The organism is Kordiimonas sp. (genome assembly GCF_048260245.1).
Taxonomy (GTDB): Bacteria; Pseudomonadota; Alphaproteobacteria; order Sphingomonadales; family Kordiimonadaceae; genus Kordiimonas.
Window position 1 is genome coordinate 1 of the sequence record NZ_JBLXGZ010000014.1, and the last position, 89,285, is coordinate 89,285.

At 56.8% G+C, this 89,285-nt stretch carries 72 protein-coding genes and 2 pseudogenes; 31 read left to right on the forward strand and 43 right to left on the reverse strand.

Annotated elements, in window-relative coordinates:
* The coding region (locus ACN0VM_RS09160) for a serine dehydratase beta chain (protein WP_417450572.1) at positions 1 to 577 on the reverse strand (577 nt) is incomplete at its 3' end.
* 188 nt (positions 578 to 765) lie between these two features.
* Complete coding sequence (locus ACN0VM_RS09165) at positions 766 to 2,202, reverse strand: helix-turn-helix domain-containing protein (RefSeq protein ID WP_417450573.1); 1,437 nt, start codon at positions 2,200 to 2,202, stop codon at positions 766 to 768.
* Positions 2,203 to 2,367: 165 nt separating this feature from the next.
* On the opposite strand from ACN0VM_RS09165, the gene aceB reads away from it, so the two are divergent.
* The 6 genes from aceB to ACN0VM_RS09195 all read left to right on the forward strand — a co-directional run bounded on the left by aceB (position 2,368) and on the right by ACN0VM_RS09195 (position 8,517).
* Positions 2,368 to 3,978, forward strand: a complete 1,611-nt coding sequence (gene aceB, locus ACN0VM_RS09170) for a malate synthase A (protein ID WP_417450574.1) — start codon at positions 2,368 to 2,370, stop codon at positions 3,976 to 3,978.
* A 76-nt stretch (positions 3,979 to 4,054) separates the two neighbouring features.
* Positions 4,055 to 5,338, forward strand: coding sequence for an isocitrate lyase (gene aceA, locus ACN0VM_RS09175; RefSeq protein ID WP_417450575.1), 1,284 nt, complete (start codon positions 4,055 to 4,057; stop codon positions 5,336 to 5,338).
* A gap of 137 nt (positions 5,339 to 5,475) precedes the next feature.
* Positions 5,476 to 5,796, forward strand: a complete 321-nt coding sequence (locus ACN0VM_RS09180) for a 2Fe-2S iron-sulfur cluster-binding protein (RefSeq protein WP_417450576.1) — start codon at positions 5,476 to 5,478, stop codon at positions 5,794 to 5,796.
* A gap of 30 nt (positions 5,797 to 5,826) precedes the next feature.
* Entirely contained in the window at positions 5,827 to 7,215 is a 1,389-nt protein-coding gene (locus tag ACN0VM_RS09185; RefSeq protein WP_417450642.1) for a leucyl aminopeptidase family protein, read from the forward strand.
* Between the two features lie 98 nt (positions 7,216 to 7,313).
* Positions 7,314 to 7,655, forward strand: coding sequence for a MarR family transcriptional regulator (locus ACN0VM_RS09190; protein WP_417450643.1), 342 nt, complete (start codon positions 7,314 to 7,316; stop codon positions 7,653 to 7,655).
* Complete coding sequence (locus ACN0VM_RS09195; protein ID WP_417450577.1) at positions 7,648 to 8,517, forward strand: NlpC/P60 family protein; 870 nt, start codon at positions 7,648 to 7,650, stop codon at positions 8,515 to 8,517. Before ACN0VM_RS09190 ends, ACN0VM_RS09195 begins: the two co-directional genes overlap by 8 nt.
* Positions 8,518 to 8,593: 76 nt before the next feature.
* On the opposite strand, the gene ACN0VM_RS09200 is transcribed toward ACN0VM_RS09195, so the two are convergent.
* Positions 8,594 to 9,211, reverse strand: coding sequence for a c-type cytochrome (locus ACN0VM_RS09200; protein ID WP_417450578.1), 618 nt, complete (start codon positions 9,209 to 9,211; stop codon positions 8,594 to 8,596).
* Positions 9,212 to 9,517: 306 nt separating this feature from the next.
* Here ACN0VM_RS09200 and ACN0VM_RS09205 point away from each other — a divergent pair, with 306 nt between their 5' ends.
* Positions 9,518 to 10,390 (forward strand): prephenate dehydratase, encoded by an 873-nt coding sequence (locus tag ACN0VM_RS09205; RefSeq protein WP_417450579.1) that lies wholly within the window; start codon positions 9,518 to 9,520, stop codon positions 10,388 to 10,390.
* Positions 10,391 to 10,401: 11 nt separating this feature from the next.
* A complete protein-coding gene (locus ACN0VM_RS09210; RefSeq protein WP_417450580.1) occupies positions 10,402 to 11,100 on the forward strand; it encodes an aspartate/glutamate racemase family protein in 699 nt (232 codons plus the stop codon).
* Here ACN0VM_RS09210 and ACN0VM_RS09215 read toward each other — a convergent pair.
* From ACN0VM_RS09215 to ubiE, 9 genes are all read right to left on the reverse strand, one after another.
* Positions 11,097 to 11,498, reverse strand: coding sequence for a hypothetical protein (locus tag ACN0VM_RS09215; RefSeq protein ID WP_417450581.1), 402 nt, complete (start codon positions 11,496 to 11,498; stop codon positions 11,097 to 11,099). The two genes, ACN0VM_RS09210 and ACN0VM_RS09215, sit on opposite strands and share 4 nt — an antisense overlap.
* A gap of 10 nt (positions 11,499 to 11,508) precedes the next feature.
* Positions 11,509 to 11,751, reverse strand: coding sequence for a hypothetical protein (locus ACN0VM_RS09220; RefSeq protein WP_417450582.1), 243 nt, complete (start codon positions 11,749 to 11,751; stop codon positions 11,509 to 11,511).
* A gap of 136 nt (positions 11,752 to 11,887) precedes the next feature.
* On the reverse strand, positions 11,888 to 12,298 hold the full coding sequence (locus ACN0VM_RS09225) for a DsrE family protein (RefSeq protein WP_417450583.1): 411 nt from the start codon (positions 12,296 to 12,298) through the stop codon (positions 11,888 to 11,890).
* Position 12,299: 1 nt separating this feature from the next.
* Complete coding sequence (locus tag ACN0VM_RS09230) at positions 12,300 to 13,064, reverse strand: HesA/MoeB/ThiF family protein (RefSeq protein ID WP_417450584.1); 765 nt, start codon at positions 13,062 to 13,064, stop codon at positions 12,300 to 12,302.
* Between the two features lie 2 nt (positions 13,065 to 13,066).
* A complete protein-coding gene (gene dut / locus ACN0VM_RS09235) occupies positions 13,067 to 13,531 on the reverse strand; it encodes a dUTP diphosphatase (RefSeq protein WP_417450585.1) in 465 nt (154 codons plus the stop codon).
* Positions 13,532 to 13,551: 20 nt separating this feature from the next.
* Positions 13,552 to 14,754 carry a bifunctional phosphopantothenoylcysteine decarboxylase/phosphopantothenate--cysteine ligase CoaBC gene (coaBC, locus tag ACN0VM_RS09240; RefSeq protein WP_417450586.1) on the reverse strand — a complete coding sequence of 401 codons (1,203 nt, stop codon included), beginning with the start codon at positions 14,752 to 14,754 and terminating at the stop codon, positions 13,552 to 13,554.
* A 149-nt stretch (positions 14,755 to 14,903) separates the two neighbouring features.
* On the reverse strand, positions 14,904 to 15,299 hold the full coding sequence (locus ACN0VM_RS09245) for a DoxX family protein (RefSeq protein ID WP_417450587.1): 396 nt from the start codon (positions 15,297 to 15,299) through the stop codon (positions 14,904 to 14,906).
* Between the two features lie 61 nt (positions 15,300 to 15,360).
* Positions 15,361 to 16,890, reverse strand: coding sequence for a 2-polyprenylphenol 6-hydroxylase (gene ubiB / locus ACN0VM_RS09250; protein WP_417450588.1), 1,530 nt, complete (start codon positions 16,888 to 16,890; stop codon positions 15,361 to 15,363).
* Positions 16,891 to 16,899: 9 nt separating this feature from the next.
* Positions 16,900 to 17,682, reverse strand: a complete 783-nt coding sequence (gene ubiE, locus ACN0VM_RS09255; protein ID WP_417450589.1) for a bifunctional demethylmenaquinone methyltransferase/2-methoxy-6-polyprenyl-1,4-benzoquinol methylase UbiE — start codon at positions 17,680 to 17,682, stop codon at positions 16,900 to 16,902.
* Between the two features lie 119 nt (positions 17,683 to 17,801).
* Here ubiE and mutM point away from each other — a divergent pair, with 119 nt between their 5' ends.
* From mutM to ACN0VM_RS09370, 23 genes are all read left to right on the forward strand, one after another.
* Complete coding sequence (gene mutM, locus ACN0VM_RS09260; protein ID WP_417450590.1) at positions 17,802 to 18,638, forward strand: bifunctional DNA-formamidopyrimidine glycosylase/DNA-(apurinic or apyrimidinic site) lyase; 837 nt, start codon at positions 17,802 to 17,804, stop codon at positions 18,636 to 18,638.
* Positions 18,639 to 18,714: 76 nt separating this feature from the next.
* Complete coding sequence (locus tag ACN0VM_RS09265) at positions 18,715 to 19,044, forward strand: hypothetical protein (protein ID WP_417450591.1); 330 nt, start codon at positions 18,715 to 18,717, stop codon at positions 19,042 to 19,044.
* A gap of 104 nt (positions 19,045 to 19,148) precedes the next feature.
* Positions 19,149 to 19,925: an enoyl-CoA hydratase gene (locus tag ACN0VM_RS09270; RefSeq protein ID WP_417450592.1), complete on the forward strand. Its 777-nt coding sequence runs from the start codon at positions 19,149 to 19,151 to the stop codon at positions 19,923 to 19,925.
* 215 nt (positions 19,926 to 20,140) lie between these two features.
* Positions 20,141 to 20,404 carry a 30S ribosomal protein S20 gene (gene rpsT / locus ACN0VM_RS09275; RefSeq protein ID WP_417450593.1) on the forward strand — a complete coding sequence of 88 codons (264 nt, stop codon included), beginning with the start codon at positions 20,141 to 20,143 and terminating at the stop codon, positions 20,402 to 20,404.
* A gap of 583 nt (positions 20,405 to 20,987) precedes the next feature.
* Positions 20,988 to 22,385, forward strand: coding sequence for a chromosomal replication initiator protein DnaA (dnaA, locus tag ACN0VM_RS09280; RefSeq protein WP_417450594.1), 1,398 nt, complete (start codon positions 20,988 to 20,990; stop codon positions 22,383 to 22,385).
* A 323-nt stretch (positions 22,386 to 22,708) separates the two neighbouring features.
* Positions 22,709 to 23,824, forward strand: a complete 1,116-nt coding sequence (dnaN, locus tag ACN0VM_RS09285) for a DNA polymerase III subunit beta (RefSeq protein WP_417450595.1) — start codon at positions 22,709 to 22,711, stop codon at positions 23,822 to 23,824.
* A gap of 105 nt (positions 23,825 to 23,929) precedes the next feature.
* Positions 23,930 to 25,132: a DNA replication/repair protein RecF gene (recF, locus tag ACN0VM_RS09290; RefSeq protein WP_417450596.1), complete on the forward strand. Its 1,203-nt coding sequence runs from the start codon at positions 23,930 to 23,932 to the stop codon at positions 25,130 to 25,132.
* A 21-nt stretch (positions 25,133 to 25,153) separates the two neighbouring features.
* On the forward strand, positions 25,154 to 27,586 hold the full coding sequence (gene gyrB / locus ACN0VM_RS09295; RefSeq protein WP_417450597.1) for a DNA topoisomerase (ATP-hydrolyzing) subunit B: 2,433 nt from the start codon (positions 25,154 to 25,156) through the stop codon (positions 27,584 to 27,586).
* A 327-nt stretch (positions 27,587 to 27,913) separates the two neighbouring features.
* Positions 27,914 to 28,369, forward strand: a complete 456-nt coding sequence (locus ACN0VM_RS09300) for a hypothetical protein (protein ID WP_417450598.1) — start codon at positions 27,914 to 27,916, stop codon at positions 28,367 to 28,369.
* Positions 28,370 to 28,545: 176 nt separating this feature from the next.
* Positions 28,546 to 28,791 carry a hypothetical protein gene (locus ACN0VM_RS09305; protein WP_417450599.1) on the forward strand — a complete coding sequence of 82 codons (246 nt, stop codon included), beginning with the start codon at positions 28,546 to 28,548 and terminating at the stop codon, positions 28,789 to 28,791.
* Positions 28,792 to 28,907: 116 nt separating this feature from the next.
* On the forward strand, positions 28,908 to 29,468 hold the full coding sequence (locus ACN0VM_RS09310; RefSeq protein WP_417450600.1) for an RNA polymerase sigma factor: 561 nt from the start codon (positions 28,908 to 28,910) through the stop codon (positions 29,466 to 29,468).
* Positions 29,461 to 29,814 carry a hypothetical protein gene (locus ACN0VM_RS09315; protein ID WP_417450601.1) on the forward strand — a complete coding sequence of 118 codons (354 nt, stop codon included), beginning with the start codon at positions 29,461 to 29,463 and terminating at the stop codon, positions 29,812 to 29,814. The genes ACN0VM_RS09310 and ACN0VM_RS09315 overlap by 8 nt, the downstream gene beginning before the upstream one ends.
* A 12-nt stretch (positions 29,815 to 29,826) precedes the next feature.
* Entirely contained in the window at positions 29,827 to 30,213 is a 387-nt protein-coding gene (locus ACN0VM_RS09320; protein ID WP_417450602.1) for a hypothetical protein, read from the forward strand.
* Positions 30,214 to 30,338: 125 nt separating this feature from the next.
* On the forward strand, positions 30,339 to 30,839 hold the full coding sequence (locus ACN0VM_RS09325) for a hypothetical protein (protein ID WP_417450603.1): 501 nt from the start codon (positions 30,339 to 30,341) through the stop codon (positions 30,837 to 30,839).
* Between the two features lie 271 nt (positions 30,840 to 31,110).
* Entirely contained in the window at positions 31,111 to 31,644 is a 534-nt protein-coding gene (locus ACN0VM_RS09330) for a hypothetical protein (protein ID WP_417450604.1), read from the forward strand.
* 139 nt (positions 31,645 to 31,783) lie between these two features.
* Positions 31,784 to 32,884 carry an efflux RND transporter periplasmic adaptor subunit gene (locus tag ACN0VM_RS09335; protein WP_417450605.1) on the forward strand — a complete coding sequence of 367 codons (1,101 nt, stop codon included), beginning with the start codon at positions 31,784 to 31,786 and terminating at the stop codon, positions 32,882 to 32,884.
* A gap of 12 nt (positions 32,885 to 32,896) precedes the next feature.
* On the forward strand, positions 32,897 to 35,965 hold the full coding sequence (locus ACN0VM_RS09340) for an efflux RND transporter permease subunit (RefSeq protein WP_417450606.1): 3,069 nt from the start codon (positions 32,897 to 32,899) through the stop codon (positions 35,963 to 35,965).
* A gap of 826 nt (positions 35,966 to 36,791) precedes the next feature.
* On the forward strand, positions 36,792 to 37,877 hold the full coding sequence (locus tag ACN0VM_RS09345; protein ID WP_417450607.1) for an AraC family transcriptional regulator ligand-binding domain-containing protein: 1,086 nt from the start codon (positions 36,792 to 36,794) through the stop codon (positions 37,875 to 37,877).
* 153 nt (positions 37,878 to 38,030) lie between these two features.
* Complete coding sequence (locus ACN0VM_RS09350) at positions 38,031 to 40,271, forward strand: TonB-dependent receptor (RefSeq protein ID WP_417450608.1); 2,241 nt, start codon at positions 38,031 to 38,033, stop codon at positions 40,269 to 40,271.
* A 105-nt stretch (positions 40,272 to 40,376) separates the two neighbouring features.
* Positions 40,377 to 42,443, forward strand: a complete 2,067-nt coding sequence (locus ACN0VM_RS09355; protein ID WP_417450609.1) for an acetoacetate--CoA ligase — start codon at positions 40,377 to 40,379, stop codon at positions 42,441 to 42,443.
* Positions 42,440 to 43,285, forward strand: coding sequence for a 3-hydroxyacyl-CoA dehydrogenase family protein (locus ACN0VM_RS09360; protein ID WP_417450610.1), 846 nt, complete (start codon positions 42,440 to 42,442; stop codon positions 43,283 to 43,285). The genes ACN0VM_RS09355 and ACN0VM_RS09360 overlap by 4 nt, the downstream gene beginning before the upstream one ends.
* 39 nt (positions 43,286 to 43,324) lie before the next feature.
* On the forward strand, positions 43,325 to 44,647 hold the full coding sequence (locus ACN0VM_RS09365) for a spinster family MFS transporter (protein WP_417450611.1): 1,323 nt from the start codon (positions 43,325 to 43,327) through the stop codon (positions 44,645 to 44,647).
* The gene (locus ACN0VM_RS09370) at positions 44,644 to 46,299 is read left to right on the forward strand and encodes a carboxylesterase/lipase family protein (RefSeq protein ID WP_417450612.1); all 1,656 of its coding nucleotides are present in this window, start codon (positions 44,644 to 44,646) and stop codon (positions 46,297 to 46,299) included. Before ACN0VM_RS09365 ends, ACN0VM_RS09370 begins: the two co-directional genes overlap by 4 nt.
* A 76-nt stretch (positions 46,300 to 46,375) precedes the next feature.
* Here ACN0VM_RS09370 and ACN0VM_RS09375 read toward each other — a convergent pair.
* From ACN0VM_RS09375 to ACN0VM_RS09525, 31 genes and pseudogenes are all read right to left on the reverse strand, one after another.
* Positions 46,376 to 46,628: pseudogene (locus ACN0VM_RS09375) on the reverse strand (integrase); the annotation flags it as partial.
* A gap of 113 nt (positions 46,629 to 46,741) precedes the next feature.
* Positions 46,742 to 49,249: an ATP-dependent helicase HrpB gene (gene hrpB / locus ACN0VM_RS09380; protein WP_417450613.1), complete on the reverse strand. Its 2,508-nt coding sequence runs from the start codon at positions 49,247 to 49,249 to the stop codon at positions 46,742 to 46,744.
* 526 nt (positions 49,250 to 49,775) lie between these two features.
* On the reverse strand, positions 49,776 to 51,959 hold the full coding sequence (locus tag ACN0VM_RS09385; protein ID WP_417450614.1) for a TonB-dependent receptor: 2,184 nt from the start codon (positions 51,957 to 51,959) through the stop codon (positions 49,776 to 49,778).
* Positions 51,960 to 51,991: 32 nt separating this feature from the next.
* Entirely contained in the window at positions 51,992 to 52,729 is a 738-nt protein-coding gene (locus ACN0VM_RS09390) for an aspartate/glutamate racemase family protein (RefSeq protein ID WP_417450615.1), read from the reverse strand.
* Entirely contained in the window at positions 52,729 to 53,832 is a 1,104-nt protein-coding gene (locus ACN0VM_RS09395) for a DUF917 domain-containing protein (protein ID WP_417450616.1), read from the reverse strand. Before ACN0VM_RS09395 ends, ACN0VM_RS09390 begins: the two co-directional genes overlap by 1 nt.
* The gene (locus ACN0VM_RS09400) at positions 53,832 to 55,391 is read right to left on the reverse strand and encodes a hydantoinase/oxoprolinase N-terminal domain-containing protein (protein WP_417450617.1); all 1,560 of its coding nucleotides are present in this window, start codon (positions 55,389 to 55,391) and stop codon (positions 53,832 to 53,834) included. Before ACN0VM_RS09400 ends, ACN0VM_RS09395 begins: the two co-directional genes overlap by 1 nt.
* Positions 55,392 to 55,529: 138 nt before the next feature.
* Positions 55,530 to 57,998 (reverse strand): LuxR C-terminal-related transcriptional regulator, encoded by a 2,469-nt coding sequence (locus ACN0VM_RS09405; RefSeq protein WP_417450618.1) that lies wholly within the window; start codon positions 57,996 to 57,998, stop codon positions 55,530 to 55,532.
* A 269-nt stretch (positions 57,999 to 58,267) separates the two neighbouring features.
* A complete protein-coding gene (locus tag ACN0VM_RS09410; RefSeq protein ID WP_417450619.1) occupies positions 58,268 to 59,512 on the reverse strand; it encodes a TolC family protein in 1,245 nt (414 codons plus the stop codon).
* Entirely contained in the window at positions 59,509 to 59,820 is a 312-nt protein-coding gene (locus ACN0VM_RS09415; RefSeq protein WP_417450620.1) for a DUF3240 family protein, read from the reverse strand. Before ACN0VM_RS09415 ends, ACN0VM_RS09410 begins: the two co-directional genes overlap by 4 nt.
* Complete coding sequence (locus ACN0VM_RS09420; RefSeq protein WP_417450621.1) at positions 59,817 to 62,903, reverse strand: efflux RND transporter permease subunit; 3,087 nt, start codon at positions 62,901 to 62,903, stop codon at positions 59,817 to 59,819. Before ACN0VM_RS09420 ends, ACN0VM_RS09415 begins: the two co-directional genes overlap by 4 nt.
* 2 nt (positions 62,904 to 62,905) lie before the next feature.
* A complete protein-coding gene (locus ACN0VM_RS09425; RefSeq protein WP_417450622.1) occupies positions 62,906 to 63,967 on the reverse strand; it encodes an efflux RND transporter periplasmic adaptor subunit in 1,062 nt (353 codons plus the stop codon).
* Positions 63,968 to 63,988: 21 nt separating this feature from the next.
* Positions 63,989 to 65,374: a sensor histidine kinase gene (locus ACN0VM_RS09430; RefSeq protein ID WP_417450623.1), complete on the reverse strand. Its 1,386-nt coding sequence runs from the start codon at positions 65,372 to 65,374 to the stop codon at positions 63,989 to 63,991.
* Positions 65,371 to 66,036, reverse strand: coding sequence for a response regulator transcription factor (locus tag ACN0VM_RS09435; RefSeq protein ID WP_417450624.1), 666 nt, complete (start codon positions 66,034 to 66,036; stop codon positions 65,371 to 65,373). The genes ACN0VM_RS09430 and ACN0VM_RS09435 overlap by 4 nt, the downstream gene beginning before the upstream one ends.
* The gene (locus tag ACN0VM_RS09440; protein WP_417450625.1) at positions 66,033 to 66,362 is read right to left on the reverse strand and encodes a PepSY domain-containing protein; all 330 of its coding nucleotides are present in this window, start codon (positions 66,360 to 66,362) and stop codon (positions 66,033 to 66,035) included. The genes ACN0VM_RS09435 and ACN0VM_RS09440 overlap by 4 nt, the downstream gene beginning before the upstream one ends.
* Before the next feature lie 166 nt (positions 66,363 to 66,528).
* Entirely contained in the window at positions 66,529 to 67,914 is a 1,386-nt protein-coding gene (locus ACN0VM_RS09445; RefSeq protein ID WP_417450626.1) for a PepSY-associated TM helix domain-containing protein, read from the reverse strand.
* Between the two features lie 52 nt (positions 67,915 to 67,966).
* Positions 67,967 to 70,105: a TonB-dependent receptor gene (locus ACN0VM_RS09450; RefSeq protein WP_417450627.1), complete on the reverse strand. Its 2,139-nt coding sequence runs from the start codon at positions 70,103 to 70,105 to the stop codon at positions 67,967 to 67,969.
* A 187-nt stretch (positions 70,106 to 70,292) separates the two neighbouring features.
* Positions 70,293 to 70,694, reverse strand: a complete 402-nt coding sequence (locus ACN0VM_RS09455) for a DUF2946 family protein (RefSeq protein WP_417450628.1) — start codon at positions 70,692 to 70,694, stop codon at positions 70,293 to 70,295.
* 152 nt (positions 70,695 to 70,846) lie between these two features.
* Positions 70,847 to 72,568 (reverse strand): SulP family inorganic anion transporter, encoded by a 1,722-nt coding sequence (locus tag ACN0VM_RS09460; RefSeq protein ID WP_417450629.1) that lies wholly within the window; start codon positions 72,566 to 72,568, stop codon positions 70,847 to 70,849.
* Positions 72,569 to 72,614: 46 nt separating this feature from the next.
* Positions 72,615 to 74,363, reverse strand: coding sequence for a TIGR01244 family sulfur transferase (locus ACN0VM_RS09465; RefSeq protein ID WP_417450630.1), 1,749 nt, complete (start codon positions 74,361 to 74,363; stop codon positions 72,615 to 72,617).
* A 30-nt stretch (positions 74,364 to 74,393) separates the two neighbouring features.
* Positions 74,394 to 75,260 carry an MBL fold metallo-hydrolase gene (locus ACN0VM_RS09470; protein WP_417450631.1) on the reverse strand — a complete coding sequence of 289 codons (867 nt, stop codon included), beginning with the start codon at positions 75,258 to 75,260 and terminating at the stop codon, positions 74,394 to 74,396.
* A 38-nt stretch (positions 75,261 to 75,298) separates the two neighbouring features.
* The gene (locus ACN0VM_RS09475) at positions 75,299 to 75,721 is read right to left on the reverse strand and encodes a metalloregulator ArsR/SmtB family transcription factor (RefSeq protein WP_417450632.1); all 423 of its coding nucleotides are present in this window, start codon (positions 75,719 to 75,721) and stop codon (positions 75,299 to 75,301) included.
* Complete coding sequence (locus ACN0VM_RS09480; protein ID WP_417450633.1) at positions 75,711 to 76,382, reverse strand: peroxiredoxin; 672 nt, start codon at positions 76,380 to 76,382, stop codon at positions 75,711 to 75,713. The genes ACN0VM_RS09475 and ACN0VM_RS09480 overlap by 11 nt, the downstream gene beginning before the upstream one ends.
* A 190-nt stretch (positions 76,383 to 76,572) precedes the next feature.
* Positions 76,573 to 77,880, reverse strand: coding sequence for a 4-aminobutyrate--2-oxoglutarate transaminase (gabT, locus tag ACN0VM_RS09485; RefSeq protein WP_417450634.1), 1,308 nt, complete (start codon positions 77,878 to 77,880; stop codon positions 76,573 to 76,575).
* Positions 77,880 to 79,307, reverse strand: a complete 1,428-nt coding sequence (locus tag ACN0VM_RS09490) for an NAD-dependent succinate-semialdehyde dehydrogenase (protein WP_417450635.1) — start codon at positions 79,305 to 79,307, stop codon at positions 77,880 to 77,882. The genes gabT and ACN0VM_RS09490 overlap by 1 nt, the downstream gene beginning before the upstream one ends.
* 34 nt (positions 79,308 to 79,341) lie before the next feature.
* Positions 79,342 to 80,193: a carbon-nitrogen hydrolase family protein gene (locus tag ACN0VM_RS09495; RefSeq protein WP_417450636.1), complete on the reverse strand. Its 852-nt coding sequence runs from the start codon at positions 80,191 to 80,193 to the stop codon at positions 79,342 to 79,344.
* A 14-nt stretch (positions 80,194 to 80,207) separates the two neighbouring features.
* Positions 80,208 to 81,461, reverse strand: a complete 1,254-nt coding sequence (locus tag ACN0VM_RS09500; RefSeq protein WP_417450637.1) for an MFS transporter — start codon at positions 81,459 to 81,461, stop codon at positions 80,208 to 80,210.
* Entirely contained in the window at positions 81,458 to 83,143 is a 1,686-nt protein-coding gene (locus ACN0VM_RS09505) for a hypothetical protein (protein WP_417450638.1), read from the reverse strand. Before ACN0VM_RS09505 ends, ACN0VM_RS09500 begins: the two co-directional genes overlap by 4 nt.
* Entirely contained in the window at positions 83,140 to 84,555 is a 1,416-nt protein-coding gene (locus tag ACN0VM_RS09510; RefSeq protein WP_417450639.1) for a sulfotransferase, read from the reverse strand. Before ACN0VM_RS09510 ends, ACN0VM_RS09505 begins: the two co-directional genes overlap by 4 nt.
* Positions 84,556 to 84,677: 122 nt before the next feature.
* The gene (locus tag ACN0VM_RS09515; protein ID WP_417450640.1) at positions 84,678 to 87,041 is read right to left on the reverse strand and encodes a TonB-dependent receptor; all 2,364 of its coding nucleotides are present in this window, start codon (positions 87,039 to 87,041) and stop codon (positions 84,678 to 84,680) included.
* A gap of 127 nt (positions 87,042 to 87,168) precedes the next feature.
* Positions 87,169 to 87,795: a TetR/AcrR family transcriptional regulator gene (locus ACN0VM_RS09520; RefSeq protein ID WP_417450641.1), complete on the reverse strand. Its 627-nt coding sequence runs from the start codon at positions 87,793 to 87,795 to the stop codon at positions 87,169 to 87,171.
* A 173-nt stretch (positions 87,796 to 87,968) separates the two neighbouring features.
* A pseudogene (locus tag ACN0VM_RS09525) lies at positions 87,969 to 89,285 on the reverse strand (xylulose 5-phosphate 3-epimerase); the annotation flags it as partial.

Sequence of the window (89,285 nt, forward strand, 5' to 3'; positions counted from 1 at the left end):
AGATCGGCTTGCCGGTTTTGGTGCAATGTTCCAGAAGCTCCGCACCGCTTTTAAACGGGTAAGGCAGCTTCACCTTTTCCTCGATGAATTTGTCCTTCTTGGCTTCCTTTTCGTGCACAATGAAGCCGCCGCCGATGGAATAATAGATCGCACGGGAAAGCTCATCACCGTCCGCGCCGTAAGCCCAGAATTCCATGCCGTTAGGGTGAAACGGCAACTGTTCGCGCGGCAGAAGCTGAAGGTCAGTGTCTTCCTCGAACTTTACAGCCTTTTTACCCATGAGCTTGACGGTTTTGGTCTCTCGCGCGTCCTTGATGATGGATGGGATATTTTCCACATCCACTTCACGCGGGCATTCACCCAGCAAGCCAAGGATGACCGCACCGTCAGAACCGTGACCACGCCCTGTAGCCCCAAGCGAACCATAAAGCTTGGTGACCAGCCGCTCGGTGTTGTCGAGAAGGCCGTCCTCGTCCAGTTTCTCGACAAATTCACGCGCCGCTTTCATCGGCCCCACGGTGTGGGAACTCGACGGCCCGATGCCGATATTGAAGAGATCAAGAACACTTGTACTCATGGTCGTTTTAGCCCTTACGGAATGCTGTTGTTCGCTCGCGGCACACGCTACGTGTGACGCCGCATTTTGGCAACGCCAAATGGCGAAATTATGAGCAACATTATTTCAAAGATCGAATTAACTACAGAAAACAGCCGAAAAATCGTGAAATATTATTACTCAATGCCAAAACATTGTATCTGTCAGCGTTATTCCTGCGTGAAGCGGTAGGCAGAAATGCCGCGTGAGCGTTCATCAAGCACCAGATTACGCGTGAGCGGCGGATTGGCGCGCTGCGGGCAGGCCGGGCGTTCACACAGGCGGCAATTTGGGCCCACGGGCGTGGCGTCCAATGTCTCAAGATCATGACCTTTGGAATAGATCAGGTCGCGCGCGTGAGCGATGTCGCAACCAAGGCCTATGGCGAGTTGCTGGTCTGGCTGGCCGTAGACCGCCCCCACCCGCCTGACCGTGCGTGCAATGGAAAAATATGTCGTCTCATCCGGCATCTGAATGATCTGTGTGGCGATTTTGCCAGAGTTCGAGAAAGTATCGTGCACGTTCCACAAAGGGCAGGTGCCGCCAAAGCGCGAGAAATGAAAACGCCCGGCCGAAAAACGTTTGGAGACATTGCCCGCCTTGTCGACCCGAATGAAAAAGAAGGGCACACCACGTTCGCCGGGCCGCTGGAGCGTTGTCAGCCGGTGGCATACCTGCTCAAAGCTTGTGCCGAAGCGGCGACCCAGGTGTTCAATATCATACTTGAGCGCCTTGGCCGTGGTCAGAAAGCGGCCATAGGGCATGAGGAGCGCACCTGCAAAATAATTGGCGAGGCTAATACGCACCAGCCGCCGTCCTTCTTCAGTTTGCCAACTGTGCGTGTCGCCAAGCCGGTGGATCATCGGCCGAAACTCAAGCATGCCAAGCTGGAACGCCAACTGGAACACGCGCGCAGGCGCATCCAGCATCTCGCTGATCAGCAGTTGCCGCCGGTGCAAATCGAAGTGGCGCAGCGTTTCCGGCATCACCTCATGGGGCATGACCCGTACACGGATGCCGTGCTCTTCATCCAGCCTGCCCGAAAGCACCATGAAGGCGTCCTCCCGGTTAAGACCCAGTTCGTCGTGCAACACTTCGGCGGCTTCATCAAGTTCGGGGAAATAGTTTTTGCGGTCGTGGATATAGTCCCGCACTTCATCCACCGGGAAGGTTGCCTCAACCTCACCACCCTCGCGTTCAGCGAACTGGCTGGATATTTCCTTCGCGTTTTGCCGGGCCTGCTCAAATGACTTGTAAAGAAGTGTAAAAGCCTCAACTGCCTTCGGGGCCGCGTCCGCCATATCCTGCATTTCGCTGCGCGCGAGGCCAATGCCTTTGAACATCGGGTCGGCCAGCACCTCGGAAAGGTCTGCAAAGGCCCGGGCTTCATCGGTGCCGGCAAACGCCGTTAGCTCAATATCATATACCTCGGCAAGACGTAGTAAAAATTGTGCGGAAACAGGGCGTTGGTTGCGCTCCACCAGATTGAGATAACTGGTGGAGAAACCAAGCTCCGATGCCATTTGTGACTGGCTAAGCCCCAGTTCACGCCTGAGACGCCTTATGCGCGGCCCGGCAAAAATCTTCTTCGTTGCTGTCTCAACCATAGCTTAATCCGAATATTTACAAACTTTACATATCAACATTTTGACATTTACAAAAGCATACAACAGAACACTTTTTGTATCAATTGTTGTTTGAAGTCCCGAAATAATGTGAAATATGAATGCTGCTGAACGCAATAAAGTTACTTGTTTTGGGAAGGACAGACCATGTCAGCAGCGACAAAACTACAGGCGGATACACCGTCGCTTGAGATCATTGGCCACATGAACGAGGGCTATGAAACCATCCTCAGCGAAGGCGCACTTGCATTTGTGGCTGACCTTGAAAGCCGGTTTGGCACGCGCCGCAAGGCCCTGATGCAGGCCCGCATGGAACGCCAGAAACGTTTCGATGCTGGCGAACTGCCCGACTTCCTGCCCGAGACAAAAGCCATTCGCGAAGACAACTGGAAAATCCTTGGCACGCCTGATGACCTTCAGGATCGCCGGGTTGAGATCACAGGCCCTGTTGACCGCAAGATGATGATCAATGCTTTCAACTCCGGCGCCAATGTCTTCATGACCGATTTTGAAGACGCCAGCGCGCCCGTTTGGGAAAACATGATCGACGGGCAAATCAACCTTTATGATTACGCTCGCGGCCAGCTTGCCTTCACTGACCCCAAATCCGGCAAAGACTATGCCATGGGTGAAAAGACGGCCGTGCTCAAGGTTCGCCCACGCGGCTGGCACATGACCGAGGCTCATGCGATGCTGAACGGAGAAGCTGTCTCTGCGTCACTGTTCGACTTTGGGCTTTATATTTACCACAGCGCTCAGGAATTGCTGAAACGCGGCACCGGCCCCTACTTCTATCTGCCAAAGATGGAAAGCCATAAGGAAGCCGCGCTGTGGGATGATGTATTCACCTTCACGGAAAAAGAGCTTGGTCTCAAACATGGTACCATCAAGGTAACCGTGCTGATCGAGACCATTACCGCCGCTTTTGAAATGGATGAAATCCTGTTTGCCCTGAAGGACCACATTGTTGGTCTGAACTGCGGTCGTTGGGATTATATCTTCAGCTACATCAAGCGTATCGGCAAAAATCCGGATTACCTGCTGCCGGACCGCGCGCAGGTGACCATGGGCAGCGCCTTCCTCAAGGCCTACTCGCTGCTGCTTATCCGCACCTGTCACCGCCGTGGTGCACACGCTATGGGCGGCATGGCGGCGCAAATTCCGGTCAAGGGCGACGAAGCCGCCAACAAGGCCGCGTTCGAGAAGGTACGCGCAGACAAGGACCGGGAGGCCAGTTTCGGCCATGACGGCACCTGGGTAGCGCACCCGGCGCTCGTACCGGTGGCTAAAGAGGTTTTCGACCGCCTTATGCCGCACCAGAACCAGATTCACCGCACCCGCCTGGACATCGAGATCAGCCAGAAAGACCTGCTGGAGCCACACGAGGGTGAACGCACCGAGGCAGGCTTGCGCGAAAACATCCGCGTCGGCATCCAGTATATTGCGGCCTGGCTGCAGGGCCGCGGCGCCGTACCGCTCTATAACCTGATGGAAGACGCGGCCACAGCCGAGATCAGCCGCACCCAGATATGGCAACAGCTGAAGCTGAAAGCCACGCTGAGCGACGGCCGCACCGTCACAGATCATCTGGTCCGTGACCTCTATGACGACGAGATGAAGAAACTGACCAAGTCCTTAGGCCAGGACCTTGTCGAGGACAGCCGGCTGGCTGACGCCGGTCGGCTGTTCCTCGACCTTGTTTTCAAGCATGAGCTTGAGGAGTTCCTCACCACCCCGGCCTACGAGTTGATCAAATAGCCAAACCGACATGCCAATACACACGAAAGACATTGTCCCAGCCGCCCCGGGACAGCCATGAAGAAGGAGAGTACCCATGAGTAAGACATTTGAAGACCTGATCCCGAACACCCCGAAAGACCGCTACAAGTACATTGAGCGCAACTATACGCCCGCCGATGTTGAACGTCTGCGCGGTAGCCTGAAGATCGACTACACGCTGGCTGATCACGGGTCACGCAAACTGTGGGACCTCCTCAATACCGAAGATTATGTGCATTCGCTCGGCGCCATGACCGGCAACCAGGCCATGCAGATGGTGCGCGCTGGCCTGAAGGCTATTTATCTTTCCGGTTGGCAGGTAGCTGCCGACAGTAACACCGCTTCCGCCATGTACCCGGACCAGAGCCTGTACCCTGCGAATGCAGCACCAGAGCTTGCCCGCCGCATCAACCGCACACTGCAGCGTGCCGACCAGATCGAACACGCCGAAGGCGGTGCCAAGCGTGACTGGTTCGCGCCGATCGTGGCCGACGCCGAAGCTGGTTTTGGCGGCAAGCTGAACTCGTTTGAGATCATGAAAGCTTTCATCGAGGCTGGTGTTGCCGGTGTTCACTTTGAAGACCAACTGGCAGCTGAGAAAAAATGTGGTCACCTCGGCGGCAAGGTTCTGATCCCGACACAACAGCATGAGCAAAACCTGCAGGCCGCCCGCCTCGCGGCTGATATCTGCGGCGTGCCGTCGATCATCATCGCGCGTACCGACGCCGAATCAGCCAAGCTGATCACGTCCGACATCGACGAGCGCGACCACGCCTTTATCCAGAAGGACAAAGGCCGCACCTCGGAAGGCTTCTTCCACCTTGATGCTGGTGTTGACCACTGTATCGCCCGCGGTCTCGCGTTTGCAAAACACGCTGACCTGCTGTGGTGGGAAACATCCACACCGAACCTTGATGACGCGAAGAAATTTGCCGAAGCCATCCAGAAGGAATTCCCCGGCAAGATGATGGCTTACAACTGTTCACCGTCCTTCAACTGGGAAGCCAATCTGGACAAGGAAACCATCGCCAAGTACCAGCGCGAGCTCGGCGCCATGGGCTACAAATATCAGTTCGTGACCCTGGCTGGCTTCCACAGCCTCAACCACGGCATGTTCCAACTGGCAACTGGCTACCGCGACCGCGGCATGGCGGCGTACTCAGAGTTGCAGCAAGCCGAGTTCGGCGCGGAGAAAGACGGTTACACAGCGACACGTCACCAGCGCGAAGTTGGCACCGGGTATTTTGACGCTGTTGCACAAGCCATCACCGGCGGCACCGCATCAACCACAGCCATGGGTGAATCGACCGAAACCGCCCAGTTTAAAGCTGCTGAATAAAGTTTGTCCCTCACACCTGTCCACTATAACGGGTGTAATCTGGCCGATCCCAACCGGGATCGGCCCTTTTTTATTGCCCACAAAGTGCTATATGGAAACAAACCAAGGGCCAACGTTGAACTGAACAGGAATTACATATGGTAAAAGTGTCTGTGACCAACCTCGCGGGTCAGACCCGGATGATCGAAGCGGAAGAAGGCCTTTCGCTGATGGAGAACATCCGCAACAATGATTTTGACGATCTGGCGGCCATCTGTGGCGGCTGCTGCAGTTGCTGCACCTGCCATGTATATGTGGAAGGTGACAAATTCACCGATCTGCCTGCCATGGAAGATGACGAGCAATATCTTCTGGAAGATAGCGAACATTACCGTGACGGTGCATCGCGCCTCTCATGCCAGATTGAGGTGGACGGCTCAATGGACGGCCTCGCCGTCACCATCGCGCCGGAAGCTTGAACCCTACAAATTCTCAATCAGGAGCAGACAATAATGTCAGCGTCAGATCTTCTCTCCATTGGTGAAAAACCAAACGCCATCCCGCTCCGGCTCATAGGCCCCAGCGAGCTAGGCACACTTGGGGAGAAGGAACGCGCCTGGGCCAAGGCCATGCGCTTTGAAGCTGATGCAGGCAAGTTCCTGATTGTACCAGGCGACGCCGGAGCAGCACTGTTGGTGCTTGTTGGCACAGGGGACGCGACCATCACCCCGTGGACCTTGGCCGAAGCTGCAGCCGCGCTCACGGAAGGTGATTATCGCCTTGAAAACGCATCGCCGGAAAATGCCGGTCTTTTGGCGGTTGGCTGGTGCCTCGCGCAGTATCGCTTTGGGCGCTACCTCCAAGACACTGAGGCCCAGCCGCGCAGCCTTATCCTGCCTGAAGGCACGCCTGCCGCCCAAGCCGCAGCGTTCGCCGACGCATCCGCCATGGTGCGCGACCTTGTAAATACCCCGGCAGAAGACATGGGACCCGCGCACTTGCAGGATATCGCCGAGGGACTGGCCGAAGAATTTGGCGGCAGTTGCAAAACCATCGTCGGTGACGACTTACTGGACGAAAATTTCCCCGCCATCCATGCTGTTGGCCGCGCCGCCACCGAAGGGCGGGAGCCACGAATCATTGACCTTAACTGGGGTGATGAAGGGCCGAAACTGACCCTTGTTGGCAAAGGCGTGTGTTTTGATACCGGCGGCCTCGATCTCAAGCCCGCGTCCGGCATGCTGATCATGAAAAAAGACATGGGAGGCGCCGCTCATGCGCTTGCGTTTGCGCGCCTGATTATGTCGACCGGCCTTAAAGTTCAGCTTCGCCTGCTGATACCGGCCGTTGAAAATGCGGTAGACGGTAACGCCTATCGCCCCGGCGACGTGGTGATGACCCGCAAGGGTCTGAGTGTGGAGATTGGCAACACCGACGCCGAAGGCCGTGTTGTACTGTGCGATGCGCTGGCGCTGGCAGGCGAGGACACGCCAGACCTGCTGATGGATTTCGCCACACTTACGGGTGCAGCACGCGTAGCGCTTGGTCCTGACCTGCCAGCCACTTACAGCAATAATGATGCGCTTTGGACCGCGCTGGAAACACAGGCCAGGACAGCGCAAGACCCGCTGTGGCGTATGCCACTATGGAGCCCCTATGACACCATGCTCAAAAGCGACATCGCTGATCTCAACAACACAGCGGAAGGGCCTTTCGGTGGCTCAATCACCGCGGCGCTATACCTGCAACGTTTTGTGGACAGCGCAACACCCTGGGCGCACTTTGATGTCTATTCCTGGTGCCCAAGTGCAAAACCGGGACGGCCCAAGGGCGGCGAGGCTCAAGGCCTGCGAGCCTGTTTTGGTGCCGTCAAAAAATTCTTGGCGCTTGACGATTAAGCCAACAGAGGGCAGTCTTTTACGCAAGCCCGTGTAGCGTTTTCGGGGATCATTCCGGCAAAGGAACGGAAACAGTGGCCGAGAAAACCAACCCTCGTATGTTGAAAATCTGGCACACAGCCAACCTCAACGGTGTGCGCTCCGATGAGCCGGATTTGACAATGCGGCAAATGACCCTCCTGCTCACCGTCTACATGACCAAAGATCCACACACCGTGCGCGGTCTGGCCGCCAAGATGAATGTCACCAAACCGGTGATCACTCGTGCGCTTGATACATTAGGCCGTATAGGGCTTGTCAAACGCAAACGGGATGAGAAGGATCGCCGTAACGTGCTGGTGCAACGCACAGTGAAAGGGGCGGTGTACCTGAGCGAGGTATCTGACCGCATTCTTGCCGCCGAGAAAATCGTCGATCAGAACGAAGGCGATTATGAGTGACCTCCTGCATGCCTTTGGCCTGCCACCGCTTCATGATCCTGAGCGGATCATTGAAGGGGACAAGAATCTAACACATGCCAGCCGCATTGACGGCATCACCGGCCGCCCGATAACCCCGCTAAAGTCTGGGCCCGACACCGCGTCAGAGACCCTGAGCGAGGCGCTGTATGGGGAGCCCGTACAGCTGATAACTGAAGCTCCGGGCTGGTGGCATATCGTCTCTATCATTGATGGCTATATGGGCTGGGTTTCAGAAAGCGCCATCGCAGACTATGAGTTTTTGCCAACCCACAGAGTTACAGCACCCCTGACACATGTCTACTCAGAGCCCGACCTCAAGTCTGAGCCTGAGTTGATTTTGCCCATGGGTGCGTTCGTGAGCCTGCCGGGACTGGAAGAAAACGGCTTTGCTGAAACCGCACTTGAGGGCTGGATTTATAAAAAACACCTTACCCCGGTTGGCAGCGCCGACCCCGCCGAAGCCCCTGTCTCCATCGCTGAACAGTTTATCGGCTCCCCCTACCTTTGGGGTGGACGCTCCAAACTGGGCATCGATTGCTCCGGCCTTGTGCAGGTCTCGCTAGCGCACGCTGGCTTTCGGGTATTGCGCGACACCGGCCCTCAGTTCCGCAGCTTGGGCCGTTTGCTTGGCCCTGAGGAAAAACCGGTGCGGGGAGACCTCGCGTTTTTCCCCGGGCATGTCGGCTGGATGATTGACGGCGTGCACCTGCTGCACGCCAACGCAACGCACATGTCTGTCACCATTGATCCGGTAAGTGAGGTTACCTGTTGGGTGCAGAAGGATCTTGAGCGCAAAGGGAAGACAACCCCGCCCTTCAGCGGTTTCCGGCGTCTGGATTAAGCATGGCAGGACAGGCATAAAAAAACGGCGCACCCGCTGAGGTGCACCGTCTCTGCTCCCTTGAGAGAAGCAATATCTATTGCTGAACTTCCTCAACAACCTCCGCTGCGGCGTCCACGGCACTGTCCACAGCGTCAGTCACAGCATCAACGACCGTATCTTCAGCCACAACCTCAGGCAGCGCCGGGGGGTTGTCATGGAAGGTACGCAAGTAAGCGATCAGATCAGCACGCTGATCTTCCTTGCGGATACCGGCAAAAGCCATGGACGTACCCGGGAAAGTGTTTTTCGGGCTTGCGAGCCACTGATCCAGCGCCTCATAGGTCCAGACACCATCCTGGCCGGAGAGCGCACCGGAGTAACCAAAGCCGTCAACGCCACCAATCCCGCGACCGATCACACCGTAAAGGTGCGGACCGGTACCATCTTTGCCACCTTTTTCGACAGTGTGGCAGCTTTTACATTTGGCGAACTGACGCGCGCCTTTACCAGCATCTGCGCTCTGCAGCAGTTCGGCCAGCGACGGGCCTTCTTCAACCACTTGTTCAGCGGCATCATCGGACGCCACTTCAATGGTGAACGCCGGCTTCTTGTGTTCTTCATGAAACACGCCTTCCGACACCATTGAAATAACCATGATCAACAGTGCGGACGAAAGGATGGCCGCAAAAACTTTATTCGATTCTAAGGACACAGGCTCTTCTCCTTGCAGGCGAGCAATCCGGATAACAATGGCCCACCCCCTGATAACCCTGACAGACGCAGACCGGTAATTCGGGCGGACAATAGCCGCTCACATGACTGATTTTCAAGTCGTCATTTGCATGATTTTCACTTCTAGCGGCAAAAAACAGCATTTTTTTGCTCTCATATCCATGAGGCATATGCGCGCAGGGGTATCTGAATGGCTTTTATGTCACTTCGCGCGTTGACTTGCCCCGTCGCCATTGGCACAAGGTTTGTTCATTTATTTCAAAAATCGTTCGATGAGTAAAATATCATGACAGGGCAAAAAAAACGCTCAGGCGGCGATTCCGCCAATACGATCTCCTTTCAGGGTGAACTGGGTGCATATTCCCACATGGCGTGTGTAGCCAAATTTCCCCATATGGACGTGTTGCCCTGCCCAAGCTTCGAAGACGCCATGGCCGCCGTTCAAAGCGGCGCTGCCCGCCTCGCGATGATCCCGATCGAAAATTCAACTGCAGGCCGGGTCGCGGACATCCATATCCTGCTGCCCGACAGCGGCCTGCATATTGTGGGAGAACATTTTGAAGCCATCCGCCACTGCCTGCTGTGCAGCCCAAACGCTAGTGAAGAAACGCTGAAACGCGTAACAAGCCATGTGCAGGCCATTGGCCAGTGCCGCAAAAACCTGCGCGCCATGGGGCTTGAGCGTATCCCGTTTGCCGATACGGCCGGGTCCGCAAAACATGTCGCAGAAGCCGCCGACCCCACCCTGGGCGCTATCGCAAGCGAACTGGCGGCGGAGGTATATGGCCTCAGGATATTGCGCAAAAACTATCAGGACGAAGGCAACAACACGACGCGGTTTGTAGTGCTGTCGCAAGATGCCACCACCGCCACAGACTACGATGAAGCTGTCATGACGAGTTTCACCTTCGAGGTGCGCAACATCCCGGCAGCACTTTATAAGGCGTTGGGTGGTTTTGCCACCAACAGCGTCAACATGACCAAACTTGAAAGTTATTACGAATCGGACAGCTTCACCGCGACAGAGTTCTACGCCGACATTGAAGGCCACGAAGGCATGGAGAATGTCGCCCGCGCAATGGATGAGCTGCGATTTCATACAAAACGGGTGCGCATGCTGGGCACCTATCCGCAGGAGCGCAAACGCGGCGTGTGTTGAGGAGAGGCGGCATGAAAACCATTGGCCTTCTGGGCGGCATGAGCTGGGAATCGACCACGCTTTATTACCGCCTGCTCAATGAGGGCGTGAAAGCGGCATTAGGCGGTTTGCACAGCGCTGATATCCTGATGCACAGTGTCGACTTCGCCGTCATCGCCGAGTTGCAGAACGCGAACCAGTGGGAGGAAGCCGGTACACTTCTGGCAAAAGCAGCAAAAGGCTTGGAGCGTGCCGGGGCCGATTTTATGCTGATCGGCACCAATACCATGCATATCGTGGCACCGCAGATCGCAGACGCCATTCGCATACCGCTGCTTCATATCGCGGACGCCACCGCTGACGCTATTAAACCCAAGGGCATCAAAAAAGTCGGCCTGCTCGCAACGCGTTTCACGATGGAGAAAGACTTTTACAAAGGCCACCTGCAGGATCATCATGGTATCGAGACCATCGTCCCGGACGCGGAAGACCGCACAACCGTGCACCGTATTATTTACGAAGAACTGTGCCTTGGCCACTTAAGCAGCCAGTCGCGCGATACCTATGTGCAGATCATCGACAAGCTCGCCCAGGCCGGCGCAGAATGTATCATCCTTGGCTGTACCGAGATCGGTCTGCTGGTTGACGAGCGGCATACCACCGTCCCACTCCTTGATACCGCGAGCTTGCATGCTGAAGCAGCGGTGAAGCTGGCAACCGCTCAGATTTAAGCGGCCTTCAGCGCGATAGCCTTGTCTGGCATCACATAGGATTGCCGCGCATGGTCACTGTCGAGCGTCTCGCGCGTGTAATAATCGTCAAGCACGGAAGGTTTACCAAGCAGGTCTGCATTGGCGGCGATAAACACGTCAAAGTCATCGCATGCGTGTTTGTGGCGGCGTTCGTTGATGATCATGAGATACGCCCAGGTGATGGTTTCATGATAGAGACCGTCCAGTTCATGCCTGCGCGCCCAGCTTTTCAACCGCGCTGCGAAGCGCTCAATCGCCTCCGTCAGCGGGAAACGCCCCACATAGATCCACCCCAGGCGCACATGGACCCGGTGGCTGAAAGCCTCACGCGGCAGCGCTCCGCTCTCGAAAGCGCGAAAAAGGTCAAGGTCATTCATCGTTTTCCCCTTACTCTGAGAGATTGTGGCTCATGGTCGCATCAAGCTCACATCCATAAACGACCTTCAACGTCGCAATTTTGGACCGCGTCTCATCGGAAAACACCGGGCTTTTGCCATCAAAGGCATGCAGCACAATACCCTCCAGCAAGTCTCCCAGCGACATATCGAGATATTCCGCAGTGCCCTTCAGCACCTTTACAAGCCGCTTTTCCATACGGACCCCTGTCTGGATTCTCTCAATCTTTGTCATAGTTACACCGTGGCCGTTGAATATATTACCTATGTACCATGGTAACTTTCTGGTGACAAGGATATGAGGTTTTTGAGGCGCAGGCCATGTGCTGCGTAAACACGAATAAACCGCCAGATAAATGCCGAAGCTAAAGTCAAAAGGTCAGCCAGTCGCCGCCTTCACCCTTCTCGATCATCTCGGCGAGGCCACCGATTTCCACATGCGGGCGCGTGATGAGTGTGCCAGGGTCGATGTCATGTTCCCTGAGCGCGCTGTCACAGGCGACAAACCGCACATTCAGCGCGGCGATGCCGTCCAGCAACACGGCACTATCCGCCACGCCGCGAGCCTCAAGCGCCGCGTCCATCTCTGGCGCGGGTTCACCGTCCGATGTCTGCATGGCTTGCCAGCCAGCCCGGGTCAGGAACCGAGCGGCACTTTTCGAGAAAAAGAAGGTCACTGGTCGCCCCATCGCCGCCGCTGTTGCGCCGGTCATCAGCGCCATATGGATACGCTCTGCTGCACCAGAGATCACTAACAGGGTCATTGGCCGCTTAGCTGGCATGTTACCTTCCCTCGCCACAGGCACGGCATTTTGGGTCCTTTGGCAGGCCTATCTTGCGGGTGGTCATGTCAAGTGTGTCCACCAGCAAGATCTTTCCCGCCAGGCTTTCACCTACCCCGGTGATTTCCTTCAGCACCTCAAGCGCCTGCATGGTACCCAGCATACCGGCCACCGCACCCAATATGCCAAAGTCAGCACAGGTGCCCGCTTCCCGCTCAGGCGGCGCTTCGGGCAGGAAACAGCGGTAACACGGCAAACCCTCGCCCGCATGAGGCTTGAAGGTCGCCACCTGTCCCTCATAGGGACCAAGCGCTGCGGAGACGAGCGTCTTTTCAAGCGCAACACAGCCATCACTGACAATCAGCCGGGTTTTGAAATTATCACAGCCGTCAGCCACAAGGTCGTAATCCGCGATGATCTGCCGGGCGTTGGCAAGCGTGATACGGTGCTGATATACTTTAACATTCACATCAGGGTTTAGCGCGCGAATCGCCTCAGCGGCGCTTTCCACCTTTGCCTTGCCGATATTCTCGGTGGTGTGGATGACTTGCCGCTGCAGGTTCGACAGCTCCACCACATCGTCGTCAATGATGCCAATGGTGCCCACACCCGCCGCCGCCAGATACATCAGCATCGGCGCGCCAAGCCCACCTGCGCCCACGACCAGCACCTTTGAACCAAGTAGCTTCGCCTGCCCCGTTCCACCAACCTCCTTGAGGATGATATGCCGCGCGTAACGTTCAAGCTGTTCGTCGGTAAAATCCATAATTACTTTATACCGGTGGAACCAAAACCGCCTGCGCCGCGAGCGGTCTCGTCAAGGGTGTCAACCTCTACCCAAGTGCCTTGTGTGACAGGCGCAATGATCATCTGCGCGATGCGCATGCCGCGCTCAATGGTGAACGGCTCATTCGACAGGTTCACCAGAATAACCTTCACTTCACCGCGATAGTCGGCGTCAATGGTGCCCGGTGTATTGAGAACCGAGATACCATTCTTGGCCGCAAGGCCTGAGCGCGGCCGCACCTGAGCCTCATACCCCGCCGGGAGTGCCATGGCGAGGCCGGTGGGCACCATGGTGCGCTCTAGCGGGCCAAGGGTCACGGCCTCACCCTCGCCGAGCGCTGCATAAAGGTCCATGCCTGCACTTTGTTCTGTTTCATACTTCGGCAGCTTGAGGTCGGCCCCGTGCGGCAGCCTCACCACATTGATCGCCACTTTTGCACTGGTCATATGTTTGTTTTCCCTGAAATCTAGTCTTTGAGTTTGTCGGCGATGCGGGCTGCGAGGCGTTTGGCAACCTCAGCCTTGTCGAGGCGCGGCCAACTCTCACAGCCGCTTTCTTCAATGATATGAATCTCGTTTGTCTCTCCGCCCATGGCACCGCCGGTCGCGGAGACATCATTGGCGACAATCATGTCACAGCCCTTGCGCGCGCGCTTGGCTGTGGCGTAGTCGACAACATTTTCGGTTTCCGCGGCGAAGCCAACCACAAGGCGCGGCCGACCATTTTTCATGGATGCCAGGCCCTTCAGGATATCCGGGTTTTCCGTCAGGCTGAGGGCGGGCAGACCGTCCTTTGATTTCTTGAGCTTCTGATCCGTGCTGTTGCTGGCGCGCCAGTCCGCGACGGCGGCAACACATACTGCGGCGTCGGCTGGCAGGGCAGCCTTGACGGCGGCCTCCATTTCAAGCGCAGTCTCAACGTCCACACGGTCAACCCCAAGAGGGGTGGGACGCTCAACAGGGCCAGTCACAAGCGTCACCTTGGCGCCCAGATTTGCCAGCGCACCTGCAAGCGCAAAACCCTGCTTGCCGCTGGAACGGTTGGCGATATAGCGCACGGGGTCAATCGGTTCATGTGTCGGGCCAGCCGTGACCACGACATGCTTGCCCGAAAGCGGCCCGCTGCCACGTTTGAAAAAAGCCTCAACAGCGTTAACGATGTCCATCACGTCAGCAAGTCGGCCCGAGCCAACCTCGCCGCACGCCAGAAGCCCGGCATCAGGCCCCACCATCATCACGCCATCTTCGCCAAGCTGGCGCACATTGCGCCGCACAGCCGCATGGTCCCACATCTGCGCGTTCATTGCAGGGGCAACCAGAACCGGCTTGTCGGTGGCAAGCAAGATGGTCGCCGCAAGATCATTGGCGAGCCCGCCCGCCATTTTGGCCATCAGGTCAGCGGTCGCGGGGGCAATAACAATAAGGTCGGCTTCGCGGCTGAGGCGGATATGCCCCATCTCGGCTTCGTCCTTGAGGGAAAAGAGATCCGTGTAACACGGGTCACCCGTCAGGCTGGCGACCGACAGCGGTGTGATAAATTCCTGCCCGCCTGAGGTCAGCACACCGCGCACGCTTGCGCCGCGCTCCATCAGGCGCCGCGCCAGGTCAAGCGCCTTATAGGCCGCAACTCCGCCGCCGATGATCAGCAATATGCGTTTGTTTGCCAGCATCACGCTTCTCTCATCCCGTTAAACTTGCCCCAGACATATAGGGTTCTTTCGCCGGGCCCGCAATCTTTGAGGCAAACAACCATACGAAAAGAGCGCCCCGGCAGAACCGTCAAGCGCCCTTCACTAAACCCAAAACCCGTATGCGAGAATCAGACAGCAGCAGACTTTTTAGCGTCAAGGCTGTATTGCCCGGCGCCGGCGGCCATTAACACCAGAAAACCACCAGCCATGCCAAAGTTTTTCATGAACATGCCCATTTGCATCTGGTCGGCGAAATTGGCGTGAAACATAATGGCGGTCAAACCGCAAAAGCCTGCGAGCAAAAACGCAACAATGCGTGTTTGAAAGCCAACAAGAATAGCAAGCCCTGCGATCAACTCAAACAGCGCGGCAGGCCAGAACAGGAAGCTAGGGATGCCCTGCGCTTCCATATATTGCATGGTACCTGACGGATCACCCATGATTTTGCCAAAGCCTGCCAGCACAAAGATAAGCGCCAGCAGAACACGGCCCAAAAGATGTGCATAAGGTGTCAATTTTTCCATGGTTCCCTCCCCTAATGGAAGAAACCAGTGTCGCCTAAAACGGGAAAATCCACAAGCAGACTTAAAGTGCGAGGATTTTGAGGATAGCTGCGCCAACAACCAGCCCTAGCGCGAACGGGAAAAGGCTTGATTTCTGCCCAACCTGTGGCGCGGGCTCAGGCATCGCCACCACCGGCACTTCATCATCGCTCAGCCAGCGCTCAAGCTTTGCGGGCAGACGGTCCAGAAGGCGCGGCAGGTTGTTGATGGCGTCAGCAAAGCGGGCTTCAGGCGACAGATTGCCCCTGATCCAGCGCTCGATCACCGGTTCGGATATCTGCCACATATTAGCGCGCGGGTTGAGATGCAGGGCCATGCCTTCCGCCATCACCATCGTGCGCTGCAGCAAAAGAAGCTGCGGCTGCGTCTGCATCGAAAAACGTTCAGTGGTGGCAAAAAGCTGTGCCAGAAGCTGGCCTGCGGAAATTTCTTCGACTGGTAGATCCATAATCGGGTCAGCGATCGAGCGCATCGCCTGCGCAAACTCTTCAAGGCTCTGGTCCTTCGATACATAGCCCGCATCAAAGTGGATCTGCGCCACCCTTTGGTAATCCCGTCGGATAAAGCCATACAGTATCTCGGCCAAAAACCGGCGTTCCGGTTTTGACAGGCGGCCCATAATGCCAAAGTCGATGGCAACAATGGTGCCGTCTGCCTGCACAATCAGGTTTCCCTGGTGCAGGTCGGCATGGAAAAACCCGTCCCTCAGCGCTTGTGTGAGGAATACTTGCACAACACGGGCCCCAAGGGCAGTCAGGTCATGCCCGGCGGCTTCAAGTGCTGCACTGTCTGCCAGACGCACACCCTCCACCCATTCAAGTGTCAGCACACTTCTGGTCGTGTGGTCCCACTCGATTTTCGGCAAGCGGTAGCCACTTTCGCTGGCCATATTTTCCTTAAGCTCAGCCGCTGCCGCCGCTTCAAGGCGCAGGTCCATCTCCCTGAGCACCGTCTCGCGCACCTTTGCCACAACCTTGGTAAGGCGCAGGCGTTGTGCCTCCCGCACATGACGTTCAGCCAAGTCGGCCAGCCATTCAAAAAGCCTGAGATCACGGGTGAAACGCGCCACCACATCGGGGCGCAATACCTTAACCGCAACAGGCAACCCCGCCGTCGTTACCGCCTTATGGACCTGCGCGATGGAAGCCGCCGCCACTGGTTTCTCTTCAAACGCGCTGTAATGGTCTGTCAGGCTGCCGCCCAGTTCACGCTCAATTGTTTCTTTTGCCTTGGCAAAGGGAAACGGCGGCAAGCGGTCCTGCAGGGTAGTGAGGCCTTCGGCCAGTGGCCGTCCCACAAGGTCCGGTCGGGTCGCGAGCGTTTGCCCGAGCTTGATGTAAGCGGGACCCATGCCGGCAAGCGCAAGGGCGAGCCGCTCGCCATCCGCACCCGGCAACCCGCGCCGACGCGGGATATAAAAAGTCAGCGCCCGCAGAAGCTTCGGCGCCCAGGCTGGTACCAGCTCAATGCTGGCGAGCGCGCGAATGGCACCGTAGCGCCTCAGCCCGGTTGCCAGCAGATATAGCTGTATGAGATAGCGAAGCGTAAGCACGCGCGGCCCCTATATACGTGTACCACTGTGGATGGCAACCACCCCAGCCGACATGGTGCGGTAGCCGACACGGCTGAAACCCGCAGCCTTGATCATCTCAGCAAACCGGTTTGGCGTGGGGAAACGGCGGATAGATTCGACCAAATACTGGTAGCTGTCGGCGTCACCGGTGATCGCCTTGCCCATTTTGGGAATCATATTGAAGCTGTAGCTGTCATATGTGCTTTGCAGCACCGGCACCACTTGTGGGCTGAACTCAAGGCAGAAGAACTTCGCGCCCGGTTTCAGCACGCGGTAAGCTTCCACCAGCGCTTCCTCTATCCGGGTTACATTCCTGATCCCGAAAGCGATGGTATAGGCATCCTTGCTGCGGTCCTCGAACGGCAGCTTCTGCGCGTCCCCGCATACAAATTCAGCGCGGCCAGCATAGCCTTTATCCGAAGCGCGCTCACGGCCAACCCGCAACATCTCGGCATTGATGTCACATACCGTCACCTGTCCGCCTTCGCTGGCGTCCAGGAAGCGGAAAGCAATGTCGCCGGTGCCGCCCGCCACATCCAGCAGATGCATACCGGGACGCGGGTTGATGCTGTTGATGAGCGAGTTTTTCCACACCCGGTGCACGCCCATACTCATGGCGTCGTTCATGACGTCGTAGCGGTCGGCAACCGAATTGAACACCCCGCGCACCATGGACGCTTTTTCTTGTTCCCGCACGGTCTTGAACCCAAAGTGAGTAGTCGATTCGGTGGCGGCTGCGCCGGTTTTCTCGTCTTTGCTGCTTGACATCATGTCATCGGCCCTGTTGCTTGTGATGCGGCGATTTCGGCGGACCATAGCCCAGCAAGGGGCAGGATTGCCAGCGCCCTTTTATCTGTATGACTTTATGCCGCTGAGGGGAACGCGACAAAATGCCCGAATTGCCTGAGGTTGAAACGGTCCGGCGTGGCCTGTCGCCCGCCCTTGAAGGCGCGACGATCGCTGTGGCCACCGCACGGGTGTCCAAGCTCCGCTTCCCGATCCCTGAGGATTTCAGCGCACGGCTCACCGGTAACCGCATTGAGCGGCTCACACGGCGGTCCAAATATATCCTGATGGAATGCGCGGACGGCCTGATGGTGATTCTGCACCTTGGCATGTCGGGCCGGGTGACGATCCACAAGGCGGACGGCCTTCCGGTGGCGCCTGCAAAACACGACCATGTGGAATTGAAAACAGCAGACGGCACGCATGTTATATATAATGACGCACGGCGCTTCGGCCTGATCCTGTTCAGTGACCGGGAAACAATTGCAGATCATCCGCTGATCCGTGACATCGGCCCTGAACCGCTGGGGAACGAATTCAATGTGGATGTGCTCAACGCTGGGCTCATGAGACGCAAGTCCAGCATCAAGGCCGCTCTTCTGGATCAGAAGCTGGTGGCAGGGCTTGGTAATATATATGTCTGCGAAGCCCTGTGGCGCGCGGGAATTCACCCGTCTCGGCAAGCCCTTAGCGTGGCCGGTGACGGCGCGGCGCGCCTTGTCCCCATCATCCGAGACGTGCTGACAGAAGCAATAGCTGCCGGAGGTTCCACCTTGAAGGACTATGTTCAGGCCAGCGGCGAGCTTGGGTATTTCCAGCATAGTTTCAAGGCCTACGGTCGTGAAGGAGAAGCCTGTTCCACGCCCGATTGTGGTGGTACAATAGAGCGAATCGTCCAGCAGGGTCGCTCCAGCTTCTTTTGCAGCACCTGCCAAGAATGAACCATCCGGAGTGCCGAATTTGAGCAAAGAGTGTGCAAAAAAAGCCCTGATATGTGCCATATCTGTGCAGCTGTTCATGACTGGGCACCTTCACGCTGACGAGGATGTTTTCCTCGACGGTTTGCCCGATGTACCGCAGCTCGAAATGGTCACCGCCATCGAGGGGGAACCGGTTATCTTCGACACACCCGCCGGGACGGTGGCCGAGTATAGACTGCTTGTCTCAACCACCAGCGATGAGGCGATTGCCGCTTATAACTCTGCACTGACGGGGCTCGGCTGGGCCTGTACTGAAGCAGCGTATGTAATGACCTGCGCCCGCGAGGAGAATCGGCTGGTTTTCACACAAGCTGAAAATGAGGCCGACGACCACCGCATCATATTGCGCCTCGAGCCGGTGGAATGACCATATATGGCGGGCCCCGGCGTGCTTTATATAAAGGTCTTTTCAAACCGGCCCAAGAGCAGTAGGAGTCTCGACCAACGGTCAGATCAAGAAAAGGCTGATTAATGACTTTTGAAACGATTCTGCTCGACAAGCAGGAAGGGGTTGGACTGATTACATTCAACCGCCCCGATACGCTTAACGCGCTTAACAGCACTCTTTTGAGTGAGCTGGGTGAAGCGCTGCTGGCACTGGATGCAGACGAAGATGTGGGTGCGATTGTTGTCACCGGCAGCGAAAAAGCATTTGCAGCAGGTGCCGACATCAAGCAAATGGCGGAGCTGACATTCGCAGATGTGGCGAAAAGTGACCTGTTTGGTGGCATCAACGATGCATTTGCGCGGGTCCGCAAGCCGGTGATAGCAGCGGTATCGGGCTATGCGCTTGGTGGTGGTTGCGAAATCGCCATGGCGTGCGACTTTATCGTCGCGGCCGACACGGCAAAATTTGGCCAGCCCGAGATCAAGCTTGGGGTGATTCCCGGGATTGGTGGTTCCCAGCGCCTGACACGTCTTGTCGGCAAGTCAAAAGCGATGGACATGATGCTGACAGGCCGGATGATGGATGCCGAAGAAGCCGAACGCTCCGGCCTTATCAGCCGTATCGTGCCGGTGGATGATTTGCTCGACAAAGCAATGGAAATTGCGAGCGGTATCGCGGGACTTTCAGCACCAAGCGTTGCGCTTGCCAAGGAGGCCACCAACCGTGCGCTTGAGACCAGCCTGGCAGAAGGCCTGCTGTTTGAGCGCCGCGCCTTCCATTCGCTGTTCGCGACTGAAGATCAGAAAGAAGGCATGAACGCCTTTATCGAGAAACGCCAGCCGCAGTTCAAAAACTGCTGATGGTATGAGAGGCAGGGGTGAAGGCCAGCGATCCCTTAAGTTTTCTGGCCTTCAACTCTTGACGCCGCGTCAGAAGCGGTATATAGACCCGACCTCGAATTCATACGCGGTTGCCCAGAGTAGTTTGAGGCAGCCCGGACAAATAGAAGAAAGCAAGGACAGGAAGCGCCGGACGGTTTACGGGGCGCGGGGTCCGCAAAAGGTTAAAGAAGAAAATGGCAAATTCTGTTCAAGCCAAGAAACGCATTCGTCAAAACGAAACACGTCGTCTCGTTAACAAGTCGCGCGTCAGCCGCATCCGCACCTATGTGCGTAAGGTTGAAGAAGCCCTCGCCTCAGGCGACAAGGCAGCGGCTGGCGAAGCTCTCAAGAATGCACAGCCTGAAATCATGCGCGGTGTTACCAAAGGCGTCCTTCACAAGAAGACCGCTTCGCGCAAAGTTTCTCGTCTGTCCGCTCGCGTCAAGGCGCTTGCATAAGACACTCGCTTGAGGGGCGGCATGCTGCTTCCGATTCGCCGTCAGGCCAGCGATAAAAAGTTGAAAAGCTGCACTTATTTGGTGCAGCTTTTTTGTTGCCTGAATGTTCTGCGAACAAAGAGAGCACAGGATAGCGCCGGTTCCGGACCTGAATCAATATCTTGTAGCCGCCTATGACTCGCGCCATAGGGCTGTGAATTTAATTGCTGTCAAGCAATAGAATCGGTTGTGAGGGAGAGGGTGCAGCTGTACATTCCGTCCTTACGCGGTGGGCCGGTCGGGCGCCTTACCTTCTCACTAAGAGAGTAGCCCGAATGTGGTTCAGGCCCCAGGCAACGCTAGAGTTTGATGCGATAGTTATTGAGCTGGGATCACGCCACCGCCTTTGGAAATAGCAGATCGGGACATCCGTGCCCTCAGCTGGCGCAGCGCCCTTCTTTTGGTGGGCCAACTGCATTTTACCAGCATCGCCGCAAGTGTGTTTGCGGCACCGGGGAATGGTTGAACCAGCGTCGGGCAAGGCAAAATTGTGTTTGGTGTAAAGGGGGTTTATTGCCCGATGTCAGAGAGGGAGCAAGATACCATGGGGGCTACCGGGGGGGTTGCATCCACACTGAACCAGAACCTTGATCAATCACCATGGCCACGGGTCTGTGAGAAGTTCAAGAACGAGTTCGGCCAGCATGCGTTCACCACATGGCTTGGGCAATTGGGTTTCAATGGAATCGACGGCGGTACAGCTGAACTAACCGCACCGACAAAATTTGTGCGCGACTGGATCCAGCGGCACTATGCACCGCGTCTCAAGGATTTTTTCTCAGGCGAAGACCCGCGCGTGAAAGCGCTGACCATTCGTCTTGCCACCCGCGACGCGCAGGCAAACGGCACGCCAGCACCAATGCCCGCGGCGGCGGCGACCGACCCAGCAGACACCGGCATTGGCGCGCGCACCAGCGAAAGCTCTGCGCTTGACCCCAAATACACCTTTGACAGCTTTGTTGTCGGCAAATCGAACGAGTTGGCCTACGCCGCGGCCAAACGCATCTCCGAGGCGGGCGAGGTGGTTTTTAATCCGCTGTTTCTGCACGGCGGTGTTGGCCTTGGCAAAACCCACCTGATGCACGCCATCGCATGGGAAGTCCGCCGCAGCACACCTGAGAAACGCGTGGTTTATATCTCCGCCGAGAAGTTCATGTTCGAATTTATCGCCGCGCTGCGCTTCAAGGACACCCACGCTTTCAAACAGAAGTTCCGCTCCGTGGATCTTCTGATGGTTGACGATGTGCAGTTCATCGCCAACAAGGAAAGTACGCAGGAAGAATTTTTCCATACATTCAACGCACTGGTGGATAACCGCTGTCAGGTAGTGATTACCGCCGACCGGTCGCCGACCGACCTTGAAGGCATTCAGGAACGTATCATCAGCCGCCTTGGCTGGGGCCTGGTGGCTGACATTCACCCCACCGACTACGAGTTGAGGCTCGGCATCCTGCAGTCGAAGGCGGAGCAATCCAGGAACGTGATTGTCCCCGCCGAGGTGCTTGAGTTCCTCGCCCGCCGCATCACGTCGAACGTGCGGGAGCTGGAGGGCGCACTGAACCGTGTGATGGCCTATGCCACCCTTGTCGGCCGCCCCATCACCATGGACGTTACCCGCGACGTACTACAGGACCTTATCCGAGCCAATGACCGCAAGCTGACGATTGACGAGATCCAGCGCGCCGTGGCCGACTATTTTAACCTGCGATTGGCAGAGATGCTGTCTGAGCGCCGTGCACGCAACATCGCCCGGCCGCGCCAGATCGCCATGTATCTGTCCAAGCAGCTGACGAGCCGCAGCCTTCCCGAGATCGGACGACGCTTCGGCGGCCGTGACCATACAACGGTCATGCACGCGGTTCGCAAGGTCGAAGACCTGCGCCGTGACGACAGCCAGATGGACGACGATATCACCCGCCTCAGCCGCATGCTCGAGGGCTAGGAAACGCAGCCTCTCACACGGCGCAAAAGCGCTGGCGCGACTCGGCTGTTTTCCTTCGATTCCGCGACCCAAAAAAAAGCGCCTTTCTGGCGCTTTTTAGTTTGGTTTGAGCGCTAAAATCGCTATTGTTCCCTATAAATTAAATCCTCACGGCTTCGGGTGGTTATCACCCATCTTCAGGCTGGCAACTGGGAGGCGGTTGGCGGCAGGGAGCAAGCACCCCAAAAGGGGACGAGCGGTGAGGCGGGAGTGTCCGGCACGGGTCCATACTGGGGCAATACTATCCGGGGCCGGGAGAAACAGTCAGACAAGAAGAATTATCCATGAAAGTCACTATCGAGCGGAATTCCCTTCTCAAGACACTGAGCCACGTGCAATCAGTTGTCGAGCGCAGGAATACAATCCCCATCCTTTCAAACGTGATGATGGAAGCAGACGGCGACACGGTCTCCATGACAGCGACCGACCTTGATATCGCTATCGTCGAACGCACAAGCGCCAATGTGGCACAGGGCGGTGCCATCACCGTGCCGGCCCACACCCTGTTCGATATCGTGCGTAAATTACCTGACGGGTCAGAGGTTGAGCTGACCGCCGAAGACAATGACCGCCTGATCGTCAAGGCCGGCCGCTCACGCTTCACACTCGCCTGTCTCGACAAGGAAGATTTCCCGGTGATGAGCGAAGGCGACATGCCACACCGCTTTGAACTGGCGGCGGCTGAACTGAAGCGCCTTATTGACAAGGCCCGCTTCGCGATCTCGACCGAGGAAACCCGCTATTACCTGAACGGCATTTACCTGCATGTGGCCAACACCGAAGACGGTGCCACCCTGCGGGCTGTTGCGACCGATGGCCACCGACTTGCGCAAGTTGAGCAGGACGTGCCCGAAGGTGCCGCCGGCATGCCGGGCATCATCATTCCCCGTAAAACCGTGGGCGAAGTCCGCAAGCTGATCGATGAGTTTGACGGTGCCGTTCAAATTTCCCTGTCTGACACCAAGATCCGCTTCGCCTATGACGGCGCGGTTGTGACCTCAAAACTGATCGACGGTACCTTCCCGGACTATAGTCGTGTCATCCCCAAGGGGAATGACAAGATGCTGGAAATGGACTGCCGCCTGTTCGCGGAAGCCACCGACCGGGTGTCCACCATCAGTTCCGACAAGACACGCTCCGTCAAGCTGTCGATCGCGGAAGACACCCTCACGCTTTCCGTCAACAGCCCTGACAGTGGCACAGCGACGGAAGAACTGGCTGCATCCTATGGTTCTGATGCGCTGGAGATCGGTTTCAATAGCCGGTATCTGCTTGATATCCTCGCACAGGTCGAAGGCGAGACCGTACAGGTATTTCTTGCCGACCCGTCCGCACCGACCGTGCTGAAGGATATGGTTGACGAAGGTGCGCTTTACGTACTGATGCCGATGCGGGTCTGATCACAGGCTCCGTCTGCATGGTCGTGACACACCAGAAAATAAACAGGATGAGCATTCGCTTGAAACGCCACACCCCTTTTGCTGCCTTGCCAATGGTAATACGCCATGGCTGACGCAGTAAAAACCTGGGCTGAAATGCCCCGCCAGGGTGTATATGTTGAAAGCCTGATGCTCACCAACTTCCGCTCCTATACACGGGCCAGCGTGAAGCCGCAGGGGCAGTCGCCCATTGTGGTACTGACAGGTGAAAACGGAGCGGGGAAAACCAACGTGCTTGAGGCGCTGAGCTATCTGGCGCCGGGGCGGGGCCTGAGGCGCGCTACCCTTGACGACGTACTCAGGCAAGGCAGCACCAGCCCGTGGGCTGTGGCCGCGACGCTCGACCTCGCCGGCGAAAGCGTGAAGGTAGGCACCGGGCAGGATATCGGTGCCGGACAGGGCGACAGCGATACGGCAGGTACCAAACGCCTTGTGCGCATTGACGGCTTGGCGGCCGCCAACAGCAATGTTCTCGGTGACCGCTGGGCGGTTACTTGGCTGACGCCTCAGATGGACCGGCTGTTTACCGAAGGGCCAGCCTCGCGGCGGCGCTTCCTTGACCGGCTGGTGCTGGGGCTTTATGCCGACCACAGCCGTCAGGTTGGCGCTTATGAGCGTGTCATGCGCGAGCGCAACCGGCTGATGGGCGACAAGGGTACGCGCGCCGACCCAGCGTGGCTGAGTGCAATTGAAGCCCGCATGGCTGAGCATGCTGTGGCTGTTGCGACCGCAAGGCTTGATTACGCGGGCCAGCTGGCGGGCCAGCTAGCTGAAGCTGAGGACGGGCCGTTCCCGAAGGCGGAGTTGGCCATCGACGGCTGGATCGAGGGTTTACTGGCGGACGGCGTGGCCGCGGTGGAAGCTGAGGCCGCCTACCGCGACAAGCTTATGTCAGGCCGGGCGCGTGATATGGCCTCGGGCCGCACCCATGAGGGGGTACACAAGACCGACCTTGTGGTCACCCATGCGCCCAAGGCCATGCAGGCCGACTTGTGTTCTACCGGGGAGCAGAAAGCGCTCCTCATCGCGCTGGTGCTGGCAAATGCCAAGCTCCAGTCCGCCATTAAGGGGCAGGCGCCACTGATGCTCCTTGACGAGATTGTTGCGCACTTGGACGGGGACCGCCGTTCTGCGCTTTTTGATGCATTGGCCGCCCTTGGTGGCCAATGCTGGTTAACCGGCACCGACCGCAGCCTCTTTGAGGCGCTCAAAGGCCGGGCGGAATTTTTTGATGTGGCTGGCGGTGCGATCCAACCGTGCCACGGATAACAAGAATGAAGGGTCGAAGGTATGAGTGAAGATATGACAAATACACCAGAACAGGAATATGGCGCCGATTCAATCAAGGTCCTGAAAGGCCTCGATGCCGTGCGCAAGCGCCCGGGCATGTACATCGGCGACACCGAGGACGGCTCTGGTCTCCATCACATGGTGTTTGAAGTATCCGATAATGCGATTGATGAAGCGTTGGCTGGCCACTGTGACCTCGTGACCATGACCCTCAACCCGGACGGCAGTTGCACCGTCACCGATAATGGCCGCGGCATTCCGACCGACATTCACGAGGAAGAAGGTGTTTCCGCCGCGCAGGTCATCATGACCCAGCTGCACGCAGGCGGCAAGTTCGACCAGAACAGCTATAAGGTTTCTGGCGGCTTGCACGGCGTGGGCGTCTCGGTTGTGAACGCACTGTCCGACTGGCTTGAGCTTCGCATCTGGCGCGGCGGCAAAGAACATTACATGCGTTTTGAGCGCGGCGAACCGGTCGACGACCTTATCGTTGTTGGCGATTCGGACGGTAAAAAAGGCACCAGCGTGACCTTCATGCCATCGCTCAACACCTTCAAGTTTGTCGAGTTTGACTTCGACCGGCTGGAGCACCGCTACCGCGAACTCGCCTTCCTGAACTCCGGCGTTCACATTCTCCTGCGCGACAACCGCCACGCGGACATCAAGGAGGTGGATCTGTTCTATGAAGGCGGCATCACTGCCTTTGTGAAGTATCTCGACCGCAACAAATCAAGCCAGATTGGTGAGCCAATCACCATCATGGGCGAAAAAGATGGCATCACCGCAGAGATCTCGCTGCAGTGGAACGACAGCTACCACGAAAATGTGCTTTGCTTCACCAACAACATCCCGCAGCGCGACGGCGGCACACACCTCGCGGCCTTCCGCGCCTCGCTCACACGTACAATCAATACCTATGTCAACGACAGCGGCCTAGCCAAAAAAGCGAAGGTATCACTTGCCGGTGATGATGCACGTGAAGGCCTGACGGCTGTGGTAAGCGTGAAAGTTCCGGATCCGAAATTTTCCAGCCAAACCAAGGACAAACTGGTATCATCTGAGGTGCGCCCGGCGATTGAAGGGCTGGTCAACGAGAAGCTGGCCGAATGGTTTGGCGAGCACCCGACAGAATCGCGCATGGTGATCCAGAAAATCATCGATGCCGCATCCGCCCGCGAAGCCGCACGGAAAGCGCGCGAGTTGACCCGGCGCAAAGGCGCACTTGATATCGCCAGCCTGCCCGGCAAGCTGGCTGATTGCCAGGAACGCGACCCGGCGCTCTCCGAGATCTTTATCGTCGAGGGCGACAGCGCCGGTGGCTCTGCCAAACAGGGCCGCAACCGTAAAAATCAGGCCATCCTGCCGCTCAGAGGTAAAATCCTCAATGTGGAACGCGCGCGGTTTGACCGTATGCTGGCATCAAACGAGATCGGCACGTTGATCACCGCCCTTGGTACAGGCATCGGGCGCGAGGACTTTAACGTCGAAAAACTCAGGTACCACAAAATCATCATCATGACCGATGCGGACGTCGACGGCGCACACATCCGCACGCTACTGCTCACTTTCTTCTACCGGCAGATGCCTGAGGTGGTAGAGCGCGGGCATCTCTATATCGCACAACCCCCACTCTATAAGGTGGGCCGAGGCAGGTCTGAGGTATATTTGAAAGACGACAAGGCACTGGACGACTATCTGCTCAATCAGGGTACATCTGACGTCTTGATTACCGACTCCACCGGCGCGCAGCACGCTGGCGCCGAGATTGAACACCTGGCCTCCGAAGCACGAGCCATCAAGGCGATCATGTCGAACGTGCCGCAGCGCTATAACCCGGTCCTTATCGAGACGATGGGTCTGCTCGGCGGCTTTGACGAAAACCTGCTGGAGGACGCCACCGGGCGACAAGCCATGGCTGACCGCATCGCTGACCGGCTCAACTTCCTCGTCGCCACCGATGACGAGCGCGGCTGGACCGGCACTGCGACAGAAGACGGCGGCTATAGTTTCGCGCAGGAGGTGCGCGGCGTGATCGACATGCACAAAATCGACCCGCACTTCATTGAAAGTCAGGAAGCGCGCAGCCTGCACAGACGTATGGGTGAGGTCCGCGGCCTGTTCCAGCAGCCAATCACCATCTCGCGCAAGGATGACGCCCAGTCTGTCGGCACACCGCTGGAGATGCTGGCCATCCTTCTGGCCTTTGGCCGCAAGGGCCTCTCGATCCAGCGCTACAAAGGGCTTGGTGAGATGAACCCCGGCCAGCTTTGGGAAACCACGCTCGATCCCGATGTTCGCTCGCTTCTGCGCGTTAAAGTTAGCCAAGCCGACACGGCGGACGAGGTATTCTCAAAACTGATGGGCGATGTCGTCGAGGAACGCCGTAATTTCATTCAGGACAACGCCCTAAGCGTCGGCAATCTGGATATCTAGCAGTATTGTATGGTGACACATAAAATGAGAATATTGACGCATAAAGTGAGACTCAGTTACACATAAAGTGAGACTGGAGTTCGAGCGTTAGGCGCCATCATCTCGCGATTAATACACTGATTGTGTTGAATTTTTCAGAATACGAATAGAAAAATGGCTGGCAGATTTTGCCAGCCATTTGTTTTAGAAGCTCACAAGGTCCGGAATTCCATGCTGCATTACGTCAGTATTTTTTGGACTTCAGGAATATTTGCCCAATACCATCGTCTAACACCCAAACGCCGGGCGACACATGCCGTGTCGCCGTGAACGTATTGGAGACGAAAAATGGACCTACCATTCCGCTTAGCAGCCAATTCAACGTACTTGCCAAAAGCTGCGATCATCAGGGCGATGGCCTTGATCGCCTTGATTGCCCTGCCTGTCGTACCCGCTGCAGCCTATGCGCCTTACAGTGATACCATCGCGACCTTGATGGACCATATTGAGCAGCAGAAAGCGCGTCTGAATCTTACGGACGAACAGCAGCAACAAGTGGGGCCCATTATGGAAACGAGCCGTGAGCAACGCATGTCGATTTTAGAGAACTATGGGTTTGGACAAGGCAGCAAGCCGAAATTGTCTTTGCGAAACAAGATCAGCTTGGCGAAAGACATGAAATCGGTACGTGAAAGTACGGAACGGGCGTTGGCCCAGCATTTAACGCCAAATCAGATGGCAGAGTATAAAAAAATCCAGGAAGAAAATCGGCAACGTATAAAGGAACTCACGAGTTCCCATTAAATCCCCTCCCTCGGAGACCCGTTCCCGAACTGGATACCTCGACACCGTCGGAAAACCCTGGCGGTGTTTTTTCTTTACGAAAATTGACGGGAATAAAAAGGCGCCGGCGAACGTCCAATACTCTGGGCTCGAAAAAACACAAAGTGTCCGAGCCGGGCGAAAAAAAGGGAATTTCGGTGGAGATGGAACAAAAAAACAGCAGCCCTGTTATCCTGACGTTGCCCGCCGTGATCGTGCTGCTGCAAGTGCTTTGGGCCATGCGTCGCTGTGACAGCCACCTTGGGAAAGGAGTAATGACGAGGTATGCGGGGCGGGTGAAATTACCGCTAAGGAAACTCCATGATGTGATTGGCGGACTGGAATTGCAGCCCGAAACAGTTAGAGAAAAAAACAAGATAACAACGCTGGACGACCAGCAATGATGGCTGTTTGCATGCAGGCCGGGGATTTATCTGTCGAAAAGACAGCGTCGTTCCGGTATTGTTCGCGTGACCCGAAACAAAAAGATGGGTCGCGCGTGGTTTTCCTGGAGCTTGTCATGCAATGCGATCCGGATATGCCGGAAAGTGACTTGATCAAGAATGCAGCTGAGGGCGATCATGCCGCATTCCGGGAACTGGTGCGCCGACATGAAAGCGCGGTTGCCAACACCGTGTTCGGCATGCTCGGGCGCTGTGAAGAAGCCGAGGACGTCGGCCAGGAAACAATGGTGCGGCTATACCGCTCTCTCGATCGCTTCCGGGGCGAAGCAAGCGTCAAGACTTACGTAACCCGAATTGCGATCAATCTTTGCGTGGATGCTCTGCGGCGGCGCAAACGCCGAAGCTGGCAGTTTTGGCGATCAGACGACGATGACGAGATTGATATTGCCGACCCGCGGGATACGCATGAAGATGCGGAACGTCGACAGGGTATCGCGCGCGCGCTCAACACCCTGACGCCTGAATTTAGAAGTGTTGTGATCATGCGGCTTGTCCACGGGCATTCGACCGACGACGTGGCGGACATTCTTCAAATACCGACAGGTACGGTCCTGTCGCGCCTTGCCAGAGCAAAAAAACAACTGGCCAAAGAACTGGAAGATTATATCGATGGCTGACACAGAAAAAACAATGTCCGAGGAACAGCTCAAAACATTGCTCACTACCGTCTCGCAAGACAGGTTTGCACCCTTTTTTGAGCAACGTGTCATGGCCGCAATCCGACAAGAAGAGGAAACGGCAGGCACGGACCTCACCGAGCAGTTTGCTGAATTCTTGTCCGTCGGCTTCAAGCGTCTGGCGATGCCTGTTGCGGCGGCATGCCTCATGGTTGCTGCTTTTAATCTGCAATCAGCTACACCCGATACCGTAGGCACATCCGTCAGTCTGGTGGAAGCCGCCTTTGGCATTCCCACGGCTGGCCTCGATGCCGCTCTGACACCGGATTTTGCCCTCAAACCATAGGACAGGCTGACCATGAAGACGCTGAAACATCCGCTATTGACCATAACGGTTACACTGTCGGCAACACTGATTTTGGGCATGGTTTTGGGAGGCTTGCTCGTAGGTGCCGTCATCCGTGACCGGCTTGATACCTTGCGCGACATTCGCACAGCAGAAGGGTTCACCCGATACGCCATCGAAAAGATTGGCCCCGTACCAGCTGACAAGGAACCCAAGGTTTATGCGATCATCAACACTGCGGGGACCGACGTGGAGCAGATGCTCGAAAGGGGGCGCGCTGGCTTTATGCAAATCATGAACCGCATGGAACAGGACCTGACACCCATCCTGTCACAGGAACAGCTCGAACGCATTCGAGCGGAACGGAAAACTGTGCGCGACCAGCTCGACGGCGACTGATCAGCACGCCCGTTAATTCGTCCAAAGCGTCACAGACAATATTTTCCGATTTTTTTTCTTGTCCGGGAATGAACGCCCGCCAGCCCGCGTCTAACGGCACAGTTCAATAGTACCGAAAGAAAAAAATGAAAAAGAGTTTGCATACACTATCGTCAATGGTCGCGTTTTTGACCGTAGCAATATCGCCATCCGCAATCGCGTCGGAGCCGTTCATATACCCCGCCAAGGGCCAGAGCACCGAACAGCAGCAGAAAGATCGTTACGAATGCCACGTATGGGCAACAGAGCAAACTGGCTTTGACCCTTCCCGTTCGGCAAAAACCCTGACGGCTCCCCCCGCCGAAACTGACACCAAAAACGGAGATGCCAGAAACCTGATCGGCGGCGCAGCCTTCGGTACAGCTGTCGGCGCTATCGCTGGCAAGAATATAGCTGAGTCCGCAGCGATCGGCGCAAGTACTCGTGTACTGACCTCTCGCCTCAAGAATAAACGGAGTCAGGCGAAAGCGCAGGGTGCCTACGAGGCGGATTTGGCTCTCAATCAGAGTTATGTCGCCCAAAAACGCGCTGACTATGACCGCGCAAGTGGGGCCTGCTTAACCGGACGCGGTTACACGGTACAATAACATGATCAACGATCACGTATACGCCACATGGCTATCCTGGAATTTCTTGCGCACTTCACCTGCCTGCTTTTTTCCAACTAGCAGAGCTATTTGAATAACGCTCCCCATAGCAGAGTAAAAATTTACAGGTTCAGACCCCACGCTTTGTCAGCCGTCGGCAGTTCGCTGCCGCTTGGCTGCGGTACCGCTTGCGACCTCCAGCCGGATTGAACCCGGTCCAGGACTTCAGCGCTTACCAAACACAACAGACCTCAACTTATGGAATGATAGAATGACCAATGCAAAATTGGCAGCCTTTGCTGCATCACTAATGATTGTTACCGCGCCAGCAATGGCAAAAGGGGGGAAATCCCCTGATGGCCCAAAGGGCGGTATTGAAGCCAGTATCAACTGGTCCGAACTAGGCGCGTCAGATGATGGCCGCGCTGATAATAGCAGCACCGGCAGCTACCACGTGCAAATGAATGAAGATGAGGAATTTGGCCTTGAAGGTACGTTTGCCGACAAGGTCCACAAAATCGACCCATTCGGCCTCGACCCAGATAATGAGTGGAGCGCCTTGCTTGCAGAAGGGAAGCCCTTTGGCGATGGCAGCAATCTGCTGTTCCGTGAAACCGGCGAGGTTGAAACGAGCCCGGCAGTTGGCGTGGATGCCTTGAAGAATATGCGTGGCTGGCGCGTTGGCGGAGGATACGAGCGTTTGCTAACTGATACCCTCAGCCTGCGTTTGAGCCGGGAATACACAACCTTCGGCAAGGATTTCGACCAGTGGGAAACCAAAGCGGGGATTTTGGTTAAATTTTAAGAGCTTGCACCCGGCCATACCACTCGGGCTTCCTTCCCAGTGCCCCGGGTGTTCTGGAGCGAGGTACCCCATACCTTGCTCCCGTAAGCTGCATCTCGCAGACAACCGGGGTTCAATCTCGTTAGCAGAAGACAAAGACATGACCAAGGTAGCAAAAATTACGAGCATCCTCATTCTGGCCACAGGCATACTCAGCGCTTGCTCAGAGCAAAAAAATGAGATGCCCGCCAACACAACCAGGCCGATAAAACCTTTCCTGATAACCGAAGTAGCATCAGGCCAAATTCGAAAATATCCTGGCGTCCTAGAGGCGACAGATACATCAACAATGAGTTTTCAGCTCTCCGGCAACGTAAAAATACTGAAAAAAAACGCGGGCGATCATGTTGTTGCAGGCGAAATATTGGCTGTTCTTGATAAGCAGCCTTTTGAATTGAATGTGCAGTCTGCAGAAGCTGAACACCAAAATGCTCTGTCCGCCCAGATCATACAAAAGCAAGATTATGACCGGCAAAAACAGCTCTTTGCGAAAGGCTGGGTAAGCCAAGCGGCCATTGACAAGGCCGAAGCGTCCATGTCATCGAGCAGCAGTAGCGTAGACTATGCTCTTTCCCGCCTTGGTATGGCACGCCGCGACCTTGCAAACACGGAACTGCGAGCGCCTTTTGATGGGACAATTGCCTCTAAACATGTCCAGCAATTTCAGGATGTTTCTGCCGGACAACCCCTGCTGGACATTGCCGTAGACGGCGCACTGGAAGCTGTCTTTTTAGTGCCTGAAATGGGTGTGGGACTATTGCATCCTGGCATGCCGGTCACTCTAACATTCTCATCCGTGGAAGGCGCCCATGAAGGCCGTATCACCGAGCTAGGTACAGTCGCATCAAATGCGAATGCGTTTACTGTACGCGCCGCAGTCTTGAACCCACCGTCTGCGCTTCGACCCGGCATGACCAGCGAAATATCAGTGGTGGTGAATGCCGATGCAGCACAAGCCGGTTATCTCATTCCTCTCGAGGCGATTGTGCCTGCAGAGCGAAGAGAGGATGGCGCTCAGGTAGGATATGTGTACCGGGTGGATACGGATACGATGACTATTGAAAAGATAGTCGTCCGAGGGGCAGGCGTACGTCACAATATGTATATTGTGACGAGTGGGCTTACAGCTAACGACATTATCGCGGCGGCTGGTGTTTCCTTCATGCATGACGGACAAAAAATCCGTCTACTGAACCAGTAATCGGAGCCGATCATGTCATTCCTGACCCGCTTCGCCCTTAGGCAGAACCGCTCAATCATTACCTTCATACTGGGCATCATATTGCTTGGTAGTCTGGTCGCGGCCAATTATCCACAAAAAGAAGACCCAAGTATTGTCATTCGCAATGCCACCGTATCTGCTTTTTTTTCCGGCATGCCCCCTGACCGTGTCGAAAACCTCATCACAGAGCCACTTGAAAAGAAAATCCGCGAGATTTCCGAGATTGAAGAAATCAAGTCGGATTCCAAAGCCGGTGTTACAATCATCAATGTGAAAGCCCGGGACAGTGTCAACGATATTGCCGCCGTATGGCAAAAATTGCGCAACAAAATGGACGATGCGCGAGGGCAGTTGCCGGAGGGCACACAGGGTCCAATTATCGATGACGAAAAAGGTCTTACTGCCATTGCATCTATTGCCTTGTGGGCGGAAGGTTTCACGCTGCGGGAGATGAAAGACGCATCAGACGACCTGCAAAGGGCCCTTTACGGCATTGACGGCGTCAAGAAGGTTGAAATATTCGGCGTTCAGAGCGAGCGCATTTTCCTTGAAATGTCAAATACTGGCTTGGCCCAATATGGGATTAGTTCCAACCAAATCATCAATACGCTGCAGCAACAGAATGTCATTTTACCGGGAGGCACGATACGTGCGTCCAACCTGAGCATTCCGATAGAGCCATCAGGTAATTTCCGGTCGGTTTCCGAAATCGAAAACCTTCTGATCAAACTGCCCGGCACCAATCAGGTGATAAAACTGTCTGATATTGCAACTGTCAGGCGGGGATACATCGATCCTGCCGAGAAGCCGGTTTACTATAATGGCCACCAGGCGCTGATACTTTCTGTCTCACTGAACGATGGTGTAAACAGTGTAGCATTCGGAAAGTTGCTAACTGCCAAAGTTGCGGATCTTCAACAATCATTACCGATAGGCATGGTTCTGGAATTCGCGACATTTCAGCCAGACCTTGTCAAAGCTGCCGTTAACGGAGCGGCGACTAACGTCGGTCAAACCCTTGTCATCGTACTTGTCTGTGTAATGGTGTTTCTTGGCATTCGGACAGGTTTGATCGTAGGGCTGATCGTGCCGCTATCCATGCTGTTTGCCATTATCGTGATGCGCATTTTCGACATCGAACTGCAGCGTATGTCGATCTCAGCAATGATTATCGCGCTTGGCCTTTTGGTGGATAATGGCATTGTCGTTGCCGAAGATATCCGACGCCGCCTTGAAGAGGGCGAGGAGCACCTTGATGCTTGCCTGAATGCCGGCAAGTCGCTGGCAGTGCCCCTGCTGACCTCTTCACTAACAACAATTTTGGCATTCCTGCCCATGTTGCTGGCCATCGGTTCTGCCGGTGAATTCACAGAGTCCATCAGTCAGGTCGTTATCATAATTTTGTTGGCCTCCTGGCTGCTCTCTATGACCGCAATACCTGCGGTCGCCAACTGGTTCATGAAGGTGGGGAATGCTCCATCCAAAGCACCGGAAGATGGCGATCAACTCAGTGATCGCTTCAACGGCAAAAGCTACCAGCTTTATGAGCAAGCCCTGCGCGCATTATTGAACAGAAAAGCAATTTTCCTTGGTGTAGTCGCTGCCATTTTCGCCGCGTCTCTGCCGATTTTCAAAACCATCCCGGTTGAGTTTTTCCCTGCGTCCGACAGGAGCCAATTTCTGGTCTATATAGACCTCCCCGCCGGTACCGATACAGAAAAAACAACTGACGCTGTCAGCCGCCTATCGACATGGTTTGCCGATAAACAAGTGAACCCCGACGTCACCAGCAATATCGCCTATGTAGCAAGCGGTGGCCCACGGTTTTATTTGGCACTGCCCTCAATGGACCCTGATCCCCATCTTGGTTTCATGGTGGTGAATACAAAAGACATTGAATCCGTTCCCGCAACAATGGCCCGTGCTCGTGCTCATATCTCGGAAGCTCTTCCTGAGGCACAGGGGCGTGTGAAAATGCTCTCCTTTGGGCCGGGTGAGGCCGGGCTTGTAGAAATTCGCCTTTCAGGCACGGACAGTGACTACCTTTACCAAAAAGCACAGCTGATATCAGAGGCGATGGCGGCTATTCCTGGAAGCGTCAATATACGCAACGACTGGGAAAACCGTGTTGTGAAATTAAGGATAGAGGTTGATCAAACCCGGGCCCGCAGAGCACAGGTGACGAGCCAGGAAATTGCCAACTCGCTATCCACTTTCCTGTCTGGTGCGGAGGTGACCGATTATCGGGAAGGAGACACCATTATCCCTGTCGTGTTACGGGGCGTGGAAGGCGAACGAAGCGATCTCCAGATACTGCAGTCTATATCGGTCTACTCCAGCGCAACTGACACCAATGTGCCATTGGTACAAATTGCCAATATTGTTGCAGAAACACAGTTTTCCCGGATTAAACATTTTAATCAGGAACGCACCATTACCGTAAGCGGGAAGCATACCAGCCGGAAAGCTGCTGACTATGCCAGACTGATAAAACCGACCATTGACACGCTTGGTCTCAAGCCAGGCCATTATTGGGCATGGGGCGGCGAGCTCGAGGATTCGCTAGATGCTCAGAATAAACTGTTTGCTTCATTGCCTTTGTGCGTCGCTGGCATTGTAGTGTTGCTGATATGGCAATTTAACAGTTTTCGCAGGCCGCTGATCATTCTTCTAACCATTCCCCTCTCATTCATTGGAGCTGTGCTGGGGCTAGTCACTCTGCAGGCGACATTCGGATTTATGTCTATCCTTGGCCTCATCAGTCTTATGGGCATTATTATCAACAATGGCATCGTACTGATTGATCGCATTGATCAGGAGCGCAGCTGCGGAAAAGAGGTGCGTGAAGCGGTCATAGCGGCTTGTCTGGCAAGGCTACGGCCCATTGTAATGACAACAATTACTACTGTCTTTGGCCTCTTACCCCTACTCATGTTTGGTGGGTCCCTGTGGTTTGGCCTGGCAACAGTGATGTCCTTTGGCCTTGCAATAGGGACAATTTTGACCCTTGCCGTGGTACCCGCCCTCTACATTTTGTTTTTTAACGCGGGTGTTAAATGATACGGGCCCGATAATGGCTGTTCGAATGATACACATCAGCTTATTTCAGCGGTTGGTCCCCGCATTTGATTGTGCGGGACTAACCTGAATCGTTTGGGCTCTGACGTGCTCCCCCAATGTGATCGAAACCAGATTGAGAGTCCTGCCCTTTCATGCTTGATGGTTGATGTGATGGCAAGAGGGTGTGGGACATGCCCTACACCCTCTTGTTTTGCGATTTCGTTATTCACCGAGGATAATCTCATTTTATGTGTCGCAAATGACGGATTATCTCATTTTATGAGTCACGTAGTCTCAATTAATGCGTCAATTGAATTCTGAAAATAGTGGCTTTCTGCAGAAGCTATTCGCACTTTATGTGTCGCCCTAAAAGTATTGCAAGTTGTCCGTGGTGTAGGGTGACACATAAAGTGAGTCTAGGTTTCGCAGGAAAAAGGCAGTTAGCTATCCGCTAGCTGCCTTTCTTGTCTCTGGAAGTGCCTAGCCGAACATGTTTTATAGAGAAACCGCCGACCGGGTATCAGAAAACTCCCGACACATTCCCGGTGGTCAGAATGCTACCAAGCCCGGAGCGCCTTACAGCATGACCCCCTTGACAGTTTTCGTCTGGCGATCCGGTTGGGCGGCAAGCTCCGACCTTTAGTGAATGCGGAACTTTCCCAGATCGTCAGTGACACTCTCTGCAATTCCAATCGAGGCTGGTTCCGGCATTCGCCGCCACAGGGCATATCACGCGAATAGTACCCCCTACCGCTAACTGTCTTGGCATTTGCACGAGGTTGCGCTATCGCATTCACATAATAGTTGTGTATCGGGGATGAGTGTCGTGGCGGAGCGGACAGCAGAAGGGCTAGATGGAATTGCAGTGAAGGGTCTCCTGCAAGGTGCTGTGTTGAGGGGGCACGACCCCCTTGAAATCCTTCGCGGCGCGGGCATTGATCCGGGCATCTACGGTGATGCTCATGTCGGTATTGATGGCTCCGCCCTTGTGCAGTTGGTGCGGCAAATCCAATTCACCCTTGATGATATTTACCTCGGCTTTTTCGCCCAAAACTGCCGTATGGCGCTTGAGACCGAGCGGCTGTTGGCCTTCCTGCACTGCAGCACATTTGGCGAGGCTTTGAGGGTGAGCATCCGCTTCACTGACGCCATGTCCACCGATGTGGGGCCATGGATTTCAGAGGAACATGGGCCGGGGCTTCAGCATATCTGCAAATATATGACCGTGCCCGGCGTGGACCGGAACATTTTGGTCTGGATCCGGTTTGTCTGGATTTATCATCTGTTCAGTTGGATGCTCGGCCGTCCGCTTGCACTCAGGGAGATTTCGGTGCGCGGCCCGCGGCCCCGGCAACTGAACGGCTTTGACCGCTTTGCCCTTTTTCGCTGCCCAGTCAAATTCAACGCGCCTGTCGATGCTCTCAGTTATGATCGGTGCGACCTGACGGTCCGGCTCGCGCCGCGGTCAATCGGCGAATATGATGACTATTACGCCAGCAAGCCCGACTGGTTTGCCTCCGTCGAGCAAGGCCAAAGCTGGCGGGACCGAACCCAGAATGTACTCATAGAGCTTCAGAAAGCCGGCCTATGGTCTGCACCTATTGAAGTGGTGGCAGCCCGCCTGCGCACACGGCCACGGCGGCTCAGGCAGGACCTCGCCCAGGAAGGTGAGAGCTTTCAGGATATCCGGACCCGACTGCGTGGTGAGCTTGCAAGCGCATACCTCCTCGCAAGCGACCTGCCAGTGACATCAATCGGCTTTGAGCTTGGTTTCAGTGAGCCAGGCAGTTTTTCCCGACATTTCATCTCATGGGCAGGCATGGCGCCCTCAGCCTACCGGGCAACACATATCACTGACGTGGCCAAAATTGCAGCCGCAACTGCCCTACTCAATGAGCGCCGCACCCCCTGAAAACCGGCCGCGAAAAGGCTGTGGTCACTTCTGTCAAATCTTTCCGTCAGTCCTGTCATGGCATCACTGTGCGCTGATGCTACCGTTTTTCCATGCCCGGGAGTTGGGGAAGAACTACCCGGCACGATCTAGAAAATGGGGAAGGAAAAGCGGATGAAACTGAACCGCAACGCACAATTTTTCCGTACGCGCCTTTTAGTGCTTGGCGCGTCAACACTGCTATATAGTGGCCTGCAGGCGAACAGCGCGCTCGCACAGGCGACACCCGCCGAGGAAGGCCGCGACAACACCACGGCAGTTGAGGCAATCGAGATTGAGGACATCATCGTCACGGCGCAAAAGCGACGGGAAGGTCTGCAAAACACACCAATCGCCATCACCGCACTTTCCGGCCAGACCTTGGAGAAAGCCGGGATCGATAGCGTCGGTGGCCTTGTACAGGTGACACCCAGCCTTCAGTTCGGGGAACGCTTCGGCAATATCTTCATTGCCCTGCGCGGTATCGGGCAGGCCGGACAGGATATTGGCAGCCAGGCAGGCATCACTGTCTCGCAGGACGGTGTGCCTTTCCTCAACCACTTCATGATGGACAGCACATTCCTTGACGTTGCCCGTGTGGAAGTGCTGCGCGGCCCACAGGGCACCATTGAGGGGCGCAACGCCACTGGCGGTGCCATCAACGTGCATAGCGCTGTGCCCACGGACGAGGCCGAAGGCTCTGTCACCCTGACAGCGGGCAACTATTCGCGCTACGGCATAAAAGGGCATGTGAACGGCCCAATCGCTTCAGACAAGCTGATGGGGCGCCTTGCGTTCCAGGTTGACCGCGCTGACGGCTGGATGACCAACGCCACGCTTGATACCGACAAGAACGACACCAACTTGACGCAAGTGCGTGCTTCGCTTCTGGCACAGCCGAGCGACACATTCTCCATCCGAACGGTTTTTGAATATCTGAAGGACAAGTCGGACCCTGCGTTCGCAACCGTTCTTGGTCGTGCGCGACCTGACAAGCCAACCGCAGTCGAGGTGCTTGGCCTGCCGGTAAACGACTTGGAAAACAAAATCGTTTACATGAACCACACCGACCAACGGGACACCGAAAGCCTCAAAGCCATTGCCATTGCGCGCTGGGACGTGAACGAAAATGTCGCCATCACCTCAACGACCGGCTTCATCAAACATGACCTGATAATGACAGATATCGATAACGATGGCACCAGTGGCGATTTCTCGGACTTCCCACTTGTGGGCATCCATGTAAAACAGTTCACGCAGGAACTGACGCTCGCAGCAAACCTGAGCGACCGGACCGACATCATCGTTGGCGGTTTTTATATGAACGGTGAGTCCAGGCAGCCCCTTATTCTCAGCGTTCCGCCTACGCTCAACAATGCGTTCACCTATGACCCGGTGGAAGACCTGGATTCATACGCTGTCTACGGCCAGATGCGCTATAAGCTTACAGAACGTCTGCGCGTTACTGCTGGGGGCCGATATACCCATGATAAAAAAGACTTTATCATGGATGCCGTCGTGATTGGCGCGCCCTTCGTAAATGAAGCAGACGGGTCCTGGGGTGCCTTTACGCCGCGCTTCGCCATTGACTATATACCGGACGATCGCATCCTGATCTATGCAAGTGCATCTCGGGGCTTCAAGTCTGGTGGCTTCAACACCTTTGGTGACGTTTCGCAACCGGTCAATATCTTTGATCCCGAGTTTGTCTGGAACTATGAAGTGGGCTTCAAGGGCATGTTCTATGACAAGAGGCTACGCATGGGCGTCACAGGTTTTGCCTCCGAATATTCCAACCTGCAACAAACCCTGTTCCGCATCAATCCACAGACAGGCGTGCGTTACCCTCGGGTTGAAAACGCCGCTACAGCTGACATCAAGGGTATTGAGCTTGAAGTAGAGGCACTTCCCTTCAATGGGCTCAGGGTCATGGCATCGGGTACGCGTCTGTTCGCGGAATTCGGGCCATTCTCAAGCGTCGACCCGATCTACCCCGAACTCGGCATCAAAGACCTGACCGGCAACCGCCTGCCACAAGCGCCCGACTGGCAGTTCAGCACCTCGGTCGAATATAGTTTCGATATATCGGACAGCTTCGAGCTCATAACCCGTGCCGACTATAAGTGGCAGGACGATGTATATTTCGACCTGTTCAATAATGAGCTGAACACGCAGAAATCCTATGGCCTGCTGAACGCAGCTGTCACGCTTGCGACAACCGACACAACATGGTCGCTGACAGCTTTCGTGCGCAATGCGTTTGACAAGCGCTACGTGGGACAATCTCTCACCGCGGCGAGTGACACGACACCGTCCCGCGTTGGCCAGCTTGGTACACCACGCATGTATGGCATCGCCCTTCAACACCGATTCTGAACGACCTAAAAACCGGGAATCCCTCCCCCAACCAACGCATGAGAAGTCTTCGCGTCCCGCCGGGGCTTCTCATGCGAACCACGGGTTCATGGTCTAACCACCTGAATGAAGAACAAGGAATATGAAGTGACAAGTAACTGTAGCGCGGCCTCCGTTCCACAAATCAGACTTTATCAGGATTGGTTGGCCCGGGAACGTGGCCTTCGGTTCAAAGATTACCCCGCGCTCTGGCAGTGGTCGACCACCGATCTTGAAGCTTTCTGGCGCAGCATATGGGACTATAACAAGATTGTCTCACCAAAACCCTATGCCGCAATTCTACGCGATGAGGGCATGCCAAACGCCTTCTGGTTTGAAGGCACAGAAGTCAATTATGCACATCAGATATTTCAGCATGCCGAGCGCGCTGATGCCGAAGGCCAGCCAGCGATCATCGCCGAAAATGAGAAAGGCGAGGTCACCGAGATCAGCTGGAAGGAATTGCAACGCCAAACCGTTTCGCTTGCTGTTGAATTAAGGCAGATGGGAGTGGGGCGCGGTGACAGGGTGGCCGCCTACTTGCCCAATATCCCCGAGGCTGTGGTCGCCTTCCTTGCTTGCGCCAGCCTTGGTGCTGTCTGGGCTTTGTGTTCACCCGACATGGGCACCCCGGCAGTGCTCGACCGCTTCCGGCAAATTGAGCCAAAGGCGCTGATCGCGACAGACGGTGTTTTTTATGGCGGCAAGGCCATGGATCGCAGTGCTGCTGTGCGCGATATGTGCGCGGAGTTGCCCAGCGTCACCGCCGTTTTGGTGACCGCGAGTGGCTACGGCGACAGCCCGGTTGCGAACGCTGTGGACTTCAAGGCCGCGACCGGGCTTAGAGGCGGCGATGTAAACGCCTTTCAGCCCGAGTGGGTGCCTTTTGATCACCCCCTCTGGATCCTCTATTCAAGCGGCACCACAGGGCTGCCCAAGGCCATTGTGCATGGGCACGGCGGAATTCTGCTGTCCGCCTATGCAGGGCATCTACATTTTGACATTGGCCCAAGTTATAACGCCAATACCTTTGGCGAGCGCTTTCACTGGTATAGTGCGACCGGCTGGGTCATGTGGAACCAGCAGGTGAGTGCCCTGCTCTCGGGCTCGACCATCTGCCTTTATGACGGCTCCCCGAGCGGCACAAAAGCTAGTCCGGATTGGCTTACCATGTGGGCGTTTGCCGCCCGGCACAAAATCACATGGTTTGGTGCAGGGGCTGCCTATTACATCAGTTGCCGCAAAGCAGGCGTCACTCTCAGTGAGGCTGGGGACCTGAGCAGTATCCGCGCGCTTGGCAGCACCGGATCACCTCTACCCCCGGACGTGCAGTTGTGGGGCAACCAACAGTTTGCAACTATCGGCCGGCCGAATATCTGGTGGTGCAATATCAGCGGCGGCACGGACCTATTTGCTGGCTTCATGGCGGGGAACCCAGGGCTGCCTGCCACGCCTGGAAAGTTACAGTGCCGCCACTTGGGCGCTGCCGTGGAAGCATGGAATGAAGCAGGAGAGCCCGTGATCGGCGAGGTGGGCGAGCTTGTGTGCACCCGCCCCATCCCCAGCATGCCGTTGTATTTCTGGGGCGATGAGGACGGCAGCCGCTACCTCTCCTCCTACTTTAGTGAATGGCCGGGCATCTGGCGGCATGGTGACTGGTTGCGTATCGACAACGACGGCAGTTGCACCATAACCGGACGCAGTGACGCTACCATCAACAGGCATGGTCTGCGCATGGGCACGGCGGATATCTACGCGGCGGTGGAACGCCTCTCAGGTGTGGCGGACAGCCTGGTCATCGACCTTGAAGACAACGAAGGCGGCAGCCAGTTGCTCATGTTTGTTGTACCCGCTAGCGGTCATGACCTTGCGCCCGCGCTCACCTCCGCCATGTCGCTTGCGATACGGAAAAGCCTGTCGCCGCGTTTTGTGCCTGACCGGTATATCTGCGCGCCGGGTATTCCGCGTACGCTTTCCGGCAAGAAACAGGAACTGCCAGTCAAACGCCTGTTCCAGGGCTGGCCCGTGATCAAGGTCCTTAACCCGGACGCCATCGCCAACCCGGAGATTATCCCCTGGTATGTGTCGCGTGCGCAGGGCTGGCTGAACGACCACACGAGTGAACAGATATCAATCGCAGGGGAAAAATCATGAAAGCCGGTGTAGTAGGAGCGGGCCTCATGGGTAGGGAAATTGCACTCGTTTTCGCCCTTGGCGGTATACCCGTGATCCTGAACGATCTTGACGAGGCAACCCTCGAACGCAGCATGCTCTGGCTCGCAAAGCTTCTGGACAAAGGCGTTGACCGCGGATTGTACACCCGCCATGAAGCTGATACGGCCTTAGATCGCATCCAAACCTCACCGGAGCTCACGGATCTGGCGGGCTGCAGCATAGTCACAGAAGCTGTGTTTGAAGCCCTTGATGCAAAGGAAAAAGTGTTGCGCGCGCTCGACAATATTTGCCAGCCCGAATGCATCCTTGCCTCCAACACATCAACTTTGCCGATATCAACACTTGCTGCGGTCCTTGGCACCAAGCGGCGGCGCAGGTTCCTTGGAACCCACTATTTTTCGCCCGTATCGCGCATGAAACTTGTGGAAGTGATACCGGCGTTCGGTACTGACGCCGAGATAACCGGGCAGATCACCAAGATGTTGAAGTCCATCGGCAAAGAACCGGTGCAGGTAAAAGACGTGGCGGGTTTCGCTGTCAACCGACTACTGCATGCCATGCTGATTGAGGCAATCAAGCTAGTTGAAGAAGGCGTTGCAACACCCGCAGACCTCGACACCGCCTGCCGGCTTGGCCTTGGTCACCCCATTGGCCCGTTCGCACTGATGGACGTAGTGTCATCAAGCCTGTGCCTGCAGGTGCAGGACATCCTTCATAGCGCATATGGCGAGCGTTTCCGGCCCCCTGCTTTGCTCAAACAGCGTGTGGCCGCGGGCTTAACCGGTAGCAAGGACCACACTGGCTGGCTAAAGCACGAATGACGGGGGTATGGAGAGAAAAATACAGGGAGGGGAAAATCTATGAATAATCACGCACTAAAAAAACCGACAAAAAGTATCCCGCCGCAACCGCGCGCGCGAACGGGCCTTGTGCTCGGCATGTTATGTTTTGTCTATGTGCTCAATTTTCTGGACCGGCAGCTTCTGTCGATTCTGGCGAAACCGATTCAGGACGGATTGGGCATCACTGATGGTCAACTTGGCCTGATTACCGGGTTTTATTTCGCCCTGTTCTATTGTTTCATCGCCATTCCCATCGGCTGGCTTGCGGACCGAACAAACCGCGTGAAGGTATTGTCCGCCGCTTGCGTTGTCTGGAGTGCAGCAACCGCCGCCTGCGGCATGGCCAATAACTACGGTCAGCTTGTCATGGCCCGTATGATGGTCGGCGTAGGTGAAGCCGGCGGCGTACCACCGTCATATGCCATCATTTCAGACTATTTCCCGCGGGAACGCCGAGGAACTGCGATGGCTATATTCAATCTCGGGCCACCACTGGGCTCCGCCCTTGGGGTAGCCTTCGGCGCTTCCCTTGCTGCCAGTTTCGACTGGCGCATGCCTTTTTATGTCATTGGTGCCATCGGCGTGATTACGGCCTGGGTTGTGTACCGCGTCATTGCCGAACCAGAACGAGGCGGGCAGGAAGCAGTAGTTGAGGTGATGATGCCGGCACAGCCAGCGCCGGGTTTTTTCAAGACAATTTCACTATTTTTTGCCAACCCCATCCTTCTTCTCGCGGCCGTTGCCAGCGGTGCGGCGAATTTTATCACCTATGGCACAGCTAACTTTGCGACCCTGTTTCTGATGCGGGAAAAAGGTATGGAGCTTGGTGATGTAGCTATCTGGTATGCACTGGTCGTAGGTATTGGCATGAGCGCAGGCATTCTCGTCTCTGGTCGGCTGATCGACAGGTTTGGCTCACGCTCCAAGGCAGCCTATGCAACGATTCCTGCACTTTCGCTTGTGCTTGCAATGCCTTTCTTCCTTGGCTTTGTATGGGCACCCAAATGGGAGAGTGCGCTCCTCTTTCTTATCGTGCCCATGTTCCTGAACTCTTTCTTCCTTTCAGCCACAGTGACCTTTGTTCAAGGCGAGGTGCGGCCGGAACAACGGGTGATTTCCGGGGCACTTCTATTGCTGGTCATGAACTTCATCGGCCTTGGCCTTGGGCCTACCTATGTAGGTATGGCCAGTGATTTTTTCCGGGAAAGTTATGGCAGCCACTCGCTACAGGCGGCGTTTTTCGCACTTGCCCCCATGTACCTCATCGGAGCACTTCTTTATTTCAGTCTGGCTCGTCTCATTAACAGGCGGACAGTCACCACAGGAGGACCCAAGTCATGAAAACCAAGTCCCTTCTCTTTTCTGCTTTTGTCAGCCTATGTGCGCTGACGGCTGGCGTGACGACCTCAGCGGTCGCCAAGGATGCACCTGTTGTAAACGCCTCCGCAGGCAAACTGCGCGGCGTGCATGAAGGCGATACAACTGTATTTCACGCTATTCCATACGCACTGCCCCCCACAGGCGACCGCCGCTTCCGTGCGCCCGTCCCCATGCCTCGCTGGGAGGGTGTGCGCGATGCGCAGGAAGCGGGCCCGGCTTGTATGCAACCCCCTATGGCGACAGGCCCCTACAATCGGGGCGAGGTGAAGATGGATGAAGACTGTCTCATTCTCGATGTGACGGTACCCGACGGTGCTGAGAATGCACCGGTGATGGTATGGATCCATGGAGGCACGTTGATCTGGGGCTCCTCACAGTCACCCATGTATAGCGCTGCTGAATTCGCGAAACGCGGCATCATTCTTGTCTCCATCAATTACCGCCTAGGTGTGCTTGGTTATCTTGCGCACCCGGAACTGAGCGCCGAAAACCCAGACGACATCTCTGGTAACTACGGCCTTCTGGATCAGATAGCCGCGCTCAAATGGGTACGCGAGAACATCGCTGCCTTTGGTGGTAATGCGCAAAACGTAACCATCTTCGGTGAGTCCGCCGGCGCCCTCAGCACTGAATATCTGCTTGCCTCGCCTGCAGCCCATGGCCTTTTTGACCGCGCGATCGTGCAAAGTGGCTATCTCTTCACCATGCCGGAACTGCGCAGCTCCAGACATGAAGAACGCTCAGCCGAGAAGATTGGCAAGGCCCTGACAACGACCCTCGGTGTATCAGGCATCAAGGGCCTTCGGGCCATGGAGGCCCATGCGCTTATCAACCAATCGGCAGCTGTGGGCTACGCCCCCTATGGCACCATTGACGGCAAGGTTTTGAAGCGCCAGCTCGTCGATACCTTTGATCAAGGCGAGCAGGCGAAAGTACCGTTAATGGCCGGGTTCACCAGTGACGAAATACGCACGCTGAGCTTCCTCGCCGCCCCCTACCCGTTGACACCTGAAGCCTATGCCTACGATATCAGGGTGCGATACGACGATATGGCAGAACGCTATCTCGACCTATATCCTGCCGCAACGCTGGATAAGTCCAAGTTCGATTCAACACGCGACGCCGTCTTTGGCTGGGCATCGGAACGCTTGGTCAGGAAACAGGCGGAGGCCGGCCTGCCGTCCTTCCTCTATTTCTTCAGCCATACCTATCCGGCAGCGGTTGAGGCCAAGCTTGGTGCCTTCCATGCCAGCGAAGTACCATATGTTTTTGGCGCCTTTGGGCGCACGCCTGCAAACTGGCCTGCAATGCCGGACACCCCGGTCGAGCGACAGTTCGCCAGCGCGGTGCTGGATTACTGGACCAGCTTTGCAAAAGACAGCATGCCTGTCTCCGCGCATGGGCCAGATTGGCAGGCTTTCGGTGAGGACCGGGCATATATGCATCTTGGCGAGGTGCCGACAGCGGAAAACCACCTGTTCCCTGGCATGTATGAACTGCATGAAGAAGTGATGTGCCGCCGCCGCGCGACCGGCACGCAGTCCTGGAACTGGCGTACCGGCTTCATTGCACCGCCACTCCCCGCTACGGCTCAGGCTTGTACTTCGAGGTGAGAAAGAACTAACCTGTTGGCTGCAAAAAAAGCAGCCAACAGGTATTCGACTGTGCAGAGAACTCAGTTTCCATGGTCTAACTTTGGGCTGAGATTTCCACCTGCTCGGCAACCTCCAGAGCATCATCAACATCTATACCTGATATCCCTCCGCATTCTCTAGTTTAGTATGGCCAAATCACAACTGAACCGCTAGTAGGTTATTGGTCTGCCTGTAGATGAGTGAAGCTTTGGTTCGTCTCATTGAGTGTGTGCCATAGCTGTTGGATCCAAGCCAATTTCTTTAATCCATGGCTTAACTGTGCGCACATGTTGTCTTGTTGAAAGATGCTGGCAACGTTCGACCTAGGCGGGCAAATCTTGTAGCGAGCTTTCAAGGGCAGTAAGCGGTTTTTTTAGGCCACAACAGAATCGGTAAGTTGCTCTATCCATAAAGCGTGATGTTAGGTTGACGAAGTGCCTCTTGGCTTTGCACGCGAGGTCGCTTTTGAGCCAACTGGATCAGCTGGCCAGAAATGACGTGGATATCGCCCCTTCATGTCCTTGACCACTGCGGCCCACGAGCCACGCCAAAAGCCCGGCAAGTCCCTAGTCATCTGTATCGGGCGATGCGCTGGCGAGAGTAGAATGAGCAACAAGGGCGTTTGGCCACCCATGATCGTTGGGTGCTCAGTTAACCCAAAAAGTTCCTGTACACGAACCTCGATTGCGGGCGCTGTTTCATGAGCGTAATTGATGGAGAAGCGAGAACCGGTCGGTGCCTGAAAATGCGAGGGAAGTAACGAGTCGATCTGCGATCTCAATTCCCACGGTAATAGTGCTGACAAGGCAGCCTCAAGCATATCAGCGGTGATTTTCGAGACTGTCGTTACATCACAAAGACAAGGCAGTAACCAGTTTGACACTTCCTGTTGCAAGGCCCGATCGCTTAGGTCAGGCCATGGCGGCCCCAGTGTTTCATGCAAATACGTTGACCGTGTTCTTAGCGCCCGTTGGCCTTTGGTCCATGGCAGAATATCCAGTCCCAGATCTTCGATACCAGCACAAAGCAACTCTGCTGCGGCTTCAGTATCCATAACTTTAGAAGACGCTTCCGTGAGGATAACCTGGCCGACCGCTCGAATACTGCGCGCGCGGACGCTCTGTGACTTGGCGTCAAACTCCAGCCGTGTTTCCTCAACAATTTGCGCCGAGAAGGTTTCCTCAATTTCTTCAATATCAATAGGGGCGGCCGCGCGAATACGCCCATTCGCTGCCTGCCCGGTAATGTCCGTCACCACCAGGAATTTATGCTGTGCCAGCGCATCCGCCTCCGGCAAGGTTGCGGCGCGACCACCCGCGAGGCGGAAACGACCTGGCCGTCCGGCAGCCTGCGCGAGGCGGTCCGGGTAAGCATATGCGAGCATTTTCCCTACACTCATATGGGCGCTCATAGAGGCACCCATTGGGGCGTTTTTTATTTGGTGCTGCGGTAGAGAGTTACCCGCCAATTTTGCCCACCGTCGCGCGAGAACCTTGGCGTCCTTGGCCCGAGGGCTTCCGTCGGCAAGGAAAAGGCGCAATCGGTCCTCAAGGTCTATCGCCTCGCCTCCAAGCCCATGTTCAGACACAAGAACAGCAATCTCAGCTGCTTGCTGTGCGTTGCCGGTAGCTCGGCTGCGATGGATCATGTGCGCCAGTCGCGGATGGATCGGGAAGGCCGCTAAGACGCGGCCCTCAGCGGTAATCTGCCCACCGCTATCGATGGCATCCAGCTTTTGCAGGAGAGTAATGGCCTCTGCCCATGCAGGCTCGGGCGGCTGGCTGGCGAACTGCATCTGTTTGGGATCGGTTACACCCCATGCAGCGAGGCTCAGCGCCAGCGGGGTCAAGTCGGCCGACAGTATTTCTGGCGTATCAAATGCGGCGAGGGCGGCATTTTGACCCTTATTCCACAACCGGTAGCATACGCCGTCTTCGGTGCGGCCTGCCCGGCCTTGCCTCTGCGTGGCAGCCGCCTGTGAAATCCTTCTGGTCTCCAGTCGCGTCAGGGCAATTGCGGGTTCAAAAACCGGTACGCGCGCGAGCCCACTGTCGACAACAATGCGGATGCCCTCAATTGTCAAAGACGTTTGCGCAATCGTTGTTGCCAGAACAACCTTACGGCGCCCAACAGCTGCGGGCGAAATCGCCAGATCTTGTTGCTTGGGCGTGAGGCGTCCATAGAGCGGCGCAATATCTGTTGTACCCGTAACCTGGGCGGATAGGCGCTCAGCAACACGGCGAATTTCTGCTTCGCCGGGTAAAAACACCAAGATGGAACCCTTCTCCTGGTTCAGTGCCATTATCACCGTGGACACAACATGGTCTTCAATACGGATATCAGGTTTTGGTGGCACATATCGTGTTTCTACGGGGAATGCGCGCCCCTCGCTTTTCAGGTGCGGGGCATCAGATAACAGCTTGGACATATGCGTGCTATCAAGCGTTGCCGACATGATGAGTATACGCAGGTCCGGCCTGAGGATGGCGCTATCAAGAGCCAGCGCCAGCCCTAAGTCACCATCTAGGCTGCGCTCGTGAAACTCATCAAAAATGACAGCTGCGACACCGCCGAGTTCAGGGTCGTCGAGGATCATGCGGGTGAAAACCCCCTCTGTCACGACCTCAACTTGCGTCTTGGTGCTCACGCGCGTATCAAGTCGCACGCGGTATCCAACTGTTTCGCCAACTTCTTCGCCGATCGAGCGTGCCATCCAATGTGCCGCCGCTCTGGCTGCAATGCGCCGTGGCTCCAGCATAATAATGCGACCCTTCCCTCTCCAATCAGCATCAAGCAGATGGAGGGGGACGCGCGTGGTTTTACCCGCGCCCGGTGCTGCCACCAGGACCGCAAACGGATTGTCGCGCAGCGCCAATGAGAGCTGTGGTAGCACTGCGTAAATGGGTAGAGGAGAGCCAGCCTTAGTCATAGACCCTACATATTTGAAACGCATCACACTGAAAAGCGGTATTGTATGGCAAGGCAATAGCCGCCTTTGGCCTATTCCGTTGAAAACCTCTTCGGGAACACCAGCTTTTCCGCATGGTGTCTTATATTCGGACATCGAACGAGCTTCGGTTCCCGCCTGCTTCCTCGCCTTGCGAGATTGAAGGCAGTCAGGCTTACCGACCCGTGACGAGGCATAGTCGCGCGCTTCTCATGGACCAATCTGGCGAGCTTGCGCCCCGGCGTGTTGGAGGCACACTGGCTGGAGTTCACCGCCAGCGCAATGCGGACTGCGGACTGCGGACTGCGGACTGCGGACTGCGGGAACGGTAAAGAATAGTGTGGCCTGTTGTCACCCGCCCGGTCGAGTGAAGTTCACTAGCCTGGGAACTCCCTGCCGCATTACGTCAGTAATTTCTACCGCCTGACTGTCGGGTTCCGGAGGCAGTTCAAGCCCCAAAAGCCAGTCTTGCCCGGCGGGAGGCAAAAGCCCCCCGCCCACAAGGGTCTTACATTTTATAGGACAGGTTAATCCCGAAGGTTCGTGCAGCACCATAGTGCTCTGTCCAGCCGACGCTGGTGTTGAGCGCCTGCGTCCGGAATAGTTTGTTGAAAAGATTTTTACCCCAAACCGACACCCGCCACTGCTCACCAAATGATAAGCCGATCTCTGCGTTACCCATGAAATAACCGTCTTCCATGGCTTCGTTCGGCAGACGGACTATGTCGAACCGGACACGGCTTTGATAATTCCCGGACAAGGTGATATCCGCGCTAGCATGGTCGGACACTTCCCAGTTATAGCGTATCTGGCCATTGAGCGTGAGCTCCGGCGCATTCGGCAGTACGCTGCCCTCTGTCACGCCGGCAACGATGGATCTGGTCACTTTCGTGTCGATAGTGCCCACGCCAAAACGCAGATCAAGGCCTACAATGGGGCGCCACCAGATGTCCGCTTCAGCGCCCGTCACCCGCGCGTCACCCACGTTGGCGATGCCGAACAAAACACCGACCGGAGAGTCGAAAAGCGGGCCGTAAATCTGCATATCACTGTATTCATAGTGGAATACCGATGCATTCAGCTGCAGGTTGGGCTTTAGCCGGCTCTTCACTCCCAGTTCATAGGCCGTGAGCTTTTCGTCATCGAATGGTTCAAGCACTGTTGGGTCAAACGTCAATTGCCCCTGAAACCCACCAGATTTGAAGCCACGACTGACGCTTGCGTAGAGCAGGGTCTCGTCCGTAAGTTTGTAGTTAAGGCCGACCTTGCCTGACACGTTCGATGTGGAATAGTCATTTGCGACTGGCGCAAACACTTCGTTGCACCCACCAGCTGCACACAGGAAAGTCGTGGCTTCGTCGAACACTTTCTTTTCATGCGTATATCTGAGCCCGCCGATCAGGGTCAGCTTGGGCGCAAAGGTCCACTCTGCGTGCATGAAGGCCGCATAGGCATCCGTGCGCTGGCGGTAGCTGTTACCAATGGTGTCCAAGCCACCAAGCCCCAGAAGCGGGAGGAGGTCCGGGGAATAGAATTCGTCCCGGGTCTGGACTTTATCATGGGAATAAAACCCACCGCCAATCAGCTCAAGGTCTTCAGCGCTGTAGTTGAAACGAAGTTCCTGAGAATATTGCTGAACGCCATTGTCATAGGTGGCATCGAGATACGCGAGCGATGTTCCGTCTGTATCCTCGACATGGATACGGCTGAACTCCTCATACGCGCTGATGGAGGTCATGGAGACTTCCGGCGTCAGCGCCCAATTGACGGTAACAGCCGCACCGCTTGATTCAAGCTCCATATGGGGGTTATTGCCAGCGCCCGCCACTCTGGCCTGCTCGGCATACTGGTCCTCTTCCGCCGTCAGGATATTGTTCGCCTTGTATAAGGCGACGTCAGATCGGTCATAGCCCTTGTGAGCACTCAGCAATATATCCAGACTGTCGCTGGGTTTATATTCGAGCTGAAGGCGCGCATTGGTACGGTCAACCTTGCCGATGCGGTCACCGGTCACATAATTGGTCTGCCAGCCGGAATCCTGCTGCACGGTCTGGAGGGCAAATCTGGCTGTAAGATTGGAGGAAAGCGCCCCGCCTACGGCACCTTCGAAATGCCAGTTCTCATAACTGGCATATCCGGCTTCAAGCATGACATCAGTTTCATCAGACGGTTTGCGGCTGATGATATTGATGGCACCTGCGGTCGTGTTGCGACCATAGAGATCGCCCTGAGGCCCCTTGAGCACCTCGACCCGGTCTATATCGAAAAAGCTGAAACCCAGCATGGCCGGTGAGACAAGGTATACATTGTCGACATAGATGCCAGCGGCAGGATTGTTGTTAACCGCATAATCATTGAGGCCAATACCGCGAATGCTGACATTGGTGATGCTGTTAGCGAGTACATTCTTGATCTGCACATTAGGCGTGATGCCCCCCAGGTCGACGATCGATTCCGTACCGCTTGACTTGAGTTCACTGCCCGTCACCACATTGACGGTCAAACCGACATCCTCGAAACGCTGTGCTCGTTTCTGCGCGGTGACGATAATCTCCTCCAGCACAATGCCTGAGGATGCGTCGCCCGGTTGGTCAGTCGCGTCATTTCCTGCCTGGGCGTATGCCTGCGCAGGCGCAAACATGGCCGTGCCGATCAACAGTGTGCTTAATCTCATTTTACTAATCTTGTTCATTGTTTTTCCCCTTCATGAGTTCCCCCCAGCCCCTACTGGAAGTGTGGAATATCGAAACCATCGACGGTCTTTGCACGAGGTGTTCCATAGGTGCGTTTACTGTGCCGAAGCCCGGCACGAACGACACCGGCAGCAACACAAACTGTCGTTGGGATAGGGTCGATCACAGGCAGGTCATATCCTTTGGCCTTGAGGACCGCATCAACCGCTTCCGCGCAACCAAGAAAGCCGGTACACCCCAGCACGATAGCGTGAGCGCCGTCTTCTTCGACCGCTGCGAGAGACGCTTGTGACAGTTCTGACGTCAGGCGCTCCGGCGCGGCTTCAAGTTCCAGCACCGGTATGTCGATGACCCGCACCGATGCCAGCTTGTCACTCACACCGTAGACCTTCGCGAGGTTTTCAATCATCGGCACGACGGATTCGAGAACGGTCACCACGCTGAACCGGTGCGCCAGCATGGCGGCAAGATGCATCGATGCATCTGCGGGCCCAAGCACCGGAACCGAAACAACCTCTCGGGCCGCTTTAAGACCCGGGTCCCCCATGCAATCAATGATGATTGCGTCAGCGCCAGCGCGTTCAGCCTTTATGGCTTCGACAACCACACCAGGAACCGCCAGAGCTTCATCGAACTCGCATTCGATCGAAGCTGGCCCCATCTCGATGAGAGACTGTGTGATCGTGAGGTCAGTGCTCATGAGCGGCTCGACATCTTCGAGTGTGCGGATACCTTGGGTCGTGATGGGCGTGATAAGATGTATATGCATTAGGCAAGGTCCTCGATCAGGGTTGCTATCGGTGCGTATGCCTCTTTGAGGCCGAAACATTTTGGTCCGACCACATCAAGCGCGCGTGGTGTTGTGAGAATTGGCGGTGCACTGCACCCGACAACGGCGACACGCTGACCAAAAGCAAGGCGCTCCGTCGGGATTGCCTGGGCCGTTTCCGCATCGACGATGGTAACGAGATCAGGCACGATACAGCGGAGCTCGCCGTCGACCGTCACAAGAAGATTCTCATTTTGAAATTTAAGCTCGGCTTTGCTGGGACCATTCATTTCCGAGATGGTGCAATTTCCGAAGACCCAGCCCCGGGTCGTGTCGCGTTCGAGGCCTGTGATCTTGCCTTTGAAGAGCACCGCCGCATCCGAATAGTATTCGTGAGTCCTGAGAACAGTGACCAACCGCTCAAGCGGGTGGTTAGCACTGCCGCTGTTGGCGATCGCTTCCCCGATCTGTATCGCGCCGGTCAGCGTTTTGGCAACAGTGGCACGTCGCGCCTCTGCCCCGGTCATGGCATAACAGGACATACAGACGCTCGCCCCCATCGCAGTGGCGACCGGACGGGAAAGCTCTTCTGCCTTCAGACCGGTCGTCGTCTGGAAAAGCGCGGAGTTGCCATGTTCGTCCGCTATCGTGAGCGGGGCACAGGCAATACCTTCAATATTGAAGCTTGTCATCTGCAGGGCAGGGAAAGCACGCCCCATACCGTCACCATCGATGATGGGAAGCCCCCTCATCGCCGCATAAGCGACCGGCATCATGGAGTTGCAGCCACCAATCTCGGCAGAAATCACGGCTGTTGCCTCGCGGCCAAGGTAGCGCTCCAGCGCCTCGACGGCGCGGTGCTGATCCTCGATCGAAAAAAGCTTTTCAATCATGACCGTCGGCGCACCGAGAGCCGCCGCAATGAAAACATTATCTTCATCCTTGATGTCATCGACCGAGAGAATAGGCACCGGGCCGTGACGCGCGATGGCCTCCCGACACATAATCGAGCCAAGATAGGGGTCGCCTCCACCACCGGTTCCGAGGAATGATGAACCAATGGCAAGATGCTCGATATTGTCGAGTGTGATTTGCCTTGCCATTATTCGTTCTCCTCCATGGCTAAGTCGCCGACTGCGCGGCAAACGATGCGCGTTGCGCCGCCGGGTAGATATTGCAGTGGGACAGTTTCAATGTTGACAACTTCAACGGTGCCTTCACTGGCACCGGCTGCAACCGCTTGCGCGATCGCCTGCGCCTTCGCATCTTCAATGGCTGCCTCGCGGCGCGCCGCATCTTCAAGGCTATATATCCGGTCGATCTCACCGCTGACCTGACCGATCGCAGCGCCAATCGCGTTGGCGACACCCGCATGTTCCGGGCACATCATTTCTGATACGCCCTGCGGCTTTTCCGAAACCAGAACAGAGCCACCACCAACAAGAATCATAGGAATGTCACCGGGAGCCGTTTTCATCCGATCGATCGCGTCAGCCAGCAGTGAACTGATGGCGTCGCGCGCGTCTGTTAAAAGGTCTGAAGGCAGACCGCTGACCCGGCCAGGATCGCCAAATTTCGCCTGCCCGCCAGCCACCGCGATATCGCTTGCCGTCAGGGTATTGCCACCAAAGATGAGCGCTTCTTCACGCAGGCGATACCCGACCGAATCCGGCCCGACACTGACACCCTTTTCTGCGTTGCGGATCAGGCTTCCGCCCCCAAGGCCAATCGATAGAATGTCCGGCATCCTGAAGTTTGTTCGAACCCCGCCAACATCCACATGAACCGTGGACTGGCGCGGAAAACTGGAAACCAGCACGCCGATGTCTGAAGTGGTACCACCGATATCGACCACAATTGCATCATCTGCACCTGTCAGCCACGCGGCCCCGCGAAGACTGTTCGTAGGCCCTGCGGCAAAAGTCAGAACAGGATAGCGCTGCATGTGATCGGCGCCCATCAAGGTGCCGTCATTCTGGCTGACAAAGAAAGGAGCAGAGATACCCAGATCAACCAGCGCCGTTTTGAAGGCAGCGGCAATCTTGAGCGCCAACGGGCGCAGGCTCGCATTCATGATAGCGGCGTTCTCGCGCTCAAGAAGCCCCACACGCCCAAGCTCGGACGACAAGGAAACCTCCAATTCCGGAGCGAGTTCACCGATCAGTTCTGCCGCACGCTGTTCGTGCGCTGAATTGAGCTGGCTGAAGATACAGGAAACTGCGATTTGCGTGATGCCTTTGTTGCACGCTTCCTTCACACAGTTCGCGATGGCAGCCTCGTCGAACGGAGAAATTTCCCGGCCATCAAATTCAAAGCCACCCCGCACCATTGCGGAACCACCCCGAATGGTTTTCTTGAGGTCCTCAGGCCAGGATGAGAACGGCGGAATCCCCCGCCCGGCGGGAAACCCGATGCGGATCGCATATACAGGTACGAGTTCACGGCGCTGAACGAACGCGTTGGTGAAATGCGTTGTACCGATCATGACGGCATCAATTGCATCGGGCGTAATATTGCAATCGCTGATCAGCGCGCTGATTGCCTCACATATGCCGGAGCTCACATCTTCGCTTGTCGGCCGCTTAACCGCACCCAGCACGGTTTTTCCCGACAAAAGCACGGCATCTGTATTTGTGCCGCCAACATCTACACCTATTCTCATTCGTCTCCCCTCTGCATTTCATTGCAGACTAAAGTGGGGTGCGAAACCGAAGCAATACGCCTGAAAAGGAGGTTGGCTATTCTACCTAGTAGTCCTATCTATTTTCATTTTTTCCATATACTACTTAAATTAGTAGCATTAAACAATGAGACCCTGTTTTCGGCCAGCTGCCACGGCGGCGAGGCGGTCATGTACATCAAGTTTCTTGAAGATATTTTTGAGGTGATAGCGTATCCCATGCTCGGAAATATTCAGTTGCCTGGCGAGATGTTTATCCGACCCACCCGCCTGTAGAAGCCCCAACACCTCCAGCTCACGCGCGGACAAATTGCTCACACCTGTTGTTCTGCGTTGACGCAGCCGGTTGAAAACCATTCTTGCAAACTGGCTTTCGACTTCATTAAAACCTGTATCCTCCATAAGTGCTGCCATAGAATCTGCGAGAGGGTTTGAGCCGAATTCGCTGAAAATCTGGCGCATGCCAGATTGCGCGCCCAGAAGAATGGCTTCCCTCAGGATAGCATCCGAACGCCGTGACCGGCCCACCAAAACCGTCAAAGAGAATTCCGCAAGCAGGTAGCGGAGACAACTGCGGACAAGCCCCAGCTCGCGCGCGTTCTCCCTCTCCGCCTTCAGAAGGTGCAAGGCTTGCGCGGTGCTGCCCCGCTGCTCAAGCTCATAAGCCTGCGCAAGGGTAAATACCTCGCGTTCCTGCCAGCTCATGGTAGGGGATATTTCTGGCACACTCCAGTGCGCAACTGTCCTGACCGAAATACCCTGAAACCGGTTTTCCCCCGCAACGCACAAACCGATCGCAACAAGCAGGTCCGCGACCCGAGGCAAACCCTGAGCACGCAGCTTTTGAGCTTCGTCTTCGACACGTATAAGGGTGGCGCCCAGACCATGCTCGGCCTGATTAAGGCGGATCATTGTTTCGTAAGCCGCGAAATAGATATCGAACCATGCCTCCGCATCCGGCATCCGATAGGCAGATCGCCTGACCGAGTTACGGGCGCGGGTCAACTGCCCCGCTTCAAATTCGACAGCAGCGCTGAGCGCGGCGATAACGGTTTCAACGCCAATGTCATGGGGGAATTCGCTCTTCCAGCGGCGATGAGCTTCCGACACACATGTCCTGGCCTGTTTCAACTCACCTTGTGCGAGGTGGATAGCTGCCTCATGCATATTCAGGAACATCAGATTATATCGTGACGCAGCCTTCTTTGCCTGTGTTCTGGCGTCAATCAGGTTGGCAAAAGCCCTGTCAAACCGGGCGCGCTGAGAATTCAAAATACAGGACAGAGTGGCAAGAAATGTCCCAAGCGCAGGGTCTTCCGCTTGTTCAGCGATCATTTTTCTAAGCATTTCCAGGTCGCCGGTCCGCTCAAGCGAACAGCCATAAACCATTAAGGTGACCCTTACGATTTCGAGATCCCGCGCGCGGGTATCATCGGGCCCGACCGTTGCGGCCAAGTCTTGAAACAGTTTTTGCGCAACCCTGATTCTACCCGCCTTCATATGGACGATGCATTCCATCATCCGCAGGACGGCGGAGCTTCCAATGACCTCGGCACTAGAATTCTGGACAAAATCCTTAACCACCGAGAAACCTTGCGCGATCCATATCCCAAGCGCTCCGTGGCTTTCCGCATAGTCTCGAATTCTCTCCGGCCTGCCGGCCTTTCGCGCGAGGGCGGTTGCTTCCCCAAGCTTGCCTTCCGATGAACAATGATCGGCGAGGGAAATCAGCACCTCCGGAGGGCTTCTACCATCCAGCATATCAAGGGTTCCGCGCAGATAGACGCGCAGCGCCCGCTGGATTGTTATCCGGTCGCCATCCCGATCAACAACGCCCTTCAGCCGGAAGGAAATATCTGCAAGGACCCGGTCGTCACGCCGTTCGCCATCCAGTGAAGCCAGGAACCTGAGATCCGGCGTCTCAAGCAGGCTGGCCTTCGAAAGTGCTGCAAGCTCCTCCGCACTGAATAGCGGCAGCACTTCCTGCACGATAAAGTCTGCAAGGCCACTATCTCTCAGGATGTCAAAGTCCGACCAGTTTTCCGGGATACTTGTCGTGGACGAGGCCCAGCGTGTCAGCAGCTCAAGCGCGATCGGCCAATCCCCTGCAAGCTCGTGAATGCGCCGCCGGACGTTCGGGCGCAACTGTTTCTTGATAAACTGGCTTTTCCACTGTTGTCGAAGCCTCAGAGCGGTCGCATCGACAATGTCTGGCATGATCGTGACAGAAAGCCTGGCAAGGGGTAGGTCACGCATTTGCCGAAGGACCAGAATAATCCGCTGATTGGTCTCATTCCCGGCAAGCCGTTCGAGCGCCTGAGCGAGCGCAGGCCCATTGCATGCACTGTTCCCGTCAATGACAGTCACCTGCGGCTTCGCCGCAAGCAAGGCCTCGACCGCAGCATTGGGGTTTTGGGCGTGCTCAAGTGCATCGATCCAGCGCAAATCCAATCCGGTTGTTTTTGCTATGTGCTGCCCCGCCTCACGCGCAAGCCGGGTTTTGTGAAATCCGGGCGGGGCACATATCACTGTTACGGGCTTGCTAAGGACAATGCGTTCGATCAGTTGCTGGCGTTGTTCTTCAGACATAACGGGTCCACTACATGGTTCGCATAAGACATAGACTACAATCTGTTTGCTACCAAGTAGGTAAAAGCGACCAAGCCGAGAGGCCGTAACCTACCAGTCTGCCTATCAGGCCCGGCGCACAGCCAAGATTATCGGAGGCGGGAGCGCGGTGCCGTTTGCATTCACTGCCGGTTCCAGCTTAAAAAACACTCCCTCCCGGTAACGACGCAGTGGTCTATAACTTGGGGAGGACACCAAGACAGGACGGGACACGACATTGCCCCGTTACATCAGTCTTGGTGATCATGATGTGTCGCGACCCAGATCTCGTGCGAGTCGATGCGCAATTGCGTAAGTGCATCCTGCGCCGCAATCCGGGCTGCAGCTTCCTCACGCCGGATATCGTAATGCTGGGCGAGCGCCCGCGTAAGTTCCACCATATCCCGCTCTCCAAGCTCGACCGCGCGCCGGACACGCGCGACAACCTGCTCGCTTGCCGTCATGGCGACTACCGTCTGCTGCCAGACATTCAGCCCCGTTTCGGCGCGGGTAATATCCCGGTCCGCCACTTCCTCAATCACACGTCGCACATGCCGAGCCTCGGCTTCTGCGGCCAGTGCCCGCGCACGCTGGGCATCGCTGTCCGCATTGCGCCGCGCCGGTCCAAAAGGCACGGAAAAAGTCAGGCCCACACCCTGTTCTTCACCTCCCCGTTCGCTGAAGACCCTGATCCCTAACGCCGGGTCCCCAACCTTGTCGAGCCGCACACGCCGCGCCAGCGCCAGTTGCTGCTCAGCCTCTTTTTCCGCCATGCGCAGCTCATGGCTGCGCGCGAGGATAAGGTCTCGCCACTCTTGTGCACTATATTCGGTTACGGTCGGAGCCGGCACGTCCGGTGCCCTTAGTGGTACTGTAAGGTCGGGGAATATAGTACGAAGCACTCGCTCTGCTTCAAGTCGCAGAGCGTTGCTTTTCAGCATCGCCGCCTCAGCTGCAGCAAGTGCCGAGCGCGCACCCTCCACATCGATCAGCGCAGATTCCTGAAGCGAATGCCTGCGTTCCGCCATTTCAAGCTCGCGCCGATAGGCCTCGACTGCCAGCTGTTCGATTTCAGTACGGGTTGAGGCACCAAGCCACTCGAACCAGTAATCTTTCAACAGGAGGGCTACCTGATGCCGCGCATCATCCCTGGCGTTTTCCGCTACTTCGATACCAAGCGCCCCAATCTTGCGATCAGCCGACGCCTTGCCAGGCAGACGGATCGCACGGCTGATCGAGCCGTCCCACTCCCCGTGGGTGCCCTCGCCCCTGATGTCCCGCCGCGTATAGCTGCTACTTACAAGGAAATCGTGGTTGCCGGCGCGGCGGCCTCGTGCTTCAGCCGCAGCAACAGACAGCCGGGCTTCGGCTGCCGACACCGAAGGATGTGCTCCGATTACTGCCGTGGCGATAGCAGCGTTCGGCAAGAAGGTGTCACCGGCGCCCGCTGCGCCCGCGACGGCAAGGATAGTTACGGCGAAAGCAAGCTTCTTCATGACGGTATATGTCCAAATTCGAGTACGGGTTCGACCCAGTAGGCGACATGGGGGTTGCACGTGGCAGCGCGCAGAACATCAAGGGCGTGCTTCACTTCAGGCTCGCTCAAAATCATCCAGATACAGTGTCGGGAGACGTGACCGCGCACATGCTCGCGCGCAGAGGCCGCAGCAAAGTCTTGGCCGTGCCCGCTGGCCGCAAACGAGGTGAAGCCCGGCAATGCCGGCGCCGCGTCGAGAAACGCTTCAGTGATGTCGTCCAGAATTTCATTCGGGCACACAATGACCAGTTTGCGCGTGGTTTTCATGATGAGCCCTCCGTTGCGGAGGAATCTGCCCCGAACCTCTGGTACAAAATGGGAAGCAGGAACAAGGTAAGCAGCGTTGAGCTTGTCAGCCCGCCGATTACCACAATGGCGAGCGGCTTCTGGATTTCCGACCCTGGTCCTGTCGCAAAGAGCAGCGGCACGAGACCAAACGCCGTAATGCTGGCTGTCATGAGGACCGGCCTGAGCCGACGCTGCGCCCCGTCAAAGACCGCAGACCGGATATCAAAACCCTGTGCCAGCAGCTGATTAAAGTGCGACACCAGTACCAACCCGTTCAGAACCGCTATCCCCAGAAGAGCGATAAAGCCGACCGACGCAGGCACCGAAAGGAACTCGCCCGACAGCCAGAGCGTGAGAAGCCCCCCGACAAGGGCAAACGGAATATTGGCGAGGATAAGCGCGGACTGCCGGACAGACCTGAGTGTTGCAAACAGCACAAAGAAAATCAGGCCAAGCGCAAGCGGCACCACGATACCAAGCCTTTGCGCCGCCCGTTTCTGGTTCTCGAACTGCCCGCCCCATACGAGCCGGTATCCGGCAGGCAGCGGCACGTCCGAAGCCACGACTGCCTGCGCCTCCTCGACAAAGCCGACAAGGTCGCGCCCTGTGACATAGGCCTGAATGACCGCATAGCGGGACGCATTTTCGCGGTCGACCTTGACCGAACCTTCGGGCAGGCCGATACGCGCGATATCACCCAGACGAACCCGCCCGCCATCCGGCGTTGCCATTTGATAATCCGCAAACAGCTCGGCGCGCTCACGCAGCGTATCCGCTCCCTTGATCATAATAGGGATACGGCGGTTCTGCTCAGCGACATATCCAGCGTTAACACCTTCAAGCTGCGCACGCAGTTCAGCCTGCACGTCGGCGAGATGAAGGCCAGCCTGACCGGTGGCGAGCCGGTCGATATCCACCTGCAGATACTGGACCGTATCGCTGGCAACCGAGATAACTTCCGCAGCGCCATCAACACCGGCAACCACCTTCTGTATCTGATCGCTCAATCGGCCCAACACGGCAAGGTCGGGGCCAAATATCTTGATTGCGAGATCGCCACGGCTGCCGGTCAGCATTTCAGACACCCGCATTTCAATCGGCTGGGTGAAAGCAAAATCGATGCCCGGAAAATCTCCCATAACCGACCTGATCTCGTTGCTCAGCCAGCCCTTGTCCGGCTGCCGCCATTCTTCCTTGGGCTTGAGCACCAAAAAACTATCCGTCTCATTGAGGCCCATGGGGTCGAGCCCGAGTTCATCCGCGCCCAAACGCGCAACAACACTTTCCACCTCCGGCACTCGCTCAAGGAGCGCGCGCTGTACGGCAAGATCAGCCTCGGCACTGCGTTCCACATTCACCGAAGGCAACTGTGCGAGCTGCAACAGGATGGCGCCTTCGTCCATGGTCGGCATGAAAGTCTTGCCGATCATAACATAGCTGAAGACCGCCACCCCGATACCAGCGCCCGCCAGACCATATACAGGGCCGGGACGGTTGAGCGCACGACCAAGCAATGCCTTGTAGGCGGGCGCAATTTTTCTCATCAGCCATGGGTCGGCATGCACACCCGCTCTCAGCGCCATGGATGACAGCACGGGAATCAGGGTCAACGAGAGAAGAAGCGACCCCGACAGGGCAAAAACGATTGTGAGCGCTACGGGTGCAAACAGTTTGCCCTCAAGCCCCTGCAACGACAGGAGCGGCAGGAAGACAAGGCAGATGATCAGGATACCTGCTGCAACCGGCACAGAGACTTCGGTAGCGGCGCGATAGACCCGGTGCAACACCGGCACCTTGGCATCGGTCTTGTGGTGCGCCAGATGCTCGACCGTATTTTCAACCACCACGACGGCGGCATCCACCAGCATACCAATCGCAATCGCGAGACCGCCGAGGCTCATCAGGTTGGCGGTTAGACCAAATGCCTGCATCATCACAAAGGTGACAAGAGCGGCAAACGGCAAGGTCAGGCTGACAACGATGGCGGCACGCACATTGCCGAGGAACAGGAACAACAGGACAACAACAATCACCGACGCTTCGACCAGCGCCTTGGATACAGTCCCCACCGCGCGTTCGATCAGGCCGGAGCGGTCATAAAAAACATTGATTTCGACACCCTCTGGCAAGCTTGGGCGAAGGTCCGCAAGCCGGCTTTTTACGCCGTCGACCACTGCGCGGGCATCCGCACCGCGGAGCGCGATCACAAGACCCTGCACAGCCTCTCCCTCGCCGTCCTTGGTCACAGCGCCATACCGGGTCAAGGCGCCATAACGAACGCTTGCGACATCACCGATCCGGAGCGTGCGATTGGCATCAGCTGCCACGACAATCTGGCGTATGTCTTCCAGTGTCTGCACAGCACCAACCGTTCTCACGATCAGGCTTTCCTCGCCGTCATTCAGGCGGCCTGCGCCATCATTGCTGTTGCTCGCCCCTATGGCGTCCTTCATATCCGAGACTGTCAACCCGGCTTCCAAAAGAGCAACCATATCCGGCACGACCTCGAAGGTCCGTACACGACCACCGAGCGCGTTGACATCCGCAACCCCCGGCAAGGTCCTGAGCGCGGGCCGTATCGTCCAGTCCAGCAGGGTGCGGCGCTCGTCAAGGCTGAGCCCACCCCCTTCAACTGTGAACATGAACACATCCGAAAGGGGGGTGGAGATGGGCGCCAACCCGCCGGACACTGTCTCTGGCAGGACCTCCATCACGCCGGATAACCGCTCGGAAACCTGCTGGCGCGCCCAGTAAACATCCGTGCCTTCCTCAAAATCGAGTGTGATATCGGCGATGGCATATTTGGCCACAGAGCGCAGGACCGTCTGCGCGGGGATACCCAGCAGCTCCATCTCAAGCGGAATCGTCACCCGTTGCTCAACCTCTTCAGGCGTCATGCCCGGCGCCTTCAGGATCACTTTCACCTGCGTCGGCGAAATGTCGGGAAAGGCGTCAATGGGCAGCGTAAGGAATGCGTAGCTGCCTGACACGCCAATCATGAGCGACAGGACCAGCACCAGCAATCGCTGTGTCAGCGAAAATTCGACAAGGCGGTTCAGCATGACTACTGGCCCTCCAGGGCGAGGGCTTTGAGCTCGGTCAGTCCGCTGACCGCAACCTTCGCCCCTTTCGTCAGGTTTCCCGTGACAATGGCCTCATTGACACCGCGGGAAAGTACGGTCACGGGGATCGGTTGGTAGCCATTCGCTGTGAGCAGGAAAACAACCTCATCTCCGGCCAGCCGGACAATCGCATCTCGCGGGACAGACAATGACCCAGCCTGTGCCGCAGACAATATCATCGCCTGCACGCTCTGCCCGGGTTTGAGTGCCGCATGGCTCTCAAGGGCCGCGCGCACGGTAACTGAACGGCTTTGCCGGTCCACCACGCGCCCCACGGCAATAATTTTTCCGGCAATGCCATAGGCTTCCAGTCTCGCGGTGTCCCCGACTGTGACCTGCCCCATAAACCGCGCGGGCAGTTCGGCCTCCAGCCATAATGCACCCGCATCTTCAAGCACAACAGCACCGTCAAGCGCGTCAATCATGTCGCCCGGCATGACGGAGAGCTGGGCTATGGTGGCATCCTTTGGTGCAACAAGGCTGTATGCTCCCTGTTGCCCCTGGACCGGTTTCACCTGTTCGAGCAATCGTGCCGTCGCCTCAAGCTCAACCGTGGCGCGGGCGGCTTCCGCCTCCTTGGCCTGTAGTCGGGCTTCAGCCACTATGCCCTCATCCGACAATGTCTTGAGCCGATCGGCGGAAGCTTTGAGCGCGCGGTAGTCTGCTGCTGCCTGGGCATGCCGCGACTGTACGGCAAGATATTCGTTGCTCGCGATAACCAGCAGATCCGCCCCGGCGCTAACCTTCGCCCCCTCAAGGGTCTGGACCGACAGTACCGTTCCGGCAAAGGGAGCCGCCATGGTCAGCAGCGCATCCAAAGGGGCGGTAATTCGCCCGGGCACAACGGTCAGTTGCTGCCGCTCCCCGGCACGGACCTCGCCGTGAGCGATCCCAAGGCGAGCAATCTGTGTGTCGCTGAGGTGGATAAATTCTTCCCCGGTAGCAGCCGACATTGGCCCAAGCGCAAGAACCATCACTGTCGCAGCCATTAGGCATCGAAACATATTGCCAGTCCTCTTCTCAAACTACGATTTAATCGGAAGTACCGGTGGGCATGCTGGCAGGTCCACCTGCACGCATAGGCCCCCCTCCGGTCTGTTGCTGAAAGTAATATTACCTCCATAGGCGGCCAGAATGTCCCGCACGATGGCGAGTCCGAACCCATTCCCTGGCGCTTGTTCATCAAGCCGCACACCACGGTTCCCGAGTTTTGCCAAAGCCTCATCGGGCACACCCGGGCCGTCATCCTCTATCATCAATTGCACATAACCGCCCATTGCCGGGGCTGCCCGGACCATGACCTCACGCCGGGCCCATTTGGCCGCATTATCGACGAGGTTTCCAAGCAACTCGACCAGATCACCCTCATCCATGCCTGTTGCAAGATCGGCAGGGATGTTTACCATCCAACGCCGGTTTTTCCCTGCCGGTGTGCGGTTCACGGTGCGGACAATCTTTTCCACCACCGCCCCAAGGTCGGCCACTCGAACTTGCATGACACCTTTTTCATGCAGGCGAGCTCTGTTCAGTTCCCGATCCACATGCCGGCGCATTGTCTCCACCAGACCCTCTATCTCACCGGCAAGGTCATTTTCGCCCCGGGCACGCAGCCTGCCCGCATCCCCCTGCAGGATGGTCAGGGGTGTCTTGAGACCATGTGCGAGATCACCCGCCCGCTGGCGCGCCCGTTCAACAGCCTGCTCCTGCGCGCCAAGCAGGTCGTTCACTTCTTCCACAAGCGGCATGACCTCGCGCGGCTGATTGGCTGGCAGGCGATTGGCCGTGCCCGTGCGGACAAGGTTGATGCCCTTCCGAATAGCGTCGAGAGGCCGAAGGCCCATCCTGACCTGAAACCAGACAGCCAGTACAAGTACAACGCCGAGAATGCCCAGCGACGGCACAAGTTCGCCGGCGAAATCCGTGCTCGCAGCATCAAGATCGCTACGGTCAATGGCCACCATCATACGGAGCGAGCGCTCGCCTTCATTGGTCGGGAACACGATCCTGCGCTCTTGCACAAGAAGCGTGGCGCCCCCCGGTCCGGGCAGCGTATGCCGATGGATAACACCAACGTCGAGCGGATCTGTCGGGAGGGCTATGCGCGTATCCCAAAGGGAGCGGGAATGGATAGCAAACGCAGTGCCGTCCTCCTCCACCTGCCAGTAAAGGCCACTGAACGCTACATCAAAACGGGGGTCTGCCATCGGAACGGCGACCGAAAAGCTACCATCAACCGCGAATTCAATGCCGCCGGAAAGCTGCCGCAGATAGGTGGCCAGCTCATCCTGCACACGGCGTTCCACATGGCGATCGAAAAGCGTGGTGAGGCCGATGCCCGCCAGCACAAGCGCGACAGCGACCGCGCCGCTCGCCCACAGCAGCAGCCTGAGCCTGAGTGACTGCACAATCACGCCTCGCCCCCTTCAACAAAATAGCCGAAACCCCTTCGGGTATGAATGAGATCAACCCCAAGCTTGCGCCTGATCCGGCCAATGAATACCTCAACCGAGTTTTCAGCCCGCTCGCTATCGTCGCCATAAAGGTGGTCGACAATCTCTGTCGTCGTCACCACACGACCGGCATGGTGCATCAGATATGCCAGCAAACGGTACTCCTGACTTGTCATTCCGATATCGCGCCCACCAACATCAACAGCCATTTTCCGGGTGTCCAGCGATACGGAACCAATTGAAATCACCGGCGAGGCTTGCCCGGCAGAACGGCGTAATATGGCTCGCAACCGCGCAAGCAGCTCGGGCATCTGGAACGGTTTTGGCAGATAATCGTCGGCGCCGGCATCGATACCCTCGACACGCTCGACCCAGCTTCCTCGTGCCGTAAGAATCAGGACCGGCAGGGCCCGACCACCTTCGCGCCACCTCTTGAGCACGGCAATGCCGTCCATCCCAGGCAGGCCCAGATCAAGGATCGCAGCGTCATAGTCTTCCACATCACCCTTGAACCAGGCGTCTTCTCCCTCTCGCGCCACGTCAACCACATAGCCTGCCTCTTCAAGGGCTGACCTGACCTCTGCCGCGATACGGCTGTCATCCTCCACCAGAAGCACCCTCATGGATGGCCCTCCACGGTCTCTATCTCAGACGTCCTGGCGTTGGCATGGATATAGTGGAGGTGACCGCGGCTATCGACGGTCCGGAACTCATAGTACCAGAGGCCATTGTGCATCTCGAACTTGATGCCGACAATCTCGTCGCTCAGCTTCGGCCGAACGGCAGCAAGGACCTTTTCAAGAGGCATGATCTCTCCGCGCTGAAGCGCGGAACGAGCGACAAGGTGATCTTCTTTTCTATCGTGGTGGTGGTGCACGTCATCACTGGCCGCAGCTGCGGCGACGACAAGGGCAATCCATCCGGCCAATATGAATGTGGCTATTCGCATAGGTGTTATATACACCACGCAAGCTGACAGGACGCTGACCAATGTCAAAATACAGGTGAGGCGCTGTTCGAGCCGCGTCAAAACCTCGGCCATATCCGCCCATATAACCGGAGGGTCCTGAGGCGCACCGGCGGAACGCCCGACCATCCTTGCTGATCAGCTAATATCAGGACCGGAGGCCAAGCCATTGGCGCACAGGCGCGATCCTGCCCAGGATAAGCTGTTCAGCCGCAAACACGGCAATCAGTGATAGCCCGAGCGCCGGGAAAACCACCCCGAAAGCCAACAGAATGACAGCAATGCTCCACGCACGCTTGCCGGATGCAGGCGGCGGCGCACCAAGTCCTGCCTTGCGGCGTTTGAGCCACATGACCGGCCCGGTGATGGCCAGTGCCACGCCACACAGCGCAGCAAACAACATAATAATCTGGTTGGGTACACCAAAATAATTGCCCATGTGAAGCTGCACACCCAGTTCAACCGCCTTCGCGCCCACCCCATAATCGGCATAAGCAATATCGTTGATCACATCGCCGGTATACTGGTCCAGGTGGATGGTGCGCTGCCCCTCTGGCTTGTCCGGGTAGGTATACGCGGTAAACACATCGTGTTTGTCCTTTGGGTAGACCAACCGGTAGGCGGTTGTCAGCCCTTCGCGCGCGAGGATACTGGCTGCGGTGCCCACATCTATGGGTTCCGCGCCCGCCATCTGGTGGTGTCCGTGGTCAGACATGGGGGCGGGAGCACTCTCCAGCGTCCAGGCGATGCCAGGCGTTGTCTCCGCTAATGTTGTTGTCGGGTCGGACATAACAGCCGCATGGTTGACGTGCGTGCGGTAGGAAGCTGGATAGCCGCTGTCTGTAAGGTCCAGAAACCCCTGCAAATAGCCGCTCCAGTGTGCGGACCACGGCAGTCCGGTCACAATGAGGAATAAAATAAACACAGACGCCCACATGCCAACAACCGCGTGAATTTCCCGCCACATCAAACGACCCTTCAGACGGCGCGGCAGAAACACGCCCCAGATCGCCCCGCCACCACGCGGCCACCACAGGTAAAGCCCTGTCATGATCAGAACAATCGCCCAGCACGACGCCAGTTCAACGATATTGCTGCCACGATCGCCGATCAGAAGCGAGCCGTGCATCTTATCGGCAAAGCCGACGAGCGTATCACCATAGATGAATGAGCCAAGCGCCACCCCCGTCACCGGGTCCACAAAAACGCGGAACGGCTCGCCCATCTCGGGTGTCAGAAAGACCGTCGCCGTACGCTCGGACGTGACCGGCAGGTCGATACGCGTCGCGGTACTGGCAGGATAGGCCGCAAGCGCTCCGTCAACCATCACTTCAGGCGCCAGATGCGGGCCTTCGGCTGAGGCGAAACGCCAGTCGCCGAAAACAATATCTTCAATCTCCGTATTAAACAGATAGATCGCCCCGGTGATGGAGAGGATCAGCAAAAACGGCGCCACCAGCAGACCCGCATAAAAATGCAGCCTGAAAATGCTTCGGTGCAGCCGCATGTCGGTCAGGAAATTTTTACGCGCCATGATCAGGCTCCTATAAGAGCCCGGCAGCGCGCAGCCGCCGGGCACAGGTACTTTAGAAGGACGTGGAGAGCGAGACTTCAACACTGCGGCCTTCGCCAACAAACACGAGGCTGGAGGAATAGCCCGACCAGTCTGCATAAAATTCATTGCTGAGGTTACGGCCCCGCACAGTGAGTGTGCCAAAAGGCGCTTCCCACGCCACGGCAGCGTCAAACAGGGTGACGTCGTTCACCTTGATGCTGTTGGCGTTCGAGGTATAAAAATCACCGTTGAAGCGCACGCTGCCGGTGAAGGAGAGCGGCAGCGCCTCAGGCGAATAGGTCACCACAAGATCCGCCATTTGCTGAGGCGTATTGGCCGGACGATTGCCGGAGCGGTCTACCCCGCCACCTTCCAGAAGCTCATCAAATTCCGCGTTGAGGATCGTGCCGCTGAAGCCGATAGCCAGTTCATCCGTTGGTCGCCAGTTCAGGGCAATTTCACCACCATCCGAGGTCTGGCTACCGCCCTGCACAGTCAGTGCCACGTTGGCGGGGTCACGGGTCAGGATATCATCCTGCCGGATGTGGAATGCAGACAGCGTCACATCCACACGTCCATCCGCGAAGGTCGACTTGATGCCCGCCTCGTAGGAACGCCCCATAGACACATCAAAGGACGCGCGGCTTGAGCTCATAAAAAGGAGGCCGCTCACCGGAACAGCTGCCTTGCTGTACTGCGCAAAAAGCTGGGTTTGCGGCAGCACATTATAGACGGTGCCGACACGCCATGTCAGCGGGTTATAGTCCGCACTGTAAACATCGGCCGCGCCCGAGGTGGCGTCCGCCACTTCGCGGTCGAGCTTGAAATCATCCAGGCGGATACCGCCCACGATCAGCCAGTCTGGCGTCACATTAAAGGCATTCTCAGCGAAGATGGCGCGTGAGGATACATCCGCCGTGACATTCTGCCTGTATGAGAAGTTGGCCGCGTTATCCGCAGGGAAAGTGCCACGCACCGGATCGTGTGGATCGACAGAGCCTGCGGAATCGAAGCGCCGTTTGGTATAAAAGTCCGTCTCGCCAAACTCAACCCCGATAGAGAAACGGTTGCGGCGCCCTGCTATGTCACCGTCATAGGCCGCATGCAGGCGCTGGTTCCAATACTGGTGATCATGCGTGATCAGCGTGGCACCCCGGTCAATAAGCCCACTGCCCGCGTTGAACGTGTATTCGTCCGCATCACGCCACAGGCGGTCGGAATCATACCATGATGTGTCACTGACAAGCGTCCAGTTGTCGCTGAGCGCATAATCAATGCGTGCGCGCAGCCACAGGGTGTCTGAATCCATCTTGCCGTCTTCAACGTTAAAGTTGATGTCGCGCATTGCGCGGTCAAGCACGAGGCCTGCGCTGCCGGAAACGGCACCTGACGGGTCTGTCGCTGCAGCCACAGACACAAGCGGTGTACCATAGTAAGCGGTTGAGAAATCATCGCCCGAGAAGTCCGCCGACAGCTTGATCGTCAAACGGTCCGTCGGTTCAATGAGCACGGCAAGACGGCCCGACCAAGCCTCTGAGTCTGTGTCGTCCACCCACCCGTTTGAGCGGGAATAGGATACGTCACCGCGCAGGGCTACCTTGTCGCTAACCGGTACGTTGGCGTCAGCGGCGAGGCGCATGCGGCCATGACTGCCGTAACTTGCGAACAGTTCACCGCTTGTCTGGTCAAGCTTTGGTGCGCGCGGCACGAAGTTGATGGCGCCAGCAAGCGCGCCCTCGCCCGATGTGATGGATGCCGGGCCCTTGATGACCTCAATACGCTCAAAATTCCAGGCATCCAAGTTGCGCATACCCGCATCCGAATTTGGCATACGCACGCCGTCATAAAGATAGTTAACCGCCCGGTGAAACCCGCGCATGGACACAGACGCGACAGACCCCGGCAGATTGCCTGATGCCACACCTGGCGCGGTGTTAAGCGCCTCAATAAGCGACCGCGCGCCCTGCGCCTGCAGATCATCCTGTGTAATGACATCAATGATGGCCGGGGTTTCCCGGTTCGTCAGCCCAAGGCGGCTACCAACATCAGGCGTGCTGTCAAGCCTACGCTCACCGGTGACGGTAATGATTTCCACGTCGTCATGATTAGCGTGCGCAAGCGGCGCAACAAGCGCAATGGTGGCTGTAGCAAAAAGAAAACGGTTCGTCATGAATTTATATCCCAAGCAGGTCTGCCGCAGGGAGCAGACGGCTAAAAAAGTCAAAGTATTGCCGGATGGCCCGGCGAAATTGTCGGATTAACCCCGGCTTTGCGGGGTAGTGGGGAAAGGCATGGGATACGTGTTCAGTTCAGGCACATATGTGTGCCATCAAGTGATCAACAACCCCCGAACGCCTTCAGGCGCGGGGTGGCCCTGTGGCCCAGGGAAGGGCGGCGAGGGCACCTGCAACAGGCGCATCATCAACCGGCTGAACAGTTGGGGGAATTTCGCGGAAGGCGACAACTGGCGCCGCAGGCGGCAGGGCTGGCAGGGCGGCGTGAGCGAAGGTCGCAAAGGGACAGGCAGTGCCTTGCCCGCCATCCGGCACCGAACCTGCCGGATGGTCGGCAGCATCCGCCAATGTACCGGTACGGAAATCAAGCACCGCATCGGCAGGGCCGTATCCTGTACAAAGCGTGATGGAAACAAACCGCCCGTCATCCGACGACGTGAGCATATAACCCGTCGGCACAAGGGCACGGGCAAACACCGCCAGCAGCAATATCGCTGCAAACGTCCAAGTAAACCCGGACCTCATTTCCCGCCAAGCTTTCACCATGAGGCCTGAGTTAACCGAACCAAACACAATTCGCAACACAGTTAATGGCCTGTGACAAATTGAAGCGTTTCAACGATCCATCCCCTGTCGGCGCCCTCAGCAGAGCCAAACGCAGCAGGGCCACTGGACGATTAGCTGTTCTGTCGCACCAGCATCTCGTAAGCCTGATGCTGGCTCAGGAACACCTGCCCGCTTAATTCGACAAGAAAATCCGACCGCTCCAGCCGGTCCATCACAGGCCCCTTGACCTCGCTCAGGTGGAATTGCACGCCCGCGTCCGAGAGACGATGGTTTATTGCCTCAAGGCTTTCAAGCGCGCTGGCATCAATCTCATTCACCGCCGGACACATCAGTATCAAATGTTTGAGCTCGGGCCGGTCTGCGATAAGTGCATAAACCTGATCCTCCAGAAAGCGGGCGTTGGCAAAATAGAGACTTTCATCAATGCGCAAGGTGACCACAGAGGGGCAGGTTTCAACCTTATGCCGCAGGACATTGCGGAAATGTTCCGTTCCCGGCACACGGCCTACAATGGCACAGTGTGGTTTGCTACTGCGGTAAAGATGCAAAAGCACCGATAGCAATACGCCTGAGGCAACGCCCGCCTCGACACTGACACCAAGGGTCAGGAGGATGGTCACAGCCATAGCCAGAAAGTCACGTTTGGAATAACGCCATGTCTCCCGCATCATGCGAGTATCGATCAATGCCAACACCGCGACGATGATTGTCGCGGCCAAGGTAGCCTTCGGCAGATAGTGGATGAGCGGCGTCAGAAACAGGGTTGCGAAACCGATACCCACCGCCGTGAACATACCCGCGGCAGGGGTTTCCGCCCCGGCATCAAAATTTACCACGGAACGGGCAAAGCCGCCTGTCACGGCATAACCGCCACTCAAGCCGGATGCGAGATTTGCCGAGCCAAGGGCGATAAGCTCCTGGTTCGGGTCGATACGCTGACGCTTTTTGGCCGCCAGTGTCTGGGCAACCGAAACGGATTCCACAAAGCCGATCAGGCTGATCAGGAAAGCGGGTAACAGCAACTGTTTGACCAGATCAAGGTTGACACCCGGCAGGCCCAGGCTGGGCAAACCAACCGACACCTGTCCGACGATCGCCACGCCCTTCACATCCAGCGCCCAGAAGGCTGTCGCGAGCGTCGTGCCAACAACCGCAAAAACGGGGCCGGTCTTGACAACAAAGCTGGCAATGCCGGCGGGCATATGCAGCATTTCAAGCACACTGCCCAAACGCAGACGAACAAAATAAAGGAATGCGAGACTTGTAACACCGATGGCCGCCGTGGGCACGTTCGCCTCATCCAGGCCGGCTATAAGCGACGAGGCCACCTGCAACAGATTATGCCCACCCGCAGGAACCCCCAGAATGTGCCTGACCTGACTGACGGCAATGAGTATGCCGGAGGCCGAGATAAAACCCGAAATCACCGGATGGCTGAGAAAATTTGCCAGAAATCCGAGCCTCAAGATGCCCATCAACAACAAACACCCCCCGGACAGAAGCGCCAGAAGAATCGCAGCCTCAATAAATCCCGCGCTTCCCTGTGCCGCGACCGAGCCAACGGCAGCAGCCGACATCAGCGAGACAACCGCAACCGGCCCGACTGCCAGGGTGCGACTGGTACCGAACACCGCATAAAGCACAAGAGGCAGGATACTGGCATACAGCCCCACCTCTGGCGGCAGCCCTGCCAACATCGCATAGGCAAGAGACTGGGGTATCAGCATGATTGTGACAATCACGGCTGCCGTTGCATCGCTCAGCAGGGTCTGGCGACTATACCGGCTCCCCCACTCCAGAAACGGGAACAAGCCTCTGAGTGCCTGAATCATATGCCTCTCTTTATCATATGCTTATCTCCCTAAGACCGCGCGGGCGTTAACTGGTTTTCTCACCCGAAAAATCGCACGCGGTTTCCACTTCATGAGAAAGCGGTGAATGCGAAATGACCTCAGGTTTTGCCAACCATTCCCGGCCCTTCAGCATCAGGTCAAAATACAGTGCAGGCATCAACTTCTCTTTCAGAAACCATGCCAGCCCAGACGCCTTTACCGGATTGACCAGCCATTTTGGGAAAGTTGGCTGTAACGCGCCACCATAGCCGAATTCAGCCAGCACGACCCTGCCGCGCTCCACCGTTAACGGGCACGAACCATATCCCTCGTAGAGAGCGCCGGTATTGCCACCTTCAAGAACAGAAATGATGTTATGTGCCACCACCGGTGCCTGCTTGCGCACTGCCGCCGCCGTCTTGGCATTCGGGGCCGAACATCCGTCACCGATACCAAAGACGTTACCGTACCGGCTATGCTGCAGAGTCTCGCTGCTGACATCGACCCAGCCCGCCTCATCGACAAGAGGTGACCCTCGCATGAAATCTTGTGGCCCTTGTGGTGGGCAGACATGAATAATGTCAAAGGGTCGCTCGACAAGTGACTTGCTACCGTCCGCGCCTGTTACCTCGAATGTTGCCAGCTTCGCGGGGCCATCGATTGCCAGCAAATTCTCCTGAAAGCAAAGCTCGGCGCCGTATCTTTCCACATACCGCATCAGTTCAGGCACGTATTCCTTCACACCAAAAAGCACGGCCCCCGCCGTGTGAAATGCCACATCAATATCAGCAAGGGCACCCGTGCGACGCCAATGGTCGCAGGCCAGATACATGGCTTTCTGCGGCGCGCCAGCACATTTGATCGGCATGGGAGGCTGGGTAAACAGCGCTTTGCCCTTTTTCATCGTTTTCACCAGCTCCCAGGTGTAGGGGGCCAGATCGAACTGATAGTTGGATGTTACGCCGTTGGAGCCAAGGGCTTCACGCAGGCCGTCAACCCGGTCCCAGTCAAGCTTGATGCCGGGGGCCACGACAAGGCTGCGGTAAAAAACCCGGTCACCACTCTCCAGCACCACAGCGTTTTTCTCCGGCTCAAAATGAGCAACCGCCGCCCGCGTCCACTTGACGCCGGCGGGCATCACATCCGCCATCGCGCGTTTTGTCTGATCGCGGGAGAACACACCACCGCCGACAAGTGTCCAACCCGGCTGGTAATAGTGCGTGTCGCGCGGTTCAATAACGGTAATGTCCAGACCGGGCCTGCGTTTCAGCAGGCTGGCCGCCGCAGCGAGGCCACCCGCGCCGCCACCAACAATGACCACATCATGCACCTGCGGTTTCTGCGCGAATGCCTCAACCGCCACGCCTGATGTAATGTCCCGTCGCGCATCCAGTTCTGCCGCTTTGCCGGACAAATCATAACCGGCAGCCGCGGCAGTCTCGATGATGGCTTCGGTCGACAAATGCGGTGCCTTGGTGCAGGCCCAAAGCGTGATCGCGCGTGTGCCCGTGCGGCAAAAGGACAGTACCGGTCCCACCATCTCGTCACGGGCCAGCCTGAATGCCTCAATATCAGCATCCGTCATCTTGCCGGGAACAATCGGTATGTGCCGGTAAGCAAGGCCGAATTCTCTTGCGGCGTCGGCGATTGCCTCGGAACCGGGTTGGCCGTCTTCCTCAGAGTCCGGGCGCACATTGATAATGCCCTTGAAGCCCTTGCCCGCGAGAATGCTTATGTCCTTCACCGTTATCTGCGACGAGACTGACAACCCCGGCGTTATTTTCCTGATATCCATGGCACTATCCTTTCAATGTGGGCTTGTTGATCAAAGCGCATCAAGGGGTATTTTCAGATATCGGGTGCCGTTGTCTTCCGCTGGCGGCAGATGACCAGCCCGCATATTCACCTGCACCGAAGGCAATATCAGCCGTGGCATATCAAGGGTTTTGTCCCGGCTTGTGCGCCATCCAACAAATTCGTCGACGCTCACCCCGGTGTGCACATGGATATTGTGCGCCTTCTCCTCGGCAACCGTGGTTTCCCAGGCATAGGTATCCCGGCCTGGCGCCTTATAGTCGTGGCACATGAAAAGCCGGGTTTCATCAGGCAGGGCAAAGATCTTGCGCACGGATGCAAACAATGTTGCAGCGTCACCACCCGGAAAATCACAGCGGGCGGTGCCATAATCAGGCATGAACAGCGTGTCGCCCACAAAACCCGCATCGCCAATCACATACGTCATGCAGGCAGGCGTATGGCCCGGTGTATGAAGGACATGCGCCTTGATATTGCCAACCGAAAACGCGTCACCGTCTTTGAACAGAACGTCGAATTGACTACCGTCACGCTCAAATTCGCTACCCGCGTTAAAGAGCTTGCCAAACGTGTCCTGTACAACTGTGATCTGGTCACCAATACCAAGCCTCCCGCCCAACGCCTCTTGAATATAGGGGGCGGCGGAGAGGTGGTCAGCGTGGACATGTGTCTCAAGAACCCACTCGACCGAGAGGCCCTGCTCACGCACGAATGCGATGATCTCATCTGCTCCGGTCTTGCTGGTACGCCCCGAGTTGGGGTCGAAGTTCAACACGGAATCGACGACAGCGCATTTTTTCGTCTCCGGATCGGCCACCACATAGCTGAACGTATTTGTCGGTTCATCAAAAAATTTGGTTACATCGGGTTTCATCATTTTCTCCTGTTTTGTCGCATCCCCCGGGTAGGCAAACTCTATTCTGCACGGTAGGGATCAGGCTTGAGACGCAGTCGGGTGCCGGGGCGCCCCTCTACTTCCGGCAACACTTCAGGCAGCGCGCCCTTTTCCCCACCTTCCGGAGTATCCACGCCTGGCCCGCCCCAGGATTGGCACAAAACCTTCATCAGCAGACGCAGGCGTTCATTCTCCAAGCGATAGAATACAGCTTTCGACTCCCGCCGGGTGGCAACCAGTTCCTCGTCCCGCAACCTTGCCAACTCGCGCGAGAGTACCGGTTGGCGCACCCCGGTTGCCTCCTCGATTTCGCTGACAGAGCGCTCTCCCTGCATCAGTTCGCAGGCGATCAGAAGCCGGTTCGGATGGGACAGTGTTTTCATCAGCGCCGCCACTTCAACCGCGTGGGCGCGCACGACTTCAGCCGTTGCCTTATGCGTCATGGGGTGCCTCCGCGAAATACCAGTCCCGCTGGCTCTGTGGCGAAGCTTCAGCTCTTGCTCGCAACTCTTCAACCGTTTTGGGCGGCGCTTGCAACAGCGGTGCTTTTGGCGTCCAGCCTTCCGGTGCAACAACATCACCTGCCGCTGTCGCCCTGAGGGCAGCCAACACCCGCAACATCTCGTCAACTGAGCGTCCCACACTCATGGGATAGTGCAACTGCGCACGCACTACCCCCTGCGGGTCGATAAAAAAGACCGAGCGCACGGTCGCTGTACTGACCGACGCTTCATCAATCATGCCGTAGGCTTCCGCCACTGACAGGGACAAATCCTCGATAATGGGGAAACTGATACGCACACCAAAGCGTTCCTCAATGTTCTGTGTCCACGCAAGGTGGGAATAAACGCTGTCCGCGGACAGGCCAAGCAGCTCGCAATCGAGCGCGCGGAACTTGTCTGCCGCATGTTCAAAGGCAACAAACTCCGACGTGCAAACCGGCGTAAAGTCGGCCGGGTGCGAAAACAGCAGCAACCACTTTCCTTGATAATCGCTCAGGCTCCGCACCCCAATGGTGGTGCGTGCAGTGAAGGCCGGCGCTCTATCGTTCAAGCGCAATGGCCTGCTTACCGTGATAGTTTCCAAGCCTTGTTGCTCCGCCATTTTTTTCTCTCCCGAATTTCAATTACACTTTAATATAATACATTATTGTAAATTGTAAATATTAATTGAGAGACACCCTGCCTCGACGCGACCATACCGGGCGTTTGGCGCGCATAAAAAAAGCTGGAAGCGCTTGGTAAAAGCAGCCTCCAGCCTTGTTGTTTCAATATTTTGTGTCAGGTGTAACTGATCAGCCGCGCATCACTGCCTCTAGGATATCAAGACCCTCCCCAAGGATCTCATCCGGCGCTGTCAACGCGGGCAGGAAGCGGATCACATTGCCCCTGATACCGCACGAAAGCAGGATAAGCCCGGCCTCCGCCGCGGCTTTCACAATCTCCGCCGTGCGCACCGGGTCCGGCTGGTCCGCCTTGCCATTCTTGACAATCTCGATCGCGATCATGGCGCCAAGCGCGCGGATATCACCGATCTCCTTGAGGCCACTAGCCTGCATCGCGGTGAGGCGTTTGGTGAAGAGGGTACCGATCTCGTCGGCGCGGTCGCAAAGGCGGTCTTCCCTGATGATATCAAGGACCTTCAGTCCCGCGACACAGCCAAGGGGCGAACCGCCATAGGTGCCGCCAAGGCCGCCGGGTGCTGCCGCGTCCATTACGTCTGCCTTGCCGATGACACCAGAGATCGGGAAGCCGCCTGCCATGGCCTTGGCCACGGTCATCAGGTCAGGCTCAATCCCGGCATGCTCGGTCGCAAACACGCGGCCGGTGCGGGCAAAACCGGTCTGGATCTCGTCACAGATCAACAGCATGCCATGCTGGTCACACAGTACGCGCAACGCCTGCATGAACTTGGGCGAGGCGGCATAAAAACCACCCTCACCCTGCACCGGTTCAAGGATGATGGCCGCGACGTCTTCAGGCGCGATATCAGCCTTGAACAGATCCGCCACCGCGTCCAGCGCCATCTCTTCCGTGATACCGTGATACGGCACGGGGTAGGGTACATGGTAGATACCCTGCGGGAACGGGCCAAAGCCCACCTTATAGGGCGCCACCTTGCCCGTAAGCGCCATGCCCATCATGGTGCGGCCGTGGAAGCCGCCCTTGAAGGCAATCACGCCGGGCCGCCCGGTGGCAGCGCGTGCTATCTTGACCGCGTTTTCAACCGCTTCCGCGCCCGTGGTCAGGAAGATGGTTTTTTTCGGCGTGTCACCCGGCGCGAGCTCATTAAGCTGTTCCGCCAGCGAAACATAACTCTCGTAGGGCGTGACCTGAAAACAGGTGTGGGAGAAATTGTCTATCTGCGCCTTGACAGCTTCGGTGATACGCGGGTCACCATGGCCGGTGTTGGTGACCGCAATACCTGTGGCAAAATCCACATAGCGCTTGCCTTCCACATCCCACACTTCGGCGTTCCTGGCATACGCCGAAAAGCGCTGGTGCATGCTGCCCACACCGCGCGGCACGGCCTTTTCACGGCGGTCCCACAGGTCCTTGTTTTTCTGCGTTTCACTATTCACCGGCTTCACATTCTTCAGCATCAATCCAGCCCTCCCAGGAGGCAATATTTGGTTTCCAGATAATCGTCGATACCGTATTTTGAACCTTCACGGCCGAGGCCCGATTGCTTGACCCCGCCAAACGGGGCCACTTCGGTTGAAATGATGCCTTCGTTGATGCCGATCATACCATATTCAAGCGCCTCTGCCACGCGGAACACGCGGCCCAGATCACGCGCGTAAAAATAGGCGGCAAGGCCATAGGGCGTATCATTGGCAAGGCGGATAACCTCGGCCTCATCGCTGAATTTGAAGATGGGCGCAACGGGGCCAAAAACCTCCGCCTGTGCGATGGTCATCTCGGGTGTGACGCCGGTCAAAATGGTAGGGGCATAAAAGCCCGCACCCGCACAATGGCGGCTGCCGCCGATGACCGCCTCAGCGCCACGGGCGACGGCATCGTCAACGAGCTCGGCCACCTTGTCGCAACCGGCCTTGTTAATGAGTGGCCCCACGGTAATACCCACATCTGCGCCGTGCCCGACACGCAGGGCAGCAACAGCATCTTTCAGCTTTGCAACAAAAGCATCGTGCACTGCTTCATGGACAAAAAAGCGGTTGGCACACACGCAGGTTTGCCCCGCATTGCGGTATTTTGACGCCATGGCCCCCACAACGGCCGCATCGATATCTGCATCCTCGAACACGATGAAGGGCGCATTGCCGCCCAGCTCAAGGCTGACTTTCTTGATTGTGGACGCACACTGCGCCATCAGGACACGCCCCACAGCGGTTGAACCGGTGAACGAAAACTTGCGCACGGTCGGGTGAGTGGTCAGCACTTTGCCGATTTCCGCCGGTTTGGTGGTTGTCATCACCTTGACAAGCCCCTTTGGCAGGCCAGCGTCAAGTGCCAGTTTCTCCAGCGCGAGTGCGGTCAGCGGGGTTGCCTCAGCCGGCTTGACAACCGCGCTGCAGCCAGCGGCCAGTGCGGGCGCCACCTTGCGGGTGATCATCGCCAGCGGGAAGTTCCACGGTGTTATCGCTGCGACCACACCGATGGGCTGCTTCAGCACCATGATGCGTTTACCCTGTGCGAAACTCGGAATCACGTCACCGTAGACACGCTTGCCTTCTTCGGCGAACCATTCGATGAAACTGGCGCCATACAGCACTTCGCCGCGCGCTTCCGCCAGCGGCTTGCCACACTCCGCAGTAATAATTTCAGCCAGCTCGTCCGCGTGGGCCACAATCATACGGTGCCACGCCATCATCAGGCTGGCGCGTTCCTTCGCGGTGCGCTGTGACCAGTCACGGAATGCCTGTGCAGCCACTTCAATGTGGCCTTCCACCTCAGCGCTTGTCATGTCGGCCACGGTCATAAGGGACGCGCCCGAGGCCGGGTCAAAAACCTCAAGCCCGCCTGATTTGGCCGCAAAATCTGCTACCAACGGGAAATGTTGGGTCATTGGAACTCTCTTCTTTGTTTGAACTCGGTGGTGATCAACTGCCGCGTTTTGGAATCTCAAGCACGCCAAGACTATTCAGATAGGTGCTCTGGCTTGAGCGGTTCTCCTGCGGGAAACTGTGGCCAGCGTCGCGGAAGCTTTTAAGCGGTTGCCCAAGGCCCATGAGACCCCGCTCCCGGCTGCGCCGCACGCGCTCTAGATCTATTTCTACCGGGATGATCTCTTCCACTTCGCCCGCCTGATGCAAGACTTCCCCGTCAGGCCCGGCAATCACAGACCGTCCGTTGGCCTGCTCACCCGCACCATTGATATCAATCACATAACACTGCTGCTGTGCGGCCGTGGCCCGCACCATGGCGCATTCCACGTCCCGGTCGATCGAGTTGGTCAATGTGGGGTGAAGTATCACCTCCGCCCCCAGGGTCGCCAGCGCACGGCTGGTTTCAGGGAACCACATGTCATAACAGATGGACACGCCAAAGCGCCCGGCATCCGGCACATCAAACACGCAAACCTCATCGCCTGCGGCAACGCCTTGCTCATAGGGCAGGAAAGGGTACATTTTGCGGTAACGGGCAACCACTTTGCCCGCGTCCGAGATTACCGATGTGGTGTTATAAACCGCGCCTTTGTGCTTCTCATAAAGCGACCCGTTGACGATCCAGACACCAAGGTCAGCGGCCAATTTCGCCAGCGTATCCTCGGTCCCCGACGGCAGGCTTTCCGCTGAGCGCGTGGTGGCACCACAAATGGCCAGCTCCGACAGCACAATCATCTGCACCCAGGGGTACCGCAGTGTGGTCTGCCTGATTTTTTTGATCACCAGATCAAGGTTGCCGCTGTGCGGAAGTGCAAGTTGCAAGCCTGCGATGGCAAACGGTTTCATAAACTATTCCTTCCCTACTCGATTACTTCAGCCGCCGCTTGTGGCGGTATCGGCGCGGCGCGAGGCCCGGCGTCTGCTTTGCTGTCCAGAAGGCGCGCCGGCATGAAGGCCGCCGCGATGCACAGCACAATGCCCATAAGCGCCAGGTTTATCAGCAAAGTATAATTGCCCTCACCGATCACCAATGCCGCGACAAAGGGGCCGGACGCCAAACCCATTTTGGAGAAAAAGCCCGAGAGCGCCGCCATCTGCCCCTTGCCGTCAAACGCCGCACACATGCCCAAAAGATAGGGGATGAGGAACGCCCAGGTGATGCCAGTGATGACATTGGCGGCAAAAAACAGGCTGGCGTTCCCTGAAAAGCGGAACAGGAACATGCCAACAAGGGTAACCAAAAGCCCCAGCAGCAGCGGCTTCAGGCGGCCGTTCCTGAGCCCGATAACATACACAAAAACCGCACCCGCGACCGAGATCCAGTTGGCGATACCAAGTGTGGTGCTGGTGCTGTTCGTGGTCAGGCCTTCACCTTTGCCAAGCTCAATGACATAAGCCGCAAGCCCCATATTGGCTGCCTGAAAACAGAAGACCGCCAGAAGCGCAAGAATAAGCGGCTTGAAATAGGGCCCGGTGCCATCTTTTTGCGCTTCCATAACGGTTTTTTCCTTGGCCGGATACGGCGCGAGGAAGGGAAGCATCACAAGGGTGATGGCGCTGAACGCCATCAGTGCAATAAAAAGCACCGACGTGCCGTACAAGGGCACCAGCTTCGGCAGGGTCATCAACCCCACGCCGCCAAGGCCGTATTGCACCACCAGAAGCATACCAAAGGTGCGGTCAGGCGCCGGGGTCCGCGCGATGACCGAAAAGCCGATACCAACCAGAAAACCACCGATGGTGCCGTGCACAAACCGCATGGCGATCAACACGGTCCCGTCTGTCTGCACGGTGGAGGCAATATCCATGACAATAAGCCCGACAAGCGCAACCGCTGCGGCTTTCTTCCAGTTGAGATATTTGATCAGAAACACGGTGATCAGCGCGCCAAGCGACGCACCATATACATTGGCTGACGCCACATAGCCCGCTGTCGCCTTGGAAAAGCCGAGCCCCTCGACAAGACCGCTCACCAGCGCTGGCATGATGTTGACATAAAACAGGCCCGCCGTAGTCAGAAACGCCAGCAGAACGGGGGCTATGTGCCCGCCAGGGTCTGCTTTTCGCACACTGCCGCCATCGGCGGGGGGTGTGACTTTACCGCTATTGCTCATGAAGTCTCTCCGCAGATGGGTGTGATGGCCGAGAGCGCCTTGACCGCGTCAGCGAAGACGTGGAGGCCGCTGTCGGAGAAATAATAATAAACGTTACCGCCGGGCAGCAGTACAACTGTGATACCGCCGTAGCCTGAGAAAAACGGCAGCCAGGTATCTGCCTTGCAGCCAAGGCTTTCCCGCGCATTCCAGGCCCAGAAGCCGTTTTTATAGCGCAAGCTTTTCGCCCCCGCCTCAAGACCACGATCCCTTGGCTCGCGCTGTAGTGCGGCGGCCAGCGGATGCGGCGCGAACTGGCTGATGAGCCGGGTATCCCCACCAGCCAAAGCGGAGGAGACGCGGGCGATATCATCGGTTGTCAACACCATGCCGTAACCGGTGAAGGGCGCCGCATCCGGTCCGCCGGTCTGGCGCATAATGGCCATCAAGGGGCTCAGCGGCATGGACTGCCAGATAGGGACAAGCTGGTCGCGGTAATAGTCCGCGCCTTCAGCGGCGCGTTTGGCAAGGAAGGCATTCATCGCCACCCCCAGAAGATAGGTGTCCGACGTGTGGTAGACCCAGCGCTTACCAGGCTTTGTTTTGGATCCGAAATGAGTGCAGGCGAACGCGGTTTTTTCCTGCCCCGCCAAGGTGGTGAAAAAGCGCATATAGGGCTCTGCCGCTTCATCCGCATGGGGCACCCGGCTTGCGTAGCGCCCTGTGCTCATATTGAGCAGGTCACCCAGCGTGACATCACCCCAGTCGGCGCAGGCTGGTATAAGGTCCGATACTTTGGCAGTGAAGGCATCACCGTAAAGCCCTTCAAGCCGCATCAGCCCTAGCCCGCCCGCCAGTGATTTTGCCAGCGAGTAGGACGGCAGCACAAGACTGTCGCAGTGCGGGTAAGGCCCCAGCCGCGTGGCACAACCGCTGCGGTAATGCAGGCCCTCAAGCACAAGGCCATAAGCGCTCATGAACGCGGGCGGGATGACATCGTCTTGCGAAAAGTTTTTCTCTTCAAGGCCTTGCGGCAACTCCGCCATGGTACGGACCGGCAGCCGTGCGGCCTGAACCGCGCGATGTGTCTCACGGATGGCTGAGGCACCTTCCACCGGCCCCGCGGACCAGTCCGCTTCATACGCTGCCCAGAAGTTGAACTGGAAATAGGCGCAGGTTTCGCTGCCGATTTGCGCGAGCGCCACCGACGCTTTGCCCAAAGCATCAATCGCCAGCAGAAGGGCACCATTGTGGATACAGTTGGCGTTCTTCTCCATCAAGGCAAAGGGCAGCGAGATAAAGCGCTGGCCGCGTGCCTCCGCCCAGCTTTTTCCGGGAGTGAAGATAAGGTCAAAATAAGGGTGTGCTGTTTCAATAATCCCCTGGTTTTTCGGGATAATATCGTCACCTTCCTGCACCAGATCAAGGTCGATCACAGGCAGGGAGCGCACGGCATGATCGGGGTTTGCCGCAATGTCGCCGGGGTCACGCACAAGCTGAAAGCCACCACCAAGCGCGGTCATGTCAAGGCGCAGACGACCTTCGAGCGGCGCGCCCTGTGTAGCGCCCTCGGGGGCGATGAAATCATCAAAGGGCAGCGCGAGGTAAAAGGCTTTTTCACCCGCCAATAATGCGTCCCGCGTGGCCGTGTCTGCCTGCGCCGGGAGCGTTATAAAACTCAGTAAAAACAATAGCCTGATCATGAAAAGCCCCCCTGTTTCACGTCAATGCCCGCCGCTTCCAGACGGCCGACAAGCGGTGCAAGTCCTTGCGCATGGTCGCGCCAGCGGCCAATGGAAGACGTATACACCGGGCGGCGCACTTGCGCCGCGGATGCTGTGGCGCTGGGGCTGGCATTTTCATGGAACGCGAGCACCCCGTCCTGCCAGTCAAGCCCGCAGTGGCTCAGCAGGCGGCGGCTTTCGCCCGCCGGGTCAGTGACCAGCTTTTCGTATTGCAGATCAAGGATTTTCCCCGGCATTACTGCGTGCCAGTGCGCCATCAGGCGGTCATAGGCAATATAATAGTCCGCAAGCTGGTCAAGCCGGTAACTATAGGGGTAGCCCATGCGAAACAGGGTTTTATAAATGGCAAAACAGGCATCCAGCGGGTGGCGCCTCAAATGGATGATGCGCGCGCCCGGCATGGCCTTGGCAATCAGGCCGAGATAGAGGAAATTGGCAGGGGTTTTATCGATCAGCACAGGGGCGTCAAAGCCGCGCCCACGTGTGCTGCCTCCATATTGTTCCGATAACGAAATAAAATTGATTTCAGCTGACTTTTCAACCAGTTCCATTCGGTTCTGGACCGGGCCAACCAGCCGCACTATACTGGTGGCAAGGTCGCTTATTTCGCCCAGGCTGGCAACAGAGGTGTGCGAACTGAGGATACGGTCCACCAGCGTGGTGCCGGTACGCGGCAGGCCGACGATAAACACCGGTTGGTGTGTGCAATTCTGGCCAAAATCTGTGCAGGAATTGTGCAGGGATTCGGCACTTTTTGTGCTTGATGTGTGCAGCGGCTGTGCAATGCAATCAGCGTCAAAAACCTTGGCGATTTTTGCCATGGTTTCGACGTCCTGGCCCACGTCATAGCGCATCATTGATGCCCGCAGGTTGGCGCCGCGCACAAGATGACCGAACGATTGTTCGGTTTCACCGATATCTTCATATTCCTTGGCCAGCGCATAAAAAAGCTGCACCGCGCCCTTACGGTCCGGAATGCCCGCCTTCAGCAGCGCTTCCATGGCGTGAATGTGATTGTCATCCGCCGTCCAGCGCCTGAGCGTGGCGCGGTTATAATAAGCGTCATAGTCACCCGGCTTGAGCGCGATCACTTTCTCAAGCCAAGCTTCCGCATCTGCCATACTGCCAAGGGCAATGGCCGCTGTGGCCGCGTTATAGAGAAGGCCCGCATCATCTGGCGCAAGAGCGAGCGCCTTGCGGTAAAGCGCGTCGGCCGCGCCAAAGAGGCCAAGCTGGATGTAGCGCTCCGCAACTTGCTGGAGCGAGACGACATCACGTGCCGCGCCTGCCGCCTTTGCCAGCAGGTCGCGCGCGCGGGCTGAGTGCCCCTCTGCGATAGCGCGGTCTATATCTGGCAAACGTTGCGGCATGACACCTTCTCAAGCTGGCGTGAAACAATTGGCATGAAACGGGGAGCCGGGGCGGCGCACCACCCCGGTCGGTTATCTTTTAGCCCAGTCCGTCACCTTGGGTACTGTGCCAAGTTTTTACGCTAGAAGCGATAGGTTGCCGACAAGCCAAAGGTACGCGGCAGGGCGATCTGCTCCTTCGAGCCATTGCCATAATACCCTTCGCTTGGCCGCGTGCCCATATAGGCCTGCTTGAACACCGCGCTGACACCCTCGGCATTGAAGATGTTTTTCGCCCATATTGTGAGGTCAACATTGCCGCGCGAAAGCGTCATTGAGCCATTCCAGATGCTATAGGCCGGCAGCGTGCGGTCAAATTTCGCCGATGTGCCGATGGAATTGCGCGTGGAAGACTGCACATAGCCATCAATGCGGGACGTCAGCGTCAAGCTGTCGCTGATCTCATAGCGGTGATCAAGCGCCACATTGAACATATGGCGCGGCGCACCCGGCAAGCGCGCACCGTCAGCCGCGATCAGCGTACCAAGCGGCGAGTAGAAGTCTTCGCTCAGCGCCGCATCGGCGAAAGCGTAGCCAAGGGTATAATGCAGGCTCTGGCTCAGGTAACCGTCGAGCTCAACCTCAATCCCCTTGGTGGTCGCCTTGGAGCCATTCTGCACGGTGAAGAAGCCCCATGCAGGAGTGGAGGTGTTGAGCTGCGGGTCAGACCAGTCAACATAAAACAGGCTTACGGTATACCGTGTGCTGCCTTTGGTGCCCTTGATGCCAAGCTCGAAGTTGTCCACGCGGTCGGCCTCATAGGTCAGCCACGCAGGGTCTTCGGCATAATAGCCTTCGGTGGGCACACCGTTAGCACCGCCACGGCGGTAGCCTTGCGACCACGTACCATAAAGCAGGTTGTCGTCATCAAGATGATAGGTCAGGTTTCCCTTGAAAAGAACCTTGTCTTCCTCGTTTTCAAAGGTCGAGGTCAACTCGGGGAACAGGTCGGTCCAGAACGGCAAGGCCATGAAGGTGTTCGACGTACTGGTGTTCTTGAAGTAGCGGCCACCAACCGTCACATCCAGCTTGTCGCTAAGCGCGTAGGTCAGTTCACCATAGACAGCTTTTTGCTTGAAGGTTTCATCCAGCACATAGTGGAAGTCCTGGTCGCCCGCGATCCACGGCACGTCAAAGCCGAACAATTCGTCCACATAAGCATTGGCACCGTAAAGGAAACTTTCCTGCGTCGATTGACGGTCCTGATCCTGATAATACAGACCAACCACATATTGCAGCGGCCCTTCGGCGTTGGAGACCAGCCGCAGCTCCTCAATGAAGGCTTTGTCTTCATAGGTGCGCGACGCCGTCGCCATCGGGCGCGGGTAGTTGTAATACCAGGAAAGCCAGCCGTTCTGCGCGTAAAAACCGGTGTTTTCGCTGATGCTGGCGCCTTCGTGGTCATAATAGGATGTGCTGGAGGTCAGTGTGGCGAAACCAAGGTCCACCGTGGCTTCAAGCGACGCCATTTCCACGTCGCTTTCAGCAGGCTCAAGCTGGATAGCGCCTACTTCATATTTGCCGTATTCGTTGCCGAAGCCGTCGCGGCCCACGGTCTGTGCGCGCCTGCCGCCCATATCGTCCGACTGACGGGTGTAGGTTGCGGTCACGTCAAACTTGTCGCTGGGTTGCCAGCGCAGGCTCGCGCGGCCAAACCACACATCATAGGTGTCAGCGTCTTCCACACTTTTATAGGATGCTGCCGGGTCAAGCACACCATTGGGCGCAACGGGAATACCGTTCGCGTCCAGCTCATACACATTCACATAATCAGTGAGGCCGGGGTAGTCCATGCGGGTGCCGGCAAAGCGGAAGGCAAGCGTGTCACCCAGCGGCACATTGAGCACCATGTCGCCGGACCAGCCAATGCTGTCCGAACCCTTAACACTGCTGAGCGAGCCCGTAACCTTGCCGAAAAACTCGTCAAACTGTGGTTTCTGGGTGATATAGCGCACGGTGCCGCCCAGTGCGCCGGAGCCATACAGCGTACCCTGTGGCCCGCGCAGCACCTCAACGCGTTCCAGATCCTTGATCAGCATGTTGGCGAACATCGGCGTGTCATTGATATAGGTGGAAACCGTCGCCGCAGCACTGGTGGCGTAATCGCCAAGGGCAGAGCTGTCCACGTTCAGGCCACGGATACGGATGCTGTTCACCGCACCGGCGTTCCTGGGGCCACGGTCGACAATCGCAACACCGGAGACAGAGCGCAACAGCTCCGCTGAATCGAGCATTTTGGCGTCTTCGATGCGCGCACCCGAAACCGCCGAAATATTATACGGAATGTCCTGAATGCGTTCCGCGCGGCGGCTGGCCGTCACGACGATTTCCTCAAGTGCGATATCGCCCGTCTCGCTGTCCTGTGCGAGCGCCGGCAAGGCCAGCAGGCCAGATAACGCCGTTGAAGACATGAGTGTCAAAGTTGACAGTTTGCCGATAGCCGACATGGCTACTCCTCCCATATTTATGTAATTTGGAAAAAATATGGCAGGCTATTTTTTTATAGTCAACTAAAATAATATGCGTGACTAATCATAAATTCCTCATGCGCGCCCCTATATCTTCTCTCCCACCTCATGCTTCCCGCACATAGGGGCTAATGATGATGGCAACGTCGCGCGCGATGGCTTCATGCAGGTCTGCGACGGTCATGGCTTTGAGATAGACGTAATTTAGGAAATGGATTCGCTCCATGCGGGTCAGCAGGTAAGCCAGTTCGCGCGCATCAAGTTCGGCGCTGATAATGCCCATATCCTGATAGGCCTTCAGCACAGATTCGATCGCGGCACCAAGCCCGCTGGCGATGGTATCAAGATAGCGCGGCGCAACGTCCGGGTCGGGTGCTGTGGCGACAAAGGCCACCACATGACCCCATAGCTCCCGCGAGAGGGCAGACAGCGTATCATTGACGTTGGAACGGATAACCTCGGCAACAAGGTCGATCGGATCATGGTCCGCCGCCTGTTTGCTGAAGTTGACCAGGGCTTCTTCGATCCCTTCTTCCCCACGGGCGACAAGCGCCAGCAGCAGGTCACCCTTGGTGCCATAATAATTATAGACCGTGGGCGCAGAGACCACCGCACGCGCGGCGATTTCTTCAATGGTGGTATCGGCAAAGCCTTTTTCGACAAATAGCTCCCCCGCGGCTTTTTCAATCAGCGCGCGGCGCTGCGCCTTCTGCCGTTCCCTCAATCCGGCCATCTGCACACCCTTTCCGTCATTATTTTTAATATTTTAACTCATGACTATTTTTATAGTGAAATAAATTATTTTTTCAACACGAAAACAGTCATAAGTTGTCCGATCTACCCCGGCGACAACCGGAGGCATGCGATCATGGCTTGGGGACCAGGCTGTTCGGGGCAGATGCCCCCTCACTGCCAAAGGGTCATGGGCGCAGCGCGGCCGAACAGGGCGTCCAATTCGGGCGGTGAAAGCAGCGTTTCAACGGGTATACCGGTGACCACGGCAACCTTTGCGAGGACATGCGCCCACGTACATCCATTGGCAAACAGCATGCCGTTGGCATCTAGCGTGCCGCCGCGGTTGGCATAACCGAGCACCATGGTTGTCTCCGGTCCGGTGTCCAGAGGGCGGATTGTGCCCAGATATGGTGCCGCCCGCGTGTGAGTCACGAAGATGCGGGACCGGACCTCAGCCGGAAACAATGTCTCCCGCACCTTGGGCACTGTGAGCATAGCCTGCTCAAGCGGGTCGCGCGCATCCCGAAAACGGCCCGGCTCCATCAGATAGTTCACCGCGTGGCGCACGCCCCGTTCATCCAGCCGGGCTGATGCTTTCAGCACTTCTGTCAACTGGTAGCCACCTGTCGCGGTCAGCAACAGGCCACTGTCTGGCGCTCCCTTCACCCGGACCGCGCCGTCACGCATCAACGCTTCGGACTGCTTGACGGACAGGCGCACCGGCTGGGTACGCTTTGGCACCACGAGAGACCAGATCACACCGCGGCTTTTGTATACTTCCGCGAGTGCGGCCTGTGCCGTGTTCCAGTCGCAGGGGAAAACCACACGGGAGACATCGGACATTTCCGACATCAGCACTTCTGACAGCGTTGTGTCCTGATGCGACTGCTCGTTCTTGCCGTTTTCCCATGCGTGGGATGTCAGGACCACAGGTACGCCCAACCAGTAGGGAAGCTGCCCGGCCAACCGACGGTTGCGGGCAAAAATGATATCCTGCCTCAAGGCGCCCAGCATCTTCACCGCAAAAGCTTCATAAGAACACACAAGGTTCAGCCCGCCCTTGTTGCCAAGCGCGGCACAAACCACCGCCTCTTCATTCAGGGCTGTGACCACCCGCCCGTCAACCGCTTCCGCGATACCGTCTTCCGGCGCGGTCACCCGGTGCTTTAGCAAGTCAAGCGTACGGTTGAGGTTGTTGCTGCGCATTTCATCGGGGTTACCAACCCTGACCCGAAGCTGCGGGTTGGCCGCCACCAAGCGGCAGAAATAGCTGTCAATCGCCGCCATCGGTGACACGGGCTCTGCACCGACGGACTTTCCTTCAGTTTCCGGCACCGACGGCGCGTCCACTGTCCGCGTGGCGATGGCGTGATCCCGTTCTTTGGGTCGCCCCTGGCTTTGGTGGTTCGCCAGTTCCCTGATGGCGGCAGCAAGCTCATCCTGCGGCACATGCAATTTCGCAGCGCCGTCATTAAAGGTTTCGCGGGC

Coding starts and splice junctions, on each gene's coding strand:
- ACN0VM_RS09165 (WP_417450573.1), bottom strand. CDS start 2,202: ATGGTTGAGACAGCAACGAAGAAGATTTTTGCCGGGCCGCGCATAAGG.
- aceB (WP_417450574.1), top strand. CDS start 2,368: ATGTCAGCAGCGACAAAACTACAGGCGGATACACCGTCGCTTGAGATC.
- aceA (WP_417450575.1), top strand. CDS start 4,055: ATGAGTAAGACATTTGAAGACCTGATCCCGAACACCCCGAAAGACCGC.
- ACN0VM_RS09180 (WP_417450576.1), top strand. CDS start 5,476: ATGGTAAAAGTGTCTGTGACCAACCTCGCGGGTCAGACCCGGATGATC.
- ACN0VM_RS09190 (WP_417450643.1), top strand. CDS start 7,314: ATGTTGAAAATCTGGCACACAGCCAACCTCAACGGTGTGCGCTCCGAT.
- ACN0VM_RS09195 (WP_417450577.1), top strand. CDS start 7,648: ATGAGTGACCTCCTGCATGCCTTTGGCCTGCCACCGCTTCATGATCCT.
- ACN0VM_RS09205 (WP_417450579.1), top strand. CDS start 9,518: ATGACAGGGCAAAAAAAACGCTCAGGCGGCGATTCCGCCAATACGATC.
- ACN0VM_RS09210 (WP_417450580.1), top strand. CDS start 10,402: ATGAAAACCATTGGCCTTCTGGGCGGCATGAGCTGGGAATCGACCACG.
- ACN0VM_RS09215 (WP_417450581.1), bottom strand. CDS start 11,498: ATGAATGACCTTGACCTTTTTCGCGCTTTCGAGAGCGGAGCGCTGCCG.
- ACN0VM_RS09220 (WP_417450582.1), bottom strand. CDS start 11,751: ATGACAAAGATTGAGAGAATCCAGACAGGGGTCCGTATGGAAAAGCGG.
- ACN0VM_RS09225 (WP_417450583.1), bottom strand. CDS start 12,298: ATGCCAGCTAAGCGGCCAATGACCCTGTTAGTGATCTCTGGTGCAGCA.
- ACN0VM_RS09230 (WP_417450584.1), bottom strand. CDS start 13,064: ATGGATTTTACCGACGAACAGCTTGAACGTTACGCGCGGCATATCATC.
- dut (WP_417450585.1), bottom strand. CDS start 13,531: ATGACCAGTGCAAAAGTGGCGATCAATGTGGTGAGGCTGCCGCACGGG.
- coaBC (WP_417450586.1), bottom strand. CDS start 14,754: ATGCTGGCAAACAAACGCATATTGCTGATCATCGGCGGCGGAGTTGCG.
- ACN0VM_RS09245 (WP_417450587.1), bottom strand. CDS start 15,299: ATGGAAAAATTGACACCTTATGCACATCTTTTGGGCCGTGTTCTGCTG.
- ubiE (WP_417450589.1), bottom strand. CDS start 17,682: ATGATGTCAAGCAGCAAAGACGAGAAAACCGGCGCAGCCGCCACCGAA.
- mutM (WP_417450590.1), top strand. CDS start 17,802: ATGCCCGAATTGCCTGAGGTTGAAACGGTCCGGCGTGGCCTGTCGCCC.
- ACN0VM_RS09265 (WP_417450591.1), top strand. CDS start 18,715: ATGACTGGGCACCTTCACGCTGACGAGGATGTTTTCCTCGACGGTTTG.
- ACN0VM_RS09270 (WP_417450592.1), top strand. CDS start 19,149: ATGACTTTTGAAACGATTCTGCTCGACAAGCAGGAAGGGGTTGGACTG.
- rpsT (WP_417450593.1), top strand. CDS start 20,141: ATGGCAAATTCTGTTCAAGCCAAGAAACGCATTCGTCAAAACGAAACA.
- dnaA (WP_417450594.1), top strand. CDS start 20,988: ATGGGGGCTACCGGGGGGGTTGCATCCACACTGAACCAGAACCTTGAT.
- dnaN (WP_417450595.1), top strand. CDS start 22,709: ATGAAAGTCACTATCGAGCGGAATTCCCTTCTCAAGACACTGAGCCAC.
- recF (WP_417450596.1), top strand. CDS start 23,930: ATGGCTGACGCAGTAAAAACCTGGGCTGAAATGCCCCGCCAGGGTGTA.
- gyrB (WP_417450597.1), top strand. CDS start 25,154: ATGAGTGAAGATATGACAAATACACCAGAACAGGAATATGGCGCCGAT.
- ACN0VM_RS09300 (WP_417450598.1), top strand. CDS start 27,914: ATGGACCTACCATTCCGCTTAGCAGCCAATTCAACGTACTTGCCAAAA.
- ACN0VM_RS09310 (WP_417450600.1), top strand. CDS start 28,908: ATGCAATGCGATCCGGATATGCCGGAAAGTGACTTGATCAAGAATGCA.
- ACN0VM_RS09315 (WP_417450601.1), top strand. CDS start 29,461: ATGGCTGACACAGAAAAAACAATGTCCGAGGAACAGCTCAAAACATTG.
- ACN0VM_RS09320 (WP_417450602.1), top strand. CDS start 29,827: ATGAAGACGCTGAAACATCCGCTATTGACCATAACGGTTACACTGTCG.
- ACN0VM_RS09325 (WP_417450603.1), top strand. CDS start 30,339: ATGAAAAAGAGTTTGCATACACTATCGTCAATGGTCGCGTTTTTGACC.
- ACN0VM_RS09330 (WP_417450604.1), top strand. CDS start 31,111: ATGACCAATGCAAAATTGGCAGCCTTTGCTGCATCACTAATGATTGTT.
- ACN0VM_RS09335 (WP_417450605.1), top strand. CDS start 31,784: ATGACCAAGGTAGCAAAAATTACGAGCATCCTCATTCTGGCCACAGGC.
- ACN0VM_RS09340 (WP_417450606.1), top strand. CDS start 32,897: ATGTCATTCCTGACCCGCTTCGCCCTTAGGCAGAACCGCTCAATCATT.
- ACN0VM_RS09350 (WP_417450608.1), top strand. CDS start 38,031: ATGAAACTGAACCGCAACGCACAATTTTTCCGTACGCGCCTTTTAGTG.
- ACN0VM_RS09355 (WP_417450609.1), top strand. CDS start 40,377: ATGAAGAACAAGGAATATGAAGTGACAAGTAACTGTAGCGCGGCCTCC.
- ACN0VM_RS09360 (WP_417450610.1), top strand. CDS start 42,440: ATGAAAGCCGGTGTAGTAGGAGCGGGCCTCATGGGTAGGGAAATTGCA.
- ACN0VM_RS09365 (WP_417450611.1), top strand. CDS start 43,325: ATGAATAATCACGCACTAAAAAAACCGACAAAAAGTATCCCGCCGCAA.
- ACN0VM_RS09370 (WP_417450612.1), top strand. CDS start 44,644: ATGAAAACCAAGTCCCTTCTCTTTTCTGCTTTTGTCAGCCTATGTGCG.
- hrpB (WP_417450613.1), bottom strand. CDS start 49,249: ATGACTAAGGCTGGCTCTCCTCTACCCATTTACGCAGTGCTACCACAG.
- ACN0VM_RS09385 (WP_417450614.1), bottom strand. CDS start 51,959: ATGAACAAGATTAGTAAAATGAGATTAAGCACACTGTTGATCGGCACG.
- ACN0VM_RS09390 (WP_417450615.1), bottom strand. CDS start 52,729: ATGCATATACATCTTATCACGCCCATCACGACCCAAGGTATCCGCACA.
- ACN0VM_RS09395 (WP_417450616.1), bottom strand. CDS start 53,832: ATGGCAAGGCAAATCACACTCGACAATATCGAGCATCTTGCCATTGGT.
- ACN0VM_RS09400 (WP_417450617.1), bottom strand. CDS start 55,391: ATGAGAATAGGTGTAGATGTTGGCGGCACAAATACAGATGCCGTGCTT.
- ACN0VM_RS09405 (WP_417450618.1), bottom strand. CDS start 57,998: ATGTCTGAAGAACAACGCCAGCAACTGATCGAACGCATTGTCCTTAGC.
- ACN0VM_RS09410 (WP_417450619.1), bottom strand. CDS start 59,512: ATGAAGAAGCTTGCTTTCGCCGTAACTATCCTTGCCGTCGCGGGCGCA.
- ACN0VM_RS09415 (WP_417450620.1), bottom strand. CDS start 59,820: ATGAAAACCACGCGCAAACTGGTCATTGTGTGCCCGAATGAAATTCTG.
- ACN0VM_RS09420 (WP_417450621.1), bottom strand. CDS start 62,903: ATGCTGAACCGCCTTGTCGAATTTTCGCTGACACAGCGATTGCTGGTG.
- ACN0VM_RS09425 (WP_417450622.1), bottom strand. CDS start 63,967: ATGTTTCGATGCCTAATGGCTGCGACAGTGATGGTTCTTGCGCTTGGG.
- ACN0VM_RS09435 (WP_417450624.1), bottom strand. CDS start 66,036: ATGAGGGTGCTTCTGGTGGAGGATGACAGCCGTATCGCGGCAGAGGTC.
- ACN0VM_RS09440 (WP_417450625.1), bottom strand. CDS start 66,362: ATGCGAATAGCCACATTCATATTGGCCGGATGGATTGCCCTTGTCGTC.
- ACN0VM_RS09445 (WP_417450626.1), bottom strand. CDS start 67,914: ATGGCGCGTAAAAATTTCCTGACCGACATGCGGCTGCACCGAAGCATT.
- ACN0VM_RS09450 (WP_417450627.1), bottom strand. CDS start 70,105: ATGACGAACCGTTTTCTTTTTGCTACAGCCACCATTGCGCTTGTTGCG.
- ACN0VM_RS09455 (WP_417450628.1), bottom strand. CDS start 70,694: ATGAGGTCCGGGTTTACTTGGACGTTTGCAGCGATATTGCTGCTGGCG.
- ACN0VM_RS09460 (WP_417450629.1), bottom strand. CDS start 72,568: ATGATTCAGGCACTCAGAGGCTTGTTCCCGTTTCTGGAGTGGGGGAGC.
- ACN0VM_RS09465 (WP_417450630.1), bottom strand. CDS start 74,363: ATGGATATCAGGAAAATAACGCCGGGGTTGTCAGTCTCGTCGCAGATA.
- ACN0VM_RS09470 (WP_417450631.1), bottom strand. CDS start 75,260: ATGATGAAACCCGATGTAACCAAATTTTTTGATGAACCGACAAATACG.
- ACN0VM_RS09475 (WP_417450632.1), bottom strand. CDS start 75,721: ATGACGCATAAGGCAACGGCTGAAGTCGTGCGCGCCCACGCGGTTGAA.
- ACN0VM_RS09480 (WP_417450633.1), bottom strand. CDS start 76,382: ATGGCGGAGCAACAAGGCTTGGAAACTATCACGGTAAGCAGGCCATTG.
- gabT (WP_417450634.1), bottom strand. CDS start 77,880: ATGCTGAAGAATGTGAAGCCGGTGAATAGTGAAACGCAGAAAAACAAG.
- ACN0VM_RS09490 (WP_417450635.1), bottom strand. CDS start 79,307: ATGACCCAACATTTCCCGTTGGTAGCAGATTTTGCGGCCAAATCAGGC.
- ACN0VM_RS09495 (WP_417450636.1), bottom strand. CDS start 80,193: ATGAAACCGTTTGCCATCGCAGGCTTGCAACTTGCACTTCCGCACAGC.
- ACN0VM_RS09500 (WP_417450637.1), bottom strand. CDS start 81,461: ATGAGCAATAGCGGTAAAGTCACACCCCCCGCCGATGGCGGCAGTGTG.
- ACN0VM_RS09505 (WP_417450638.1), bottom strand. CDS start 83,143: ATGATCAGGCTATTGTTTTTACTGAGTTTTATAACGCTCCCGGCGCAG.
- ACN0VM_RS09510 (WP_417450639.1), bottom strand. CDS start 84,555: ATGCCGCAACGTTTGCCAGATATAGACCGCGCTATCGCAGAGGGGCAC.
- ACN0VM_RS09515 (WP_417450640.1), bottom strand. CDS start 87,041: ATGTCGGCTATCGGCAAACTGTCAACTTTGACACTCATGTCTTCAACG.
- ACN0VM_RS09520 (WP_417450641.1), bottom strand. CDS start 87,795: ATGGCCGGATTGAGGGAACGGCAGAAGGCGCAGCGCCGCGCGCTGATT.